This window comes from Streptomyces sulphureus DSM 40104 (genome assembly GCF_000381025.1).
In the GTDB taxonomy this organism is placed as follows: domain Bacteria; phylum Actinomycetota; class Actinomycetes; order Streptomycetales; family Streptomycetaceae; genus Streptomyces; species Streptomyces sulphureus.
On sequence record NZ_KB905820.1, the window covers coordinates 1 to 115,343 of the forward strand.

A 115,343-nucleotide genomic window follows, 5' to 3' on the forward strand; every position below is an offset into this window, starting at 1 on the left:
CAGGTACGGGCATCAACAAACTTGGCGTTGACTAAATGGCACGCTGTTGAGTTCTCAAAGAACGAACGCTTCCATCGAACCCCTCCCAGGGCCCTCCGGGCGCTTCCCTCTCGGTGTCTCCGACTCTATCAGACTCCCATTCCCACCCTTCCCCCTCACACAGAGAAGAAAAAGCAAGAACCCGAATCCAACCAACCCGGCCGGCGGGACGCCTTCCGACGCGACCCCCACATTAGTCGATCACCCAGACCACACAAAATCCGGAACCCATTCCCCCACCAGCCCCCACACACCCAAAAAAGGCACGCAGAAAACCCGCAAAGAAACGAGAAAACCAACCAGAAGAGACCGCCACCAGACGGCAGAAGAGCCACCCACACGAAACACAAAGCCTCCGGGGCAGCTCGGAGAACACTACGGACCACCCCCACCACTGTCAAGCGAGGGGGAAGGGGCTCAATCGAGGTCCGTGAGGCGTCCGCCCGCGTCGGGCTGTGCGTCCTCGACGCGGCGGAGGAGGCGGGTGAGGAGGTCACCGAGTTGTACGCGTTCGTCTCCCGAGAGGTCCTGGAGGAGCTCCTCCTCGAAGACCGAGGCGCGGCGCATGACCTGGAGCCACTTCTCGCGGCCCGTGTCGGTGAGCCCGATGATCACGCGCACTCGGTTGTCCGGGTCGCGCTCGCGCGTGACGAGTCCCTGAGCCAGCATGCGGTCGATCCGGTGGGTCATGGCCGCTGGGGTGAGGCCGAGACGTCTGGCGATGCCCCCCGGCCACAGTTGGTAGGGCTCGCCGACCATGACGAGTTCCTTGAGGACCTCCCACTCGGCGCTTCCGAGGTCGAGGGTGGCGAGTTGGCGGCCGTAGGCGACGTTCATCCTGCGGTCCAGCCGGCTGAGGGCGTTCACCACCTTCTCGACTCGCGGGTCGAGGTCGCGGTACTCGCGCTGGTAGATGGCGATCTGCTCATCGAGGCTCGGCTGCTGCTCGGACATGAGGCGGAGTATCCCACGGCTACGCGTTCGCATTGAAGGCTTGCTCTGTGTACTCTTCAACATTGAAGTTTAGCTTCGAACTCTTGCGGCCCCCGCCGTTTTCACGGCGGGGGCCGCAGTGGGGTGTGGGTCCGTACGGTTCCGGACCCGATGACCGGTACGACCGACCACTGTGTTCCTGGGTAGGTGAGTGTGACCACGGCGATGGGCGCGCAACTGCGCCGCATCCAACTCGGTAACGCCCTCGCGGCGTTCGGCAACGGCTTCACGATGCCGTTCCTCTTCGTGTACGCCTCCAAGGTGCGGGGACTGGGCGACGGGACCGCGGGTGCCGTGCTCGCGGTCTTCGCTGCCGCCGCGCTCGTGGTGCTGCCGTTCACCGGACGCGTCATCGATCGACGCGGGCCGATGGTGACGGTCGTCTTCGGCGCCGTTGCCGCGGCGCTGGGCGCGCTGGCGTTCTCTGCCGCTGCCACGCCGGGGGCCGCTCTCGGAGCCGCCGGGTTGATGGGGGGCGGGATCGCCGTGCTCCAGCCCTCGTTGGCGACCATGATCGTCTGGTGTTCGAGCACGGTGAACCGGTCGCGGGCCTTCGCCACGCAGTTCTTCCTCAACAACCTCGGGCTCGGGATCGGCGGGCTGATCGGTGGGTTCGTCGTCGACGAGAACAGCGCGGGGTCGTTCCTCGTGCTCTTCGGGATCGAGGCGGCGATGTTCATGGTGCTGCTCCTGGTGCTCCTCACGGTGCGGCTGCCCTCGGCGCCCGGGTTCGACGACGAGGAGGTGCCCGAGGGGCGGACCGGTAGCGGGTGGGCGGTGCTGCTGCGGGACCGTTCGATGGTGCTGCTGTGCGTGCTCGGGTTCGTGGTCTTCTTCGCCTGTTACGGGCAGTTCGAGTCGGGGCTCGCGGCGTACGCGGTCGAGGTGACGCGGATCTCGACGGCGACGCTGGGGACGGCGCTCGCGGCGAACACCGCGGCGATCGTGCTGGCGCAGTTCGTGGTGCTGCGGCTCGTCGAGCGGCGCAGGCGGAGCCGGGTCATCGCCGTCGTCGGGCTGATATGGACCCTCGCCTGGCTCGCGGCCGGTGCCTCCGGATTGGTCGAAGGGGGGCAGGGCGTGGCGACGGCGCTGCTGATCTCGACGTACGCGCTCTTCGGGGTCGGAGAGACGATGCTGTCGCCGACGGTCGCGCCGCTCGTCGCCGACCTTGCGCCCAGCCGCCTCGTGGGGCAGTACAACTCGGCCTTCGCGCTGGTGCGGCAGTTGGCGCTCGCGATCGGGCCCGCGGTGGGCGGGATGCTCGCCGCAGCCGGTGCGTACGCCTTCTACATCGGGATGCTGGTGGTCTGCTCGCTCGGGATCAGCGTGCTGGCGATGGTGCTGGGGCGGCGGTTGACGCACCGGCAGGATCGGCCGGGGCGGCCGGTGCCCGTGGAGGTCGAGGAGTCGGTGGCCGTCAGCGCCTGAGACGGCTCGCGGCCGTCAGGTCTCCGGCAGGGCGAACTCGCACCAGACGGCCTTGCCCCCGCCCGGGGTGCGCCGCGAACCCCAGGACGAGGCGATGGTGGCGACGATGGAGATCCCGCGGCCCGCCTCGTCGGCCACTTCCGGGGTGCGGCGGCGCGGGAGGTGCTCGTCCCCGTCGGTGACCTCGACGATGAGACGGCGGTCGGTTCTGCGCAGGCGTAGGCGCATGGGCGGGGTGCCGTGCTGGAGCGAGTTGGCGACGAGTTCGCTCGCGGCGAGGACGCCGAGGTCCCGGAGCTCTGCCGGGAAGCGCCAGGAGGCGAGGACGCCCGAGGCGAAGGCGCGGGCGCGGGGTGCGGCCTCCGTGCCGCCGAGGAGGTCCAGGGCGGCGTTGTGGAAGAGCTCGGCCTCCCGGCCCGTGCGAGCGGGGTGTTGGAGGACCAGTACGGCTACGTCGTCGTCGTGTTCGGCGGTGATTCCGAGGGAGCGGATGAGGCGGTTGCAGACGATCTCGGGGGAGCCGCCGGCGGCCGCGAAGGCGCGTTCCAGGGCTGCGACGCCGACGTCGATGTCGGCGTCGCGGCGCTCCACGAGGCCGTCGGTGTAGAGGACGGCCGTGGATCCGGGGCCCAGCGGCAGGGTGGCGGAGGTGTGAAGCCAGCCGCCGGTGCCGAGGGGCGGGCCCGTCGGCTCGCCCGTCCGGTGGACCACGCCCTCCTCGTCCTTGACGAGGATCGGGAGGTGGCCCGCGGAGGCGAAGCTGAGGATGCCCTCGTTCGGGTCGTGGACGGCGTAGACGCAGGTGGCGATCTGGCTGGCGTCGATCTCCGCGGCGAGGCCGTCGAGGAGCTGGAGCACCTCGTGCGGTGGGAGGTCCAGGCGGGCGTACGCCCTTACGGCGGTGCGGAGTTGCCCCATCACGGCGGCCGCCCGCACCCCGCGGCCCATGACGTCCCCGATGACCAGCGCCGTACGTCCGGCGCCGAGCGTGATGACGTCGTACCAGTCCCCTCCGACGGCGGTCTCGGTGCCGCCCGGCTGGTAGGTGGCGGCGACGCGGAGGTCGTCTGGCTGCTCCAGCTCCTGGGGAAGCAGGCTGCGTTGGAGAGTGACAGCGGCCTCGCGCTGGCGGCGCTCGCTCGTGCGGAGGCGTTCGGCTGCCTCGACCTGGTCGGTGACGTCGGCGGCGAAGATCAAGACGCCCTGTTCCTCCGCCGTCGTGAGCGGGGTGCAGGTGAAGGTGTAGTAGCCGGTGCGCTGAGGACCCTGCACGCGGCGGGACTTGACCGTGCGCGGAGTGCCGCTGCGCAGGACCTGGTCCATGAGGGGAGGGAGGCCGAGCTCGACGAGTTCAGGGAGGGCGTCGCGGGCGGCCGCACCGGAGGGGCGGGCGCCGAACGCCTTCTCGTAGGCGTCGTTGACGAAGGCGATGCGGTGCTCGGGACCGTAGACGACCGCGGCGGGGGCCGGGACAGGGCCGAGGAGTTCGCGGACGGGCAGCGCGTCGATGCGGCGCGTCGCGTGCTCGGCGGACGGGGTGCCGGGGCCTCGGCGGGATGCGTCGGACGGCGGGCGGCGGGGTGGGAAGCGGCGGCGGGAGCGGGCCTGCGGCACGACAGGTGGGGCGGGGTCCGATGCCGTCTCGTCCGCCTGTTCCGCGGGTGTGCGGGCAGGGGAGGGCTCGGACGGCTGCTGTGCCTCCGCGGCCGACTGGGCGGCGGTGCGCCGCTGTGTGCCGGGCAGTCGGGCGCTCCAGCGCGTGAAATCCACGGTCGTCCGGTTCCTTGTTGCTCGCTCGTTCGCTGTCGTTCGCCGTCGGGTCGTGCCTGCTGCGCGTGCGCCGCTCGGGGTGTCCAGGCAAGGTCACCGCGGTGTGACGCGGCGCGTACCGCTGGGCGGCCCTGCCTTGCGGAGGAGGTCACTCTTCGCAGGCGCGGACCCACCCATCGTCACATGCACAGTGTGGCGCAGACCGCCGCCATCCGTCAGACGCCGCTGTTCGGCGGGGAGTTCCGGGTTCCGCCTGGTTCCGGCGCGCGGTTGAGGGAGACGATCTCACGCCGGAAGAGGAGCGCGAGTGTCCACTCGGCCACGAGACCGACGCCGCGGGGCGCGGGAAGTTTCGTCAGATGGTGACCGCGGTGCCAGAGCCAGGCCGTCGTGCCGCTCAGGGTGCGGTGCTGCAACTGCGCGACGGCTCGACGCGGGCCCAGCGGGATCGCCGAACTCGCGTGCGTATGACGGTAGTCCACGAGGGGTTCGCCGCGCAGCTCGGCCGCCAGGTTCTCCGCTAAGAGCAGACCTTGGCGCCGGGAGTGCGCCGGCGTGGGCGCGGGTGCCTCCGGGGACGTGAGGGCGGCCGAGGCACCGGCTGACCAGGCGCCTCGGACTCCGTCGAGCTGGAGCGCCGGGGTGCATCGGAGGAATCCGTCGCGGGTGCGGGGGAGGTCCGTCGAGACGAGGAGGGGATGGGGCGCGGTGGGAGCGGCGCGGACGACGGTGTGCGCGGGGAGGCGGGTGCCGTCGTCGAGGACGGCGAGGCGCGGGGTGCAGGAGGCGAGGGAGGCGCCGAGGCGTACGTCGACGTTGTTGTCGCGGAGTTCGGCGAGGGTGCGGCGGGCCGGCGGCGGCTCGTACTCCGGCAGGAGGCGGTCCTCGGGGACGGCGAGGAGGAAGCGGAGCTCCTCGGGGGCGAGGTTGCCGAAGTCGCGGCAGGATCGCCGGGCCGCCGCGGCGAGTTCGGCGAGGAGCGCGACGGTTGCGGCGTCGCCTCCCTCGAAGACGAAGGTGAGGGCCGCGTCCCGCACCGCGGGGTCGCGTGTGGAGGAGGCGAGGTCGAGTTGGTGCACGAGGTGGTTGCCGAGCGCCGTCACCTCGTGCAACGCGCGTGTGCCGAAGGCGTGTTCGGCGATACCGGGGGCGCGTGGGGGCTCACTGCCGGCGCCCGGTGCAAGGACCAGGTGGTCGTAGCGCAGGGCGAGCGGGGAGCGGTCCGCAGGTGTGCGTACGTATGCCGTGCGGTGGCGGTGGTCGACGGACTCGGCCTCGCCGATGACGATGCGGCACGAGGGAAGGAGCCGGCGCAGCGGCGCGGCGGCGTGGTGCGTCGGCAGGGAGCCTGCGGCGGCCTCGGGCAGGAGGGGGCGATAGACGGTGCGGGGAGTCGGGTTGACGACGGTGAGGTGCACCGGGGGCGCCGCTCCCCTGTCGTGCGCCGGGGAGCGGCGAGGCGCGAGGGCGGGGTCGGCGAGGCGTGGCCCGAGGCGCCTGCTCAGGCGCCGTGCTGCCGTCGCGCCGACGTGGCCGGCGCCGATCAGGAGGATGCGCACGGGCGGCGCTGTTGCGCTCACGTCTCGTCCACCGCCTTGGTCATCCGTCAATGACGCCCCGCCGGACCGGCTTTGTCCACAGGCGTGACAGGCCGCACAACCGGTGGGAGCACGCTCCGGCTTTCACCACCACGTGCGCCGGCTCACCTGTTCGTGCAGCTCACCGGTGGTGCGCGAGGCGATGTCAGAGGCGCGTGAGACGGTGCTCAGCACGCAAGGGGAAACCAGCGGAGAGGGGCTGCGGAACCGCCCTCTTCTCTGGCGTGCCGGGCTCAACTATGTTCGTGTGCCTACGGGGTGCGACATGTGCCGACCAGGGCGCCCGGCACCCCGAGCGCAGTAGATCGGGTGCCTCCGGGGGGAGGCTCCCAGAATCGGGGGATTAGACACATGCGCACTCAGGGGATGTACGACGCTCAACCGGCCCGTGCCCACGTCTTCGTGGGCTCCGTCTCCACCGCTCCGGCGCCCGGCGCCGCGGGGACGGTCCGTCGGGAGGCGCCCGAGTCCGGCGGGGGGCGCGGCCTCGCGCCGCAGGGCCGGCCGGCGGCCGAGCGGCGGACGGCGGTAGGCCGTTCGGCACCGCTGCGGGTCGACGCCCAGCGCAATCTGGAGCACGTACTGCGCGCCGCGCGCGAGGTCTTCGGCGAACTCGGTTACGGGGCGCCGATGGAGGACGTCGCACGGCGGGCGCGCGTCGGGGTCGGCACCGTGTATCGGCGCTTCCCGAGCAAGGACGTGCTGGTGAAGCGGATAGCAGAGGAGGAGACCGCGCGCCTCACCGAGCAGGCGCGCGCGGCACTCGGACAGGAGGACGAGCCCTGGGCCGCGCTCTCGCGTTTCCTGCGGACCTCCGTCGCCTCCGGCGCCGGGCGGCTCCTGCCGCCGCGGATACTCCGGGCCGAGGGCTGGGGGGAGGCCGCGGTCCGTGTGCCGCAGCAGCGCCGTCAGGGCGAGGAGGCCGAGGAGGAGCCGGAGGAGGGCGCGGTGGCGACGGAGGCGCCCGGCATGGCGCCCGCAGCGGAGGACGACGCTGCTGCCGCCGAACTGCTCGACGTGGTCGGAAAGTTGGTGGAGCGGGCACGCGGGGCCGGAGGGCTCAGAGCCGATGTGACGATCCAGGACGTCCTCTTGGTGATAGCGACGGCTGCGCCCTCGCTCCCCGATGCGGCGCAGCAGGCGGCGGCCTCCACGCGGCTGCTCGACATCCTGCTGGAGGGGCTGCGGGCGCATCCGGTGGGCACGTGAGCTGAGCTTTGCTGCCTGCTGCTCGTCGGTGGGCCTTTGCGGGTCCGCCGGCGGGCCGCTGCGGCTGACGTCAGCGGGCGTGCGCTTGGTCGGGGGCGGGGCTCGCGGCTCTCCTGTGCGGAGTTGGGGTGCCGGTCGCCGGGGTCGGTTGCGACATCCCAGGAGCGGTGGCACGTACCTCGTGCGTGGGCGGAGGGCGTGGGCGGGCTCCGAGGGTCGTTGCGTCGCCGGGCGTCCGGGCGCCGTGCTATCAGGCTGCGGATACCAGGGGCGGGACGCTGGGCTGCCAGGTCATCGGGCGCCGCGCGGCTCACCGATCGCCGTCGCCAGGTCGCCGCGTCGCCAGCCCAACGGGACGCCACTGCGCGGGACGCCTGGCCACCTCGTCGCCAGGTCGCCGGGCGCCACGTGGGTACCCGGCCACCCGGCAAGCTGCCGAGTGGAGTGTGTGCGTTGCGGAGTCCGAGCAACTGGGCGGTGTAGGTGTCGTGTTGTGGCAGGTGTCATAGGGGTCGAGTGGCTGATGCTGTGGAACTGGCGTCAGTCGGGGGTGGGTTGGTCGCATATGTGAGGTAGGACCCGATGCGGGGGCGCGTAAAGTAACCACGAACGGGTGATTGATCCATCCGGGGGACTCTCGGTCGTTTGCCCTGTGTCAGGCTTTCGCGGTGTTCGACCAACGGTACGCACACGGGAGTTGCGGCTCATGGGAGTTGACGGTCGCGACGAGCGAGGAGAACCCGCGGAGGACGCGGACGCCGTCGGACAACAGGGGACCCGCCCGCGTGCCCGGAGCCACGGCGGTGCGGAGGACTCGGCAACGTCGGGCTCGCGGACTCCGGGCAGCTCGGACGGCGAGGCCGGGCCCGAAAGCGCCGAAGCGGCGAAGGGCGAGGTCGAGCAGGGCGGGGACGAGAAGAGCGGCGAAGAGGGGTCCCGTTCCGGTGTGCCACGTCAACGTCGCCGGAACCCCGCTACGGCCGAGTCCGTTCGAGGCCGGGCCGCCGGCGGCAGGTCCGCTGACGGCGGCGGCTCCGGTGGGCGGGCCGGCGGCGAGGGCGAACGGGCCGCAGCAGCACACCGGTTGAGCAAGCCCGCTCCCCCCGCACCCAAGCGCGAGCAGGGCGGAGCATCCAGCCCGGGAACGGGCGCAGCGACGCCGCCCCCGCACGGCAAGGGCGTGCCGAAGCAGCGCGGCAGGAGGCCGCAGGCGACGGCGGGGCAGTCGGACGCCGAGCTCGTCGCGAGGATGCGGGAGGGTGACGCTGCCGCGTACGACGCGCTCTACCGGCGGCACGTCGCGCCCGTCCGCAGGTACGCGCGTACCTGCTGTCGGGACGCGGACACGGCGGAGGACCTCGCCAACGAAGTCTTCGCCCGTACGTTGCAGGCAGTGCGGGGCGGCAAAGGGCCGCAGTCGGCGGTGCGCGCCTACCTGATGACCTCCGTGCGGCACACCGCGGCGGCGTGGGCGAGGACCAGCAGGCGGGAGCAGCTCGTCGAGGACTTCGCCGTCTTCGCGGAGACCGCCGAGGAGTCGCGCGGGGGCGTCGAGGGCGCCACCGATCCGGGCGCCGACGTGCGAGCGATGCACGAGGCCGAACAGACCCTCGTCGTACGCGCGTTCCGCAGCCTCTCGGAGCACGACCAGATGGTGCTCTGGCACACGGCGGTGGAGGGCGCGAAGCCGCAGGACGTGGCGCCGCTGCTGGGCAAGTCGAAGGGTGCGACGGCGACGGCCGCGCACCGTGCGAGGGAGAACCTCAAGCAGGCGTATCTCCAGGCCCACGTCAGCAGCGCGCGTACGGGAAGCGCCGACTGCGCCCGGTACGCGGACAGGCTCGGCGCCTACGCGCGCGGTGGCCTGCGCCTGCGGGCCGAACGCGGGCTGCTGCGGCACCTCGACGAGTGCGCCGAGTGCCGGAAAGCGGCGCTGGAAGTGAAGGACCTCAACCAGCACATCCGGGTCCTGGTGCCGGTGGCGCTGGTGGGATGGTTCGCCACCGCGGGCGGTGCCAAGGCGTTCGGCGCCCTGGTCGCGGGAGGCACCGCGGCAGGCAGCGCTGCCGCGGGTGGCGCCGCGGCGAGTTCGGGGGCAGGAGGTGCCGCGTCGGAGGGGCTCGGGACGCCGGCGAAGGTCGGACTGGGGCTCGGGCTCGTCGCGGCCGTAGCGGCTGTGGCGTACGCGTTGGTCGGCGGCGGAGGCGAGCCGAAACCGCGGTCGCAGGCCCAGCCCCCGGTGGCGGCGCCCCAGAAGCCCTCGGCCGAGCCGGAGGAGCCCGGTCCGCCCGCGCCGGTCCCGCCGAAGCCGAAGCCGAAGCCGACCCCGGAACCGGCGCAGCAGCCGACGCCGACGAAGAAGGCACCGAGCCCCTTCCCCACGAAGACGAGCCCGCAGCCGAATCCGACGCCGAGCAAGCGCCCCGCTCCCCCTCCGCCGGCTCCCCCGAGCGAGACGCCGTCTCCCCCGCCGAGCAGCCCACCGCCGCCACCGCCCACCGACTACCATCTGGGCCGACTCGACTACGACTTCACACCGGGCGAGGCAACGGACCCCACCATCCGCACCCAGCCGGGTAGTTGGGCATGGCAGCGCACCGGTCTGCGGCTCGCGGGGGTCTCCTACGCCACCGGGATCTCGGTGCACCTCCCCTCCTCCGTGACGATCGACCTCAACCGGAGCTGCGTCAGCTTCGCCGCGCTCGCCGGTATCGACGACCTCTCGCCGGGTCAACGGGCCGCGCAGTTCACCGTGCACGGGGACGGACGCGAGCTCTGGCGCTCGGAGACGGTGCGGAACGGGAGCCGACCGGCCGCCGTGCGGGTGCCGTTGGAGGGCGTGGAGTCGCTGCGGCTGTCCGTGGACCCGGAGCGCCCCCTCGACCGGCTGGCCCTCGCCGACTGGGCCGACGCGCGGATCAGTTGCGCGTAGGCGTCACCCCGCGGCCTCGCTGAGCCAGGCGTCGAGCGAGGCGAGGACCTCGGCCGCGTCGAGCGGGCTGTCGCGCGGGCGCGGGGCGCCGGGGGACCGGCGGCGGATGCGGTGGGCGAGCGCCTTCTCCGGTGCCGTCGGCGGGAGTTCGCCGCGCAGGTGATCGGCGGCGTCGGCGAAGCGCACGGCGCGGCTCGGGCTGCCGGCGGCGAGGGTGACGGCGGCGGCCGCGAGGACGAGACGGGCGAGGAGCGCGTCGTCGGAGGCGACGGCGAGTGCGCGGCGGAGCGCTTCGGTGATCTCGTGGACGGCGCGGTACCGGCGGTCCGGGCCCTCGGCCGCCGAGATGCGCGCGCCGACCATGTCGACGAGGACGTGCAGCGTCGGTGTCCCGGCCCGTGTGCACGTGATGCTGCGGGTGTGCAGGTCCCTTGCGCGCTGCGTCTCGCCGCGCTCCAGCGCGAGGAGGCTGCTGAGGTGGAGGACGTACGCCCGGGTGTCGGCGACGCCGAGGTGCGCCGCCTCCTCCAAGGCGCTGTCGGCGAGGCGCTGCGCCCGCATGCGGTCGCCCTGGCGATACCAGATCTCGGCGATACGGGCGAGGAGCAGCGGGACCTCCGTGTGGGCGCCGAGTTGCCTGGCGTAGCGCAGCGCCGTCTCGCACTCGGCGCGGGCTTCGCCGTACGCGCCGCGGCGGACGGCGAGTTCGGCGCGGAGGCCGCAGATCTGCGAGAGGAGCCAGCGGTCGCCCGTGGACTCGGCGAGGGACTCCATCTCGGGGAGGTCCGCGGTGATCCTGGGGAGGCTGCCCGGCAGTTCGGTGTGGAGGTAGGCGCGGCAGACCATCGTCACGGCCAGCGCCCAGGGGCCGCCGTGCGTACGGCAGTTCGCCACCGCGCGGTCGAGGGAGCTTTCCAGCGCCTCGGGGGAATCGACGCCGTAGCCGGTGAGCGGCGCGAGCAGTCCGGGGAAGCGCGCCGTGGCCTCGGGCGAGGCGCCGAAGGCGCGCCGCAACTGCTCCGCGGTGCGCGCGTGTGCGGCGAGTTGGGCCGGTTCTGCGCGGTCGTAGCGCCCGGCGCGGAAGGTGAAGCAGAGCATGCGCGACTCGGCGCGGAGCAGGTGTACGTCACTGTCGTCGGCCGGAGTCGTGGGGAGGAGGTCGAGGAGGGCGGCGGCCCAGGAGGCGCCCTCCTCATGGTGGTTGCGGAGCCACCAGAACCAGCCGAGGGAGCGGAGCAGGGCGCCGAGCGACTCGGTGTCCCGTCTCTCGACGCAGCGGTGCGCGACGGCCCTGATGTCGTCGAGCTCGGCCTCCAGGCGCGCGAGCCACTCCACCTGAGCGCCGGTGCAGAGGAACGGCGCCGCCCTCGCGGCGAACTCCACGACCTGCGTGGTGTGGCGGCGCCGGGTGGCGGCGAGGTCGGAGCGGTCCTCGGCGGCGCGTTCACGCGCGTAGGCGCGGATGGTTTCCAGCAGGCGGAAGCGGGTGCCGGAGGCAGAGGTGCGGTCGGCGACGACGAGGGACTTGTCGACGAGGGCGCCGAGGACGTCGAGGACCTCCGAAGACGGCAGTGACCCCGCTCCGCACACCGCCTCGGCCGCCTCCAGCGTGCAGCCCCCGGCGAAGACCGAGAGGCGTGCGAGGAGGGTGCGTTCGCGGGCGTCGAGGAGCTCCCAGGACCAGTCGACGACGGCGCGGAGGGCCTGCTGGCGCGGCAAGACGTTGCGGCTGCCGCGGGCGAGGAGGCGGAAGCGGTCGTCGAGCCGGGCGGCGATCTCTTCCGGCGCGAGGGTGCGGAGCCGGGCGGCGGCGAGCTCGATCGCCAGGGGGAGGCCGTCGAGCCTGGCGCAGATCTCGGCGGTCGCCTCCCGGTGTGCTTCGGGTCGGTGCGCGGGGGTGACGGCGCGGGCGCGGTCGTCGAAGAGCCGGCGGGCGGCGGAGGGTGGCAGGGGCTCGACGGGGCGTACCGCTTCGCCCGCGACACCGAGCGGTTCGCGGCTCGTCGCGAGGACGGTGAGGTACGGGCACTCGGCGAGAAGCGTCTCGGCGAGCGCCGCGACCGCCGACACCAGGTGCTCGCAGTTGTCGAGGACGAGCAGGAGGCGGCGGTCGCGGCAGTGGTCGAGGAGGCGGGTGGCGGCCTCGTCGGGCGGGTGGCGGGGCGGGGCGGCGCCGCCCTCGACGGGGGCGGAGGCGAAGAGGGCGGTGTCGCGGCGGCCCAGCGCGTCGAGGACGGCGCCGGGGACGGAGGCGGGGTGGTCGAGCGGTGCCAGCGGGACGAGCCAAGCGCCGTCGGGGAACTTCGGGTCGGACGGTGACGGTGCGCCGGCGAAGTGCTCGGCGAGGCGGGTCTTGCCCGAGCCACCGGGTCCCGTGAGCGTGACGAGGCGGTGTTCGGCGAGGGCGGTGCCGAGCGCGTCGAGCTCGTGCGTGCGGCCGACGAAACTGGTGAGGCGCGCAGGCACGTTGCCCCGGTGCGGGGGTCGGGGTTCCGCGGGGGCGGACGGTTGCGCGAGCCGGGCGGGGAGGTGTCCGCCTTCCTCCGAGCCGGGCTCGGTTCCGGCGGACGGGGCCGGTCGCTCGCCGGAGCGGAGCAACTCGGCGTGCAGCGCGCGCAGTTCCGGGCCCGGGACCACGCCGAGACGGGCGCCTATCCGCCGGCGCACGGTGTCGTACTCGGTGAGGGCCTCGGCCGTGCGGCCGCTCTCGCGGAGCGCGCGGAGGAAGAGGAGCTGCAACGGCTCGTCGAGCGGACGGGACTCGGCGAGCGCGCGGAGCTCGGAGAGCGCGGAGGCGGGGCGCCCGGCGGCCACCTCGGCGCCGAGGAGCCGCTCCTTGCAGGTGCGGCGCAACGCCTCAGCGTGGCGGGCCTCCTGACCCGGGTCGGGAAGGTCGGCCAGCGCGCCACCGCGCCACAGGCCGAGGGCCTCGCGGAGCAACTCGACGGCGCGCTGCGGTGCGCCGCGTGCCAGAGCCTCCTCGCCCGCTGCCGCGAGCCGGCGGAAGCGGTGGAGGTCGACGTGTTCCGGGTCGGCGACGAGACGGTAGCCGCCCGGGGCCGACTCGATCGCCGCCCGGCCGAGCGCCCGGCGCAGTCGGCCGACGAGCGCCTGGAGCGCGGCGGGCGCGTCCGTGGGAAGCTCCTCCGTCCACGGCCACACCTCGCCGACCAACTCGTCCACGGTCACCGGTACTTCGGAGCCCGCACGCAGCGCCAGCGCAACGAACAGCGCACGCAGCCGCCGGCCCCCGAGCGGCAACGGGCGCCCCTGCGCGTCGTGGACCCGGGCGGGTCCGAGGATTTGGTACTGCACCACCACATTGTTGCCACGGGGTCTGACAATCCCCCACGCCTTTTCTCCGTACCGCAGGCGGACGCCTCCGGCTCCACCCGCCGTCACCGCTGCCGGGTGCACGGCCGCCGCCGTCTGGGAGCGCCCTGCGCGCATCCGTCGACACCGGAGCGGGGGACGCAAGGGGCCGCATCATGTCTCCCCGACGGGGCGCCGTGACCGACGTGTTGGCGAGGCGGGTGCTGCGGGCAACGCATGACCGCACGCAGCGCGCGTTCGCCGGCCCGCACAGCGCCGCACGGTGCCGGCCCAACGCCTTCGACGCCCCGAAGCCCCCACACGCACACGCCGGCACGCATGGCGCCACACCGTGCTACCCCAACGGGAAGCCGGAAGGGACACGTTGGCAAGGCCAACATTCCAAGCGCCGACGCCCCGCAGGCACCGAGGGGCGCGCACCCCAGGCACTCACCCGCATCCACCACGCTCACATGCAGCCGCTTCAAGGCGACGCTACGGCCAATACCTCGCCGAGCCGCACGCTGCCGATACGCACACTCTCACCGGGACCGACCGGCCCGGGCACGCACGACACTTCCCAACGGAGACCCGCAACCGACGTATTCGGCAACCCCACCGCACCAAGCGCCGGTACACGCACGCGCGCCCACCGGCGTGTGCACGCACAACCCCACACGGTGCCGCCCTGACGCAGTACCACGATCAACGCCTCGACGAGCCGCACGCTCCACACATGCGTGCCCGCACGCGCGCACTCACTCACCGACCCCGCGACGGGCTCCCACAACGCCGTACCGCCGACACACCTCACACACACCACAGGCACGCCACCAGCGCCCGCACGCCCAAGCCCGCACAGCAAGCCGTCCCAACGCGACGCCGCAGCCGACGCCTTGACGCGCCGCACGCTCCAGCGCGCCGGCACACCCGGCCCCCTCCGAAGCGCCCCTACAGCGCAGGCCGCTGCTGCCCCGCCGTGACGCCGCCCGCCGCCGCACGCTGGCGGGGCGCCTCGCTGCCCGTCCAGCAGGAGCCGCGGCGGGCGAGGAGGCGGCGGAGCCACAGTTCGGTGGAGACGAGGTCGGCGAGGCCGTCGAGGGGGAGGCGGGCGCCCTCGGCCGCGTCCCTGATCGCTTTTCGGACCGTGCGGGCCTCGATGAGGCCGGCGTCGGCGAGGAGGGGAGCGCGGAAGAGGTCGAGGAGTTCGGGGGCTGCGAGGCGCACTCCCTTCTTGGCTGCCGCCGTCTGCGTCGAGTGCGAGGGCGCGCCCCAGCCGGCCGGGAGGTCGTGCACGCCGGCGCCGGCGAGGGCTGCGCGGAGGACGGCGGCGCGGGCACCCGGTTTGACGCGGAGCGCCTCGGGGAGGGCGCGGGCCGCGCGGACGACCTGGTTGTCGTAGAAGGGCGCGTGGAGACGCTGGTTACGGATCTCCGCCGCCTGTTCGAGGACGCGGTGGTCGGCGGCTCGACGGGCGAGCGCGGCGCGGGAGCGGCGCTCCCCCGGGCGTTCGATCGTGGGGCGCGAGGCCGCTGCCGCGTCGAGCCGGAGGGCCACTTCGGCGAGGGCCTCGCCGGTGAGCCAGCGGGCCGCGGGCCCCGGGCGGCACCAGGTGAGGGCGGCGAGCGAGGCGTCGACGGCGCTGTCGGAGGCGGCGGCCGCGGCCTGACCGAACGTTCCGGCGCGCAGCCTCGCCGCTGCCTCTTCGACGCCGTCGCGGTAGGGAGTGCGGGCGAGTCGGCGTGCGGCCCGGTAGATGGCGAAGGGGACGCCCAGCGAGCGGCCGGCGGGGGGCTCCTCCGCCTGTGCGAGCGCCGCGACCGGCCGCAGCAGGTGGCGCCTCCGCCGGTCGAGCAGGAGGTCGGCGAGGCGGGCCGGGTGGGCGTCGAGCACCTGCCGTGCGCCGAAGCCGACGAAGTGGTCGGCGCTTCCGGCGGCGAGCCTGTGGCGGTGGTGCTCGGCGGTGACGAGAGCGGGGCCCGGCTCGTCGGTGAGCGGGCCGCTCTCCAAATCGGCGTAGGGCAGGGCCTCTTCGCCCGCGGTGACGACGAGGTGGTGGACGCGCGGGCTGCCCGCGAGGGCGTAGGCGCGCTCCAGTTCGGCGTCCTTCTGCTCGGCCGCGTGGCCGCCAGGGCTGCGTCCGCCCAGGGTGAGGTCGTTGAAGGTGACGGCGAGGAGGCGCTCGCCTGCTTCCGCGGCGCCGGTGCCGTGGACGGTGCCCGGCATGCCCGGCAGGCCGGCGGCGAGCAGCGCGAGGGTGCCGGAGGCCGGGCCTCCCGAGAGGTCGGCGCCGACGCCGGGGGCGGGACCGCCCCTTCTGGCCCGGCGGTCGGCGGGGCCCATGCCGGGCACGGGGCCAGGGTCGAGCGGTGCGAAGTCGTGCTCGGAGACATGCCGCGGCGCCGTGAGCCGCGTGCGGACGGCGGCGACGAGCGCGTCCCGCACCCCGGCGACCGCGGCCTCGGGATCGACGGCCGGCGCCGAGACCACGAGCGAGGTGCTCGGCTCGTACCCGGCGATCTCGCGGCTGCCGCCCTCCCTGACGATGAGCGCGTGCCCCGGCGGCACACGGCGCACACCGGCGTACGGGGTGCCGTCGCCGAGCGCCTCCGGCGCCTCGGGGCAGGCGAGTTGGGCAGCGAGATGCCCGATGTCGAGCTGCGCCTCGACGAGGTCGGCGAGGGGCAACGCGGCCGTCGCGTAGGCGGTGCCCCCCGCCCACGGGGTGTGAAAGACGGGGCGCGCGCCCGCGAGGTCGGCGGCGACGGTGATGCGGCGGCCGATGCAGGCGACGGCGGTGTAGCTCCCCGGCCAGGCGGTGAGGTGGCGGAAGGCGCCTCCCCTGGCGGCGAAGAGGCCGAGGCGGAGCTCGTCGTCCGTGGCCCCGCAGGAGCCGAGGACGGCGAGACGGTTGCCGGGTTCGGCCTCGACGACGCGGATCTCGTCGGGCCGCCAGTCACCGACGGCCCAGAGCGGGTCCGGCTTCTCCCAGAGCAACTGCGCGCCGACGGGCTCGACGGCCCCCTCCGGCGGCATGGCGGCGGCCGCGGCGCTCCACCCCACCAACCAACGCATGCCGTCCGCCTTCTGCCGTCAACGCCCGTGCCGCAAGGGCCCGTTGGTCGGACGCGGCCGCGGTCCCGCAGGAAGGTACGGGGTCCCGGCCGTGTGCCGACGAGCCGTGCGGCGACCGTACGTGCTGTCCGAACACCGTGTTCTGGCGGCTATGTTGCCACGATAGCGGCGTACGGGCGGCGCATAAGGGGCGCATACCTCACATGGGGTGCGGTGCCTGACCGTCCGTCCCCTTCCGGCTCGGACGGACGGTGCGGGGGCACAAGGGGCGCATATACCGGCGTCCTCCCCACCCGGCAACGGCCGGGCGACCGATGCCATTCGGCCAAATCTCGCCCGTCGCAAGGGAGTCGGGATCGCGGGAGGGGGCGCGTGGACAGCGGCCAGGAGGCGCGTCCGCCAGGAGCACACGGAAGCCCCGGCGAGGCCGTGGCGGGCCGGCGGGACCCGGGCCGGCCGTGGGCGGCACACGCCTGCCGACGGCCCCTGCATGGTGCGGCCCGGGAGGCCGGCGCCTCCCGGGCCTGCCGCCACCCGCGGGGAATGAGGCGGCGGCACTTCCCCCAGCCCACTGCTGCGATGCAGCGGGCCGACCCACGCAGTACTCATCGAACCCGCTCGCCAACTACCCTGGCAGGCGCATGGATGGGCGCACGGCCACACGCACGGAGCACGGGGAGGCGTCCGCTCCGCACACGTTTTTGGACGGGCGCCGGCGTACGTCGCCGCGGTGGCACGTGACCGGCGCACGTACACCCGTGCCGCTCCGGAGGAGCCGGGACTGCAACAGATCTCGCCATCCGGGGAGCGGCCCCTTAACGGTCGGGATTCGGCGAACTACGCTGTGTGGGCAGGGTTTGTCAGAGGTTCACGCACCGGCCCGGTGACCGGTCTGAGGACACCGGACCGACCGGAGCCCGTCGCCCGCCAGGCGATCGGGAGCCGGAGGCGTTGGGGGGGAACTGGCACGGCGGCTGTGCGGCCCGTTCCGCATACGCTCCGCGTCCGTCCCCGCACGCAGCGGTGCCGCCGGTGCGTAGGCAAGGGGAGAGCGTCCCGCACAGTTACCGCGGGACGGCCGTCGGTGTGTGTCAGGGGTGCGCATGTCCAGGGAGTCACGCGGGCCGAACGAAAAACTCGGCACCGTTCTCGCCCTCGCAGGGATCAGCAACGCCGGTCTCGCCAGGAGGGTCAACGACCTCGGTACGCAGCGGGGGTTGACGCTCCGGTACGACAAGACCTCCGTCGCGCGATGGGTGTCGAAGGGGATGGTTCCGCAGGGCGCGGCGCCCCATCTGATCGCCGCGGCGATCGGCAGCAAGCTCGGCCGCCCCGTCCCGCTCCACGAGATCGGCCTCGCCGACGCCGACCCCACGCCCGAGGTCGGCCTCGCCTTCCCGCGGGACGTCAGGGCCGCCGTGAAGTCGGCGACCGACCTCTACCGCCTCGATCTCGCGGGCCGCCGCGGCGGTGGCGGCATCTGGCAGACGCTCGCCGGCTCCTTCGCCGTCAGCGCCTACGCGACGCCCGCCGCCCGCTGGCTCATAACCCCGGCCGACAGCTCCGTCGCGAGAGACGAGCAGACGGCACGCGACCACCGCGGCGCCCCCGACCACGAGCAGAGCACCAGGGAGGCGCGCGAGGGCGACGAGGTCCCCGTCCCGCTCCGCGTCGGCCACAGCGACGTCTCGAAGCTCAGGGACGCCGCCGAGGAGGCGCGCCGCTGGGACTCCAAGTACGGCGGCGGGGACTGGCGTTCGTCGATGGTGCCGGAGTGCCTCCGGGTGGACGCGGCCCCGCTCCTGCTCGGCGCCTACACGGACGAGGTCGGCCGCTCGCTCTTCGGCGCGACCGCCGAACTCACCCGCCTCGCCGGCTGGATGGCCTTCGACACGGGTCAACAGGAGGCCGCACAGCGGTACTACATCCAGTCGCTGCGGCTCGCGAGGGCGGCGGCCGACGTCCCGCTCGGCGGATACGTCCTCGCCTCCATGTCGCTCCAGGCCACCTACCGGGGCTTCGCCGACGAGGGCGTGGACCTGGCGCAGGCGGCGCTGGAGCGCAACCGCGGCCTGGCGACGGCGCGTTCGATGAGCTTCTTCCGGTTGGTGGAGGCGCGCGCGCACGCCAAGGCGGGGGACGCGCACGCGTGCGCCGCCTCGCTCGCCTCGGCCGAGGGGTGGCTGGAGCGCTCGCGCGAGGGCGACGCCGACCCCTCTTGGCTCGACTTCTACTCGTACGACCGCCTCGCGGCCGACGCCGCCGAGTGCTATCGCGACCTCAAGGCGCCCCGACAGGTGCGGCGGTTCACCGAGAAGGCGCTCTCCCGGCCGACGGAGGAGTTCGTCCGCTCGCACGGCCTGCGCCTCGTCGTCTCGGCCGTCGCCGAACTGGAGTCGGGCAACCTCGACGCCGCCTGCGCCGCCGGGGTGCGCGCCGTGGAGGTGGCGGGACGGATCTCCTCGGCGCGGACCACCGAGTACGTCCGCGACCTCCTCAACCGCCTGGAACCGTACGGGGACGAGCCGCGCGTCGCCGAACTCCGGGAGCGCGCACGGCCGTTGCTGGTGGCGCCGGCCTGAGCCCCGGAGTCCCGCCGCAGGGGCGGCGCACGGTGCCGTGAAGATCGACAACGGGCACCGTACGGCCCGACTGTCAGTGGCGCGGTTCATGATGGAGGGCGTGCCAACGAAGCTCCCCACCCGCTCGGGCGGGTACGACTGCGACGTCCTGGTGCTCGGCGGCGGCGTCCTCGGCCTCGCCGCGGCCCGGGCGCTCACCAGCGCCACACCCGGGCTCCGCGTCGTCGTCGTGGCCCAGGAGGCGGGCTCGGTGCCCCGTCGGAGCGGGGTGGTGCACAGCCCGATCCACCGCCCGCCGGGCTCGCGCGAGGCGGGGTACACGCTCCGCGGCGGCGCCGAGCTCGCCGCGTTCTGCGCGGCCCACGCGCTGCCGTATGCGCGCACGGGCGAACTCGTCGTGGCCGGCGAGCGGAGCGAGCTGCCGCGGCTCCACGCCCTCGTCCAGCGCGGGCGCCGACACGGCTTGCCTGTACGGGAGTTGGGCCCCGCGCAGATAGCCCGCCGCGAACCGCACCTCCGCGGGGTCGCCGCGATCCACGTCGGCGCCACCGCCGTCTGCGACTTCGCGGCGGTGGCGCGGCAGCTCTCCGCACTCGTCGAGGAGGAGGGCGGCCGTGTCCGCTACGGTGCACGGCTCTCAGCCGTCGACCGCCGCACGGGCCGCGGCGTGGCGGTCCGGCTCGACGACGGCACGGCGCTGCGCACCCGCGCCCTGGTCAACTGCGCAGGCCCGCACAGCGCCCGCGTCGCCCGCCTCGCCGGAGACACACTCCCCGCCCGCCTCGTCCCGTTCCGCGCGGAGTTCTACGAGCTCGCCCCCGGCCGCCGCGCACTCGTACGCGGGCTCGTCCAACCGCTGCCCGACCCGGCCCGCGCTGCTCCGAACATCCACCTCGCGCGTGGGTCCGACGGCACTGTCCGCATCGGCCCGCGGCTCACGCGCGAGACCCAGGACGCGCTCGCGGAGAACTCCCTCCCCACCGGAACGGCACGCCCCGTGCGGCAGCAGCGGCGGCACGGCGCGCTCTCCCAACGCGCGTTCACCGCGGCAGTGCAGCGCCTCCTCCCCGACGTGCGCCCCCGCGACCTCGTTCCCGCAGCCGCCGGCGTCCGGGCCAGAGCCGTCCTCCCCGACGGCACCCTCGCCGACGACTTCCTCCTCGCCTCGGGCCCGCACACCGTCCACGTCCTCGACGCACCCCCGGAGGCGGCAGCGGCCTCCCTGCCGATCGGCCGCGAGATCGCCGATCGCGCCCTGACGAGCCTGGCCGCGTGAACGCGCCCGCCGTCGGCAGCCGTTGCCCCCGCCGGGTGTGCGGCGGCAGCGCGCGCCGGCGCATCGTGCCGGGCCGCGCACCGCATACCGAGCACCGCCCGCGCATCTCCGCGCACACACCTCGGGCGATGGCTCGTGTGCGCGGGGTATCCGGGACGCCGTGACGTTTCCGTACCGCGGGACGGCTTCGTAGACTTGCCGCATTGTGTCCGAGACGAGTTCCCCGCGCTCCGCGCCGCAGCAGCCAGCCGACCCCGACGGCCCCTCCAGCCTGATGTTCCCCCAGGGTGCGGGTCCCGTGCCCGATCCCGCGGGCTCGCACAACGAGCGTCGGATTCGCAGCTTTCAGCCGCGTCGCAGCCGCGTCACCACCTCGCAGCGGGAGAGCCTGCTGCGCCTGTGGCCGCGCTGGGGTGTGGAGATCGACGGGCTGCGCCGTCTCGACCTCGGTGCGCTCTTCGAAGACCCCGAGCTCCCCGTCGTCGTCGAGATCGGCTTCGGAATGGGCGAGGCCACGGCGCTCATGGCCGCCGACGACCCGGGGACGGGCATCCTCGCCGTCGACGTGCACACGCCTGGCCAGGGGAACCTCCTCGGCCTCGCGGAGCGCATGGGGCTGACCAACGTGCGCGTCGCCAACGGCGACGCCGTCATCCTGCTGCGTCAGATGCTCGCGCCCGGCTCCCTCGCCGGGTTGCGGATATTCTTCCCCGACCCGTGGCCGAAGAGCCGGCACCACAAACGCCGCCTGATCCAGCGGGAGTTCCTCGATCTCGCCGCCGGCCCCCTCGCTCCGGGCGCCGTGGTCCACTGCGCCACCGACTGGGAGGAGTACGCCGAGCAGATGCTGGAGGCGTTCACGGCGCACCCCGAGTTCGAGAACGTCGAGCCCGACGGCGGCTTCGCCCCGCGGCCCGAGTCCCGGCCGCGTACCCGGTTCGAGGGGCAGGGCCTGGAGAAGGGCCACCGCGTCCACGACCTGCTCTTCCGGCGGCGCTGACCGCCCCGCCGGACCGCGCCGATCGCCTCCGTGCAGAGGGAAGTTCGGGCGCGGCCCGTCGCCCCGAAGGGGCACGCGAAGATCCGCCATTGCGCCGGGCCTGCTCCGGCCGCCCCGCACAGTCGCTACTGTCGGACGAGTGGTGGATGAGGAGAGCACGGAGCCGACGGAGACACCCCGGGACCGGAACTCCCCGCGGGGAGCCGCACGCCCGGAGGAGGCCGCTCGTGCGGCCGATGCCGAGGGGGGCGCCGTCCCGCGTGGACCGGCTCCCGAACCTCCGCCGCCCGACGCGCCCTTGGTCCAGGACGCGCCGCCGAACCCCCGCGAGCGCCCCGACCCGGCGACCGTGCGCTCCGAGCGCACCTCCGCGCTCCGCCCCCGCGCCGACCGACGCACACCGGCGCACGAGGCCCCCGCGCCCGGCCCCGCAGACGGGCCGCCGCCGGCCGGCACAGCGCAGGAGACCCCGGACCCACCGGCGTACCCGCCGCACGCCGTGCCGCCCCCGCGCACCCCGCCCCTGAACGCGCCCCGTGAGGCACCGCTTCCGCCGCACCCGTACGCCCCGGCATTCGCCTCGGCCCCCGCGCCGCCACCCGGCGACCACGGGCAACTCGCACCCGTCGGCTGGGAGTTCGAGCACGCCGAGCCGCCCTCCTGGTGGCGCAGGCGGCAGCGGACGCTCCGGGCGCTCGGTGTCGTGGTGCTGCTGGCGCTCTCGGGCCTGATGATCCTGGTGCTGGTGCGGCAGCAGACGGGGACGGCGGGGCTGCTCGTCGGCTTCGGCCTCGCGCTCTTCCCCGTGCCGCTGCTCATCGCCGCCTTCAGGTGGCTCGACGCCGTGGAGCCGACGCCGTGGCGCAACCACCTCTTCGCCTTCGCCTGGGGGGCGTGCGCGGCGACGCTCGTCGCACTCGTCACCAACGGCTTCGCGACGGACTGGCTCGCGAGCACCGTCGTCGTCGAATCGTCGCGCCAGGTCGACACGTTGGGGGCGACCGTGGTGGCCCCCGTCGTGGAGGAGCTGGTGAAGGGGGCGGCCGTGCTGCTGCTCTTCCTCTTCAGGCGGCAGCACCTGACGGGCGTCGTCTCGGCGATCGCCGTCGCGGGGATCACCGCGGCCGGCTTCGCCTTCACGGAGAACATCCTCTACCTCGGCACCGCCTACGACACCGACTCCTCCCTGGGACCCGACCCGGTGCAGGGCTCGGCGACCGTCGCCACCTTCTTCATCCGGATCGTCCTCGCCCCCTTCGCGCACCCCCTGTTCACCGCGCTCACCGGCATCGGCGTCGGCCTGCTCGCCGCGCTGCCGCGGCACAGGCGGGTGCTGCGGGCGTGCGCCCCCGTGCTCGGGATGCTCACCGCGATGCTGCTGCACGCGATCTGGAACGGCTCGGCCTCCTTCACCGACCTGACGTTCCTCGTCGTCTACGGGCTCTTCATGATGCCGGTCGCGGCGGCGCTCACCTGGCTGGCGGTCTGGTCGCGCCAGAACGAGCTGCGGGCGGTGCGCACCACCCTCGCCGACTACGCGGAGGCCGGCTGGTTCGCGCCGCCCGAGCCGTGGGCGCTGGGCACGATGCGGGCGCGCTCCTCGGCGCGCGCGGCCGCGCGCCACCACCACGGCAAGGAGGCCGCAGCGACGGTCGCCGAGTACCAGCAGGCGGCGACCGCACTCGCGCTGCTCCGCACCCGGGCCGAAGAGGGCGCGCCCCCCGACGACTTCGCCGCCCGCGAGCAGGAGCTCCTCCACCGGGTCGAGGCGCGCCGCGCCCTCGCCCGCCCGGCGACCGTACGCGCGGCGCTCACCCTCGCGGGCACGCGCGCCGTGCCCCCGGCGGCTCCTTACGGGTACGGGCACCACGCGCCCGCACCCAACCCGTACGCCCCACCGCCGCACGGGCACTGACGGCCCCGACGTCCTCCCGCCGCGGCCACGGTGGGCGCCGTACCCTCGTAGGCCCGAGACGGAAGGACGCACCCATGGCCGAAGAGGACGCACCGGAGCGGCTGTTGGCGCTCCTCGGCGAGCACCGCATCGGCGTGCTCGTCACGGTGAAGCGGGACGGGCGGCCCCAGCTCTCCAACGTCATCCACCACTGGGACCCGGACCGCAGGACCCTGCGTGTCTCGATCACCGCCACCCGCGCCAAGTCCCGCAACCTCGCGCGCGATCCGCGCGCCAGCTACTACGTGGGCAGCCCGGACGGCTGGCGGTACGTCGTGGCCGAGGGCGAGGCCGAGGTCACCGCTCCCGCCGCGGAGCCGCACGACGCGACCGTCGAGGAGCTCGTCGAGCTCTACCGCGCGCTCAGCGGGGAGCACCCCGACTGGGACGAGTACCGGGCCGCCATGGTCGCCGAGCAGCGGCAGGTGGCCACGGTCCACGTGACGCGCGCCTACGGGCAGGCCGGCTGAGCGCCGGGCGCACGCCGGCGAACGGACCCGCGACGTACGCGGGTTGGGGGCGCTCGCCAACCGGTAGGTCCAGGCGGCGGCCCCGCGCAACAGCCGTGCGCGGGCGGCGCACTCCGGGCGACGGCAGCCGTCACGAACAGGCGCCGCCCCGCCCCTCGACGCCCGCAACCGCCGCCCGCCCGGCCAGCGTCGGCGCGTACCGGCACAGAGCGCGGCCGCACGCACGAAACAGAGCGGCCAGGGCACGCGCCCAACGCACCGTCGACGCCCGCCCCTGCTCGCCCCCGCCGGCCCCTCAGCCGCCGGACGCCTCGGTCAGCGACGCCTCCTCCGACTCGGTCAACTCCAGCTCCCCGACCGCGAGAAGCGCGGGAAGCTGCGCGAGCGTCCGGGCACTGGCGATCGGCGCGACGACGCCCGGCCGACCCGCGAGCCAGGCGAGCGCCACCGTCGCGGGCTCGGCGCCGTGCGCCCCCGCGACCGCGTCGAGCGCCTCCAGGACCCGCTGCCCCTGCTCGGTCTCCGCGAGCCCCTGCGCCCGTCCGGACCGCGCGCTCTCCACCTGGCGACCCGGCCGGTACTTCCCGGTGAGGAACCCGGAGGCGAGGGCGTAATAGGGCACGACGGCGAGGGAGTTGCGCTCCGCGACACCGGCGAGCTCGCCCTCGTAACCCTCCCTGGAGACGAGGTTGTAGTGCGGCTGGAGCGCCACATAGCGTGCGGCGCCCTGCTCGTCGCTGGCCGCGAGGGAGGCGGAGAGCCGCTCGGCCGAGATGTTGGAGGCACCGATCTCGCGCACCTTGCCTGCCCGCACGAACTCGTCGAGGGTGCCGATGATCTCGGAGACGGGGACCGACTCGTCGTCGAAGTGGGTGTAGAGGAGGTCGATGCGGTCGGTCCGCAGGCGGCGGAGGGACTCGTCGACGGCGGCCCGCATCGTCTCCGGCGCGAGTCCCCTGTGCCGTGGGTGCGCGCCGATCTTGGTGGCGAGCACGACGTCGTCGCGCCGGCCGCGTGCGGCGAGCCAGTCACCGATGATCGTCTCCGACTCGCCGCCCTCGTTCCCCTCGACCCAGGCCGAGTAACCGTCGGCGGTGTCGAGGAAGTTGCCGCCCGAGCCCGTGTAGGCGTCGAGCACCTCGAAGGACTCTTCCAGATCGGCGGTCCAGCCGAAGACGTTGCCGCCGAGGCAGAGCGGACTGACGGTGAACCGACCCAGGGTGCCGCCGCTGCGGCGCGTGGAGTGAGACATGCGCCGAAGGTAGCGCGCGAGGCGGTGTCGCGGCGTGGAGAAGAGGCCGGCGGCCCTGGTGTCGGGGGGTGGTCCACCAGGGCCGCCGGGTCATGGGCCGGAGCCCGGGGCTCCGGCGGTAGGGGGCCCGCTGCCGCGGGCGTTCCGATCGCCGCCGCCTCGTCCCCTCCTCGGTGCTCGCCGGAAGCGGTACGGCGGCAGCCGCCCGCACTTCCGGCGGGCGAGGCGGCGGCGCGCTCGCGCGGGCGCGCCGGACGCTCAGACGTTGAGCCCCTTGCCCCGCAGCCAGGGCAGCGGGTCGACCGCGTCGCCGCCGCCGGGACGGACCTCGACGTGCAGGTGCGGCCCCGAGGAGTTGCCCGTGGAGCCGACGCGGCCGATGACGTCGCCGGTGGAGACCTTCTCGCCCGCGGACTTGGTCATCGAGGAGAGGTGGCAGAACCACAGCTCCGTGCCGTCGTCGAGCTCCAGCACGATGCGGTAGCCGTACGAGCCGGCCCAGCCGGCCTCCTTGACCGTTCCGGTGTGCACGGCCTTGACGGGCGTGCCGTTGGGAGCTGCGAAGTCCTGCCCGGTGTGGTCGCTCTGCCACATCCCGCCCGCCTGGCCGTAGCCGGCGCTGAGTTGGTACGAGGTGAGCGGCAGGGTGTAGCTGGCGCGGAGCTTGGCGAGGCGCTCGGCCTCCGCCTTCTTCCGCTTCTCCTCGGCGATCTTCCGCTTCTTCTCGGCCTCGGCCTTCCGCTCGGCGGTGGCCTTCTTCTCGGCCTCGGCGGCGGCCTTCCGCGCAGCCTTCTCGACGGCCTGCTCCCGTGCGGTCGCGTCGGCCTCGGTCTGCTGCTGTTCGGCCTGAGCGAGGATGCGGGCGCGCAGCGCCTCGCCGGCGTCCTCGTCCTCGCCTTCGGAGGCCGTGGAGCCGCCGGTGAGGCTGGCCTGGGTGAGCGGCGCGGCTTGCGCCGCCCCCTCAGCGTCGTCGGAGTCCGACACCAGGTCGCCGACGCCCGGGAGTTGGCCCGCGTCGGGCAGGTGGTCCGAGATGTTCTTGACGTGGTCCGAAGCCGAGGCGAGGTCGGGCATCGAGATCGAGGCAGGGCCCTTGTCCTGCGCCGTCGCCATGCCGCCCGCGCCCACGGCCGCGATCATGCCGACGCCGAGGACGGCGCCGCTGCGGGCCATGCCGCCCGAACGTTGCTTGCCGACACGGTGCTTGCCCCGTACCTGGCGGACGGAGTCCTCGGTCGGGTTCCACTCGTCGAACGGCTCGTCACCGCGCGGGCCGTAGACCTCGGGACCGTAGGAGGCGGCGTATCCGTCGTCGATGCGCTCGATCGGCTCGGTGCGGTAGTCGCCTGCGGTGTGGGGGTAGCCGAACTCGTCGGCGGTGTACGGCTCTTGAGAGCCGAAGCGGGCGTGCGAATCGCCGACCGCGCTCCGCGCGTACGCCCCCTCGGGGGCATGCCTCTTCGACGCCACGGGGGGCGTTCTCCTTTCCTTCCTCTCGCCTACCGGGTTAGCTGACGGGTTCGGAGCAGGAAGGTCTCCTACGAACCGCTCGCCGCTGAGCGGGAGTTGTCCGATTCACCCCGTCCTCCGCGGGAGCGGAGGGGTGGTTCCCCGGTTCCCTCAGTGCGTCTCATCGGGTGTGACCCGTGTGAGCACACGTACAGGATTCGGCGACGGCGCACGGTGCCGTCTCTCGTAACGGCAGTGACGACCGCGCTGCGTTATCGGACGTTAATAGAAACGAGCCCTTGATTCCAAGCTGTTCCGACGACTTCCCGAACGCTCCGCGGATCACTTACCAGGAGGAGACCGGTCAAACTGGGCGCGATCTCACGTGAATTGAGGCGAAGAACTTCACAGAGTGACGAGCGACTCATCCACCCAGAACCGTCACCCCTCCCTCACTCGCCCCCCTTCGCCTCGTCCTCGGAACCCGGCCCACCCGCATCCGCACGCCCTTCGGTGACATCCGCCACGTCCGCATGCCGCTCCAGGGCGAGCAGCGCCATGTCGTCCGACGCACCACCGCCCGTGTATGCGGTCACATCGTCGACGAGGAGATCGACCATCTCCTGCGCGTCGGCGTACGGGAGTTCGGCGAGGCGCTCCGCGAGCGGGTAGAAGACGCGCTGCGTGTCGCGCGCCTCCGAGAGCCCGTCGGTGTACAGCAGCAACAGGGCGCCCGGCGGGAAGTCGGACTCCTCCGGGTGCTCGGGCCACTCACCCAGCTGACTCATGCCGAGCGGGGTGTTGGGCACGCGCGCGGAGAGCGACCGCACGGTGCCGTCGTGGACGAGGAACGGCGGCGGATGCCCGCGGTTGAGCAGCCTCAGCACCCCGGGCCGCCCGTGCGGCACCTCCGCGAGGAGAGCAGTGGTGAACCCCTCCAACTGCGCCTCCCCCTCCTGCCGGGAGCCCTCGCGTTGCAGCGCGCGCTCCAACCGCTGGGCGAGCCGTGTCAGCGTCGGCTCCTGCTCGGCCGCCTCCCGGAAGGCACCGGTGATGATCACCACCGCCTCGACGGCCCCGACGCCCTTGCCGCGTACGTCCCCGATGAGCAACCGGACCCCGAACGGAGATGCCTGCGCGACGTAGAAGTCCCCGCCGATGGTCGCGCCCGACTGCGCGGCCTCGTACCGCGCCGCCACGTTGCAGCCGTCCACCCGGGCCGGCGGTGCGGGGAGCACCGCGAGCTGGATCGCCTCCGCCACCGTGCGGGCCGAAGCGAGGCGCCTCCCGCTACGGCGCATCACGTAATTGAGCATCAGCGCGAAGGCGGAGACGACGAGCACGCTCAGGCCCGACAACCTCGTGTCGAGCGAGCGCTCCTCCATGAGGCTCGCTACCGCGAAGAGCAGCCCCGTCGAGACGAGACCGGTCAGCACCGTCGCGACGAACCCCTGGAGCGCCGCAGCAGCGACCGGTGCCGCGGCGAAGAGCGCGGAGATGATGACGTGCCCCGGGGTGAGAAGCTCGAAGCCGATCCCGAGCACGATGAAGAACGCCGGCAGCAAGTCGGCACAACGCCGCAACGCCGGGTGCATCTCCCCGTATTCGCCACTGGTAGCCCGCACCGTCCCAATCTGACCCGCGGCCGGGGCGCCGGCCACTCGGAGAGGTCCAATGGGCCGACCCGGGCGCGGCCCGCCCACGGGCGGCGCTCCAACCCGCCCGCGTGCAATGGCGGTTGACGCCCGAACGGGGGAAGTGCGAGTAGGCCGCGTGGGACTCGAACCCACAACCAACAGATTAAAAGTCTGCTGCTCTGCCAATTGAGCTAGCGGCCCGCCGCCCCAGCATATCCCTCGTCCCGCCGCGGCTTCGAGGGCATTCGCCTGCCGGGCCCACCGCACGCGACGAGGCGCGGCGGGCGTCCTCCTGCGGGATGCACGAAGGCCCCCGGCACGGGGGCCGGGGGCCTTCCTTGCGTCATCCGCTCAGCCGGGCGCGGAGCTCGTTCCGCGCCCGGACCGCAGCGGTACGTCAGCCGTTGCGCTTCCAACGGGGCTTGTCCGCACGGCGGTCGTTGGAGCGGGGGGCGCCACCGCGGTAGTCGCCGCCGCGGCCGTGGGGCCTGCGGTCGTCGCGACGGTCGCGGTTGTAGGGGCGGTCGCCGTTGTACGGGCGGTCGTTGCGGGGGCCGCCGCGGAAGCCGCCCCTGTCGTCCCTGCGGTCGTCACGGCGGAAGTCGTCCCTGCGGGGACCGCCGCGGCGGTCGTCCCTGCGGAAGCCACCGTCGCGCTGGTCCTCCCTGCGGAAGCCACCGTCGCGCTGGTCGTCACGGCGGAAGCCGCCCTCGCGCTGATCGTCCCTGCGGAAGCCGCCCTCGCGCTGGTCACGGCCGCCCGGCCGGCCACCGCGGTGACCGTTGAATCCGCCGCGGTCGCGGCCGCCGCGGTCGTCGCGCCGGTAGCCGCCCTTGCGGTCGTCGCGCCCCCGGTCCTGGTTGTTGCGCTGCTCCCGCTCGCGCTTCTCGCGCTCACGGCGCTCGCGCCGCTCCCGCTCCATCCGCTCACGGCGCTCCGCCTCGGCACGCTCCTCGGCCTCCGCCTCGGCACGCGCCGTCTCCTCGGAGGCCGCGACCGCGGCCTCCGGGTCGTCGCCCCGCTCCTTCGCCGCCTTCGCGGTGAGCAGCGACGCCTCGTCGCGCAGCTCGGTCGCGCGCTGCTTCGCCTCCTCGAGCTGGCGGGCGAGCTGGCGCGCCTCGCGGTCGGCCTGCTTCGCCGAGCTCGCCGCCGACTCCGCCTGGAGTTCGGTGAGCGAGCGGGCGCCGGTGATCCGCGCGACGTCGTCGTCGAAGACGTCGCCGCGGCCGATGGTGTGCCGGGACGCGTCGACGCCGGCGTCCTCCATGAGGCGGAAGATCTGGCGCCGCTGGTGCGGGAGCGCGAGCGAGACGACCGTCCCCGACTGCCCGGCGCGCGCGGTGCGCCCCGAGCGGTGGAGGTAGTCCTTGTGGTCGCCCGCGGGGTCGACGTTGAGGACGAGGTCGATGCCGTCGACGTGGATGCCGCGGGCCGCGACGTCCGTCGCCACGAGCGCGTTGACCTTGCCGTCCTTGAAGTCGGCGAGGGTGCGGGTACGGGCGCCCTGCGTCATGCCGCCGTGGAGCGCGTCAGCGCGGACGCCGGCCTCGCGCAACTGCTCCGCGATGCGGTCGGCACCGAGCTGGGTGCGGACGAAGATGATGGTGCGGCCCTTGCGCGCGGCGATCGCCGTCGTCACGGGGGCCTTGTCCTTCGGCTTCACGACGAGCACGTGGTGGGTCATCGTCGTGACGGCGCCCTGGGCCGCGTCGACCTCGTGGCTCACCGGGTCGACGAGGTAGCGGCGGACGAGCGAGTCGATCTCCTTCTCCATCGTGGCGGAGAAGAGCATCCGCTGACCGCCCTCGGGGACGAGGTCGAGCAGCTCGGTGACCTCCGGCAGGAAGCCGAGGTCGGCCATCTGGTCGGCCTCGTCGAGGATCGCCACCTCGGTCGCGTCGAGCGAGCAGGAGCCGCGGTTGATGAGGTCGCGCAGGCGGCCGGGGGTGGCGACGAGGATGTCGACGCCGCGCTCCAGCGCGGAGATCTGGTTCGCCATCGAGGTGCCGCCGCAGACGACCTTCAGCCGCAGCCCGAGGGTGTCGCCGTAGGGCTGAAGCGCGTCGGAGACCTGCATCGCGAGCTCGCGGGTGGGCGTGAGGATCACGCCGCGCGGGTGCTTGCGCTGCGTACGGCCGCCGCTGAGGCGGGTGAGCAGCGGCAGGCCGAAGGAGAGGGTCTTGCCGGAGCCGGTGCGCCCGCGGCCGAGGATGTCCTTGCCGCCGAGAGCGTCGGGGATCGTCGCGGCCTGGATCGGGAACGGCGCGGTCACACCGTTCTGGCCCAGCTTGCGGACGACGGCCTCGGGGAGGCCGAGGCCGGCGAAGGTCGGGCCCTCGGGCTCGTCGTCGACGTCGGCCGGCTCGGCGACCTCGTCCGCCTCGAGGGCGGCGAGCGCCTCGCTGTCCGTGGGCGCGGCCTGCGCGGGGATCATCGGAGCGGCCTCGGGGCCGTTGTCCGGGTCGTTCGGCTCCGCGTCGAAGTGGAGGGAGTCATGAGTAACAACAGACATGCGAAATCTGACCTTCCGGAGTCATAGCGGCACGCGCCCAGAACTCCGTGAATTCGCAAGAGACCGCCTTGTGCGGTCAGCCACGGTCAAAGAGGAACGCGCCACACGGCGCGCTCTGCCAACGGCGCCGGGCAAATGGGATCAAACGATCTACCAGCATACGCACCCCACCCTGGGCAGCGCAAATGCAGCCCCGGCCGGGCTCGAACGCCCGCCGGCTACCCGTAGCCGAGCGAGTGGAGCCGGTCGTCGTCGATGCCGAAGTGATGCGCGATCTCGTGGACGACCGTCACCTCCACCTCCTCCACGACGAGCTCGCGGTCCCCTCCCTCACGCTCCACCATCCGCAGCGTCGGCCCGCGGTAGACCGTGATGCGGTCGGGCAGCACCCCCGCGTACCACTCGCCGCGCTCGGTGAGCGGCGTGCCCTCGTAGAGCCCGAGCAGCTCGGGGTCCCCGGCGGGCGGCTCGTCCTCGACGAAGACCGCCACGTTGTCCATGAGCCGCGTCAGCTCCTCGGGGATGCGATCGAGCGCCTGGGCGACCAGCTCCTCGAACTCCTCGCGCGTCATCTCCAGCACCCCGCCATTGTCGGACACCCGCCCCTGCACACCCACCCCGGGTTCGGCCCCGCCACAGGCGGCGGGCGACGACCGCATAGCGCCGCCGCGCGGCGGGCATACCGCCCCCCATGTCCGGACTCCCCCGGAAGCAGTGGCACGCGCGGGTGAGCACGGCCCTGGAAGGGCTGCGCTCGCGGGCGACGTCGCGGGTACGGTCCGTGCGCCGGCGCGCGCCCGCCGGCGGTTCCGGCGTCACGACGGGCCGTATGCGCCGTGCGTACCTCAGAGCGCTGGGGATGGGAGCCGTCACGCTCCTCGGCGCCTGGCTCGGGCTGCTCGCCGTCGGCAGCCTCGGTACGACCTCGCCCGTGGGCCCCGTCGACACCCATATGTCGCTCAAGCCCTCGCTCGAAGGCGGCACGACCGTCGACGTAGCACCCCTGGGCGCGCTCCAACTCCGCAGCCACCAGGGGCCGATGCGGCTCGACGTCGACATCCAGCGTCTCGACCAGGAGCGCGCCTCGGCGCTCGTCGACCACCCGGAGCGCCTGGAGGGCCTCGACGACGAGATCGTCTCCGACGTCAGGGCCGGCGCCGGAAACGTACTGCTCCGCTCCGGTCTCGCCGCCGCCGCGGGGGCGTGCGCGCTGGGGCTCGTCGTCTACCGACGCCCGCGCCGGGCGCTCGCAGCGGGCGGCCTCGCGCTGCTGCTCTTCGCCGTCTCCAGCGGGACGGCCTACGCCACCTGGAACCCCGAGTCCGTACTGGAGCCCCGCTATTCGGGGCTGCTCGCCAGCGCGCCCTCCGTCGTCGGGAACGCGCGCAGCATCGCCACGGAGTTCGACGTGTACCAGCGGGAACTCGCCCGCCTCGTCACCAACGTCACCAAGCTCTACGACACCGCGTCCACCCTTCCCGCCTACAGCCCCGACCCCTCGACCACGCGCGTGCTCCACATCTCCGACGTGCACCTCAACCCGGCGGCCTGGCACATCGTCGGCTCACTCGTCGAGCAGTACGACATCGACGTCATCGTCGACACCGGCGACACCATGGACCACGGCACCCCTCCGGAGAACGGATTCCTCGCGCCGATCAGGGAGTTGGGCGCACCGTACGTGTGGGTGCGGGGCAACCACGACTCGAAGAGCACGCAGGACGCCGTGGGGAAGCTGGGGCGCCACGTCCACGTCCTCGACGAGGGCGCGACGGTCGACGTGGCGGGGTTGCGCCTCGCCGGCTGGGGCGACCCGCAGTTCACGCCCGACCGCTCCGTCGACGCGGCGGGCGACGACGTCGAAATCGCGGACGGCCGCCGCCTCGCCACCGCACTGCGCGCGCAGCGCGCCGCCGGCAACCCCGTCGACATCGCGCTCGGCCACAACCCCGAACTCGCCAAGCAGACCGACGGAGTCGTCCCGCTCGCCCTCGCCGGCCACACCCACCAGCGCAGCAACGAGGTCCTGCCCAAGGGCACCCGGCTGATGGTCGAGGGGACCACGGGCGGCGGCGGACTGCGCGCCGTCGAGGGCGACGAGCCGCAGAAGGTCCAGGCGTCCGTGCTCTACCTGGACAGCGAGACGCACCGCCTCCAGGCGTGGGACGAGGTCGCCCTGGGCGGCCTCGGCCTCTCCAAGGCGGAGGTCTCCCGCCACCTCCCGGGGGACGCGAGGCCGGGCACGACGCCCTCGGAGTCGCCCGGCGCCGTACCGGAGAGCTCCGACAGCTCCCCTTCTTCGAGTGATCCCGAGTGACCGGAGTTGACGCTTCGGCGGGCACCGCCCCACCGGACCCGCACTCGTCCCACCGAGCCGAGGAGGCCCCACCACCAACCGTTTTGGCGAACCGCGCCCCCATCCCATATGCTTCTCACGTCCCCGACGCGCTGATCAAGCGCCCAGGTGGGCCATCAGCCCTCATCGTCTAGTGGCCCAGGACGCCGCCCTTTCAAGGCGGTAGCACGGGTTCGAATCCCGTTGGGGGCACGCAGGCGCCTGTGCGAGACTGTTCCTCGCACAGCGTGTGCAAGCTAGGTCCTGTGGAGCAGCTTGGAGTGCTCGCCACCCTGTCAAGGTGGAGGCCGCGGGTTCAAATCCCGTCAGGACCGCTGCGGCTGGGTAGCTCAGTTGGTACGAGCGTCCGCCTGAAAAGCGGAAGGTCGCCGGTTCGACCCCGGCCCCAGCCACCGCAGCCCGCACAGGGCGGAAGGGTCCCTTCGAGAAACCTCGGGGGGACCTTTCGCATGCTGCCCGCAGTCCTCCGGCAGCCAACCGCCCGCCCCCGGCGCCGACTTGCCCCGCCGCTCACCCCGTCGGACGGTCCACCGCGTACACCGTGACCTGCGCCCCGAGCAGCACCTCGGAGCGGCGGGCGGTGAAGCCGAGGCGCTCGGCGAGGCGTATCGACGGGGTGTTCGCCGGCTGGATCATGGCCGTGAAGCGGTCGGCGGACAGGTGGGCGAAGCCCCAGTCGAGGACGGCGCGGGCCGCCTCGGTGGCGTAGCCGCGGCCGCGGGCCTCCGGGTGGAGCGTCCAGCCGATCTCGACCTCGTCCAGCTCGGGCCAGTGGTGGAGCCCGCAGCGGCCGAGGAACCCGCCGCCCTCGCGGAGCTCGACGGCGAAGAGCCCGTGCCCCCTGCGCTCCCACTCCTCTCGGACCTCGACGAGCCGCCGGTGCGCCGCCTCGCGGTCGCGCGGGACGCCGACGAGGTGGCGGTTGACGCGCGCGTCGGAGTGGAGCTGCCAGAAGGCGTCGAGGTGCTCGGGGCCCAGCGGGGTCAGTGTCAGGCGCTCCGTCTCGATCATGCGGTGAGCGTACGGCAACCGCCCCCGGAGGCAAGCCGGTTGAGGTCTCCGGGCGGCGCCTCAGTCCGGCGCCGGCGCGTTGCGGAAGATCCGCTCCTGACGGCCCCCGGGGTGCCGGTGCCGCCAGATCCAGAAGGCGCCGCAGGAGAGCACCGCCCACCCGGCGAGCACCAGGTACGGCTGGAGGAGCTGGTGTTCTGGGAAGTAGACGGCGGTGTGCTGCGCGTTGACGGACGCGCCAGGCGGCAGCCACTTGCCGATCTCGCCGAGGACGGAGGGAAGCAGCGGCCACGAGACGGCGCCGCCCGACGAGGGGTTGCCGAGCAGGACCATCAGGCCCCACGTCGGAATCATCGCCCAGCGCCCGAAGAGGGCGTTGAACATGGTGAAGACCATCCCCGAGGCGAAGAGCGTGAGCGCGATGATTCCCCACGAAGTGACGAACGGCAGCCGCACCGAGCCCAGCAGCCAGTCGACGACCGCGCAGACGGCGAAGCCGCCGAAGACCGCGTAGCCGGCGGTGAACCCGATCCGCTCCCCCGGCGTGAGTCCGGCCGCGTGGACGCTGAGCTGGATCGCCCCGACGAAGCCGATGATCACGGCGGCGAGCGAGATGTAGAAGATCGCCAGCCCTCTCGGATCGCCGCGCGAGAGCGGTTTGAGGTCGTGTACGTCGACCCGCACCCCGACGCTCCTGCCGACCTCGGGCCCGGTTCGCTGGAGCGTCTCGGCGACCGTGGCGCCCGACGCGCTGGAGACGTCGAGCCGTACGACACCGCGCTGCTGCGCGTCGAGGATCGCGAAGATCCGCTGCTCCTCCACGGCGCGGACGGCGTCCTTGCGGTCCGCGAAGTGCCGCAGCCGCATCGAGCTGTCGAGCGCCCGTTCCATCCCGTCGAGGAACCGCTCCGACTCCGGAATTCCGGAAGGGGAGCCGACGACGGCCGTGGGGATGTTCCGCGGCGTGGGGTTTGCCATTGCGTACGTGTACGAGCCGGCGAAGAGACCGGCGGCGGCACCGATGATGAGCACCAGGACGCACCCCGGCAGGAAGGGAGAGTCGCGGAAGCGTCTCCAGTAGGTGCGGAGCGGGCCGGGTTCCGCAACCGTCCGTTCGTCCTCGCTCATGGGGGTCAGCGTAGGTCCGTGATGTGGCGTTCGTACGGTTATGCCGCTTCCCCAGGCGAGTGGCGCGCACGCCTCTTCCGCCCCGGTGCGCCCCCTGCCCGGTCCGTAATCCGTTCGCCAGCCGAATCACCGAGGTGCGATCCTGGACCTGGTATGTCGACTTCCACGCCCCACTCCCCGGGTCCGCTCAAGGCGCGCCTGCCCGAGCTCATGCTCCGCGACCAGCACCGGCTCGCGCGCAGGCTCGACGGCGCGCGCAAGATCCGCAAGCCGCAGGCCCGCGAAGAGGTCTTGGCGGAGATCTCGGCGGCGATGGACGAGTCCGAGTTGCTCGTCGCCTCGCGCCGCGAGTCCGTCCCCGAGATCAGGTACCCGGAGCAGCTCCCCGTCAGCCAGAAGAAGGACGCGATCCTCGAGGCGGTACGGGATCACCAGGTCGTGATCGTCGCCGGCGAGACGGGCTCGGGAAAGACGACGCAGATCCCGAAGATCTGCATGGAGCTCGGCCGCGGCATCCACGGCACCATCGGCCACACCCAGCCCAGGCGCCTCGCCGCCCGCACGGTCGCCGAACGCGTCGCCGAGGAACTCGACTCCCCACTGGGCGAGACGGTCGGCTGGAAGGTCCGCTTCACGGACCAGGTCGGCGAGAACACCCTCGTCAAGCTGATGACCGACGGCATCCTCCTCGCCGAGCTCCAGCAGGACAGGGAGCTGCGCCAGTACGACACCCTCATCATCGACGAGGCGCACGAGCGCAGCCTCAACATCGACTTCATCCTCGGCTACCTCGCGCAACTCCTGCCCAGGCGCCCGGATCTGAAGGTCGTCATCACCTCGGCGACGATCGATCCGGAGCGCTTCTCGCGGCACTTCGGCGACGCCCCGATCGTCGAGGTGAGCGGCCGGACCTATCCCGTCGAGGTCCGGTACCGCCCGCTGTTGGAGGAGGAGAGCGAGGCGCCCGACCGCGACCAGGCGACGGCGATCGGCGACGCCGTCGAGGAGTTGCAGGCCGAGGCCCCCGGCGACGTCCTCGTCTTCCTCTCGGGCGAGCGGGAGATCAGGGACACGGCGGACGCGTTGGAGAAACGCTTCGCACGCCGGGGCGCGCGCGCCGCTGCGACCGAGGTGCTCCCGCTCTACGCCCGCCTCTCCCATGCGGAGCAGCAGCGCGTCTTCCAACGGCACACGGGCAACCGCGTCGTGCTCGCCACCAACGTTGCCGAGACGTCCCTCACCGTCCCCGGCATCAAGTACGTCGTCGACCCGGGGACGGCGCGGATCTCCCGCTACAGCCACCGCACCAAGGTGCAGCGGCTGCCGATCGAGCCCGTCAGCCAGGCCAGCGCCAACCAGCGCAAGGGCCGTTCGGGACGCACCTCCGAGGGCATCTGCATCCGCCTCTACTCCGAGGAGGACTTCCTCTCCCGCCCGGAGTTCACCGACGCGGAGATCCTGCGGACCAATCTCGCCTCCGTCATCCTCCAGATGCATGCGGCTGGCCTCGGCGCGATCGAGAAGTTCCCCTTCATCGACCCGCCCGACCACCGCAGCATCAAGGCCGGTGTCCAACTCCTGGAAGAACTGGGCGCCCTGCGCGAGGGGAAGCTGACGAAGCTCGGACGGGATCTCGCCCGCCTCCCCGTCGACCCGCGCCTCGCACGCATGGTCCTGGAGGCGGGGCGGAACGGCTGCGTCCGCGAGGTGACCGTCATCGCGGCCGCCCTCTCGCTCCAGGACCCGCGCGAGCGCCCGTCGGACAAGCAGCAGCAGGCGGACCAGCACCACGCCCGCTTCAAGGACCCCACGAGCGACTTCGTCTCCTTCCTCCACCTGTGGGAGTACGTGCACGAGCGGCGCAGGGAGCTCTCCTCCTCCGCTTTCCGCCGGATGTGCAAGCAGGAGTTCCTCAACTATCTGCGCATACGCGAGTGGCAGGACATCTGCTCCCAACTGCGCCAGGTCGCAAGGACGATGGGCCTCAGACCGGAGGAACGCGAGGCGGGGAGCGAAATCCCGGCCGACGCGGTACACCGCTCGCTGCTCGCGGGGCTCCTCTCGCACGTCGGCCTCAAGGACACGGAGAAGAACGAGTACCTCGGGGCACGGAGCGCGAAGTTCGCCGTCTTCCCCGGCTCCGCGCTCTTCAAGAAGCCGCCGCGCTGGGTGATGTCGGCCGAGCTGGTGGAGACGTCCAGACTCTGGGCCAGGGTCAACGCGAAGATCGAACCCGAGTGGATCGAGCCCCTCGCCCAGCACCTGCTGAAGCACACCTACAGCGAACCGCACTGGGAGCAGAAGCAGGCGGCCGTGATGGGGTACGAGCGCGTCACCCTCTACGGCATCCCGATCGTTGCGCAGCGCAAGGTCAACTACGGCCGGATCGACCCGGAGACGTCCCGGGACCTCTTCATCCGGCACGCGCTCGTCGAAGGCGACTGGCGCACCCACCACGAGTTCTTCCGCGAGAACCGCCGACTCCTCGGCGAGGTCGAGGAGTTGGAGCACCGCGCCCGCCGTCGCGACATCCTCGTCGACGACGAGACCCTCTACGACTTCTACGACCAGCGCATCCCCGCCGACGTCGTCTCCGGCGCCCACTTCGACTCCTGGTGGAAGAAGAAGCGCCGCGAAGAGCCCGACCTGCTCAACTTCGAGAAGTCGATGCTCATCAACGAGCAGGCCGAGGGCGTCAGCGAGGCCGACTACCCGGACGTGTGGCGCCAGGACGGCTTGGTCCTGCCCGTCACCTACCAGTTCGAGCCCGGCACAGAGGCCGACGGCGTCACGGTCCACGTCCCGCTCCACGTCCTCAACCAGGTCTCCCCCCAGGGCTTCGACTGGCAGATCCCCGGCGTACGGCACACCCTCGTCACCGAGCTCATCCGCTCGCTGCCCAAGACGATCCGGCGCAACTACGTCCCCGCCCCCGACTACGCCTCCCGCTTCCTCGCGCTCCCCGCCCCCGACGGCACGGGGCCGCTGGCCCGATCGGCCCCGCAGCAGCGCCCGTTGACTTCCGCGCTCGCCGCCGAGCTCCAGCGGATGGTGGGCGTCCCCGTCTCGCCGGAGGACTTCGACACCGCGAAGGTCCCCCCGCACCTGCGGATCACCTTCCGCGTCGTCGACGAGCGCCGCCGCAAGCTCGAAGGCGCCAGCGAGGACAAGGACCTGGAGGCGCTGAAGCTGCGCTTCAAGCCGCAGACACGGGAAGCGATCTCCCGCGCCTTCGAGTCGGCCGAGCGCTCCAAGTCCCGTAAGAAGAAGCAGGGGTCGCAGCCGGACGCGGCGCAGCCGGAGCCGGCCGCCCCCGCCGAGCCCCCTTCGACGCTCCAGCGCACGGGCCTCACCTCGTGGACGCTCGGCACGCTGCCGCGCACCTTCACCTCCCGCAGAGCCGGCCAGCCCCTCAAGGCGTATCCGGCGCTGGTGGACGAGGGCGAGTCCGTCGCGGTACGCCTCTTCGACACGGAGCCGGAGCAGCAGACGGCGATGTGGCGCGGGGTACGGCGGCTCATCCTCCTCAACGTCCCCGCCGATCCGGCGAAGTTCGCCCAGTCGAAACTGAACAACCAGCAGAAACTCGCTCTTTCACGCTCCCCGCACGGCTCGGTCCAGGCCCTCTTCGAGGACTGCACCACCGCGGCGACCGACCGTCTCATCGCCGCGCACGGCGGGCCTCCGTGGGACGAGGAGTCGTTCCGCAAGCTCTTCGACGCCGTCCGCACGGACCTCGTCGACGCCACCCTCGCCACCGTCACGCAGGTCCAACAGGTCCTCGCCGCGTGGCACTCGTGCGAGCAGCGCCTCCGCGCCACCACGAGCCCCGTCCTCGCCGACTCCGCGGCCGACGTCAGGCGCCAACTCGACGAGCTGGTGCACCCCGGCTTCGTCACCGCGCACGGCACCGCCCGCCTCAAGGACCTGCTCCGCTACCTCACCGCAGCCGACCGACGTCTCCAGCAGATGCCGCACAGCCCCGAGCGGGACCGCACGCGGATGGCGAAGGTCCTGGACATGCGGGACGAATACCTGTGGCTGCTGGAGCAGTTCCCGCCCGGCCGCCCGGTACCGCAGGCGGTCCACGAGATCCGCTGGATGGTCGAGGAGCTCCGGGTCAGCTACTTCGCGCATGCGCTCGGCACCAAGTACCCCATCTCGGACAAGCGCATCACGAAGGCCGTGGACGAGGCCGCCCCCTGATGCGGCACTGGGTGACAGTCCGGTCGCCCAGGGTGAGTTCGCTCTGGAGTGCCGTGCTGCTGTAGAGTCTCCTCTCGTGCCCGGCCGATACGCCGCAGCACAGCTCCTGGTCCTGTGGAGCAGCTTGGAGTGCTCGCCACCCTGTCAAGGTGGAGGCCGCGGGTTCAAATCCCGTCAGGACCGCATCCGAAGGCCCGCCGTTCCGGCGGGCCTTTTTCGTGCCCGCACCTCCTCATCCGCCGTGCGCCCGCAGCCGGTTGACGCCCGCACACCAGCGGGGTACGCCTGACCGCAGGGCCACGCACACGGCCGACAGCCTGGGGAGGTGGACGATGCCGAAGCGGCCAGGTGGCACACCCCGCGACGACACGAGGGCCCTCCTACGAGCCCACCTCGCCGACCGCCGAAGGCACCGGCACCTTGCCCGCCATTGCCCGGCCTGCCACCGGCTGTGCCGCCTCGCGCTCCAAGCCCCTCGCACCATCGCGGCCGACGACGATCGGTGACGGCGCCTCAACTTCCGCAATGTGACGCCAGTTCGACACAGCCTGACCAGAACTGACTGCCTACGTGGCCGAATTGGCACCTCTTGTTGTGCAACACCGGTCAGCAGCCCGCACGTTCGCCGCCGCCTCCTCATGAGACGACCGAGGCCCCGTCCACTACCGCATCCATACGCTCCCTCACAAGGGAACACGAACGTGACGGGTGTCACCGAATTTCCCTCAGGAAGGGGGGAACTCGCGGGTCACTCCATGGCGGGCAATTTAATGTGTGCAATGGCACCATACCCAAAGCGACTGGCAGACCCTCCGGCCGTTTCCCCCGACTCCCTTCCCTGCACCGCCCGTTCACCGTCACGGGCGTCACCGCGCATCGTCCCCAGCCGAGCCGCACCTCATGCACCACGCGCGCCTCCGATACGCGCACACCCCCTCGGAAGCACCCCTGAACGGCCGCCTCCACAGGCTCCGTTGCTCCACCGCACCGACACGGAGCTCTGAGCGGCGCCAGAGCGCGCCCAGACGGCACTCCGTGCCCCGAACGGGCCCCGGCGCCCCCAGAAGCGCGCAGCGGCCACAGGAGGCGCTCATACGCGCGCACGCGCCTCGCACACCGAAGCCCGGACATCCAACTTCCGTGCACACAAAGAAAGATCGCGCTGGACCCGGCGGAGTCCAGCGCGATCAACGAGTGAGCGCTGTTGGGGCAGCAGCCCCTCGTGCGGTGCTCTGGGCGTCACAGCGGGGTGGGGGCCCCGCAATTCGCCCGGTTATGCGGTTGTTTCGCTGATCATGCCTCGCTGCGCTGCTGGGGGATGCCCGCCAGCAATGCGCGCACCTCCGCCTCGCGGTAGCGGCGGTGCCCTCCGAGCGTGCGGATGGACGTGAGCTTGCCCGCCTTTGCCCAGCGTGTGACCGTCTTCGGGTCCACGCGGAACATGCTGGCAACCTCAGCCGGGGTCAGCAGCGGCTCGGCTTCAGGGGTGCGAGCGGTCATGAGCGGCCTCCTCGGGAGAACCGAACCATCACGGTTCTTTCCTCTAAATTCTGCACCTTGACCCGCGTTGCCCGATATGGCGCACGCGGGCCGAGTCGGTTATAGGACGAACGGCTTGTCCTCGGCACTACAACTGCACCATCTGTCCAGCCACGTCGGCCAAACCGATGGAATTGCCCTCTCAGGTGTTGAACCTCAACGGAAGCCGATGGACCGTGCCATAGCGGACAGTCACGCCGTCGTGACGATCAGTCACAGCAGGAGCAAGCGGCACCAGCCCCACCGAGAAGTGCAATACCGATCTATCCGCCCAAAGTTGGATGGAAGGAGCCCTCGGCGAACTCCTTGTCCTATTTTGACACGAGGAGCAGCTCTGAGAGCAAGACCCCGATTAAGTGCGATCCATCACGCTTGAGGCAATAGCCCGGTTCGGGACGTAGGTCCCATCCGTGCGCACTTTACTGCCGCCCGCACACCGACCGCGCACCGCACCCTCGGCTCCACCGCCCCGCAGTCCAACACGGAGGACGCGGCGCTCAGTTGGCGAACTGGAGCTCGCGCACCGCCCGCCACCGCAAGGTGAGCCGCTCGTACGCCTCACCCGCGGCCTCCTCGTCGCCGGCACGGAGCGCGGCGAGCCCCTCGGCGACGTCCGCCGCCGAATGGTCCGCTGCGAGCTGCTCGTCGCCGATCGCGTACGCGAGGCCGCCGTAGTCCAGTTCGACGAGCGAACGCGGGTGGAATTCCTCCAGCCAGCGCCCCACATCTACCAGGCCCTCGATGAGCGGTCCCTCCTCGAGCTCCTCGCGGAGCACTTTCAAGCCCCTCGCAAGGCGCCGCCGTGCCTGCACCATAGGGGTGCGATAGCGAAGGACGAACTGCTGTCCGCTCTCCTCACCGGAACCGGACTTCCCAAACTCCCTCTCGTCGTCGGCGAAGAGCACGAACCACCGCACCGGAACCTGCCACACCGCGGTCCGAATCCACGGCCGCGCATCGGGGTTCCGCTCCCGCCAGCGGTCGTAGTCCTCGGCCGCCTGCCTGCGCACCACGGGAGGGACGGCCGCGTCCAGTACCGGCTGGGGCATCGCGATCTCCTGGTCGCCGGCGGCCTGGGTGAGCGCCGCCAGCGCCTGCCAGCCGCGGAGCCTCGTGCGCCAGGGGCAGACGCAGGTCACGCCCTCGACCTCGGCGACGAACGCGTCGGCGCTCTCGTGGTGTGGCACCACGACGGGCGGCATCGGCACGAGGTCGGTGAGCGAGCGCCGCACCTCGTCCTGCGCGGTGGGCAGGGTCTCCTGCTGTGCGTAGCGCACCCAGTGGCTGCGCTCCGGCTCCGGGAAGGCGGCGAGCGGCTCGTACACCCGCAGGTAGGACGCGTACGGGACAGTGACCGAAGCCGGCATGGCCACGTGGTTCCTCCAAGGACGGGTGCGGGGATCGCTTGCGGGGGCTCGGCGGACGCGTCGGAACCTCCGTGGAACGGGCGGTTTCCGGAGTGCGAACGCGGGTCCGGAAGACAGTTGACTACCCCATTCCCCGGACCGCAACGTGCCCGCGCTCCGCAGGCCGTACGCTGCCGACGAACCTCCGCGCACCAGGTCCGCCCGGCACCGCGGGGGAACTGCAGGCCCGCACCCGGGCCCTCTCCGCCACAAGCAGGAGCGGCCCGGCGGAGGGCGCCCTTCGCACTAGGAGTCACCACCGTGACCGAACCTTCAACCGGCGTGGAAGACCGAACGGCCCCCGGTACGGGACCGCGCACGCCCGCGCAGACCACCGCGCCCACCGCCGAGACGGGCACCCCCCGCCCTTCCGGGGTGCTGCGCACCCTCTTCCACTCCGAGCAGGGCGGCCACGAACAGGTCGTCCTCTGCCAGGACCCCGCCAGCGGGCTCAAGGCCGTCATCGCGGTTCACTCCACCGCGCTGGGCCCCGCCCTCGGCGGCACCCGCTTCCACGCCTACGCCGACGCGGCAGACCCGGAGGAGGCAGCCCTGCGCGACGCGCTCGACCTGGCCCGCGGAATGTCGTACAAGAACGCGCTCGCGGGGCTCGACCACGGCGGCGGCAAGGCCGTCATCATCGGCGACCCGAGCCGCGACAAGACGGAGGCGCTGCTGCGCGCCTACGGCAGGTACGTCGCCTCGCTCGGCGGCCGCTACGTCACCGCCTGCGACGTCGGCACCTACGTACAGGACATGGACGTGGTCGCCGAGGAGTGCCGCTGGACGACGGGGCGCTCACCCGAGAACGGCGGCGCCGGGGACTCCTCGGTCCTCACGGCGTTCGGCGTCTTCCAGGGGATGCGTGCCACGGCCGCACGCCTGTGGGGAGCGCCGACGCTGCGCGGGCGCACGGTCGGCATCGCGGGCGTGGGCAAGGTGGGGCACCACCTCGTCGAGCACCTCAGGGAGGACGGCGCCGAGGTGGTCGTCACCGACGTGCGCGCGGACGCGGTGCGCCGCGTTCGCGAGGGGCGCCCCGAAGTACGCGCCGTCGAGGACACCTCGGCGCTCGTGCGGCTGCCCGAGCTGGACCTCTACGCCCCCTGCGCCCTCGGAGGCGCGCTCGACGACCGGACCGTCGCCGTTCTCACGGCACGCGGCGTCTGCGGCGCGGCCAACAACCAACTGGCGCACCCCGGGGTGGAGAAGGACCTGGCGGACCGCGGCATCCTCTACGCCCCCGACTACCTCGTGAACTCCGGCGGCGTGATCCAGGTCGCGGAGGAGCTCAAGGGGTTCGACTTCGCACGAGCGAAAGCAAAGGCGGAGAAGATCCACGACACGGCGCTGGCGATCTTCGACCGTGCGGAAGCCGACGGCACCCCGCCTGCGACGGCTGCCGACAGGCTCGCGGAGCAGCGGATCGCAGGGGCCGCGTAGCCGGGAGGGCTTTCTCACGCCCCCTCGGCGGGTCGTTGCGGCACGGGAAGGTAAAATCCGGACTGACCAGCGCAGGAAAGGTCATGGGCGACAGCGGGGCCCTGTCGTGTCGTGCGGGCGACGTACCGTACGAGCGCGGAAGAAGGTACCGTTGAAGCCTGAGAAATGGTCTCTCCCTAGGAGACCGCTCTGATGATTCATGAACGCGTGTCAAGACTCTGGGGCCGTCGAGCCCCGTCGTTGAGGGGGTCGAGCCATGGGGCGCGGCCGGGCCAAGGCCAAGCAGACGAAGGTCGCCCGCCAGCTGAAGTACAACAGCGGTGGGACGGACCTCACACGCCTGGCTGAGGAGCTGGGCGCATCGACGTCGAACCAGTCGCCGAACGGCGAGCGCTTCGAGGAAGATGAGCTGGACGACGACCCGTACGCACAGTACGCGGAGCTGTACAACGACGAGGAGGAGGGCGACGACCAGTCGTCCGACCCGCAGTCGAACCGACGTCGCGCTTGACGTCCACGCACAGTGGCCCGGTCCGGCATTCGCCGGGCCGGGTTCTGTGCTGCCCGGACGCTTTCCCCCGGCCGGCGACCGCCGTGGCGGCGGCCGCCGGCCGGGCGTGGTTCAGCTCGCATGGCCGCCCGTGAGCGTCACCGTGCCGTGATCGGCCCCGGCGCCCTCGGTCACCTCGCCGAGGACCCAGGCGTCCACTCCGCGGTCGGCGAGCGTCGTCAACGCGGTGGAGACCGCATCACCGGGTACGACGGCGACCATGCCGACGCCCATGTTGAGCGTCCGCTCCATCTCCGCGCGCTCCACCCCACCGGCCCGGGAGACGAGCCCGAAGACCGCGGGCGGCGTCCAGGTCGAGCGGTCGAGCTCCGCGTGCAGGCCCTGCGGCATGACGCGGGCGAGGTTGGCGGCGAGGCCGCCGCCCGTGATGTGCGAGAAGGCGTGGACCTCGCAGGCGGCGGCGAGCGCGAGGCAGTCGAGCGAGTAGATTTTCGTCGGTTCTAGGAGCTCCTCGCCGAGGGTGCGGCCGAACTCGGGGACCTGGCGCTCCAGCGCCCACCCGGCACGCTCGAAGAGGACGTGGCGGACGAGCGAGTACCCGTTGGAGTGGAGCCCCGAGGACGCCATGGCGATCACGGCGTCCCCCGCGCGCACCCGCTCGGGGCCGAGCACACTGTCCGCCTCGACGACGCCTGTCCCCGCGCCTGCGACGTCGTACTCGTCGGGTCCCAGCAGCCCGGGGTGCTCGGCGGTCTCGCCGCCGACCAGGGCACAGCCGGCGAGGACGCAGCCCTCGGCGATCCCCTTCACGATCTGCGAGACCCGCTCGGGGACGACCTTGCCGACCGAGATGTAGTCGGTCATGAAGAGCGGCTCGGCACCGCAGACGACCAGGTCGTCGACGACCATCGCGACGAGATCGTGCCCGATGGTGTCGTGGAGGTCCATCCGCTGCGCGACGGCGACCTTGGTGCCGACGCCGTCGGTCGCCGAGGCGAGGAGGGGGCGGCGGTAGTGCGCGAGGGCCGAGGCGTCGAAGAGGCCGGCGAATCCGCCGAGCACGCCGACCGACTCCGGCCGCTGGGCCTTGCGCACCCAGTCCTTCATGAGGTGGACGGCGCGGTCGCCGGCCTCGATGTCGACTCCGGCCGCCGCATAGCTGGCGCCTGGGCTGTCTGTGGTCACGGGTTCGGGGGTCCTTTCTGCGCGCCGCACCGGCCGTACGGGGGCGTCGAGATGGCCGGGCCGCGCGGTGCGCGCGGACGGGCGGGCTCGGTCCTCGCCGGGCTTGTCATGATCTAAGCTGCACGCGCCGTTCAGGGCCGCTTGAGCGCGTCGGCGCCGCCGACTCCGGCGGTGAGGGTGGGGACGCCGTCCGCGTCGGTGGCGGACGCCTCCGTGGTCTCCGTCTCCAGCAGGCGCTTGCCGAGGAGTTCGTGGTCGGGGAGGTCCATCGGGTACTCGCCGTCGAAGCAGGCCCGGCAGAGGTTCGGCTTGGCGATCGTCGTCGCCTCCGTCATGCCGTCGAGGGAGATGTAGGCGAGGGAGTCGGCGCCGAGGGACTTGCCGATCTCCTCGACGGAGAGGCCGTTGGCGATGAGCTCGGCGCGGGTCGCGAAGTCGATCCCGAAGAAGCAGGGCCACTTGATGGGCGGGGAGCTGATCCGGACGTGGACCTCTGCCGCGCCTGCCTCACGGAGCATCCGGACCAGGGCCCGCTGGGTGTTGCCGCGCACGATCGAGTCGTCGACGACGACGAGCCGCTTGCCCCTGATGACTTCCTTGAGCGGGTTGAGCTTGAGCCGGATGCCGAGCTGCCTGATCGTCTGCGAGGGCTGGATGAAGGTCCGGCCCACGTAGCTGTTCTTCACCAGTCCGTTGCCATAGGGAATGCCACTCGCCTCCGCGTACCCGATCGCGGCCGGAGTGCCGGACTCGGGCGTGGCTATGACGAGGTCCGCTTCGGCGGGGGACTCGCCGGCGAGGCGGCGGCCCATCTCGACACGGGAGAGGTAGACGTTCCGGCCGGCGATGTCGGTGTCGGGGCGGGCGAGGTAGACGTACTCGAAGACGCAGCCCTTCGGCCTGGCGTCGGCGAACCGCGTGGAGCGGAGGCCGTCCTCGTCGATGGCGACGAGCTCGCCCGGCTCGATCTCGCGGACGAAGCCGGCTCCGACGATGTCGAGCGCGGAGGTCTCGCTCGCCACGACCCAGCCGCGCTCCAGCCGTCCGAGGACGAGTGGGCGGACGCCCTGCGCGTCACGGGCGGCGTAGAGGGTGTGCTCGTCCATGTAGACGAACGAGAAGGCGCCCTTGACCTGCGGAAGGACCAGCGGGGCCGCCTGTTCGACGGTGAGCGGGTTGCCGTCCTCGTCCGTCTGGCCTGCGAGGAGGGCGGTGACGAGGTCGGTGTCGTTGGTGGCCGCGACCTGGGTCGCACGGCCGCGGCTGCCCGCCGCCTGCTCGGCGACGAGTTCGGCGAGTTCGGCGGTGTTGACGAGGTTGCCGTTGTGTCCGAGTGCGAGGGAGCCGTGCGCCGTCGCACGGAAGGTCGGCTGGGCGTTCTCCCAGACCGAGGCTCCGGTCGTGGAGTACCTGGCGTGCCCGACGGCGATGTGGCCGCGGAGGGAGCCGAGGGAGGTCTCGTCGAAGACCTGGGAGACCAGGCCCATGTCCTTGAAGACCAGGATCTGGGAGCCGTTGCTGACAGCGATGCCTGCGGACTCCTGTCCGCGGTGCTGCAGGGCGTAGAGACCGAAGTACGCGAGTTTGGCGACCTCTTCGCCCGGAGCCCAGACCCCGAAGACGCCGCATGCGTCCTGGGGGCCCTTCTCGCCCGGGAGGAGGTCGTGGTTGAGGTTTCCGTCACCACGTGGCACGTCTTCGAGTCTAGGGCAGGCACGCGGGGAGCGGGGAACCGGGGAGGGCCGGACCCGCTCCGCCCCCGCCGGTGAGCAGCCGTTTCGGGGGCGTCGGGGGTCGCTCCCACCGGACGGCGGCGTCAAACGACCTGCGGACAGGGGCAGTTGATGGCCTTGTGATGCGGCTACACAAGTGGCTACACTCGAGCGGGCCGCCGCAGTGCGGCCTCGACGCCCGACCCCTGGAGGTCTCATGAGCACCGCTGCCCGGCACCCGGCCGAGGAACGCCTCACCGCACGGATACGCACGGCCGTCGAGCAGTACGCGCAGGAGCGAGGCGCAGCGCCCGGCGAGGGGCGGCTCGACTACACACGGTCACTCGCGGACGGCTACGCCGCCCACCGCGAGGAGCCCGGGCCGCTCGCCGCCTACCTGGACGGCCTCGCCGGCGAACTCGCGCTCGCCGACGTCCGTGCGCTGCGGCTCGCAGGCGAGGCCGCCGCCGCCGTGACGCCGCGACTCGTCGAGGCCGCAGCCGACGAGGGCGTACCGCCTCCCCGCATAGCCGAGGAGTTGGGCCTCACACCGTCGCGCGTCTACACGCTCCTCCGCGAGCAGCGACGGGAGCGGGCCCGCGCCGTACTGGAGGGCCGGCTCAGCCCAGCGGAGGCCGCGGGCGACGACCCGCGTGCCGCGCTCGTCCGCTACGGCGCAGCGCTCGTCGGCCTCCCCGCCGAGCACCGGGAGACCGCCGAACGGTTCCTCTCCGGGCTGCGGGCCGCCGCCGAGGAGGCGTGAGGGCCCTCAGCGCAGGACCGGCAACAGATCGCCGAGGTCGGCCCGCTCGCCGCTCGCCGTGAGCGCGCCGTCCTCGCAGGCTCGCGCCCACTCCTCGCGGCCCGTCGCGAGGCGTACCCAGGTGAGCGGGGACGTCTCCACGACGTTCGGCGGGGTGCCCCTCGTGTGCCGGGGCCCCTCGACGCACTGGACGACGGCGAAGGGCGGGACGCGCACCTCGACCGAGGAGCCGGGCGCCTTCGCCGCGAGGGCGTCGGCGAGGACGCGGACGGTGCTTGCGAGCGCCTGCCGGTCGAGATGGGGGGCGACGCCGGTGGCGCGGGCGAGATCATCGCCGTGCACGACGAGTTCGACGAGGCGGGTCACGGTGAAGTCGAGCATGCGCATGGCACCGAAGGCACCGGGGACGAGGAGGTCCTCGCGGACGGCGGACTCCAGCACGGGCTCCAGGTCGGCGACGGCCGCGTCGATGAGGGCCGGTGCGTCCTGCGTGCGGGCGGCCCGCTCGCGGGTGCGCGCGTCGAGGTCCGCTGCGACGTCGCCGTTGGAGAGGGCCCACCGCGGGAGGCTCACCTCGGCGGCCCGCGCGTGTGCCTCGGGGCCGCTGAGGAACTTGGGGACGGCGTCGATCTGGAGGGCGAGGTGGACGAGCAGGTGGTGGACGTCCCAACCGGGGAGTCCTGAGGGGAGGGACCGCTGCTCGGGCGTGAGCCGGTGTGCCGCGTCTGCGGTCGCCTCGACCTGGGCGATGAGGGCCTTGCGGGTCCTGTCCGGGTCGTACGCGCGCAGCTTCCTCGTCGTGCCCGTTGCTGATCTGCGGTGAGCGGACGGCATGCCGGTGAGGTTACCGCCGCCGCGTGCGCCGCGCGCGGGTCGTACGCCGCCGGCTGGAGCGGCGCACCGCGCGGACCGGGGCGCGTGGGCCGGTGCGTCGGGCGTCAACTGCCCTTGCTGGCGCGGCAGACCGAGGGAGACGACCTGTGCCAGGATTCCCCTCATGTCTATTGCGGATCGCCATCTCGCCGACGACGAACAGCTCATATATGTGACGCGACAGCACTGGACCGAAATGGTCAGCGAGTTCGTGATCCTCTGCGTGATCTGGGCGGTCGCAGGTGTGCTCGTCTGGATGGTCTCCGGCGCGGAGTGGGGGACGGCGACGTATGTCGTGCTCGGTGCGGCGGGGATCGCGTCCGTCTGGTTCTGGTTGATTCCGCTGCTGAAGTGGCGCAGCCAGATGTACATCCTGACCACCAAGCGCATCTACAAGCGCACCGGCTTCCTCACCAAGGCGAGCCGCGCCATCCCGCTCCTGCGCGTCAACGACGTCTCGTTCAAGGCGACGCTCTGGGAGCGGATCATGCGGTACGGAACGATCAGCATCCAGTCCGCTTCCGAGCAGGGAAAGATGACGATGCGCCACGTGCCGAAGCCGGAGTGGTTCAAGTCGGAGATCTACCGCGCGGTCGACGAGGAGCAGTCGCGGCAGCAGATGGGCCCCGGGCCGATGGGACCGGGGCCGCAGTGGGGTCCGCCGCAGCACTGAGTACGGCGGCGGACCCGGTGCCGCTCAGCCGAAGAGTGCGGGCAGCGTCGCGGTGTGCGCGGTGCGCAGTTCGTCGAGCGGGAGGGTGAACTGCCCCTGGACCTCCAGCTCCTCGCCGTCGACGACGCCGATGCGGGCGGCCGGCATGCCGCGGGCCGCGCACATGTCGTTGAACCGGACCTCTTCGCTCCGGGGAATCGCCACCAGCGCCCTCCCCTGCGACTCGGAGAAGAGGAAGACGAACGGGTCGACGCCGTCGGGCACCACGATGCGGGCCCCCTTGCCGCCGCGCAGGCAGGACTCGGTGAGCGCCTGGATCAGGCCGCCGTCGGAGAGGTCGTGCGCCGCGTCGGCCATGCCGTCGCGGGAGGCCGAGACGAGGATCTCGCCGAGGAGCTTCTCGCGCTCCAGGTCCACCTCGGGCGGAAGGCCGCCGAGGTGGCCGTGTGCGACCTGCGCCCACGCCGAGCCGCCGAGTTCGTCCCTCGTCTCGCCGAGGAGGTAGATCAGGTGGCCCTCCTCGGCGAAGGCCATCGGTGTGCGCCGTGCGACGTCGTCGATGACGCCGAGGACGCCGACGACCGGCGTCGGATGGATCGCCGCCTCGCCCGTCTGGTTGTAGAGCGAGACGTTGCCGCCGGTCACCGGGGTGCCGAGCGCACGGCAGCCGTCCGCGAGCCCGCGGCACGCCTCCGCGAACTGCCACATCGCTGCCGGATCTTCGGGAGAGCCGAAGTTGAGGCAGTCGGTGACGGCGAGCGGCTTCGCGCCCGTCGTGGCGACATTCCGGTACGACTCGGCGAGCGCCAACTGCGCGCCCCTGTACGGGTCGAGCTTCGCGTACCTGCCGTTGCCGTCGGTGGCGAGCGCGACGCCGAGCCCCGACTCCTCGTCGATCCGGATCATGCCGCCGTCCTCCGGCTGCGCGAGGACGGTGCCGCCGAGGACGTAGCGGTCGTACTGGTCGGTGATCCACGAGGCGTCGGCCTGGTTGGGCGAGGAGACGAGCGCGAGCGCGGCGGCGCGCAGCTCCTCTCCCCCGGCGGGGCGTGGCAACCGCGACGCGTCGTCGGCCTGAAGCGCGTCCTGCCACTCCGGGCGGGCGTAGGGGCGCTCGTAGACGGGGCCCTCGTGCGCGACGGTGCCGGGTTCGACGTCGACGATCTGTTCGCCGTGCCAGAAGATCTCCAGGCGGTCGCCCTCGGTGACCTCGCCGATGACGGTGGCGGTCACCTCCCACCGCTCGCAGATCTCCAGGAACCGCTCGACGTCGCCGGGCTCGACGACGGCGCACATCCGCTCCTGCGACTCGCTCATCAGGATCTCCTCGGGGGAGAGCGAGGGGTCGCGCAGCGGCACGGTGTCCAGTTCGACGCGCATGCCGCCGGAGCCGTTGGAGGCCAACTCGCTGGTGGCGCACGAGAGTCCGGCCGCGCCGAGGTCCTGGATGCCGGTGACGAGTCCCTCGCCGAAGAGCTCCAGCGTGCACTCGATGAGCCGCTTCTCCTCGAAGGGGTCGCCGACCTGCACGGCAGGGCGCTTGGCGGGCTTGCCGTCGGCCGACTCGAAGGTCTCGGAGGCGAGGATCGACGCCCCGCCGATGCCGTCACCGCCGGTGCGTGCACCGTAGAGCACGACCTTGTTGCCTGCGCCCGCCGCCTTGGCGAGGTGGATGTCCTCGTGCTTCATGACGCCGACGCACAGCGCGTTGACGAGCGGGTTGCCCTGGTAGCACGCGTCGAAGACGACCTCGCCTCCGATGTTCGGGAGGCCGAGGCAGTTGCCGTATCCGCCGATGCCCGCGACGACGCCGGGGAGCACCCGCCGGGTGTCGGGGTGGTCGGGGGCGCCGAAGCGGAGCGGGTCCATCACGGCGACCGGCCTGGCACCCATCGCGATGATGTCGCGCACGATGCCCCCGATCCCGGTGGCGGCGCCCTGGTGCGGCTCGACGTACGAAGGGTGGTTGTGCGACTCGACCTTGAAGGTCACCGCGTACCCCTCGCCCACGTCGACGACGCCGGCCTGCTCGCCGATGCCGACGAGGAGCGCGTCCGAGTGCGGGGCCTTCTCGCCGAACTGCTTCAGGTGGATCTTGGAGGACTTGTAGGAGCAGTGCTCGGACCACATCACCGAGTACATCGCCAGCTCGGCGCCGGTCGGGCGGCGGCCGAGCAGCTCGCGTACGCGTGCGTACTCGTCCTGTTTCAGGCCGAGTTCGGCCCAGGGCTGCTCGGCCTCCGGGGTCTGCTCGGCGTTCTTGACGGTGTCCAGGCTCATGCGGTGACCAGCTTTTTCAAAACCGAGGTGAAGAAGCCGAGCCCGTCGGTGGTCGGCCCGGTGAGGGATTCGACGGCGTGCTCGGGGTGCGGCATGAGGCCGACCACGTTCCCGGCCTCGTTGGTGACGCCCGCGATGTCGCGGCGGGAGCCGTTGGGGTTGCCGCCGAGGTAGCGGGCGACGACGCGGCCCTCCGCCTCCAGCGCGTCCAGGGTCGCCTCGTCGGCGATGTAGCCGCCCTCGCCGTTCTTCAGCGGGACGGTGATCGCCTCGCCGGGCACGTAGTCGGCGGTCCAGGCCGTCGCCGCGTTCTCGATGCGGAGGCGCTGGTCGCGGCAGACGAAGTGGAGGTGGTCGTTGCGCGTGAGTGCGCCGGGGAGCAGGTGGGACTCGCAGAGGATCTGGAATCCGTTGCAGATGCCGAGCACCGGCAGCCCCTCGCGGGCCGCCTCGCTCACCTTCCCCATCACGGGGGAGAAGCGGGCGATCGCGCCGCACCGCAGGTAGTCGCCGTAGGAGAAGCCGCCGGGCAGGATCACCGCGTCCACGCCCCGCAGGTCCGCGTCGCGGTGCCAGAGCGCGACGGGTTCGCCGCCCGCGAGGCGGACGGCGCGACGGGCGTCGCCGTCGTCGAGCGAGCCGGGGAAGGTGACGACGCCGATGCGTCCGAGGCCGGAGGCTTCGGGGTGCGCCGTCATGCCGCCGCCTGAGCGGGGTCGGGCTCCTCGACGCGGACGGTGTAGTCCTCGATGACGGTGTTGGCGAGGAGGGCGTCGGCCATCTCCCTCACCCGGGCGAGGGCGGCGTCGTCGACCGGCTCCGCCACCTCCAACTCGAAGCGCTTGCCCTGACGGACCTCGGTGATCCCCTCGTAACCGAGACGGGGCAGTGCGCGTTGCACCGCCTGTCCCTGGGGGTCGAGAATCTCGGGCTTCAGCATGACGTCGACCACGACGCGAGCCACGGGTACTCCTTGTGCTTAGCGGGGCGCTGCGTCCGCAAGCGTACCCGCCCGGAGAATCTACGCGCGTGGACACAGAGCGGACACGCAACAGGCCCCCGCACGGCCACGGAAGGAGGGCCCAACGCACGCGCGGAACGCCCGAGATGGGTGCCCGGCACCGCGATGCGGCCGGGGTAAGCACTGGGAAAACGGGCGCGGAAAACGTAGGGTCCGGATTGCGGTCTCGTCGAGGGCTCCCCGGAAAACGCCTTCGCGATATTGCACTGCCCGAAATCGGTCCGGCGGATCACCACCGGCTCTGCAAGAACCCGGAGTTCGTACACGAGCATGCACGGATACTTCGCGGATCTTCCACGAACGGTTCCAAGGCGCCGATCACGGCGGACACGCACCGCGACCGGGCGCCGCGCGTACGGGCGCCCGTCCGGGCACCGCAGCAGACCGTGGCGGGGACCGCACCCTCCGTCGGCGAGCGCCCCGGGGCTCCGCCGGCAGAGGCGACGAAGCGGCCGCCTCGCCCCTCCCGCGGAAAGAATCGCCAATCCGCGGGCTCTGCCCGGCGGTTGAACGGCAAGATCCCGATCGGCAACACCCGAAAACAGCCCCCAACGGGCCGCCCGCTTATCCGCACCCGCGGAACGAGTGCAATGGCCCACTCCGCGATCCTGATGGAAGGACCGGTATCCGTGGCACAGCGCGTAGTGGTCACACTCTCCGACGACCTCGAAGGCGGAGACGCGTCGGAAACGGTCGCATTCGCTCTCGACGGCAAGTCCTACGAGATCGATCTCAACGCCGACAACGCGAAGAAACTGCGTGAAGAGTTGGCACCGTTCGTGGAGGCGGGCCGCAAGCGCGCCAAGTCGGGCAAGGCGTACCACCGGACGTCGGTCGAGCCCGACGCCCGTGCCGTGCGCGCCTGGGCCGAGTCGAACGGGTACGAGGTACCGGCCCGCGGCCGCATTCCGAAGCGGATCTACGAGGCGTTCCAGGCAGCGCACTGAGACGACCGTCCGGGGCTCCGCCGTCCTCCTCCGCACCGTGGCTCCGGGCGCCGAGTCGCCGCCGGGAGAACCGACTTGCCACACCCCCCAGGTGATCGGCTAAAGTTCTGAACACGCCGCGAGGGGAAGACACCACCTCCCGGAGCGTGCGGGTGTAGCTCAGTAGTAGAGCGCCCCCTTTCCAAGGGGGAGGCGCAGTGTGCAATCCCTGTCACCCGCTCTCCTCACTTCTCCCGATCCTTCGGGTAGGGTGATGGCCGCGCCACTCGGTGAAAGCCGGGTGGATGCATGCGGACGTAGCTCAGTTGGTAGAGCGCAACCTTGCCAAGGTTGAGGTCGCGAGTTCGAGCCTCGTCGTCCGCTCAGGACAGAGGGCCCCGATCCCAGGATCGGGGCCCTCTTCTTTGATGCGGGCAGCCTCCCAACTCTCGTTCGTCGGCGCCTTGATGGGCCGGGCGGGCGTCGGCCACGCCCATGAGTGGCTCGAGGCCGGGGGGACGGAGGCTATACTCGTGGCCGTGCCGCAGCGGGAGATCCGCGACGGCGTGCGGACGTAGCTCAGTTGGTAGAGCGCAACCTTGCCAAGGTTGAGGTCGCGAGTTCGAGCCTCGTCGTCCGCTCAGCACGGAGGGCCCCGATCCCAGGATCGGGGCCCTCTTCTCTGGTGCGCCGAGTCAGCTCCAGGCAAGGCCGGTGAGGCGCTCGTACGCCTCCACGTACTTCTGCCGGGTGCGCTCCACCACCCCCGAGGGCAGCGCAGGCGGCGGCTCCTCGCCGTTCCTGTCCCAGTCGGCGTCCGGCCCGGTGAGCCAGTCGCGCACGTACTGCTTGTCGAAGGAGGGCTGGGGGCGGCCGGGTTGCCAGGCGTCGCGGGGCCAGAAGCGCGACGAGTCGGGGGTGAGGATCTCGTCGGCGAGGACGAGGGTGTCGCCGTCCCAGCCGAACTCGAACTTCGTGTCCGCGAGGATGATGCCACGCTCCTCCGCGATCTCCCTCGCCCGCTGGTAGACGGAGAGGGTCGTCTGGCGGAGCAGCGCCGCGGCCTCCGTGCCGGCCCGGTGGGCGACCTCCTCGTACGTGACGTTCTCGTCGTGCTCGCCCACCTCGGCCTTGGTCGCGGGTGTGAAGAGCGGCCCCGGGAGCTCGGAGCCGTCCTCCAGCCCGTCCGGCAGGGCGAGGCCGCAGACGGTGCTGGACTCCCTGTACTCCTTGAGCGCCGACCCCGCCAGGTAGCCGCGCGCGACGCACTCGACCGGGACCATCCGCAACTGCTTGCAGACCATCACCCGGCCCTCCCACTCCTGCGGTGCGCCGGGCGGGAGTTGGGTGGAGAGCACGTGGTGCGGAACGAGGTCGACGAGCTGCTCGAACCACCACATCGACAGCCGCGTGAGGATGCGCCCCTTGTCGGGGATGCCGCCGGGGAGCACCCAGTCGTATGCGGAGATCCGGTCGCTGGCGACGATGACCAACTCACCGCGCTCGTTCCGGTAGAGGTCGCGCACTTTGCCCGTGTGCAGGTGCACCAAGCCCGGGACTTCCACGGGCTGCGGCTTCTCGACGAATCCGGACACGTTCTCCTCCTGAGGTACGTATGAGCGCGGTCCGATTCTCGCGTACCCGGAACGGGGGCCCGTGTGCGGACCTGCCGTCGGTGCGCGGACGATCAGTCGCGTTTGCAGATACGGTCCAGGAGGTTCGCCGTGGCTTGCTGCACCCGCGGATCGGTGTGTCCCGGCCGGTCGAGAGCGGGCGACCAGGCGAAGGTGCCGGAGGCGAAGACGAGGGCGCCGGAGGGTGCGCGGTAGAGCGACGTCTCCTGGTGGCGGCGGCGCCCTGCGGCGTCCTCGTACGGGGAGTGGGCGACGAGCGCGCGGTCGGTGTGCTCGGGGAGGCGGGTGCGGGGGAAGTAGCGGTCGGCCTCGCCGGCGACTAGGCCGGGGAGTTCGTCCCCGTCCCGTACCGCGGCGTCGTCCCAGAGCCAGTGGTCGGAGTTGCGGACCACCAGGGGCGTCGGCTCGGGGACCTGGCCCTGGTACTGGACGCCGAGGAGCAGTTGCTCCGGCTCGCCCTGCTCCCGCCAGAGGACGGGCCGCCCGGGGCCGCGGCGCTTGCGGCAGCGGAGCAGGCCGTCCTCGGCGCCCGAGGGGAGCGAGGCCAGTTCGACCTGCCAGTACATGGTGTTGGCCGAGAGGAAGACGAGCGAGGTGCCGATGTCTCTCGCCTTCTCGACGGTGCGGCGCATCGGGATCGACCAGTACTCGTCGTGGCCGGGGAAGACGAGGCCGCGGTAGCGGCTCGGGTCGACGCGGCCCGCGTGCAGGTCGCGGGTGTCGGCGTAGGCGAGGTCGTAGCCGTAGCGCTCGGCCCAGCGGATGAAGTCGTAGGCGTGGCCCACGTGGAGGGGGAGTCCGGCTCCGGCGAACGGGCGGTCGAAGGAGACGGCGGTGGCGGCCTCGGGCTCGCCGAGGAGCGAGCCGTCCTCGTCCCAGGCGTGGTAGAGGCTGGCGCCTGTGCGGCCGTCCTCGGGGAAGAGGTTGTACGCCTGCCACGTGATGTCGGGGAGGAGCAACAGCAGGTCTGCGGCGTCGCGTTGGCGGACGGTGAAGGGGACGTGCGAGCGGTGGCCGTCCTCGGTCGTGAGGACGGCGGCGTAGGCGCCGGTGTGCCAGTACTCGGGGATCTGGAGCCGCCAGGAGTGCCACCAGTTGTGGCAGGAGACCGTGCGGTCGGCGACGAGCGGGCGGGGCTGCTCGATGCCGGAGAGGCGCGGGCTGGTGGTGATCTTCTTCGCGCCCTCGCCGCCGTAGTGGCCGATGCGGTAGACGTCGACGCTGTACGGCTGGGGCGGGTTCACCGTGATCCGGAAGTCGAGGGACTCGCCGGGGAGTACGCCGCCCGCAGTGGAAGCGAAGCCCTTGATCTGGCAACTGACGTCGTCGGCGGTGCGCGGGCCGTTGTGGACGGCGGGTCCCGGCGCCCCGGAGCGGCCACACTCGACGTACCACGGGACCACCCTGCCGTTCTCGAAGTACTGCTCGCTGCCGCGCAGCCACGGCAGCGGTCCCTGGCCGAACGGATCGGTGACGGCGTGGGCGAGGGCGCCCGACTCCCATCGCCCGGTGTGCTGTTGGCTCCCCACTGTGCTCCCCTCCCTCGTCCCGCTCGCCTCCTGCGGGCCGCGGCCCGGCACGGTGGCGTCGGGCTGTCTGTGGTCGCGGCTTCGCTGCGTGGGCCGTGCGGTGCGTACGAGTTGTGCGTGGTGTCTTCCGGCGTTGCCGTCTCCCTGCGGGGTGCGGCTCGGCCGGTGTGCGACCCGGTCCGGCGTCGGGCGGTCCCGCGGGGCTGCCCGGCTGGCTGGTTTTTGGCGGCCTCCCTGGGCATGACCGCCGGGACGGTCCTTGGGCGCCCCTTCCGTCGAGCCGCTCCGCTACGCGGGTTGCGGGTCGTGGATGACCAGCGGTGGCGCGGTGGTGCGGCTCCCGCCGGAGAGTCCGGACGCTCCAGGGGCGCGGTCGGACGTTGGACTCGCCGCTCTCCGCGAGGAGTTGGGCGGAGGGCGGTTCGCCGCGACGGGTGGGAGACGGACGGGGTGCGGCGGCATGTACTGACACAGACAGGACATCACATCCTGCACGCACACGGTCACCGTTCGTTGTTAATCGTCGGATTCACGCCTTCGTGTCGAACTGCCGTGCGCTGCGCCGGACATCAGTGGCGCCGTCAACCACCCGGAAGCGGGACGCTCAGAGCAGACGCAACGGCTTGTCCGGCCGGACCCCGGCCGCCGTGAGCCACTCCCTGAGCGGGCCCGTCTCGCCGTACTCGGCCGCCGCGCGCACCGCTCCGGAGAGCGCGGTGTCCCGCTCCCCCGCGACGAGGAGCACGGGACCGTCGAGCCAGTCGAGCCCCGGGGACGCGCCCGCGGTGTCCACGGCGGCGCAGCAGATGGCGGAGTTGAGATGGTCGGCGAGCAACTCCTGCTCCCCGCGCGGTGGTTCGAGCGGCAGGCCCATGGGCGCCGGCTGTCCCTCGACGCCGCCCGGCAGCAACGGCCCTTCGTCGAGGAGGGGTTGCTGGGACTCCGCGCGCGCCTCCTCCTGGTGCTGAAGCGCGGCGAGGCGGGCGGCCAGCGCCGAGCGCGCGTCCGGGGAACCGAGGCGGTCGAGTACGCAGGCGAGGGTGGGGCCGCACCACGTCCGATCGGGGAGAGAGCCGAGCGGCAGCGGCGCGCCGGCGGGGAGCGGCAGGGTGCGGGGCGCCGGCTCGGGCTCCGCCGTCCGCTCGGCCATGTCCAGCGCGTCGAAGAGGCGGGCGGCGCCCGTTCGCCAGATGCGCCCCGCGACCTCCTCCGGGTACGCGTGCCAGTCGACGGGCGTCCACTGGCGCGGGCCCTCCTCGGGCCCGGCTCCCTGGAGCGGGGGAGCCACCGGGGGCCTAGCGCCCACGAAGAGGCGGGCGGCGAGGAACGATACGGCGGCGTCCACCTCGCCCGGCTCCTCCAGAAGATCGCAGGCCGGGCGCTCGGCGAGCCGGGAGCCGGGAGGCGAAGCCCTCGGCGAGCCTGTCCCGGCGGGAGAGCTCGGTGAGCGCGGCGACGACGCCGGCGTCAAGCCTCGTCGGCCACCTGCCCAGGCGCCATGCGGGGAGGGCGACCTTCGTCAGCAGGCGGTCCCAACCGGCGTAGGCGAGGCCGACCTGCTCCTGCGCGACGGTGCGGAGGCCGTAGTCGACCGACTGCGCGCGCTGGGAGGAGGCGGCGGCCACGCCGCGCTCCATCTCGGCGAGGTGGCCGCCGGCGGCGCGCAGGAGCGCACGTGCGAGCGCCCCCACGGCGCGGAGGAACGGCACGGCGAGCAACCCGGCGCCGTAGCGCGGGGGTTCGGCAGCGCGTGCGGTGCCGGCCTGCTCCTCGGCGCTGTGCGCCCGTGGCGTGCGCCGGGCGCGTTCGGCGCGGGCGACCGCCGCGTCGAAGCTTCTGGCGAGGCGGCGGGCCGCGGCTATGTCCGGGTGAGCCGACGGGCCCGTACCGGCGACCACGGGAGCGAGCAGTGCGCGCAGCTCCGCGACGCGCATCCACCAGAGGAACGGGGAGCCGATCACGAGGACGGGGGCGGGGCGCTCGCCCGGAATCCGCGCGTACAAGGGCCTGTCGGCGGGGGTGGGGCGTTCCTCCAGCCAGCTATCGCAGTCGGGGGTGAGTGCGATGGCGGAGGGCGCGGGCACGCCGAGGCGGTCGGCGACGTCGCGTACGAGGTTGTGGAGGTCCGGTGCCTGGCGTTCTTCGAGCAGGACGGTCGGCGAGACGGCGGGCTCGGCGCGCGCGATCACCGCCGCCGCGGCGCTGGCAGCCGCGAGCGCCGCGCAGGCGACCGCGGTGACGGTCCAGCACACAGGCTGCCAAGCGGAACCGAGGAGACCGGTGCCGCGTGCGGCGAAGAGGAGCACCGCGCACGCCGCCGGGAGCAGCGCGATCCCCAGGGCGGTGTTCCTGACGCGCAGCACGGCGAGGGCGTGCGCCCGCGCGGAGACCGCTTCTTCCTGCTGGCCGAGCACGAGCAATCCCACCTCCCGGCGGCGCCTCCGGCCGCTTGGACCCACTCCGGCCGCCTCCGGCCGCACCGGAGATCCGGCCTTCTCACTGTGGCACCGGGGACCGACACCGCAATGTGCGCAGGGCCAGACGACGGACTCCCACGCGACTTGTGCGGAACCCTAGTTGGGGCATGTGGGAGCGTCAGCCGGACGCCATTCTGCTCACCCGATGGAATGGCTTTGGGGAGAGATCTTGCCCTCAACCCGGTGGGCAGGTAAGGGAACGCGGGGTCTGCCTCGCGGGCGGCGGGTACCCCGGAGCGGCAGCACGACCGGGCGCCGGCCCGGGCACGTCGGCGCCCGGGCCCGGAAGTCAGCGCCGGGCGGTGCCCTCCTCGCGCTCGTCTGCTGCGGCCTGCGCCGCGATGTCCGTGCGGTGGTGGGAACCGGGCAGGTCGATGCGCTCGACCGCGCGGTACGCGCGGGTGCGTGCCTCCGTGAGGTCGGAGCCGCCGGCGGTCACGGAGAGCACGCGGCCGCCCGCGCTGACGACGCTCCCGTCCTGGTTGCGGGCCGTGCCCGCGTGGAGGACGTAGGCATCGGGTCCCTCCTGCGCGGCCACCTCCTCCAGGCCGTCGACCGGGTCGCCCTTGCGGGGAGCCGCCGGATACCCGGCGGCGGCGAGGACGACCGTCACGGCGGCGCCGTCGTGCCAGCGCAGCGGAGGGAAGTCGGCGAGCTGCCCGGTGGCCGCTGCCTGGAGGAGGCCGGCGAGGGGGGTTTGCAGGCGTGCGAGGACCACCTGGGTCTCCGGGTCCCCGAAGCGGGCGTTGAACTCGACGACGCGGACGCCCCGCGAGGTGAGGGCGAGACCGGCGAAGAGCAGGCCGGAGAAAGGGGTGCCGCGGCGGCGCATCTCGTCGACCGTGGGCTGGAGAACCGTCATCAGCACTTCGTCGACGAGTTTCGGGTCCGCCCACGGAAGGGGTGAATAGGCGCCCATACCGCCGGTGTTGGGGCCGAGGTCGCCGTCGTGGGCGCGCTTGAAGTCCTGGGCAGGCTGGAGGGGCACGACCGTCTCGCCGTCGGTGACGGCGAAGAGTGAGACCTCGGGTCCGTCGAGGTACTCCTCCACGACGACGCGTTCGCAAGCCGCTGCGTGCGCTCGGGCCTCCGCGGTGTCCCCCGTGACGACCACGCCCTTCCCCGCCGCGAGGCCGTCGTCCTTGACGACGTAGGGCGGGCCGAAGGCATCGAGCGCCGCGTCGACCTGCTCCGCGGTGGTGCAGACGTAGCTGCGGGCGGTGGGCACCCCGGCCTCCGCCATGACCTCCTTGGCGAACGCCTTCGAACCCTCCAGCTCCGCCGCAGCCCGCGAGGGCCCGAAGACGGGGACCCCGGTGGCGCGGACGACGTCCGCAACCCCCGCGACGAGCGGTGCCTCCGGGCCGATCACCACCAGATCCGCGGCGACTTCCGCGGCGAGCGCGGCGACGGCCGCCCCGTCGGTGGCGTCCACGCTGTGCGCGGTGGCCACCTCGGAGGTGCCGGCGTTGCCGGGGGCGCAGTGCAGCGCGCTGACGGCGGGGTCGAGCGAGAGCGCGCGGCAGAGCGCGTGTTCGCGGGCTCCGGTGCCGATGACGAGGATTCTCACGCGCTCAGCGTAGCGATCCCCTGCAGGGGACGGGACCCGCGGCCGGTGGCACGGGGGGCGTACGGGGAGCGCTGTCCCAGCGCCCGCAGCCGGCGACCGCGGGCGCGGCCCGACGGCGGAGCGCCAGGCGCTGTGCGTCAGGGCCGCTCTTTCGTGTGAGGGCAGCCGCGGGCCGGTCAGCATCGTGCCTGGTCAGAGGCGGTAGATCGGCTCGAGGTCGCGTACAGGGCGGCTGTCGGCACGCGGTTTCGAAGGTAGGAAGGACTCGCTTCGCCCGCCGGTCGAGACGGTGGCGCGTGCGTCGGGTGGCGGCGCGTGCGGGGGTCGGCTTCGGCAGTGGAACGTCGGCCTTGGGGTGGAGCGGAAGAGCAGCGAAGGGGGCAGATGTGGGTGCAGGGGAGAAGGAGCCGCGGGCGGGCACCGAGCGGATCGAGGTGCCGCTCCGGCGGCCGGTTCCGCCGGGGTGCTGGCAGCAGCCGACGGAGCGGCTGGAAGAGCTCTACCAGTGGGTGGAGGACGGGGCTCTCGCCGCCGCCGACTGGTATTGGCGTCGACGGCGGGCGAAGCGCAGGGCCGCCCTGCTGCTGCGGTGGGGAACGGCGGTCTCGGCGAGCCTCGTGGCACTGCTCCCCGCGCTCGCCCTTGCGGGCGCTGCACCGGCCGACGCCCTGCTCTGGGGGTACGGAGCGCTCCTCGTCGCGGCCGGATGCCCCGCCGCTGACAGGTACTTCGCCCTCACGGCCGACTGGATGCGGTACATCGCGGCTGCGCAAGCGATCGGGCGCGCGCTGGAAGAGCTCCAGTACGACTGGGCGCGCGCCGACGTACGCGCGAGCCTCGGTCCGGCCGGTCCCTCGCTCGACGAGACCACCGAGTACGCACTCGATCTCCTGCACCGATGCAGCGCCGAGATCGACGGCATCGTCAGGAGTGAAACCGTCGACTGGACGGCCCGTTTCTGCTCGATGCCTGCACCTCCGTACCGGCGCTCGGCGGAGCGGAACGCATACCCAGTCGGCGCAGTCCGGACGCGTCCGCCACCGGGGTGCGGCGGTCGGTCGGCACGGCCGCAAGGGGCCGTCGGCGCCGCCGATCCGCGGAGCGAACGCGGGCGTACCGACACGCAGGGAGGCGGTGTGCGGATACAGATGCCGAGGCAGCGTCCGCCGGAGGGGCCCGTCCCCTAGGCGGCGAGGCGCGGTGCCCGCGGCCCGGCCGACGCCCGGCGCCGGGGCGGAGGTTGGCCGGGCCGCCGTGCGGGACCGCTCGCCGTGCGGGGCTGCTCAGTGCCCTGCCGTTGCGTTAGCTGAACACGATCAGGGAGCCCTGGGCGAGGCTCCGCGTCGCCGCGGAGTGCAGGCCGAGCCAGACATGGCGCTCCCGCGAGAAAGGACCCGAGTCGGTCGGAAAGGAGGTGGACGGCTCTTCGAGCTCGGTGGGGCGCTCGGGAGGCGCCGGTGGGCTCGGCGGATTCGCCGGGTCGATACCGAGCACCGGGGCGACCTGCTCCAGTTCGCGGAGCAACCCGTGACTCGACGCGAGCGGCCCGCCGCCCTCCAACAACTCGTCGTTGACGAGCGGGGCTTCGAAGTCGACGGGGACGTACGCGCCGGCGTGGTCGTAGTGCCAGACGAGGTGGGACTGCTGGGCCGTCGATTCGAACATCTCCAGCAACTGCTCGTAGTCGCTGCCGAGTTCGTCGACGGGCGCGACCTCGAGACCGCACCTGTGGAGGAGGAAGGCCCTGCGGAGGAAGTGCAGCGCGTCGTAGTCGAACCCGGCGATGGGGGCGACCTCACCGGACATCCCGGGCATGTAGGCGAAGACGGGGACCGGCGGGTGCCCGGCTTCCGTCAGCGCCTTGTCGTAGGAGGCGATCTCCTCCGCGAAGGGGTTGTCAGGGCTGTGGCACAGCACGTCGACGAGGGGGACCAGCCAGAGGTCACAGGCCAAGAGTTGCTCCAATGCGCCGCGGTGCGGCCACAGTCACAGTCGGACGTCGGCGACCACAGCGTAGTGCCGCGGCGTACTCGACGGTACAAGCCGAGCGGCGAAGTCAGGCGGTTGCCGGGAGGCGGAGGTGAGGGGGCGATCGGGCACAGGGGCCGTGGGCCGGAGCCTGGTCGGTTGAGTCGGTGTCGCCTCGATCGTGGGGCGGTCGTGTGGAGAGGGCGGACAGCGAGCGGATTCGTCGGTGCGGCAAACCGGCGGGGAGAAGGGGCGTGCCGCCGGAGCTGGAGGCAGTTGACCCGTCAGTTCCATACGCCGGGCGGGCAGTTGAGCGGGAGCGAGCACCCGGGAAGGGTGACGATCGAGGAAGAGACCCGGAGAGCGGTCGGACGGGGCGGTCGGGCAGGCGATCGGTCGAGGACGGTCGTGAGGGCCCCCATCGCCCGGGATTGGTCGCGGAGTCTCGGAAGAGGTGCCCGGGAGAGGCTCCAAGGGATGCAGTCATGAGAGGAGCAGTCGCGGACACAGTCGCCAGGGCAATCGTGCGGCAGGTACGCGCAAGGAGAGGAGTTGCACAGGAAGCACCTGCGCGCGACGTGTTCGCGCGGAAGATCACCGCGAGGGAAGCGCTCGCAGGGGAAGCCGTCGTGAGGGAGGGAAGCGCGACAGGTCATGAGGGAGGCAATCGTGCGGCAAGCACTTGCGCCGGGCACCGTCTCGGGGCGGACGCGTAGGTCCTTCGGCTGCCGCGGCATCTCGTGCGCTGGTACGGGCAGGTCAGTCGCCGGGGTCGGGGGCAAGCGTCAGTGCGTGGGTGTTGTAGTCGCCGATGATGTGCCGGGAACCGTCGGCGTCGGCGCATTCGACCGCCTCGACGAGTGCGCAGTGGTCCGCCCAGAGCTTCCCCGCGAGCGGCTCCTGGTGGCGCAGGCGGGGTACGACGTAGGCCCAGCACTGCACCCGGAGGCGGTCGAGGAACTCGCATACGTAGGAGTTGGTGAGTACGCCGCCCAACTCCCGCCAGAAACGGAGGTCGTAGGCGATGAGCACGTCGAGGTCGCCCGCCCGGGCGGCACGTCCTGCCGCCTCGGCACGGCGCCTGATGGAGGTGAGGGTCTGCCGGCCGACGTGCCGGGTGATCAGTCCACCTTGCTCGGCGCCGGTCGAGCCGCCCGTCGAGGCGGGGCGGCTGCTGTCGTCGGGGGCGGCTCCGGCGCCGGGGCGCCGGAGGGTGCCTCGCACGCCGGAGGAGGTGTCCGGGTTCGCGGCCGGTCGGGCGTTGCTGCTGTTCTCGGAGAGGTCGCCAAGTGCTGTGGATACAGCGGACGTTGCCGGGTCGGTCTCCATCGAGTATCCGGTTGCGGGGTCGGTCGGGGGGCGCACCTCGGCTGCGGGCGTCCCGGAGTCGGTCCCGTCGTCCGCCGTTGTGTTGCCGGCGCCCCGGGTGCCCGTGGGCTCGGACGGGTGGGGCTGCGAGTCCGCGGCGGCGTACGTGTACGCGGGAGAGAAGCGGTCCGAATCCGATATGGAGTCGCGGAGTTGGAGGGGTGCGTCGTCGGACGTGAGGCCCGGGGAGCGCGCGGTGCCCGTTGCCCCGGCCGCCGGGGTGCGTGCGGAGTCCGGGACGGTCGGCGTGGAGGCCGCGGGTCCGGTGCGTGGCTCTGTCGGTGCGGTGGCGGCAGTCCAGGGGAAGCGTTGGAGTACGCCTTCGACGACGAGGGTGCGGGCCTCGCACATCGCCAAGTAGTCGTCGCGGCCGAACTCGTGCACGCGGTAGCCGCGGTGCTGCTCGACGTCGAGGAGGCCCTGTCCCGCGAGGTCGACGAGCGCTTCGCGGACGGGCGTGGCGGAGACGCCGTACTGCTCGGCGATCTCCTTGACCGTGAACTCGGCGCCGGGGGCGAGGCGTCCGGCGAGGATCTCGTCGCGCAGCGCGGTGGTGATCTGCGCGCGCAGGGTGCTGCGACGGATCACCTGGACGGCATCTCCTCGGTTCCTCGGCCACGCGGCGGGAGCAGCGACGCCCTCGCGCACGAAGGCACGTGCGGCCGGAACTCTACTGGCGAGTAGGCAACGCGGAGGGCAATCCGGACGGACCATTGGGGGGTGGTCACGTGTGCTCCCTCGGTTCTGGCTGCGCTCGTGTGCGTGCGGTGCGCCCCACGGCGGCGGTGGTCGCCCCCAGCCTAAAGCCTGCCGGGCGCAGTGGATCAGGTGCAGAACAGGCCGAAGGCACAGCCCAGGACGCCCGACCGGACCGTCGAGCCGCCCGCGACCCCGCGCGCGCATCCGCGGGTTGCCGCAGAAAGAACCGGGACGTCGACACGACGCTCGTCGTGCGGAGTCGGTGATATGCACCACAGGACCTGCACGGAGGCCGGACGTTCACCTGGACGTCACCGCAAGCAGGCCGGCGTCGGGGCGTGGTTCCGGCGAACGGCAGGGCCCTCGAGGGACATCGGGGCTGGTCCGCAGCCCGCGTCCGCCCGAAGCGTCGAGGACAGGGCGACGCTCGACCCTTGGCGTAGAGAGGCGACGCCCGCAGTGCCGCATGCCGGGCCGCCCGACGCACCGGCACGGGAGTCCGCACCCAGTGCGGCCCTCTGCCGGCTTTGGACACGGTGGCGCCCGACAACTACCGATCGCCTCACGGCACCGAGCCTTCACCCACCTTCCCCACATCTCCCCAGCACTTTCACCATTCGTCCTGTGACCCCCGCAACGACCGGAGCACACCAACTCGTCCCCACTCCCGAGCCGACCGAATAAAACGCCCCGGAAACCTCTCCCCACCCACCGATCACCGCCGACGCCCCGCCCCCAACTCCCCTCCGTCAACCGCAGTTTTCCCCTCGCGCCCCCGAGCACACGACCGCCCGCGCCGACCTTGTACGGGGCCCGAGGAGAGCCGCACCCGTACGTCGCGTCGGCGGCCTCCGATACGGTCTTAGGACCCAACAACGCCGTGGGCAGGGCCACTACGCTCCCGGAAGGGCCGACCGTTCCGGGAACCGCGGACACCTCTCGGCCACCCGGCCGAGGACGCGGAGACCGGGCGCTCCGACCGGCGGTGCCGAGTGCACCACCGGTGCGAGAGGACGGGACACCACCGTTCCGGAAGGGGTGACCGGGCGAAGGGCAGGACTGACCGACGGGGGACGGAAGGCAGATGGCAGAGCTGGCGGCCGACGACCCGCGCTTCGTCGGCGGGTACCGCCTGTTGAGCAGGCTCGGTGTGGGCGGCATGGGCCGCGTCTACCTCGCTCGTTCCGGCGGGGGCAGAACGGTCGCGGTCAAACTCGTGAAGAAGGAGCTCGCCGCCGAGCAGGAGTTCAGGGTCCGCTTCCGCCAGGAAGTGGAGGCGGCCGGGCGCGTCGGGGGCACCTGGACGGCCCCCGTCCTCGACGCCGACACCGAGGCGTCCACCCCCTGGGTGGCCACCGGTTACATCGCGGGCCCCTCGCTGGAGCACGTCGTCTCCGGCTCGAGGGACGGCGGCACCGGGTACGGACCGCTCCCCGCCGAGTCGGTGCGGATGCTGGCGTACGGCCTCTCCTCGGCGCTCGCCGACATCCACCGCGCCGGCCTCGTCCACCGCGACCTCAAGCCCTCCAACGTCCTGCTGACGATCGACGGCCCGCGCGTCATCGACTTCGGTATCGCCCGCGCCCTGGAGTCGGTCTCCGAGGCGACGCTCACACGTACGGGCATGGTCGTCGGTTCACCGGCGTACATGTCGCCGGAGCAGCTCCGGGGCGAGGGCCTCAGCGCGGCCGCCGACGTCTTCAGCATGGGTTCGGTGCTGGCCTACGCGGCGACGGGACGGCCTCCGTTCGGCAACGGCGCGGGAACGGGCGGCGTGCACGCCGTGATGTTCCGCGTCGCGGCCGAGGAGCCCGATCTCGACGGCGTCGAGGAGCCGTTGCGGGGCCTGATCGCCAACTGCCTCGCCAAGGAACCGGCGCTGCGCCCGGGCCCCGCCGAGACGCGGGAGCAGGTGGAGCCCCTCGGCGAGGGCACGGCGCCGCCGCTGTGGCTGCCCGCCGGGCTCCTCGCCGACCTGGGCCGCCAGGCCGTCCGCCTGCTCGACACCGACACCCCTCCCGACGGTTCGCGCGCCTCCGCCTGGCCGGAGACCGGCGTCGCCCCGTCGTCGGGCGCGACGGAGCACAAGGGGGCGCGCGAGGAGCCCGCAGGCCGGGAGCTCTCGGTGCGCCCGGCCGAGTCCGCACCGCAGGAGACGCCGGAACCGCTGACGGTCCAACTCCCGTCCGGCACCGGCGAGCAGCCGGCAGACGAGCCGCGCGGCGAACGGACCGCGGACGGCGCTCCGGAGCCCGGCGACGGGGCCGCACCGCAAGCGGCGCCGTCGGCGCCGACCGATATGCCGGCCCGCCGCAAAGGGCTGCGCGCAAGGCTCGGACGCCACCGCGCTCTCGCTTCCCTCGCCGGTGTCGCGGTCGTCGGCGTCGCGCTCTATGCGGGCTTCGGCGCGACCGGCTCCCCGCACGTGCCGTTCACGGGCGTCGGCGAGTCGGCCGACCACAGCGCCGACGCGGAGTCCGAGGCGTCGGACGTGCCGAGCGAGTACCTCGGCACGTGGACGGGTCCGATCGAGGTAGGCGGCGGACGGACCGGCGGCTACCGGAAGTTCGTGATCACGAAGGGGAACGTGGGCGACGTCGTCGTGGACAGCGTCACGCTCGGCGAGAAGTACAGTTGCTGGAGCGACGGCCGCCTGATCCAGGCGAGCAGCTCGGGCGGCCTCCGTCTCGACACCAAGGTCGTGCGCAGCCTCCCCGAGGGGCTCTGCACCGCGCTCGGGGAGCACACCCTGCGTCTGGACAAGGACAGCAACCTCCACTGGCGTGCCGCGAGTCGGAGCTCCGTGCTGAAGCGTCTCCCCCACCCGGATCGGATCGGCGCCGACTTCCTCGGCACGTGGCAGCGCCCGCTGCCGGGCGGGGGCGTGCAGCGCCTCACGGTCCGCGAGTCCTCCACCGAGGACGGCGGCGTGGGGTTGGTCTCGGACGGTGCCGGGCAGCACTGCGTGGCCAAGGCGCAGGTCTTCTCACCGGACGGGAACGGCGAGCCCCTGCGCCTCGCCCCGCCGGCTGTCGACTCGGAAGCCTCCGACGACGACTGCCGCCCCGGCACCAGTTCCGCACTGACCGTGGAGGACGGACAGCTGACCCGCTCCTTCCCCGACGGCACGACGCGCACCTACACACGCTGAGCACCGGCCCGAGCCCCGCCGTTGCAGTCCGGGCCGCCCCGGCCGACGGCCCACCGGCCGCCCGCCCCGGCACGCGACAAAACCGCTGGCGCCCGGGGCCGCCCCGCGGCACCATCGCCGCATGCCCGCCTTCCTGGAGAGTGAACGCCTCGTCCTGCGACCCGTCGCCGCGTCGGACCTCGACGACCTCGTCGCGCTCGACGCCGACCCCGAGGTGATGCGCTACCTCAACGGCGGACGCCCCACCACTCGCGAGTCGGTACGCCGCAGGGTGCTGCCCCGCCTCCTCCGCGAGTACCCGTGCCTGGGTACGCGCGGATTCTGGGCGGCGGAACCGCGCGGCGGCGGCGCCTTCCTCGGCTGGTTCGAGCTGCGTCCCCTCGACGACGACTCGCCCGCCGAGGCGGAACTCGGCTACCGACTCAACCGGGCTTCCTGGAACCGGGGTTACGCCACCGAGGGGGCGCGCGCACTGCTCCGCAAGGCGTTCACGGAACTGGGCGTCGAGCGGGTGACCGCGAACACCATGGCCGTCAACGCACGCTCCCGCCGAGTCCTGGAAAAGGCGGGACTCCTTTTCGTGCGTTCCTTCACCGAGGAGTGGCCGGACCGGATCGACGGATCGGAGCACGGTGAAGTCGAGTACGCGCTCTCGCGGGACGAGTGGCTCCGGCGGTACGGGGATTGAGGGTGCGGTGTGTCAACGGGGGTGGCATGCGGGGACGTTGTGCTGCCGTCGAGCCCGCTGCCGGGAGTGCCGTCGGGGGTGCGGCGCCCCGATCCGGACGGCTGCGCGCCTGGCGTCCGAGCCGTCCGAGTGCTCGCAGGCCCCAAGCAGCGGGTCAGGCTCGGCTCGTCGGCAGTTTCGGTGCTCGGCCCTGTCGGGCGGCAGGTCGAATCCCCTGAGCGGGTTGCCACTTGGGCACCTCCCGCCGTCCGCCACTGCTGCGCATCCGGCCATCGACCACAGGTCGCACGCGCAGACGCGCACGCAAGCGACCCCGCCGCCACCCGGCCGCTCCTCACCCAGAACGCAGCGGCACCCCTCAAGACGTCCGGAACCGACCCGCAACCACGCCCGGTCCACACATCACGTCAACCCGCCCGCGTCACCCATCAGTTGCTTCCTTCAGCCCGACCGCCGACGTCACGCGCCAGGACGCACGCCCTCACCCCGGCCAGCGCCCGCAGCGTCGAGCCGATCGGCGGTACCGGCCGGAGGCCGGATGCCGGGCGATCCGCCGATGACGGGCCGCCCTCACCGAGCGGCGTGCACGTCGAGCGCAGCCCGTCGGGGCCGCCTGCTCGGCGGAAGAGTCGCCGCACCGGTCCCGGAAGACCATGCCCGGGGACGAGACGTCACCGACCGTGGCCGGCCCGCCGGCCCCGCAGCCCACGCAGTCCCAGCCACGGGCCGACGCCCCACCTCCCGGCGACGCGCACGGCTTCGCCCCTCGCCCGAACCGCTCGGCCTTCGGGGGCTCCCCGAACGGACAGGCATCCAGCAGTCGACCCTGCGCCCGTACTCGAGGAAACCCCCCGGACCGGCAACCGAGGCCGCACCACGGCGCACGCCCCGTTCAGCTTCGCGGCAGCACGAGCCCCCACGCCGCCGGCAGCACCCGCCAGGCGCGGAACCGCACCGGCCCGTCGACGGTGGCGCCGGTGCGGTACCGGAACCCCTCGCCCGCCACCTCGACCGCCAAGCGCCGGGCCCGTACGCGCAGTTCGCCTCTGCCGTCGGCAGCGGTCGCCCACTCGTCGCCGACCGCAGGAGCCGCAGGACCGCGGCGGGGCGCAGCACGCACGGTGACGTCCGCGTACCCTTCTGCGCCCGTCACCATCGCGACCTCGGCCGCGGGGGCACCCGGCGGTACCACCGGCTCGCCGTCGGCCTCCACCCGCAGCCGCGGAGCGGGCGCGGTGGCGCGTCGCCGTACGAGGGAGCGGCAGGCGCGCAGCAACGCGGCCCCGGGAGGCGCGGGCGCCGGCGGGCAAGGCGGCTCGGGGATGCGGAGCGCGCCGGCCGCGACACCTCCCGCATCGTCGGCGAGGAGGTCCAACCGCCGCTCGGCGCCGCGGAGTACGGCGCGCGCCGCCGTGACGGCGTCGAGCGGCACCCCGAGCCCGCCGGCGACGGTGAGCCGCGTCGGCTGTCCGACGGGCACGAACGCGAGCGGTACGTCGAGCTCGCCGCCGGCGTGCAGCGCGCCGAGCGTGCGCTGGAGGGCGGCGTCGTCTCCGACCAGCACCGGGCGGCGGCGGCCGTGGCGGAGAAGGGCGGCGGCCGTCTCCTCAGGTTCTTCGGGCAGGCAGAGCTTCACGCCCGGTGCGCCGGCGCGCAGTACGTCGCGCGCGATGCGTACGGACTCGATGTCCACCCGGCGCGCGAGCGGGTCCACCACGACGAGGAGCGGCTCCCCGGCGTCCGGCGGATGTGGCGGGCGCTGCTGCGGCACCCTGGGCGGTTCGTACTCGCCCCCGTTCGGTACGGCCGAGCCGGCCGGCGCGCACCGGTCGCCGACGGGTCCGCCGGTTGCGACGGGATCATGGGGTGGCCTCGCGGGATCTGGAGCCGACACCTCGGTCCTTCCTCGGATTCGTCAGGCCGTCTCAGTGGACAGTCTCCACCGGCGCCGCGCACGCAGGCGTACGCCCCCGGCCGCCGGCACGCGGCGCAGCCCCGACCGGGACGACGGCCCGTGGTCCGCGCCGGGAGAGGTCGGCGGCCGCGCGCCTGACGGCGCCCCGGCGGAGGGCAGTCGGGGGGTCGCACCCGCCGCCGGCACGGGGGTTCGCCCAGCGTGCGTCGGTGCGGACGCGAGACGCCCGTTCGTCGCCCGGCAGAGATGTTCGGTAATCTCTCGGTGCAAGAGCCCCTGTCGCTGTTGCGTCAGGGGCTTCGACTATCTGGGGCACCGGACCACGTCTCTCGCGTAGGCAGCAGCGCCGCGCACGTGGGACATGCCCCGCCCGGAAGGGGTGTACGCCTGTGCCCGCACTTGTGCTGCTCGGTGCTCAGTGGGGTGACGAGGGCAAGGGAAAGGCCACCGACCTGCTCGGTGGCTCCGTCGACTACGTGGTGCGCTACCAGGGCGGCAACAACGCCGGCCACACGGTCGTCGTGGGCGACCAGACCTACGCGCTCCACCTCCTCCCCTCCGGGATTCTCTCCCCCGGCTGCACGCCCGTCATCGGCAACGGTGTCGTCGTCGACCCGTCGGTCCTGCTCTCCGAGCTGAGCGGACTCGCCGAGCGCGGCGTCGACACCTCGAAGCTGATGGTCAGCGGCAACGCCCACCTGATCACCTCGTACCATGCGACCTTCGACAAGGTCACCGAGCGGTTCCTCGGCAAGCGCCGCATCGGTACGACGGGACGCGGCATCGGCCCCGCCTACGCGGACAAGATCAACCGTGTCGGCATCCGCGTGCAGGACCTCTTCGACGAGTCGATCCTGCGGCAGAAGGTCGAGGCCGCCCTCGACTTCAAGAACCAGGTGCTGGCGAAGCTCTACAACCGCCGCGCGATCGTCGCTGAGCAGGTCGTCGAGGAGCTGCTGGGGTACGCGGAGGAGCTGCGCGGCTTCGTCGCGGACACCGCCTACGTGCTCAACGAGGCCGTCGACGACGGCAAGGTGGTCCTCTTCGAGGGCGGCCAGGGCACCCTCCTCGACGTCGACCACGGCACGTACCCCTTCGTCACCTCCTCCAACCCGACGGCGGGCGGCGCCTGCACGGGCTCGGGGGTCGGCCCGACGAAGATCGACCGCGTGATCGGCATCCTCAAGGCGTACACCACCCGCGTCGGCGCGGGCCCGTTCCCCACGGAGCTCTTCGACGACGACGGCGAGGCGCTGCGGCGGGTCGGCGGGGAGCGCGGTGTCACCACGGGCCGCGACCGCAGGTGCGGCTGGTTCGACGCGGTGATCGCCCGCTACGCGACCCGCGTCAACGGCCTCACCGACTTCTTCCTCACCAAGCTCGACGTCCTCACCGGGTGGGAGCGCATCCCCGTCTGCGTCGCCTACGAGATCGACGGCGAACGCGTCGAGGAACTTCCCTACAGCCAGAGCGACTTCCACCACGCGAAGCCGATCTACGAGTACCTCCCCGGCTGGAGCGAGGACATCACGAAGGCGAAGACGCTGGAGGACCTCCCGGCCAACGCGCGGGCCTACATCACGGCGCTGGAGGAGATGTCGGGCGCACCGATCTCCGCGGTCGGCGTCGGCCCGGGGCGGGACGAGACCGTGCAGATCAACTCCTTCCTCTGAGTCGAAGCGGGCGGCCCGGGCGCACCGGGCCGCCTCCCGGTTCCCGTCAGGCGAGCATGCGCGCGAGTACCCCGAAGGCGGGGGTGTGCGGGACGAGCGCCGCGAAGTGCCCGCTGCCGGGGAGCAGGTGGAGCCGTGCGCCCCAGTTGTTGGCGTACCTGCGGGAGAGTTCGAGCGGGACGTCGGTGTCGGCGGTGCCGTGGAGGAGCTCGACGGGGACCCGGGGGAGCAGTCGCATCGGGTCGGCCGCCGCCCACGCCTCGGGCCCTGCCGCACGGCCGAGGAACGCCGCCGCGGCGCCGTCGCTGAGGCGCAGCTCCCAGGCCCGCTGAAGGTCGGCGACGGCGCCGTAGGTGAGGACGCGCGCGGCAGCGCGTTCCCGCACGGCCGCGGCGTGGAGGGCGAGTTGACCGCCTGCGGAGTGGCCGAGGAGCACCGCGGGCGGGGCACCGAGCAGGTCGAGCGCGGCCTGCACGTCCTCCGCCGTCTGCGGCCAGCCGCCGCCGTCCCCCACCCTGCGGTACTCGATGAGCGCGACGCGCATGCCGCGCGCGGCCAGCGCGGAGGCGAACGGCGTCAGGTGGCCGCGGTCCCACTCCTGCCGCCAGAAGCCGCCGTGGACCACGGCGATGTCGGGACCTGGGCCCGACTCGCCGTAGAAATCGACGACTTGGTCCTGGTGCGGCCCGTACGCCTCGGTGCGCTCCGGCGCGACGCGTCCGGCCTCCAGGAGAGCACTGAGCTCCGAGTCACTCAACGGACCCTCCCGCCACCTCACCGAGGACGCGCGCGGCACGCTCCGTGTCGCAGAACGAAGTGTAGAGCGGCGCGAAGCCGAAGCGGAGCACACCGGGCGGACGGAAATCCGCCAGGACGCCGCGTTCGCCCAGGAGTTGGAGTACCCGCTCGGCGCTCTCCGCCGGCCGCCAGCCCAGCGAGACCTGCCCCGCGCGGCGCCCGTGCGGCAGCGGCGTCACCACGTCGGCGCGCGCCGGCGGGACGTGGACGGCGAGGCACCGCAGGAAGAAGTCGGTGAGCGCAAGGGACTTGGCGCGCACCTCCTCGACGTCCACCCCCTCCCAGACGCCGAGGGCCGCCTCCAGCGCCAGCAGCGAAAGGATCTCCGGCGTACCGACCCGCCCGCGCGCCGGCCCCTGCGCCGGGACGTATTCCGGGGCCATCGCGAACGGCTCGGCGTGCGAGTTCCAGCCGGGGAGCGGGGAGTCGAACCGCGGTTGCAGCGCGCGGCGGACGTAGAGGAAGGCGGGGGCGCCCGGGCCGCCGTTGAGGAACTTGTACGTGCAGCCGACGGCGAAGTCGACGCCGTCCGCGTCGAGTCGGACGGGGAGCACGCCGACGGTGTGGCAGAGGTCCCAGACGGTGCGGCCTCCCGCGGCGCGCACGGCGGCCGTCGTCACCGCGAGGTCGTGGAGCTCGCCCGTGCGGTAGTCGGCGTGGTTGACGAGGGCGGCCGCGGTGCGCGGGCCCGCGGCGGCAGCGATCCGGTGCGCCGGCAGCGGACGCACCCGTACGCCGGTGAGCCGTGCCGCGGACTCGGCGACGTAGCCGTCGGTGGGGAACGTGCCCTCGTCGACGAGGAGTTCGTTCCGCTCGGCGTCCTCCTCACGGGCGAGGCGCACCGCAGCCACCACCGCCTTGAAGACGTTGACGCTCGTGGAGTCGCCGACGACGAGCTGCCCGCGCTCCGCGCCCACGAGCGGCGCGATCAGGTCGCCGATCCGCTCGGGCGCCGTCCACCAACCCGACTCGGTCCAGGAGCGGATGCGCAGCTCGCCCCACTCCCGCGCGACCACCTCGGCGAGCCTTCCCTGCACGGCGGCGGGGAGGGCGCCGAGCGAGTTGCCGTCGAGGTAGACGGTGTCGTCGAGGACGAACTCCGTGCGCTTGGCGGCGAGTCGGTCCTCCGCGTCGAGCCGTGCCGCCTCCTCGGCGAGGCGGTCCCCCGGGTCAGACACGGCTGCGCGCCGTCCACAGCTCGGGGAAGACGGGCTTCGCGGCGCGCTTCTCCAGCCACGCGACCCCGGAGGAGCCCCCGGTCCCCGTTTTCGCGCCCATCGCCCGCCGCGTCGCGAGCAAGTGGTCGTTGCGCCATCGCCACACGAGCTCGGCGACCTCGACGAGCGCCTCGCCGAGTCGCAGCGGGCCACGCCCGAACTCCGGGGCCGCCACGACGCCCGCGTCGCCCGCCGCGCCCTCGGCCTCCGCCCGCTCGTCGGCGTAGATCGCGGCCCATGCCTCCTCCACGCCCGGGTGCGGTCGGTACGCCTCGCTGACGTCGCGCCGCAGCACCTCCTCGGGGACGGGCGCCCCGCACCGCGCGAGGTACGCGAGCGCCTCGTCGTAGACGCCGGGGCGGTGGAGTGCCTCCTCCAACTCGCGGTGCACGCGCGGCGATCCGCGGTGCGGCACCAGCATCGACGTCGACTTCTCGCCGAGCAGGAACTCCAGCCTGCGGTACATCGCCGACTGGAACCCCGAGCCGTCGCCGAGGGCGCCGCGGTAGGCGTTGAACTGCGCGGGGGTGAGGTGCGCCAGCGGCTCCCAGGACGCGTTGAGCGCGGCGAGCTCGCGCGTCGAGCGGCGCAGTGCGGCGAGCGCGGCGGGCAGGTCGTCGCGGCGGAGGGCTGCCGCCGCCGTCGAGAACTCGTGGACGAGCGCAGTGAACCACAGCTCCATCACCTGGGTGGTGACGAGGAAGGAGAGCTCTCCCGGGTCGTCGGAGAGCGGACGTTGGAGGTGGGTGAGCACCTCGGCACGTACGTACTCCTCGTACGGCGTGGCCGCCTCGAAGTCCAGGTTGGGTGTCTCCTCGCCCTGGGGGGCGGCGGACGGACGCGTCGGCATGGTGGTGCCTCCCTCGTGGTGTGGCCGGGGTCGCCGGGCTTCTCCGGCGATCATCGGCCGGGGTACGAGCCGACGGCAAGAGCAGAGCACGAAACGTCCCGGGGAGCGCACGCGCGCCGACCGATCCGGCTCGCGCCCCGGCGCGTCCACGCGAAGTCCCCCACATGAGGGAGAGGTTGCCGGTAATGACGCGCGCTGCACCCCGCACCCGACACCCTGTCCCGGTGACCCATACCCGCCACCGCACGGCCCGGCTGGCCGCAGCCACCGCCTCCGCCGTCCTCGCCTGCACGCTCCTCGCCGCCTCTCCGGGAGCCCAGGCTGCCGCCGCCGACTGCTTCGACCGGGAGAAGGAGCCGTACACCTCGAAGGTCGATTCGCACCTGCACTTCCGCCCCTTCGGAGGCAAGCCGATCCCGTGGGAGGAGATGCTCGGGTACCTCCAGAAGAGCGGCGTCGAGTACGCCAACGTCTACGGCATCGGCCAGACGCTCCCGTACGACTCGAGCTGCACCTACTACCTCGACTGCCCCGGCACCCCCGTCACCCCCTCGATGGGCAACGACTTCGCCAACGCCGCCTCCTACGCGGCCGATCCGCCCCCGGACGACGTCCACCTGACGATGTCGATGACCTTCCCCGACCTCGCGCACCCCGAGGGCGTCCTCGACCGCATGGAACTCCTCGACGAGAACTACCCGGGGCTCTAGCGCTGGATGGGCGAGGTCAACGTCATCAAGCAGGCGCTCCTCCCCAACGGCCACGAGGCCGCGGGCGAGAAGGCGATCGACGGCTGGGCCCCGTTCATGCGCGAGCTGCGCGAGCGGGACATCCCGCTCACCCTCCACTCCGACCTCGGCAACAACGCGGACCCGACGAAGTACCTCCACCTGATGGAGCACGTGCTGGAGCGCTACCCGGAGAACAAGATCGTCTGGGCGCACGCGGGACTCTCCAAGGAACTCACCGAGATCGGCCCGGACGAGCACCTCGGCATCCTCGGTCGCCTGCTCGACGAGTATCCGAAGCTCAGCCTCGACATCTCCTGGCGCGTGCTCTGGGACGAGTACTTCTCGGACCCCGAGATCCGCAGCCGCTACGTCGACTTCCTCGACCGCCACCCGACGAGGATCATCCCCGGCACCGACTTCGTCGCCTCCGACGACAAGGACTTCGCCGTCTACGAGGAGGAGTTGGAGGTCACCTCGCGGATCAACCGCGACCTGAGCGACGAGGCGTTCCGCGGCATCGCGCTCGGCGGCAACTACTTCCGCCTCACCGGGCTCGAGGAGAAGGCCCCGCCGGTCTGCGGGTCCGGGCAGCGCCCCTGACGGCGCCCGGACGCACCGCGCCCCCGCTCGCCGGCTCGACGCCGGTGGGCGGGGGCGCTCGGTCGAGGCGGGGTGCTCAGCTCAGCGTCGCCGCAGCCGTCGGGGAGCTGTCCTTGAGGAACTCCGTGCACCGCTGGTACTCCTCCTCCTCGCCGATCGCCTGGGCGGCGCGGGCGAGTGCGTGGAGTGCGCGGAGGAAGCCGCGGTTGGGCTCGTGCTCGAACGGCACCGGGCCGTGGCCCTTCCAGCCGCTCCTGCGGAGCGCGTCGAGGCCCCGGTGGTAGCCGGTCCGCGCGTACGCGTACGACTCGACGGTGCTGCCGCGCTCGAACGCCTCGTCGGCGAGCTGCGCCCAGGCCAGCGAGGAGGTCGGGTAGCGCGCCGCGACCTCGGAGGGCGCGGTGCCCGCGGCGAGCAGCTCGCGGGGGCCCGGATCGTCGGGCAGGTGGGTGGGGGGAGGTCCCCCCAGCAGGTTCTCGTGAATGGCCATACCTCCAGTCTGCACGGTCGCCCGACCGGCCGGTACGGGACTGCGGCGCCCTGCACCGCGGCCGGGCAGCGGGCACCGGGCCGCGCGGGGCCGGGACCGCCTCGCGGCGGCCGGGCCCCGTGCGGCGGCGCCGTCACGTCAGACGGGTGCCGGTGGAGCGGAGGTTGGTGCAGGCGCGGACGACGCGCTCGGCCATGCCCTGCTCGGCGGCCTTGCCCCAGCTACGGGGGTCGTAGACCTTCTTGTTGCCGACGTCCCCGTCGACCTTCAGGACGCCGTCGTAGTTGCGGAACATGTGGTCGGCGACGGGCCGGGTGAAGGCGTACTGGGTGTCGGTGTCGAGGTTCATCTTGACGACACCGTTCTCCAGCGCTGTCGCGATCTCCTGCTCGGTGGAACCGGAGCCGCCGTGGAAGACGAAGTCGAAGGGCTGCCCCGACCTGCCGAACTTCGCGGCGACGCCCTCCTGGAGGTCCTTGAGCAGCTCGGGGCGGAGGACGACGTTGCCCGGCTTGTAGACGCCGTGGACGTTGCCGAAGGAAGCGGCGAGGAGGTAGCGGCCCTTCTCGCCGAGACCGAGCGCCTCGGCCGTGCGCATCGCGTCCTCAACGGTGGTGTACAGCTCGTCGTTGATCTCGTGGGTGACGCCGTCCTCCTCACCGCCCGTGGGGGTGATCTCGACCTCGAGGACGATCTTGGCGGCGGCGGCCTGTGCGAGCAGCTCCTGGCCGATCTCCAGGTTGTCCTTGAGCGTCTCGGCCGAGCCGTCCCACATGTGCGACTGGAAGAGCGGTCCCTCGCCGCGGTCGACGCGCTCCTTGGAGTGGGCGATGAGCGGGCGGACGTAGCCGTCGAGCTTTTCCTTGGGGCAGTGGTCGGTGTGGAGGGCGACGTTCACCGGGTACTTGGCGGCGATGACGTGCGCGTACTCGGCGAGCGCCACGGCACCGGTGACCATGTCCTTGCTGTACTGGCCGCCGAGGAACTCGGCCCCGCCCGTGGAGATCTGCACGATGCCGTCGCTCTCCGCCTCGGCGAAGCCGCGCAGCGCGGCGTTGAGGGTCTGCGAGGAGGTGACGTTGATGGCCGGGTAGGCGAACCTGCCCTCCTTGGCCCGGTCGAGCATCTCGGTGTAGACCGCGGGGGTCGCGATGGGCATCTGTCCGCTCCTAAGGGGTGGGTGTCTCGGACGTCTTCGAGCAGGTTGCGACGACTGCGCGAAGTCGGGTCAGGCTCAACGGATCGACGGCATCGTCGTATGCCATCTTCCCAGACGTTCCGGACGCCCAAGCCACCGGTTCACGAGTGCACAACTCGCGGGTGACGCAAAGGGATCGCCCGCCGGAACGCGGACGGGGGCGCACGACGGGCAGCGCACGCGGGGCGCGTCGGCCTGCGCTCAGTCGAGGTCGAGGTCGGCGAGGTCGTAGGCGTGGACGTAGTCGAGCCCCGCGCGCGTCAACGCGGGGGCCGCGCCCCGCTCGACGAGCGTCGCCACCGCCACCACCTCGGCGCCCGCCTCGCGCACCGCCTCGACCGCGGTGAGCGGAGTGTTGCCCGTCGTCGAGGTGTCGTCGACGACGAGGACGCGGCGCCCCGCGATCTCCGGGCCCTCGACGCGGCGCTGCATACCGTGCGCCTTCCCCGTCTTGCGGACCACGAAGGCGTCGAGACGCCGGCGGCGGGCCGCCGCGGCGTGCAGCATCGCCGCCGCGACCGGGTCGGCGCCCAGGGTGAGGCCGCCGACGGCGTCGAAGTCGAGGTGGGCCGTGGCGTCGAGGAGGACCTGCCCCGCCAGCGGCGCCGCCGCGCCGTCGAGGGTGATCCGGCGCAGGTCGATGTAGAAGTCCGCCTCCTGCCCGGAGGAGAGCGTCACCTTGCCGTGCACGACGGCCTTGTCCTTGATCTGCTGCAGCAGCTCGCCGCGTACGTCGTTCATGGGGCACGAGCTTACGGGGCGGCGGCTCGGCCGCGGGCGGCGCGACCGGGACGCCGCCCAACACACGTGCGCCGCAGGGGAGTCGGCTACGGACGGCGCCAGGTGAAGGTGACAGCGGCCTCCAGCGGCTCCAGCGGCGTGACGAGGCCGGGGTGGGTGTTGAGGCCGTCGGGCGGTCCTGTCTGCGGCTCGACGCAGACCCCCTCGGGCTGCTCGTCGTAGACGACGAGCCACTCCATCCGGCTGCCGACCGTGAGCTCCAGCGCCCCGGGCCAGGTGAGCGTCGCTTCGACGCCGTCGGGCATGCCGAAGCAGTCGTCCCAGGGGCCGGGTTGCGGGTCGATGCGCCGACCCGTCGGGAGGTGGTCGGGTCCGCGCTCCTCCTGCCACTGCGGCGAGAAGTCGAGCCTCACCTCCTCGCCCCCGTCGAGGGTGCGGCGGAACCAGGGGTGCCAGCCGGCCTGCGCGGGGAACGTCGCCTCGGGGCTCTCGACGCCGAGGCCGAGGTGGAGGGAGCCGCCGTCCTCGGCGAGTTCCACGGTGTGGGTGACCTTCCCCTCCCACGGCCAGGGGTCGGTGAGTTCACAGGTGAGAACCGCCGAGCGGGCACCGCGGCGTGCCACCTCCCAGGAGGCGTCGCGCACGGTGCCGTGGATGGCGTGCGGGCCGTTGGTCACCGGGAGTTGGTAGAGCTCGCCGCCGTTGCGGAACCGCCCGCGGTCGACCCGTCCGCACCACGGCACCATCAGGAAGAGGCCGTACCGCTCCCCCTGCCTGAGCAGCTCGGTGCCGCCGACGCGGAGCGAGCTGATGCGGCTTCCGCGCTCCGGTTCGATCGTCAACTCCGCGTCCCCCGCCCGGAGGACGACTTGCTCCTCGGCGTCCCCGGCGTCCGCGGCTCCCGTGGCTTCCGTGGGGGTCAGGTCAGTCATACGCCGCACCCTAACCGTCCGCACCCCGGCTGCCGACAGGGCACGGAGGCGGCGCGGTCACCGTCGCGGTGGCCGCGCGCCCGTCGACGGCGGCTCAGCTCCGGAGGAAGGCGAGCAGGTCCTGGTGGAACTTCTCCTTGTGACCGGGGACGAGGGCGATACCGTGCGAGCCGCCCTCGTACACCTTGAGCGTCGCGTCCGGGACGATCCGGGCCGCCTTCTTGCCCGTGGCCTCGAACGGTACGACCTGGTCGTCGTCGCCGTGCACGACCAGCGTCGGGACGTCGAACTTCTTCAGGTCCTCGGTGAAGTCGGTCTGCTCGAAGGCCGTGACGCAGTCGACGCCCGCCTTGACGCTCTGCGCCATCGCCATCAGCCAGAACGCGTCCCGATTGCCCTGCGTCGCCCGGTTGTCGGGGCGGTTGCCGCCGAGGAACCCCTCGGCGGTGTCCTTCCAGAACTGCGAGCGCTCCTTGCGGATGCCGTCCCTGATCTCCTCGAAGACCTCTGCCGGTACGCCCTCCGGGTTGCTGTCCGACCGGCTCATCAGCGGCGGGATCGCGGAGAGCAGGACCGCCTTGGAGATCCGGTCGGTGCCGTGCCTGCCGATGTAGCGGGCGAGTTCGCCGCCGCCCATGGAGTGCCCGACGAGCGTGACGTCCTGGAGGTCGAGGGCGGTGAGGAGGTCGTTGAGGTCGTCGGCGAAGGTGTCGAAGTCGTAGCCCTCCCACGGCTGCGTGGAGCGGCCGTGCCCCCTGCGGTCGTGCGCGATGCCGCGGAAACCGTTCTCCGCGACGCACTGCATCTGGTCTTCCCAGGCGTCCGCGTTGAGCGGCCAGCCGTGGATGAAGACGACAGTGGGGCCGCTGCCCCAGTCCTTGTAGAAGAGCTTCTCGCCGTCCCGGGTCGTGACCGTGCCAGTACCCATCGGAGTCCTCTCGCTCGGGGAGGGCCCGGCACGCCGGGCCCACTGCCACTGTGACGAGTGTGCGCAAAGCCGGCAGGACACGCAGCCGGGAACACTCAGCGGCGCCGGCGCCAGGCCCGTCCGAGCACGAGCGCGCCCGCGAGGACGGCGGCAGCCGCGGGCGCCGCCCAGCGGAGGGTGTCGGCTGCGCCGGTCGCCTCCGGGACGGGGATGGGGGCGTAACGTCCGCGCGGGGGCGCGTGGTCGACCTCCTCCGCACTGCGGCCGATCATCGTGCGGCGCGCGTGCCCCGCCTCGGCCGCGGACGGCTCGCCGGCCCCCTCGCGTTCCCCTTCCTCCGCCGGGTCGAGCGACGACGGCGGGATCTCGGCCTCGAAGAGGCCCGACCCCTCGACGCCCTCCTCCGCTGCCGACGGCTCCTCGGGCGCCGACTCCGCGGGCGCCAAGCCTTCCTCCTGCTCCGGCTCCTCGGCGCGCTCGGGCGGCTCCGGCACGTCGGCGGGCTCGTGGACGCCGGGGGCCTCGCCCTCCGGACGCGCGGCGCCGCTCTCGGGGCCGGGGATGCCGGGGATCGCCGGCTCGTTGTCGTCGGGCTCGCCGATGCCGCCCGACGCGGGCGAAGGGGCGCCCTCCTCCGAGAGGCTGTCGGCGAGGGCGGCGCCGAAACGGTCCAGCAGACGCACTCCGGCCGCGGCTGCCGTGTGCTCCTCCAGATCGGCGAGGCGCCCGTCGCGCACCACCGAGCCGGAGCAGACGAGCCAGCTCCCCCGCGCGTCCTCCGCGTCCCGCGGTTCGACGACGAGCGAGAGGCGCACCGTCCCGTTGCCGCGCGCCTCCGTCCCCTCGCCGTCGACGGCGAAGCCGCCCCCGCGAGGGGAGAACTTCAGACTCCCCCTGTAGGTGATGGTGGAGCCGCCGACGCGCAGCCGCAGCCGCCCGCTCAACCGGCCGCCGCGCGCGGCCTCTTCACCCTCCACCGCGTCCGGACGCAGCCCCGGGAGACAGCGCGCGACCCGCTCCCGCTCGGCGAGCGCGGCACGTACGGAGTCGGCGGGGAACGGTACGTACACCTCGTGCTCCATGGAGGGGAGCCTATTACCCGGGCCCCGCACACACATATGACTGAGCAGCATCTCTCCGCGCGCCGCCGCGAAATCCTCACTGTCCGGACTCCTCTGGACACTCCCCGTGTCCATACGGTCATACCGTCCGCACGGTTGGACGACGGTGCCGCGTCCGCGGCGCCAACACGGCCTGCGTGTCAGGGGGCTTGGACCACGCAGGTCGGGGAAGGTGCGCCGGCCGGTGAGGGCCGTCGTCCTGACGGTCCGCGGCGGTCATCCCGACAGCGGCGTCCGGTCGCCCGCCGACCGCGGCCCGCGTGCCGGCGGAGGCCGCGCGGAGCGCCACCGCCGACGAGCACGCCTCGATGCACCAGGAGCCGGAGCCGACGACGAGCGAGCACGAGGCCGCCGGCGGAAGGACGAGCGACACCTCGGCGACGGGGCTCCCACCAAGTACGTCCAGCGCGCCACGAGTTCGTGCGCACGAGACCAGGGGCAGCGCACGACGGTGTGGCCAACCTCCGGCGGTCGCCCAGGGCTCGGCCGGACCACCGGAGCAACCGGACTGCTCTCGACGGAAGAAGGCAGCAGCGCCGGCGAAGGCGAACTCCGTACGGGGGCGCCGGGCGCACGCCCCTGGGCGTAGCCGCAAGTCCGCGCGCACACGATCCGGTTGGGACTGCACGTCCCGCCCTCAGGCGGTCACCGCCAGCGGCGCCACGTCGACGGGACCGGTACGGCGGCCGGCAGGATGCAGGCCGACACGGGTCCGCGTCGCGACGAGGCACCCCTCCTGCGGGTAGGAGTGCCAGGTGCGCCAGCGGAGTTGGTTCTCGTAGCGCTGGACGAGGAGCGCGGTGAAGGCGTTCGGGTCGCCGGGGAAGGTTCCGGCGAGGCCGTGCGGATGCTCCGCCACCAGCGCCAGCAGCTCCTGGGCCCGACCCGCGAACGAGCCCTCGCCCAGGCGCTCCACCCGGGCGGCGAACTCGTACTCCAGGCAGTCGAGTCGCCGCGAGACCCCGAGCGGCAGCGGCGTGCTGCTGCCCGGCATGCAGGCGACCGTCTCCGAGCAGCGGCCGTACTCCTTGTCGAGGAGGACCTGGTGCGAGGCGCCGAGGAGGCGCAACTCGACGGAGGCGCCGCCGAGTTCGAGGTGGAGCGAGGCGAGCGCCGGTAGCGGCTCGCACCCCAGCGCCCAGGCGAGGTCGCCGGCGCAGGTATCGGTGTAGGCGGTTTCGAGAGTTGTGAGCATGGTGGCTCCGCTGGCAGGCAGGAAGTGTGGATCGGCTCGACTCCTCGGCATGCCTGCGCAGGGAGCCAGGGCCGCGCGAACGCCGCCCCCTGCCCGCACCCTCGACCGCATCAGCCGGGCTGCGCCGACCGGGGAGGCGTAATTACGCAACCACGTAACTGCCGTACCGCTCAGGGGTTTTGCACAACTTCTCAGTATATTCATCCCACAGGGGACGGCCAGCTCAGATGTTCTCCCCTACGGTTCGACGCTGCGGGAACACGCACGCCCCGGGAGCCGAGCGGGCCTCCCGGGGCGTGCGCTTCCTGCTGCGGAGCGCGGCCTTTGCGTCTCAACTGACGTGCAGCCGTGGGTCCTTCGAGGTCACTCGCCCCCGCCGTCGCCACCGCTGCCGCCGCCGTCGCCACCGCTGCCACCGTGGCCGCCACCGCTGCCGCCGTCGTCGCCGCCACCGCTGCCGCCGTCGTCACCGCCACCGCCACCGCGGCGACGGCGGGCGGCCGGCTCGAGTACCCGGGCGCCGGAACCGCTCCCGCGCGAGCCGGTGCGCACCACCGTCATCACCATCCCCGCGACTGCGAGGACGAGCAGGAGGAAGAGGAAAACTGCCATCACGAACCCCCGTAAAAGGACTCTCGCCCGTCACCCCGGCGGGCGAAGCGGCCCCGTACCGGTGCCGCCGTACGTCGGTTATTCCCCTGCCGCCGTACGGCAAAAGGGAGTTGAGGAAAGCCAGAGCTTCGCGGCGCACCGGCCGCCCGAGCGGTGTTGAGCTCCGCCCCGAGGTCGCAGAGGATGAGCGGCATGTCCCGTACACCAGGAAGCCCTCGCCCGCTCCTCAACAGCCGCCTCTCCGGCTTCGGCACCACGATCTTCGCCGAGATGTCCGCGCTCGCCGCGAAGACGGGCGCCCTCAACCTCGGCCAGGGCTTCCCCGACACCGACGGGCCCGAGGAGGTCCGCGAGGCCGCCGTCCGCGCGATCCGCGACGGCAGGGGCAACCAGTACCCGCCGGGCCCCGGCATCCCGGAGCTGCGCGAGGCCGTCGCCGAGCACCAGCACCGCTTCTACGGACACCTCGGGCTCTCCTACGACCCGGAGACCGAAGTACTCGTCACCGCAGGCGCCACCGAAGCGCTCGCCGCCTCCCTCCTCGCGCTGCTGGAACCGGGCGACGAGGTCATCGCCCTGGAGCCCTACTACGACTCCTACGCGGCCTGCATCGCCATGGCCGGCGGCCGCCGCGTGCCGGTCACCCTGCGCCCGTCGGACGACGGCTACCACCTCGACCTCGACGAACTCCGCGACGCCGTCACCCCACGCACCCGCCTGATCCTGCTCAACTCCCCGCACAACCCCACGGGTTCGCTCCTCACCGAGACCGAGCTGCGCGCCGTCGCCGCACTGTGCACCGAGCACGACCTCCTCGCCGTCACCGACGAGGTCTACGAGCACCTCGTCTACACCGGCTCCCACCTCCCGCTCGCCTCCCTCCCCGGCATGCGCGAGCGCACGGTCACGATCAGCTCCGCGGGCAAGACGTGGTCGGTCACCGGGTGGAAGGTCGGCTGGGTCACCTCGACACCCGCACTCGTCACCGCCGTCCGCTCCGCGAAGCAGTTCCTCACGTACGTCTCCGCCGGCCCCTTCCAGTACGCCGTGGCCGAGGCGCTCCGCCTCCCCGACGCCTACTACCACGACCTCCGCGACGACCTGCGCGCCAAGCGCGACCTGCTCTCCCGGGGCCTCGCCGACGCCGGCTTCCGCGTCTTCCCCTCCTCCGGCACCTACTTCGTCACCACCGACATCCGCCCCCTCGGCGAGAACGACGGCCCCGCCTTCTGCCTCGCCCTCCCCGAACGCTGCGGCGTCGTCGCCGTACCCAACCAGGTCTTCTACGACCACGCCGAGGAGGGCGCCCCGTACGTCCGCTTCGCCTTCTGCAAGCAGCGGGAGGTGTTGGAGGAGGCGTCGGCGCGGTTGCTGGCGTTGGGATAGGGCGAACTTGTCGGCGGCTCGGACGGGTTGGGCGCTCCCGTCAACCGGCGGAGCCCCACAGGTCCCGCAGGTGCCGCTCGATCTCGCGGCGCAGTTGTGCGACGCGCCTGCCCAACTCGTCGGTGCTGACCGGCTCCTGCCGGTCGGCGTCGCTGCGCTCGACGCGGCCTTCGGAACGGACGACATCTTCGCGGAGCTGTACGCGCCGGCGAGCAGGGAGAACCGTCCGGATCAGTTCCGCAGGAGGAGGGACTCGAGGTGCGCGCACCTGATCGAGGAGTACGCAGGACAGATCGTGCCCGGCCTCGTTTCGACGGCTGACTGCGCACGGGCACAATTCGTCATCCGCTCCTCGAAGACCTCGGCGTCGCGGCAGACCGTCAGCGCGCCCACGATCTACTGAGAGCCTCCGCCCTGCCCCGGGGGACTCGGCCGGGTTCATCCTTGTCCGTAATGGTGGAGCTACCGACCTGAGCACCACTCGCGGTGTGGCCCGGACCGACTGGGTCAAGTCTCTGACGTTCTCCACGCCCGCCCGGGCGGCGTTCGCCTCCGCGCTCCGGCACGTCGAACCGACCGGCTGAACGGCTCGACCCGCTCTCCCGGGCACGCAGGGCGCCCCGCCCCCGAACGCACCCCGGCCCGTCCGAGAGCGGAATCTCGTGACGGGCCGGGGTGTTGCGGGCGACGCTCACTCCTCGCCGGAGTCGGCCGAGTCGTCGACGTCCTTGCCGAGGCCGAGCTGCTCCAGCAGCCACTTGTCGAACTCGATCGAGGCGCGGACCCAGCTGACCGTGCTGGAGACGAAGTGCTCAAGGGAGACGCCCGTGCCGATCAGCATCTGGGCTTCGCCGATCAGACGGACGGAGCCGTCGTCGTGGGTGTGGGTGTAGACCTTGGGCCACAGGGTGCGGCGGTTCCAGTCGTCCACCGTCTCCAGGATGCGGGCCTTCTCCTCGATCGAGTGCGGCCTGTCGTAGAACGTACGCACCGAGAAGACCTGCTGCTCCTCCTCGCCGCGGAACATGAAGTAGGTGCGGAACTCCTCCCACGGTGCAGCGAGGTCGCCCTCGTCGTCGACGACGTACTTGAGCTCCATCTGGTCGAGGAGCTGCTTGACCAGCTCCTGGTCGGGGACGATCGGGCCGCTCGGCCCAGTCCCCTGCTCCTCGGGCTGCTCCTCGGGCTGCTGTCCCCCGAAGTTCGGGATCGAGGACGGGTCGATGCTCAACGTGGACTTCCCTTCGTACGGATTCCGCCATCCTCCCTCATCCCGGGCAGGTGCTCGCAACCCTGGAGGCGCGCGGGCACGCACCGTCCCGCGCGCCCGGAGCTCAGTCCGCCGCCTCGCCCGTCGACGCACCGACGATCAGCCCGTCCCATCCTTCGACGTGGTCCACGCGGACGGTGTCGCCGTCCTTCACCTCGCCCGCGAGGAGCTCCCGCGCGAGCTGGTCGCCGATCGCCGTCTGCACGAGGCGGCGCAGCGGACGCGCCCCGTACGCAGGGTCGTTGCCCTCCACGGCGAGCCAGTCGAGCGCCGCGGGTGTGACGTCGAGGGTGAGCCTGCGCTCCGAGAGCCTGCTCTGGAGGGCACGGATGTGGAGCTCCGCGATCCGCCCGAGCTGCTCCGTGTCGAGCGCGGTGAAGACCACCAGGTCGTCGAGGCGGTTGAGAAACTCGGGCCGGAACGCGGCACGCACCGCCGCGAGCACCGACTCGCGCTTCGACTCCTCCTTCTCCAGCGGGTCGGTGAGGTGCTGGCTCCCGAGATTCGAGGTGAGCACGAGGAGGGTGTTGCGGAAGTCGACGGTACGGCCCTGCCCGTCCGTGAGCCGGCCGTCGTCGAGCACCTGGAGGAGCAGGTCGAAGACCTCCGGGTGCGCCTTCTCCACCTCGTCGAGGAGGATGACGCTGTACGGGCGTCGCCGCACCGCCTCGGTGAGCTGGCCGCCCTCCTCGTACCCGACGTACCCGGGGGGAGCGCCGACGAGGCGGGCGACCGAGTGCTTCTCGCTGTACTCGCTCATGTCGATGCGGACGATGGCGCGTTCGTCGTCGAAGAGGAAGTCCGCGAGGGTCTTCGCCAGCTCCGTCTTGCCGACACCGGTCGGGCCGAGGAAGAGGAAGGACCCCGTCGGGCGGTCCGGGTCGGCGACGCCCGCACGGCTGCGGCGCACCGCGTCGGAGACGGCCCGTACCGCCTCGGACTGGCCGATCAGCCGCCGGCCGAGCTCGTCCTCCATGCGCAGCAGCTTCTGCGTCTCGCCCTCGAGCAGCCGCCCCGCGGGGATTCCGGTCCAGGAGGCGACGACGTCGGCGATGTCGTCGGAACCGACCTCCTCCTTGACCATGGTCTGCTTGGTGCGGAGCGAGGCGGCCTCCTCGGCCTCGGACGCCTCGGCCAACTCCCGTTCCACACCCGGGATCTCGCCGTAGAGCAGCTTCGACGCGGTGTCGAAGTCGCCGTCGCGCTGGGCGCGTTCGGCCTGGCCGTGGAGCTCGTCGAGGCGCTCCTTGAGTTCGCCGACGCGGTTGAGGCTCTGCTTCTCCTTCTCCCAACGCGCCGTGAGACCGCGCAACTCCTCCTCCCTGTCGGCGAGTTCGCGACGCAGCCGCTCCAGGCGCTCGACCGAGCCCGGGTCGGTCTCGTTGCCGAGCGCCAGCTCCTCCATGCGCAACCGGTCGACGGAGCGCTGGAGTTCGTCGATCTCCAGCGGAGAGGAGTCGATCTCCATGCGGAGCCGCGAGGCCGACTCGTCGACGAGGTCGATCGCCTTGTCGGGGAGGAACCGCGAGGTGATGTACCGGTCGGAGAGCGCGGCGGCCGCGACGAGCGCGCCGTCGGAGATCTGCACCTTGTGGTGGGCCTCGTAGCGCCCCTTGAGGCCGCGGAGGATGGCGATGGAGTCCTCGACCGTGGGCTCGGCGACGAGCACCTGCTGGAAGCGGCGTTCCAGCGCTGCGTCCTTCTCGATCCGCTCGCGGTACTCGTCGAGCGTCGTCGCGCCGACCATGCGCAGCTCGCCGCGGGCGAGCATCGGCTTCAGCATGTTGCCCGCGTCCATCGCCGAGTCCCCGCCGGCTCCGGCGCCGACGACCGTGTGGAGCTCGTCGATGAAGGTGATGATCTGCCCGTCGCTCGACTTGATCTCCGAGAGCACCGTCTTGAGCCGCTCCTCGAACTCACCGCGGTACTTCGCGCCCGCGACCATCGCACCGAGGTCGAGCGCGACGAGGCGCTTGTCCCGCAGCGACTCGGGGACGTCGCCCTTGACGATCCGCTGCGCGAGGCCCTCGACGACGGCGGTCTTGCCGACCCCGGGTTCACCGATGAGCACCGGGTTGTTCTTGGTGCGCCGCGAGAGGACCTGCACGACGCGGCGGATCTCCTGGTCGCGGCCGATCACCGGGTCGAGGCCGCCGTCCCGCGCGGCGGCGGTGAGGTCGGTGCCGAACTTCTCCAGCGCCTTGTACGCGCCCTCCGGGTCGGGCGTGGTGACGCGACGGGAGCCGCGCGCCGACTGGAAGGCGTCGACGAGGCTCGCCGCGTCCGCGCCCTGTTCCGTGAGGAGTTGGCCGGCCTGGCCGCCCTTGGCCGCGATGCCGATGAGCAAATGTTCGGTGGAGACGTAGTCGTCGCCGAGGTCCTTGGCGCGCTGCGAGGCGTCGGCGAGCGCGGAGAGGAGGTCGCGGTCGGGCTCGGGCTTGCCGACCGTCGAGCCCTGGACGGTGGGCAGCGCGCCGAGGTGCTGCTCCGCGCCCGAGCGCAGCGCCGCCTGGTCGGCGCCTGCGGCGGCGACGAGGTCCTGGATGTTCTCGTTCTCCTCGGCGGAGAGCAGCGCGAGGAGGAGGTGGGTGGGGGTGATGTCGGGGTGGCCGTCGGAGAGGGCGCGGCGACCTGCCGCCCCGATCGCGTCCCGGCTCTTGTTGGTCAGCTCGGCGTCCACGGTGCTGCGCTCCTCCTGTGGGTTCTGTTGTTCCTGCTGTCCGGTCCGCAAGGCGGCGGTCTCCCCTGCCCACCGGGCGGGTTGCCGCTCACACCATGCAGCAAGTTGCGTCTACTCTGCTCAACTCTGCGGCGACACTTTTCCTTCCCGGGGAGAAGGGGTTGTCGCTTCGCTCTCGGTGAACTCTCGGACGTCTGCCCGCAGAAGAGCGGAAGGCCGCCCCGCAAACGGGCGGGAAGCCGCCGGGACGGCCGGAGGCTCGGCCGCCCCGGTGTACGCGCGTCCGCTAGCGGTTGCCGCCGCGCTTCGGGCGCCAGACGACGAGGGCGCTCGAGGAGTGGACGTCCTCGTACGGCACGAGGTCGCGCCGGTAGGAGGCGTGCACCTGGGCCTCGCGCTGCTGCATCGCGACGGCCGCGCCCTCGACCGCCTGCTGGAGCTCGGCGACCCGCGACTGCAACGCCGCCACCTGCTGCTCCAACTCGATGATGCGCTTGATGCCGGCGAGGTTGATCCCCTCGTCCTGGCTCAACCGCTGTACCTCGCGCAGGAGGTCGATGTCCCGCGCCGAGTACCGACGCCCCCGGCCCGGTGTCCGGTCGGGGGAGACCAGGCCGAGGCGGTCGTACTGCCGCAGCGTCTGCGGGTGCAGGCCGGAGAGCTGGGCGGCGACCGAAATGACGTAGACCGGCGAATCCTCGGTCAGCTCGTACGCAGGGCCGCCGGTGAAGTGCTGCCTTCGTCCGCCTCGGCCGTCCACTTCAGTCTCCCTTCGCTGCCTCGAAGAGCGCTGCCCGCGGGTTCTCTTCCGCGGTCGCCTCACGGTAGGACTCCAGGGTCTTCCTGGCCTCCTCGCCCAACTCCCGCGGCACCGCGATGTCGACGGTGACGAGCAGGTCGCCACGGGAACCGTCCTTGCGCGTCGCCCCCTTGCCGCGCGCCCGCATCGTGCGGCCCGACGGGGTGCCCGCCGGGATGCGCAGCTTCACGGGCGGCCCGCCGAGGGTCGGCACCGAGACCTCACCGCCGAGCGCGGCCTCCGCGAAGGTGACCGGCACCGTCACGGTGAGGTTGTCGCCCTTGCGCCCGAAGACCGGGTGCGCGTCGACGTGCACGACGACGTAGAGGTCGCCGTTGGGTCCGCCCCGCTCCCCCGGCGCGCCCTTGCCGCGCAGGCGGATGCGTTGGTTGTCGCTGACGCCTGCCGGGATGCGCACCTGCATCGTGCGTGAACTCGTCGCCCGCCCGGAGCCCTTGCAGGTGTCGCACGGGTCCTCGGCGATGAGGCCGCGGCCCTTGCAGTCGACGCACGGGTCGGTGAGCGAGAAGCCACCGCCGCCGCCCCTGCTGACCTGCCCGGTGCCGACACAGGTCGGGCAGACCCGGGGGGTGCCGTTCTTGTCGCCCGTGCCCGAACACGCCTTGCACGCCGCGCTGCTGGACATCCGCAACGGCACCGTCGCGCCGTCGACGGCCTCGGTGAAGCTCAGCGTCACCTCGGACTCGACGTCCTGCCCGCGCCGCGGCTGGGTGCGGGTGCCGGCGCCGCCGCGGTTGAAGAGTCCGCCGAAGACGTCCCCGAGACCGCCGCCGAAGCCGCCGGCTCCGCCCTGCTGCCCCGGCTGCGTGCCGCCGAAGAGGTCGCCGAGGTCGAAGTTGTAACTCCCCGCGCCCTGGCCGGCGCCCTGGCCCGGGCGACCGCGGAAGCCGCCGTTGCCGAAGAGGGCGCGCGCCTCGTCGTACTCCTTGCGGCGCTTGGCGTCGCCGAGTACGTCGTACGCCTCGGAGGCGTCCTTGAACCGCTCCTCCGCCTTCGCGTCACCGCGGTTGGCGTCGGGGTGGTTCTCCCGCGCGAGCTTCCGGTACGCCTTCTTGATCTCGGCCTCTGTGGCGTCCCGAGGGACGCCGAGGACCTTGTAGTAGTCCTTCTCGATGAAGTCCTTGGTGCTCATCCCCGACGTCCCTCCTCCCGGCTCAGCCTGTGGCACGGGCTGCGGTCAGCCCTCCTCGGGCCCACCCGACTCCTCTTCCTCCGCGCGCTCGCCCTCGGCAGCACCCGCCGACTGCTGTGCGCCCGGCTGCGGTTCGGCGACACCCACCCTGGCGGGGCGGATCGTACGCTCGCCGATTCGGTACCCCGGCTGCAGGATCTGCACGCACGTCGTCTCCGTGACGTCCGGGGAGTACGAGTGCATCAGCGCCTCGTGGACCGTCGGGTCGAAGGGTTCGCCCTCCTTGCCGAACTGCATCAGGCCCATCTTGGCCGCCACGGTCTCCAGCGACTCGGCGACCTGCTTGAAGCCGCCGACGAGTTCGCCGTGGTCCCGTGCCCTGCCGATGTCGTCGAGGACCGGGAGCAGCTCGGTGAGCAGGTTGGCGACCGCGGTCTCCTTCACCGCGGCGCGGTCCCGCTCGACCCTGCGGCGGTAGTTCTGGAACTCCGCCTGGAGCCGCTGGAGGTCCTGGGTGCGCTCGTTGAGCGCCGTGCGGACCTGGTCCAGTTGGGCCGTGAGTGCCGCGGCCTCCTGCGCCTCCGGGCTCTGCGGCGCCTCCTGCTCGGGAGCTGCCTCGCCTGCTGTGTTCGTTTCCCCGTCCTGCCCGGGGCCGGCCCCGGCGGTGGGCGCCGGGGTCTCGTGCTCGTCCGGCTGCGCCGGTCCGGGCTCGGCGGGGACGTCGGGCTCCTTCTTGTCGAAGCCCGGACTCTCCTCCGTCACGCCGCACCGTCCTTCGGCTTCTGCTGGTCGTCGTCGACGATCTCGGCGTCGACGACGTCGTCCTCTGCCTTGCCGCCGGCCTGCTCACCGGTGGCCTCGGCGCCCTCGGCGCCGCCCGCCTGCGCCTGCTGCGCGTCGGCGTAGAGCGCCTGGCCCAGCTTCTGGCTCGTCGCCGCGACCTTCTCGCTCGCCTCGCGGATCGCGGCGGTGTTGTCGCCCTCCTCCTTGAGCTGGGTCTTCAGCTCCTCGACGGCGGACTCCACCTCGCTCTTGGTGTCGGCGGGGACCTTCTCCTCGTTGTCCTTGAGGAACTTCTCGGTCGTGTAGACGAGCTGCTCGGCCTGGTTGCGGGTCTCGGCGGACTCGCGGCGCTTGGCGTCCTCGTCCGCGTACTGCTCGGCCTCGCGCATCATGCGGTCGATGTCGTCCTTCGGCAGCGCGGAGCCGCCGGTGACGGTCATCTTCTGCTCCTTGCCCGTACCGAGGTCCTTCGCCGCCACGTGCATGATGCCGTTGGCGTCGATGTCGAAGGTGACCTCGATCTGCGGGACGTTGCGCGGGGCCGGCGGGAGGCCGGTGAGCTCGAACATGCCGAGCTTCTTGTTGTACGCCGCGATCTCGCGCTCGCCCTGGAAGACCTGGATCTGCACCGAGGGCTGGTTGTCCTCGGCGGTGGTGAAGGTCTCCGAGCGCTTCGTCGGGATCGTGGTGTTGCGCTCGATGAGCTTCGTCATGATACCGCCCTTGGTCTCGATACCGAGGGAGAGCGGCGTGACGTCGAGGAGCAGGACGTCCTTGACCTCGCCCTTGAGGACACCGGCCTGGAGCGAGGCGCCGATGGCGACGACCTCGTCCGGGTTGACGCCCTTGTTCGCCTCCTTGCCGCCGGTGAGGTCCTTGACCAGCTCGGCGACGGCGGGCATACGCGTCGAGCCGCCGACGAGGACCACGTGGTCGATCTGCGAGAGCTCGATGCCCGCGTCCTTGATGACGTTCTGGAACGGGGTCTTGCAGCGGTCGATGAGGTCCTGGCTGAGCTGCTGGAACTGCGCCCTGGTCAGCTTCTCGTCGAGGTGGAGCGGGCCCTCGGCGGACGCGGTGATGTAGGGGAGGTTGATCGTGGTCTCGGTCGACGAGGAGAGCTCGATCTTCGCCTTCTCCGCGGCCTCCCGGAGGCGCTGGAGCGCCATCTTGTCCTTGGAGAGGTCGACGTTGTTGGCCGCCTGGAACTGCTTGACGAGGTGGTCGACGATGCGCTGGTCCCAGTCGTCACCGCCGAGCTGGTTGTCGCCGTTGGTGGCCTTCACCTCGACGACGCCGTCGCCGATCTCCAGCAGCGAGACGTCGAAGGTGCCGCCGCCGAGGTCGAAGACGAGGATGGTCTGGTCGTCCTTCTCCAGCCCGTAGGCGAGGGCGGCGGACGTCGGCTCGTTGACGATGCGGAGCACGTTGAGGCCCGCGATCTCGCCGGCCTCCTTGGTGGCCTGGCGCTCCGAGTCGTTGAAGTAGGCCGGGACCGTGATGACCGCGTCCGCGACCTTCTCGCCGAGGTAGGACTCCGCGTCCCGCTTCAGCTTCTGCAGGATGAACGCGCTCATCTGCTGCGGGTTGAAGTCCTTGCCGTCAAGGTTGATCTTCCAGTCGGTGCCCATGTGGCGCTTGACCGAGCGCACGGTGCGGTCCACGTTGGTCACCGCCTGACGCTTGGCGACCTCGCCGACGAGCACCTCGCCGTTCTTCGCAAAGGCGACGACGGACGGCGTGGTCCTGGCGCCCTCGGCATTGGTGATGACGGTGGACTCACCGCCTTCGAGAACACTGACGACGGAGTTCGTCGTACCCAGGTCGATGCCGACCGCACGAGCCATTTCGGGTTCCTCCATGAATCTGTTGAGTGAAGCTGACTCAAGAGTGCCTTACTACGAGCCGTGCGTCAAAAGACATGAGCGCAGGACGCTCAACCCTCTTGTGGCCCACCTACGCAGGGGCAAGGGAAGACCGCGCACGGTCATTGCGCACGATGGCGTGAAGACCCGGCACGAGCGACGCAGATCACCGCTCGGCCGCCTACTGTGCGCAGGAGCGAGTGAGTAGTCTCGACGGGATGGGTTAAGTTACTGCTTAGTAAGTGCAGTTCAGGGTGCGGCCGCCGACCGCTCACGTGCACCCCGAAAGCTCGCCCGAAGCACCCGCTCTCGAGGCCCGAGGAGCCGTCCATGCAACTCGCCGCGATCATCGTGTCGTTGGTACTCGCCGTGGTGGGCGTCGCGTTGTTCGCCCGTGCCATCGCGCAGATCTTCCAGGCCGTACGGCTGGGGCAACCAGTACCAGCGGGCTCGCGCACGGACGAGCCGTGGCAGCGCACCGTCACCCTCCTCCGGGAGTTCCTCGGGCACACGCGGATGAACCGGTGGGGGATCGTGGGCGTCGCCCACTGGTTCGTCGCCGTCGGCTTCCTGACGCTGGTGCTCACGCTCATCAACGCGCTCGGCCAGCTCTTCAAGGCGGACTGGCTGCTGCCGGTCCTCGGGAGCTGGCTGCCGTACGAGCTCTTCATCGAGTTCATCGGCACGATGACGACACTCGGCATCCTCACCCTGATCGTCATCCGGCAGCTCAACCGCCCCGGGAAGGCCGAGCGCAAGTCCCGCTTCGCCGGCTCCAAGACCGGCCAGGCGTACTTCGTCGAGGCCGTCATCCTGATCATCGGCGTCTGCATCATGCTGCTGCGCGGACTGGAGGGCGCCCTCCACCACGTCGACGGGTACACGGCGGCGTACTTCCTCTCCTACCCGCTCGTCGCCGCCTTCGACGGGCTGAGCACGGGGGCGCTCCAGAACCTCGTCTACCTCGTCGCGATGGTGAAGATCGGCACCTCCTTCGTCTGGATGATCACGGTCGCGCTGAAGACCAACATGGGCGTGGCCTGGCACCGGTTCCTCGCCTTCCCCAACATCTGGTTCAAGCGCGAGGCCCGCGGCGGGAACGCGCTGGGCGAGCTCCAGCCGATGACCTCGGGCGGCAAGGAGATCGACTTCGAGACCGCGCTCGACGAGGACAACGAAGAAGAGGTCCGGTTCGGCGTCTCGGCCGTCGAGGACTTCTCCTGGAAGGGCCTGCTCGACTTCTCGACGTGCACCGAGTGCGGCCGCTGCCAGTCGCAGTGCCCGGCCTGGAACACCGGCAAGCCGCTCTCGCCGAAGCTGCTGATCATGTCGCTGCGCGACCACGCGCACGCCAAGGCGCCCTACCTCCTCGCCGGCGGCGGCAAGACCATGGAGGGCGAGGAGAAGGCCACGGCCGAGCAGTTGGCGGACGTGCCGCAGTCCGCGCTGGACGAGGCCGAACGTCCGCTCATCGGCACCGCCGAGGAGGGCGGCGTCATCGACCCGGACGTGCTGTGGTCGTGCACGACCTGCGGTGCGTGCGTCGAGCAGTGCCCCGTCGACATCGAGCACGTCGACCACATCGTCGACATGCGCCGCTACCAGGTGATGATCGAGTCCGCGTTCCCCTCCGAGGCCGGGACGATGCTCAAGAACCTGGAGAAGAAGGGCAACCCCTGGGGGTTGGCGAAGAAGCAGCGGCTGGAGTGGACGAAGGAGCTCGATTTCGAGGTGCCGGTCGTCGGCAAGACGATCGAGGACCTCACCGAGGTCGAGTACCTCTACTGGGTCGGCTGCGCCGGCGCCCTGGAGGACCGTGCGAAGAAGACGACCAAGGCGTTCGCCGAGCTGCTGCACATCGCCGGCGTCGACTTCGCGATCATGGGCGGCGACGAGAAGTGCACCGGCGACTCCGCACGCCGCCTCGGCAACGAGTTCCTCTTCCAGCAGCTCGGCGAGGAGAACGTCGCCAACCTCAACGCGGCCTTCGGGGAGGACGACTCCGCGGAGGAAGGCGGGGACGCCTCCACCAAGAAGCCCAAGGCGTCCAAGAAGATCGTGGCGACCTGCCCGCACTGCTTCAACACCCTGGCGAACGAGTACCCGCAGCTCGGTGGCGAGTACGAGGTCATCCACCACACCCAGCTTCTCCAACACCTCGTCGACGAGGGCAGGTTGGTGCCCGTCACCCCCGTCGAGGGACTGATCACCTACCACGACCCCTGCTACCTCGGCCGGCACAACAAGGTCTACACGCCCCCGCGCGAGATCATCGCGAAGGTGCCGGGGCTGAGGAGCGAGGAGATGCACCGCCACAAGGAGCGCGGCTTCTGCTGCGGTGCCGGCGGCGCCCGGATGTGGATGGAGGAGCGCATCGGCAAGCGCATCAACAACGAACGCGTCGACGAAGCCCTCTCCCTCGACCCGGACATCGTCTCCACCGCCTGCCCGTTCTGCCTCGTGATGCTCACCGACTCCGTCAACGGCAAGAAGAACGACGGAGCAGCCAAGGAGGACCTCCAGGTCGTGGACGTCGCCCAGCTCCTCCTCGACTCCGTCAAGGCACCCACCGACCCGGCAGGCGACGAGGACCCGGCCGGCGCACCCGAGCCCGAGCCGACGCCGGCCGGCTGACGCCCGCTGCGGCGCCTGAACGGACCGTGGCCGGAACCGTCTTCTACGGTTCCGGCCACGGCTCTTTCTTGTAGCAGCGTGGCCAGATCCGATCAGTATGTGTGCAGCTCACGCCAATCCCCGACCGTGGGATACCGACAGCCGCGCCCCGCGCCTAGCCTCCCCTCAGCGAAGCCGCAACAGCGCGAGGAGGCGACCGAAGTGGCGGACCACCCAGGTTGCGACGTCCGTACCATCCCGGTCCAGCGGATACGCCCGGGCGACCACGCCTTCGCGGCGTACCGCGACGAGGCGGCGAAGTGGGCGCTGCTCGGCGCGTTCGTCCACCACGGCCTCGCCGAGGGCGAGAAGGTGCTCGCCCTGCTCGACCCCGCCGTCACGGCGGACGAGCTCCTCGACCGGCTCGGCCCCGAGAGCGGCAACCTCCGACGGGCCTGGGGCAGCGGCCAGTTGGAGCTCACCTCGATGCGCGCGCTGCTCCACCCGCACCGCCGGTTCACCGCCGCGCGGCAGTGGCAGCGGCTCGCCGAGGAGTCCCGACTCGCCGTCACACAGGGCTACTCCGCCGCCCGCGCCTACATCGACATGGTCTGGGTCGCCGACCTCGGCATCGAGGCGGCCGACGTCGCCGCATACGAGCACGGCGCGCGGCAGCTCTTCACCGGGCACCCCTACAGCGAGGTCTGCGCGTACGACGTCAACGCCTTCGCGCCCGAAGTCCTCAGCGCCGCCCACGAGTTGCACCCGGTCCACCTCCTCGGCGATATCGGGACTCTCCTCGCCACGCACGCCGCGACGGACACCGGCGACCCGGCCGTCCGCCTCGTCGGCGAAGCCGACATCGCGACGGCGGAGGAGTTCGCCGCCGCCCTGCACACCGCCTTCGCGCGGCGCGAGCAGCACCCCGCGCCGCGCCTCCACGTCGACCTCACCGGGCTGCACTTCCTCGGCGCCGGCTGCGCCGCGCTGCTGCTGCGGCTCGCCTCCACCGCGGGGGCCGTCGACGTGGTGTGCACGACGATCCAGGACCGCATCCTGCGCCGGCTCGGTGCCGCCGGAATCCCCTCGCTGACCCTGCGCACCGCGCACGGAGAGGAGCGCCGATGCTGACACCCGAACTCCTCTGCCGCCTCCACTTCACCCTCCGCGACCTGCCGCGCGTCCGTATCGAGGTCGACAGCTGCGCCGCGTGGGCCGGCCTCGACGAGCCGCGGCGCGGGGAGTTCGTCGTCGCCGTGGACGCCGTCGCGGCCAACGCCGTCGAGCACGCGGGCGGCGAAGGACGGCTGCTGCTGCGGCAGTTGGGGGACGAGCTGGAGTGCCAGGTGACGGACTCGGGGCCCGGATTCACGGAGGACGTGATCCCCGAGGTGCTGCCGGGGCTCGACGGCGCGTCGACGGGACGCGGCCTGTGGCTCGCCCGCCTCGTCACCGACGGCCTCACCATCGCCCCGGCCGCGAACGCCACCGGCTGGCCACGCGGCGGCGAAGAGCCGACGGGCTCCGTCGTCACCCTCGTGATGCGCCTTCCGGGCGGCGAGCGGGAGCGCGGACGGGACGGCGAGTGAGCCGGGGCGGCCGACCGGCGGGATGTCACAGGTCAGCAGCGATATCCGGCCTCGTCTCCGCTGGACGGCCTCGGCCGCCGTACGACGCGGTACGTTCGGGGGCGTGGCTGGTTTCAGGAGCGGACGGGGCCGGGATTCGGGCTCCGCACAAGGGCGTCAGTACCCCCAGCAGCAGTACCCGTACGGGCAGCAGCAACCCCCGTACGGGCAGCAACCAGCGCCCGGCGCCTGGCCGCAGGCCGGCCAGGGGCAGTACCAGGGCCCGCCGCAGCCGCCGGGCGGCCCCGGTCAGCCCGAGTACTTCGGCCCCCCGCAGGGCGGCGACCCGTACGCCAACTCCCCAGGCCACACCCAGTCGTTCAGCGTCCAGGACCCGTACGGGCAGGGCGGCTACCACGACGGCGTTCCCGAGCCGCCGCCCGGTCCGCGGTTGTCCTGGAAGGAGCTGCTGAGCGGCATCGTCCTGCGGCCCAACCGCACCTTCTGGCAGATGCGCGACTACCCGGTCTGGGGCCCCGCGCTCCTCGTCACCTTCCTCTACGGCCTCCTCGCGGTCTTCGGCTTCGACAAGGCCCGCGAGGACGCCATCAACACGACGATCTCCAGCGCCATCCCGTACGTCCTCACCACGGGCATCGCGATGGTCGTCGCAGGGCTGCTGCTCGGCATCGTCACACACACCCTCGCCCGGCAGCTCGGCGGCGTCGGCTCGTGGGCGCCGACCGTCGGCCTCTCGATGCTGATCATGTCGCTGACGGACGCGCCGCGGCTCGTCTTCGCGCTCTTCCTCGGCGGCGACGCCTCGCTGGTGCAGTTGATCGGCTGGCTCACCTGGATTGCGTCGGGCGTCCTCTTCACCTCGATGGTGAGCCGCTCGCACGACCTGCCCTGGCTCAAGGCGCTCGGCGCCTCGGCCATCCAACTCCTCGCGCTGCTCTTCCTGATCAAGCTCGGCACCTTCTGACGCCGACCCCGCAGCCGGGGCCCCGCCGCCATGGCGGGGCCCCGGCGCGTGGGGGGTGGTTCAGGCGAACCGCTGGCTCTCCGAGCCGTCGCAGGCGGCCAGGCGCGCCTGCTCCTCGGCGCCGGGCAGCGTCACGCACAGGCCGGTGTCGTCGGCTGGACGGAACGTCCCGTCCTCCCGTACCAGTCGCTGCGCCGACGCGTCCGCCGCGCAGTCGCCGAGGACGAGGCCCGCGCCCTCGGCGACCTCGCCGTCGACCTGTACGCACCTGTCGTGGGTGAGCTGCGTGTAGAGGGAGCGGGAATCCTCGTCGTACCACCAGCCCTGGTTGCGCTGGTCCTCGCCGCAGGACCAGCCGCGGACCTGCGTGCCCACGGCGGACTTGGCGCCGTCGGCGTCGAGGCAGTTCCCCGTGGCCGCGTTGGTGAGCGGCGCGAAGACGTCGTCCCAGGCGTGGTCGTACAGGCGCGGAGTGCCCGAGCCGTCGGGGTCGGCGCAGGACGCCTCGCGGCTCTCCGTGCGGTACATCGCGGTGAGGCAGGCGGCGAAGGCGCCGTGGCCGCGCTCGTTGGGGTGGAAGGACTGCCGGACCGAGTTCTCGTCCGGCGGGAACGGATTGCTCAGGTCGACGTGGAGCCCGCGGACCCAGGTGTTCTCCATGCAGACCTCGTGCCCCTGCATCAGCCGCGAGAGGTCGAGGTACTCGGTGCCGGCCCGCTTCGCCGCCTCGCGCAGCCCCCTCTCGAACGGCGGGACGGCGCCGTCCCTGCCCCAGCCGGAGTCGCTCGTGTAACCGGTGCAGCCGCCCGGGAGCTTGCCGGGGAAGTTCGGGTTGTCCTTGATGTCCGGGCCGATCGGGCTCGGGTAGCCGAGCAGGACCAACTGGTAGTCGTCGTCGGCGTATCCGGCGTCCGACATCACCGTGCGCAGGTCCTCCAGCGTGCGCTCGACCTTCGGGACGAGTGCGTCCACGCGGTCCTGCCAGCCGTCCTCGTACTTCCCCTGGCACGGGCCCTGGAGGGTGAACCAGCGCACGATGCAGTCGGTCAGCACGGGAGCGAACTGGAGGTCGTCGTTGGCACCGACGAAGACCTGGACCTGCTCCAGCCGCGTGTTCCGCGCCTTGACGGCGAGGTTGTCGGACTGCACCAGCTCGTCGTCGTACTGCTTGCTCCCGCCGATGCGCACGTTCTCGGTGTTGGCGCCCGAGCAGGCGACGTTGTACGTCACCTCCGCGCCGATCCCCGTACGGTGCACGACGGAGTCCGGGGAGCGGTGGCACCAGTTGTCGGGCCCGTCGGTGCCCGGCTCGTACGTGCCGACGCCCTCGCCCGATATCTCGGAGTCCCCGACGGAGACGAGCGAGGTCTTGCGCTCGTCCATCGGCCGCTCCGCAGGGTCGCCGTAGAGCTCCTCCGCCTCGGCCGCCCGGATCTTCTCCAACTCCGGTGGCAGCGCGGACGATTGTGCGGCCCCGCGCTCACCCGCCGCCCGCTGCGTCTCCGCTCCGGCACCTTGCGCCGTCGCGAGGCCCAGTCCGCTACACGCCATCCACGCCATCAACAGGGCCGCCGCGGTCGCGACGGCCTTTCTCGCACGTGCCATGAGGTGGTCCCCCTCCGGCTGCGTCTTCGGTTACCCGCGGTTTCTACCGGCAGGTAGACGGCGAAGGGAAGACTTCACACCACGAACGACGATTTCCGTCAAACACGTTGAGCAGGGCGACATCACGCCCAAAAGAAACGGGCAACCGCGATTACCGCCCCCGCCCCTCGGGCATCCTGCGCCGCTACTCCTCCGACCGCCGCTCCCCGTGGTAGTGCTCCGGATACCCGTACTGCTCGTACGCCTCCTCGCGCTCCTCGTGCTCCCTCTCCAGCCGATCGGGCGGCGGAGCCACGGGGTCCGGATGCGGGGTCTCACGCGGCAACGGCCCGAGGTGATGCTCCGACTTGTGGTGCACGAGGTGCGGCGCGGCCTGCTTACCCACGGTCTGCGCGTTCACCAGGTGAATCACCGTCGCCGCGACGAGGATCATCACCACGATCGCGCCGACCTGGACGAGTGTCTCCATCGCTCACCCTCCGGGGAGAGTCGCACTGACGCGGAAGCGTCACGGCCCCGGGTATCCCGCACGTGCGAAAGTCAACCCCGAGCAGCACCCGTCACGCTGCGTCGACGCACGCCGCGAAGCTCAGGCGTCGAGCACCTGCCCGTCGCGCGGGACCACCGGAGGCTCCACGCTCCAGGGGAAGTTGATCCACTTCTCGGTGCGCTTCCAGACGTACCGGCAGGCGACGAGGGACTGCGGCTTCTCGTAGATAACGGCGGTGCGGACCTCGGCCGCGTGGCCCTCGCAGAACTCGTAGACGAGCTTGAGCGTCCGGCCGGTGTCCGCGACGTCGTCCGCGACGAGGATGCGCTTCTCGGAGAGGTCGACGGCGTTCGGCAGCGGCGGGAGCATTATCGGGACGTCGAGGGTCCTGCCGACCCCTTCGTAGAACTCCACGTTCATCACATGGAGGTTCTTGACGCCGAGCGCGTAGCCGAGGCCGCCGGCGACGAAGAGGCCCCCGCGGGCGATGGAGAGGATGATGTCGGGCTCGTAGCCGTCGTCGGCGACGCTCTGCGCCAACTCGCGCACGGCCTGCCCGAAGAGGGGGTACGTCAGGTTCTCTCGCTCGTCGCTCACGGGCTTGCTCCGCTGCCTCTCGCTCTGGCCGTCAGACCTGCGTGCGGTGGAAACTCAGGTAGGAACGCGAGGGCGTCGGCCCTCGCTGGCCCTGGTAGCGGGAGCCGTAGCGGGGCGAGCCGTACGGCTCCTCGGCCGGCGACGTCAGCCGGAACATGCACAGTTGCCCGATCTTCATCCCCGGCCAGAGCTTTATCGGCAGCGTTGCGACGTTCGACAGCTCCAGCGTGACGTGCCCGGAGAACCCCGGGTCGATGAAGCCCGCGGTGGAATGCGTCAACAGGCCCAGCCGGCCGAGGGAGCTCTTGCCCTCCAGGCGCGAGGCGAGATCGTCGGGAAGCGTGACCACCTCGTACGTCGAGGCGAGGACGAACTCCCCGGGGTGGAGGATGAACGGCTCACCCTCCTCGCTGGTGATCAGCCGCGTGAGGTCGGGCTGTTCGACGGCCGGGTCGATGTGCGGGTAGCGGTGGTTCTCGAACACCCGGAAGTAGCGGTCCAACCGGACGTCGACGCTGGACGGCTGGACCATCGTCGGCTCGTACGGCTCGATCCGCACCCGGCCGTCGTCGATCTCGGACCGGATGTCCTTGTCTGAGAGAAGCACGGACCGAGAGTACGCGTACGAAACGGGGCCGGCCCAATCGGACCGACCCCGTGACAGGGCGCACCGCCGACGGCACTGTCGGCTACCCCGAACCTCTGCTGCGGCGCCCGCTGTTCGCCGTCCGCTCGCTGTCTGTTCGCCACGGCGGACGGGGGCCGGCCGCACCGTTCCTCAGCGCTTGCGGTGCGCCACGGGAACGGCCTGGCGCAGTCGGCCGCAGCGCGGACATCTCAGCAGCCGACCGGGACCGATCCGGTTCGCGCCGAGGTTCTGCATCGGGAACGTCGAGGTCTTGAACACGTGCCCTTCGGCGCACTCCACAACGGTGGACTCCATCGGCACCCTCTCCCCAAGTACGTGGACGACAAATGCCACATTAGGGGATGCTCCGGACCAGCTCGGAGGCGGCGCTCCGCCTCCACCGTACGCCTCGGAACTCCCCCCGAAGCAACGTCACGAACACCCCGCCCCGCACCCTCACACACCCCCGCCCCGCCCTGACAACCACCACCGACTCCACACCACCCGAAGGCCGTTCACCCAGCCCACGGACACCACCGAACACATTCACCCCCGTCTCCCCCGACAACGAGAAGGTCCCTCGCTCTGTGCAGCGAGGGACCGGCATGGGGTAGAGTATCGGAGGCCGAGCCGGACAACTCCGGCTTTGCGCGGGCGTAGTTTAATGGTAGAACATGAGCTTCCCAAGCTCAGAGCGCGGGTTCGATTCCCGTCGCCCGCTCAGCGAGGAACCCCCGGGCCATGCGCCTGGGGGTTCTTGCGTGCGCGACCGGTTCAGCGCTGCGTGCCGGAAAGCCCGTCGCCGCTTTCCGCGTTGGCCTTCCGACGCTCGGCCCTGACGAGTGCGTCCAGTTCATCGGCGACCTCACGCTGACGGTCGTCGGTCGGAGTGCGGATAGGTCAGCACTCCGACCGACGACTGGCCGGTGCGGGACGGGGTGTCCTTCAGCGTGGTGTCGGACCGGGTCGGCAAGATTGCCCGGTGTGCCGACTCTCGACGAACGCGGTGGAGCGCGAGAGCTAGCACGGCTTGCGCAAGGGGCTGAGTGTCCGCGAGACAGCGGTGCTCGCCGTGCCGCTGATCGGCGTCGTCACTGTCGTCCACGAATAGGCTGCGTACGCCTCGCTCAAGGGGCAAGCGACCTCCCGGGTGCTCGGCCTCCTCCCCGACGGGACCGTGCAGGGCTTCCCGGGCGACTCGGAACCCGGCCGATCGACGTCGGGTCGTGCTGGAGCACTGGAAGACCCACGACTACCGCGCACAGGTCCACCCGGCGACGCTGTGCGCGCGCAAGGAACTCCTCCTCGCGCTCGGCGGATGGACGGCACTTCCGGTCGCCGAAGACACCGCAGCTCCTGCTCGCAGCTCAACGCGGTTGCCACCGGCTGGTTTCACCGAAGTCGGGCTGCACTACCGGAAGTGGGAAGGCCAGATGACCGCCCACTCTTCCCACAGCGAGCAGGCCGAACGCGGCGCCCGCCGCCCTCGGTAGCGCGCGGTGGCTGCCCTGGGGCGCTGTCCCGAGTCGGAGTGCCGGTTTCGGTGGACCAGCGTGTGGCCGTCAGACGAGGCTGCGTGCCAGTACCTGTCCGGGCCAGGAGCCGGACTGGAAGCGGTCGGTTGCGGTGAAACCGTTGCGCTCGTAGAACGCGACCAGTTCGCCCCCGCCGCCCGCCCAGCAGTCGACCCGCAGCAGCCTCACGCCGGCCCGCCGGGTCTCCTCGGCGGCATGGGTCAGCAGGGCTGCTCCGATGCCCATGCCGATGTGCCGTCGGTCGGAGACCAACAATCGAACGTAGCCCTCGGGTTCCGCGGCCGGCGCAATCGGCACCTGCGGACTGGGCCCGGAACCCAACGCCATCGCTCCGACAGTGACGCCCCCCAACACCGCGATGTATTGGGACTTTCGGTCGTGTACCGCTGAATTCGCGCCGTCCCGCCGGACTTCCGTGAATACGGCGTCGTGCCCCACTGCTCCGTGTTGCCGCGCTCGTTCATCCACACCACCGCAGAGTCGAGCATGTCCACGATGGCCGGTGCGTCGGCCAGGCTGCCCGGTCTGATGCCCACGCCATCCACGGTGTCGTCCACAGCGGAAGCTTAGGCACCGCCAGGAGGGGCGGAGGCACACCAGCAAGCCGCGTCACCGACCTCCCCGAACAACACACCTAGGGCCTGTTTAAAAAGTGTTGGTTGCAGCCAGCTCTTGCAGCAAGCACTAGGCCGTAGCGGCGCGGGTCACGGGGACAGACCCGCAGAGCAAGGGTTGACGAGGCCGTGGAGAGGACGCTGCACCGGGGCATGGACTCGGCTCGCATCCCTGTTGAGCACTGCGTCGTGACTCACCAATCGCCGCAACAATGACTCTGCGCGCGCATTCCCAACACACGGTCACCGAAGCCTCGACGCCCGCCGCCACGTGCCCCCAATCGTCCGGTATGCCCCTTTTAAGGGCTCAAATATTGTGTGCAAATGGAAACGACTCTGTTTGACTCGACGTGTTCTTGAACCTCCGCCGCCATAGCTGCGTCACACAGGACACGGGCACGGGAGCAAGAGCGCGGTTTCTTTCGGCCGAGTGAAGGCGCCCGTGTGACGAAATGCACCAGCGTAGAACGGACAGCACACCATGGGCCGCCACCGACGAATAACCAACACCTCCCACAACGGGCTGGCTTCGAAGGCAGTGCTTGCCGCCGGGGTTCTCATACCGACGATCGCCTCGATGGGATCGGCCCACGCGGCCACCCCGCAGGCCGCGGTCTGCACCTCGGACAGTCCGGAGCTCGCCGAGCAACTCACCGAGGACATCAACTCGGCGCTGGAGGACTCCGCCAACACCACGTCGGTCAGCCTCCACGACCGCACCACGAACACGACGTGCACCGTGGATGCGGACCGCAACTATGACTCCGCCAGCACGGTGAAGATGACGGTCCTCTCCACGCTGCTCTGGGACGCACAGAAGGAAGGCCGCGCCCTGACGGCGAAGGAGAAGGAGCTCGCCACCGACATGATCACGAAGTCCGACAACGACGCCACCACCACGCTGTGGGAGCAGCTCGGACCGGACAAGATCAACGGATTCCTCCAGGCCGCGGGCATGACCAACACCACCCTCGACCCGGACCTGGCCTGGGGGCTCACCCAGGTCAACGCCAACGAACAGGAAAAGCTCCTGCATCTGGTGACGCACGCGAACCCGGTGCTCAGCGACGATTCCCGCGCCTACATCCTCAAGCTCACCGGTGCTGTCATCCCCTCCCAGCGCTGGGGTACCCCGGCAGGCGCGCCGGACGAAGCCGAGACGCACGTGAAGAACGGCTGGCTGGAACGGGATGCGAACGGCTGGCGCGTGCACAGCCTCGGCGCGTTCACCGGTGCCGGCCACGACTACACGATCTCCGTGCTCTCGCAGGACAACGAGACGATGGACGACGGCATCGACCACATCGAGACGGTCGCCCGCGCCGTCCACAAGGACCTCAACTCCCCCGCCTTCCACACCTCGCGGTAGGACTTACGCATCCCCTCACCTTCCCGGTCGCCCGCCATGGGGCGCCTGGCTCCGGGGTCGGTTCGGCTTTTCCCCGAGTCGCACGCATGGCCTGGGAGTGTCACCGGCTCCGGAGGCCACGACAGCCCGCCGATCAGGGACGTTGCCCGGCTGTCTGTCTGCCGGGGCTGCGGGAGAGCAGCATGAGCCTGCGAGCGAGCTCTGCCCAGGGCAGCGGGCAGGTCACGGACGTACCTCCGCGCCAACGCCACCAGCTCCCGCACCCGCAGACCGCCTCCTCAGCCACGTCCAAAGAGCGCAGCGTTTCAGCAACAGGCCAGACAGGACGCGTGCCATGACGGCTCCTGTCGCTCGGCGACCGTGTCGAGGGTGACCGGGATCGGTACAGGCGCTACATGCCCGATGGCTACACGGGCCGTCGCGCTGGGCGCGTAAGTAACCGTCGGCACCGGGCAGTCGGCGGTACCGGGGGAAGTGCACGCAACTGCCGGCTCGGTGGGCCGGCCGGTCAACGAGCGTGCTGCGTACGGTGATTGCCGGATCAGCGCGGGGACACGCAGTGCTACGACGCAGCGTCAGTACCGGTGTGCCCGTCCGCCAGCGGCCGGAGCGCATCGGTGATCAGGTCGAGCAGGCGAGCCGTTCGGTCCGGGTCGTCGCCGGGGGCCGTGGCGAGGAAGGTGCCGAGCAGCATCGTGGTCACGTCGTCGGGGTCGATGTCCGGGCGGAGTGAGTGGGTTCGGGCTCCGGCCGTGAGGATGGTCGCTATCGCGGTGGTGAGGCGTTCGCGGGTGGCCGGGGTGGCGATGGTGCCTGCGGACCAGCCGGTGCGGAGGGTGGCGATGATGGTGCGCTTGGTGGTGACGAACGCCGCGTAGCGGTCCATCCATGCGCGTAGTGCGGCCGGGGGCGGCAGTTCGGAGAGCAGGGTGCGGGCGCTGGTGGTGACGTCGTCCAACTCGGCGGCGTAGACGGCTTCGACGAGTGCTTCGCGGGTGGGGAAGTGGCGGTAGAGGGTGCCGATGCCGACGCCGGCCTCGCGGGCGACGGTCTCCAGCGCGACCGTGTCGTCGGCGGCGGCGAACACGGTGCGGGCGGCGGCGAGGAGTTTCTCGCGGTTGCGCCGGGCGTCGGCGCGTGCGGGAGCTCCCGGTCCGGGTGTTCGGGCGGAAGGCGGTGGCTCGGTCGCACTCAAAACGGAGGCTCCTCCGGTAGTCTGGCCGACTTAACGGAGGCTCCTCCGTTTGTCCCAGCGTCTCACGAGAACGGCAGCTCATGACGTCCTCCACCCCTCACTCCGAATCCACGTCCGACGGAGCGTCCCGCGCGGGCGGGGCCGGCCTGCTCGCCGGCCGCACCGTCTCGCGCATCGGCTTCGGAGCCATGCAGTTGGAACGCCTCCAGGACGACCGCGGCGCGGCCCTCGGCATCCTGCGCCGTGCGGTCGAGCTCGGTATCGACCACATCGACACCGCTCAGTTCTACGGAAACCGCTTCGCCAACGAGGTCATCAGCGAGGCGGTACGCGACGAGGACGGCGTCCTCGTCGTCAGCAAGGTCGGCGCCACGCCCGACCCCGGCGGGCCTTACCCGATGCGTCTCGCCCAGCGGCCCGAGGAGCTGCGCGCCGGCGTCGAGGACAACCTCGCCAGTCTCGGACTCGAGCAGATCCCGCTGGTCAACCTGCGCCGCGCCGTCCGCGGCCCCGGTCTCCGCGCCGAGGGTGAGCAGCTCGTCGACATCGACGACCAGCTCGCCGAGATGACCGCCCTGCGCGACGAGGGCAAGATCGGCGCGATCGGGATCAGCAACGTCGGCATGGACGAGCTGCGCCGGGCGCTCCCGGTGGGTCTGGGCTGCGTGCAGAACGCCTACAGCCTGGTCTCGCGCGACGACGAGGAGATGCTTCGGCTCTGCCTTGCCGAGAACATCGCCTGGGTTCCGTACTTCCCTCTCGGCAGCGCCTTCCCCGGCATGCCGAAGGTGACCGACGAGCCCGCCGTCCTCGCCGCCGCTCGGTCCCTGGGTCGTACCCCCTCGCAGGTCGGGCTGGCCTGGCTGCTCCACCACGCCCCCAACGTGCTGCTCATCCCGGGCACAGCCAACCTCGAGCACCTGGAGGCCAACGTGGCGGCCGGCGGGATCGCTCTCGACGACGAGACCCTCGCCGCGCTCGACGCCGTTCCCTCGCAATCCGGGGAGATCGCCGTCGAATGAGTAGGTGCGCAGGTCCGGCGGGGCCGAGCCGACGACGCGTCGGTTGACGCACACGAGCGTCGGCGAGCGCGCGAGGAACCGAGGAGCAACCTCGCGCTGTCCGGACTCTTGGCTCAGGAGGTCACCGTGGGCCTGTGCTCCCTGTGCGGTCGCAGCACACCCCTCCGTGCCGACCCGTCGGCCGGCGCGGTCGGTGTGCAGCGGCTGCGCTGCCTCCAACGAGCCGTGCGGACGCCGACGAGCAACCCGTCTCCTGTCCGACGCTGACCGTCCGTGCTCGCTTCGAGGTCCGCGTTCGGTACGCCGTGCCCGGACGTGCGCACTGCTCCGAGGTCGACGCACAGCCGCGCAGCGCGCCTGCGTCGGTTCGGGACGGGCGTCACGGTGGCGGAATCGCCGACTGTCGGTCGGCCCGTCAAGTAGCGGCCCTCGTCCCGCGGTTGCTCTGTAGGACGGGGCTGCGCTCGATGCTCGAGGCGGCACCGCCCGGGACGGTCTGACGGAGCCTACGGCTTCACGATCGCGTAAGCCCTGAGCAGCAATTGGCCACCCAACGCCCCCACCGCGCGGACGGACAAGCGCCGCGGAACCCGTCGGCCATGTCCACCCGACACCCGCACCGACCGCACGGACAAGCGCCGCCGCGAGGCGCCACAGCGGCCCCTGCGCTCCCGCGTCGACGCGAGCGGCAGTCGTGCCCCCACTCCGTAAGCCGGTCGAAAAGGCAGCCGCCACTGGGCGGTCGGTACCGGGTCGGCCAGAGGCCGAGCAGACCGCGCAGGCCGAGCTCGGCGCGGAGCCGGCAGGAAGGGGCGTCGACGTGCGGCCGAGCGGGCCTCCGGAGGTGCAGGTACGTTCAACTGCCGCACGGTGGACGCCCCCTGTCATCAGCGCTCAGGTGCCTCGACGGCGCGCAGGAAGGCCTGGGTGAAGGTTTCCACGGCGGTCTCCGTGACCGGGAGTTCTGCTTCGGGAACGGAGCGGTGGGCCGGGCGCAGGAGGAAGTGGAACAGGAGCGGGCTCATCATCTGCTGGAGGAGCAGAAGGGGAGGCAGGTCCCGGATACGGCCGGCTGCTGCTTCGGCGGCGAGCCACTGGCCGACGCCGTCGAGTATGCGTTGGAGTATGCGCGCGGCCACCTCCTGCACGGACGGGTCGTCGGGCCGGGCGAGCACCTGCGCCAGCATGGCCGGGAGGACGCGGGGCTCGCGGCCGAGTGCCTCGGCCGCAAGGTGGTGGATGCGGCGGACCCGCTGCTCAAGAGGCTCGTCGGGGACGGCCAGCACCGCCTCGACGTCGAGGATGGGGCTGTGGCGCTCGAAGGCCGCGAACAGCAACTCGTCCCGGTTCCCGAAGACGGCGTAGAGGCTGTGCACCGAGCACTGCGCGGTGGACGCCACCCTCTCCAACGTCGCCGCAGCGAGGCCGTGTTCGCCGATGACCGAGGCTGCGGCATCCACCGCCCGGTCGCGCACGGACTTCTGGCCTCCGGGGTCCACGCCCCTCGCGCGCACGGCTTCGTCCAGCGCGCGACGGGTTCCGCCGAGTCGGCGCATCAGGGTGCTGCGGGAGACGCCTGCCTTCCGGGCGATCGCGAGCGCCGGTACGTCGGCCACGGCGGTGCCGCGGGCTTCGGCGGCGCGCAGGGCTGCCTCGACGAGCTCTGCGGGTACGGAACCGGTCGGAGTTTTTTCATCGTCCGTTGACACAGAGATAAACCTAGCCTGTACTCATTACTCAGTCCAGCCAACTGCGCGGCGGGGCTCCGTGAGTTGTGCGCCGGGGCACCGGGCGCCTCCCGACAGAAGAAGGTCACCATGCCCAGCCCTCCTGCAAGCGACGTCGAGACGAGCACCCGAGCCCGCGGCGCGGGGGCGAAGCTGGTGGCCGTGGTCCTCGGCATGGCCGCCCTCGTCACCGTGATGCTCTGCGCCTTCGCGCTGCCGGGCGTCCACGGCGGTCCCCACGACGTTCCGATCGGCGTCGCCGGGCCGGGGCAGGTGACCCGGGCCGCCGAGCAGAAGCTCGCAGGCGACGCGTGGGACGTCACCGTCTACGACAGTCCCGAGGCGCTCGAGTCGGCGGTCAGGGACCGGGAGATCGCCGGTGGGCTCGCCGCGAGCAGCGGGGGCATGGACGTCTACACCGCCACGGCGGGCGGCCCGATGGCGGCCGGCGCGCTGACCACCGTGGGCGACGGCCTTGCCGCCCGGCAGGAGGCGCAGGCCACCGTCCACGACCTGGTGCCGTTCCCCGAGGACGACCCGCGCGGTGCCGGTTTCTCGTCCGCGGCGCTGCCGATGATCTTCGGCGGCGTCTTCCCCGCCGTCCTCCTCGGGCGCCTCTTCCGCGGACGAAAGGGACTGGGGCTGCGGTCGGCGGGCGCGCTCCTCTTCTCGCTCGTGGCGGGGGCCGTCGTCGCCGCCGTCCTCCAGTACGGCACCGGTTCGCTGGACGGCGGTTACTGGCTCACCGCGCTGGGGCTGAGCTTGGGCATGGCGGCGCTCTCGACCACGTTCGTCGGGCTCGAAGCGCTCTTCGGCTTCGTCGGCCTCGGCCTCGGGGCCGCCGTGATGATGTTCCTCGGCAACCCCCTCTCGGGGCTCGCCACCGGGCCGTACTGGCTGCCCGCCGGCTGGGCTGCGCTCGGTCAGGCCCTCCCACCGGGCGCCTCCGGCAGCCTGCTGCGGACCAACGCCTTCTTCGACGGCGCCGGGGCCGGCGCGCCCGCGCTCGTGCTCGCCGGGTGGGTGGTGCTCGGCGTGGTGCTCGTGCTGGTCGCCCGGGGGCGCGACCGTCGGGGGGCCGACGCCCTGCCGACCGCGGGGTGACGGTCGCGGCCGACGGCACGGGGCAACGGGGCCCGGCGCCGCGGCGAGCCGTCCCCGTGCTCAGGGACGCATCGCCGTGGGCTGGGCGTCGGTGCGCAGCGCGGCGTCCGTGCCGCCGTCGACGAAGAGGATCGTGCCCGTGGTGAAGCGGGCCTCGGGGCGCGGGAACTGCTCGATCCAGAAGGCGGTGTCCGCCGGTTCTCCGAAGACGCCGAGCGGCATCGGAGTCGGGAAGTCGTCCGGGTCGGGGGCGGCGCCCATGGAACCGGTCATCAGCGGGGTGACGACGGCGCCGGGCGCGATCGCGTCGAGAAGCACGCCGCGACGGCTCCACTCCGGGTCGACGGCGGTGCGCCGGACCCGGCGGGCGAGGGCGAGCTTCGACGTCGCGTAAGCCGAGATGCTGGGCGACGCCCCCAGCGCCTCGGCGGGCATCGCGCGCTGCGTGGCAGCGGCGTGGTCGCGGGCGGTGTTCTTCGCGCCGGAGAGCAGCAGGTCGACGAGTGCGTCGTCGATCACCGGGACGGTGGTGGCGGAGTTCGAGCCGGTCACGACGGCCCGCCCCGCTCCCGAGCGCTCCAGGGCCGGACGCAGGCCCTCCAACAGGCCGACGGGACCGAAGTAGTTGATCGATACGACGGCCGAGGCGTCCCGCATGTCCGGTCCGACGCCGGCGACGGCGGCGACTCCGTCCAGGGTGCCGCCGCCGAGCGAGAGGGCCTCCTCGACGGCGTGCCGCCTGCCGTCCTCGGTGCCGAGGCCGGCGACGACGTCGGCGTCCCTGAGGTCGACGCCTATGACCCGGTGGCCCGCCCCGCGACGGCCGCGTGCTCTGCCACCTCCTCGCACGTGCCGACGGGGCAGCTTCCGGGCGCCCCGAGCCTCTTCGCGCCCGCGCCGTTCGAGGTGCTGGTCGGGCGCGCGCTGCCCGGACTGTCTCCCCAGGAGGTCACCGAGCGCTGCCGCCTCGCCTTCGACCTCGTGATGCAGACCTACGGCCGCCCGCTCGCCAAGATGCCCGCGGAGTCCTGGGCGTTCCCCGCCACGGACACGGTCGTCGCCTTTCGTCACCGCCGGGTTGACGGCACCGTCGCGCCAGGAGACGTGAACCGACCGAACCCCCGCCACAGGACGGGGGGTCGGTCGTGAGGCAGGGCTACGCCTCAGGAGCCGCCGGCGCGGGGGCGCGCTCGGGCTCCGTCGCCCCGGGGCCCGAGGCGTGGAGGCGGGACGGGCGGGGGCTGCGGCTGACGAAGAGGGAGGCGGCGAAGGCGAGCACGCCGATGACACCCGCGACCATGAACGCGGTACGCAGCCCCGCGGCGTCCGGCACCGAGGAGCCGGCGGCCGCACCCAGCGAGGCGACGGTGACGAAGACCGCCGTGCCGAAGGCACCCGCCACCTGCTGGAGCGTGGAGAGGATGGCGCTGCCGTGGGAGTAGAGGTGGTCGGGGAGGGCGCCGAGGGACTCCGTCATCAGCGGCGTCATCATCAGGCCGAGGCCGCCCATGAGCAGCAGGTGGATGGCGATGACGGCGGCGAGCGGGGAGCCGGGGCCGAGCAGGGCGAAGAGCCAGAGCGAGACCGCCATGGCGAGCGCCCCCGGGATCACGAGCGGACGGGCGCCGAAGCGGTCGAAGAGGCTCCCCACCGGGCGCCCGAGGAGCCCGAGCAGGAGGCCGCCCGGGAGGACGGCGAGGCCGCTGACGAACGTGCTGGTGTCCAGGACCGTCTGGAGGTACAGCGGCAGCATGATCGAGCCCACGCCCAGCAGGCACATGAAGAGCAGCGCCGAGAGGACCAGCGCGACGCTGAACGTACGGATGGCGAACGGGCGCAGGTCGAGCAGGGCGCGGTCGTCGCGCTGGAGCCGGAGTTGACGCCAGACGAACGCGGCGAGCGCGACGAGACCGACCACGATCGGCGCCCACGGCGGCACGGGGTGCTCGCCCCCGCCCGACTCGCCTATGGAGGCGAGCCCGTAGAGGACGCCGCCGAAGCCGACAGCGGAGAGCAGCACGGAGAGCAGGTCGAGCGGGACCTGTCGGGTCTCGCCCTCCAGCCGCATCCACACCGCGCCGAAGGCGAGCGCGATGACGGCGAGCGGCAGCACGATCCAGAACATCCAGCGCCACCCGAGCGAGGCGAGCACGGCTCCGCCGACGGTCGGGCCGACGGCGGGCGCGACGGCGATGACGATGCTGATCGTGCCCATGGTGGCGCCGCGCTTCGAGGGAGCGACGAGGCGCATCACCGAGGTCATGAGCAGCGGCAGCATCACGGCCGTGCCGCACGCCTGGACGATCCGCCCGGCGAGGAGCACCCCGAACCCGGGGGCCAGCCCGCTGATCAGCGTGCCCGCACTGAAGAGCGTCAGCGAGACGAGGAAGATCTGCCGCGCCGTGAAGCGCTCCAGCAGGAAACCGGTGATGGGGATGACCACGGCCATGGTCAGGAGGAAGCCGCTGGTCAGCCACTGGACGGTGGTGGTGGAGACCCCCAGGTCGACGGTGAGGTCGCGCAGCGCGACGCTCAGGATCGTCTCGTTGAGGATCATGACGAAGGCCGAGACGACGAGCACGGCGATGAGTACGGGGGCACGCGCCGGGGTCTCGGCGCGGGGCGAGTCCGGGCCCGCTGAGGTCACGGATTCGGTCACGGCGGGGCATTCCTCACAGGCTGGTGGCGGTCGGCCGCGGCGTGCGCCGGGACCGTTGGTCGGTCGGGTGCGGCCTCCGGCACGCCTCTCGCGAGGGTGCCGCTGCCGCTGGACGGAGGAGAGCAGGGCGGCAGGGCCTCCTCGCGCTCGGGCGGAAGCGCGGAGGCGGCTACCGCGGCTCGTCCCCGGCCGCGGCAACGCCCTCCGGGCATCTCCGCGGGGCGGTCCTGCACACCGTACGCATGACGGGTCTCCTCCCCCGAGGCTTCGTCACTCGTCCGATTATTGAACGTCCCGGGGCGGTTCCGCCTCCGAGTTTCGCCATGTGCGCGGGCAGCGCCGCACAGCTCTGCTCTCCCTTCTGGCCACCGCTGCGTACCGTGCGTACGCCGGACGTCCGCGGGCCGGTGCGAGCGAGGACCACCTCGGTGCGGGTGGGCGCGGACGACCGGGCCAACGCCCGGGAGCGCCCCCTGATTCCCGGACGCAGGGGAGGGACGCGGCGTTGAGCGTCCGGCGGAAGGTGACGTCCGTCACCTTCCGCCGGCGCACGGGCCGGGTCACTCCTCGTCCGGGCGGAGCAACGTCGTGGCGAGGGCGGCGAGTTGGTCGGCGGTGCCGCGCTCCCGCCAGTACGGGTCCTCCTGGGCGTCGAGGTAGGAGCCCTGTTCGGTGAGGACGAGGCGGGTGCCCTCGTCCGTGGCGTGGAACTCGACGGTGGTGAGGGAGACCGAGGCGAGAGTGGTGCCGCCGTAGAGGGTCGAGCTGTAGACGATGCGGGTGTCGGGGACGATCTCGTGGAAGGTCGAGGTGTAGGTGAGCTCCCAGCCGTCCGGGCCGATGCCGCGGGTGACCTCCTGGCCGCCGAGGCGGAAGTCGAGTGCGTGGTCCGCGTCGACGCCGGCGAACCAGCGGGACTTGGAGACGGGGTCCGCCCAGGCCGAGAAGGTCCGCTCCGGAGGTACCAGGTAGTCGCGTTCGAGGGTGAACGTCGCATGGAGGGCGGATCGTTCGCTCATGGTGCGTGCTCCCGTCTCTCGGGTGGGTCGGGGCGCCGGGCGTGCCTCGCCCGGCGCCCCCCGGGGTCGTGCGCCGTGCAGGCCGGCGGGCGCGCGCCGGTCTGCGCACCAGCATCCGCGGCACCCGTACCGCGCTCGCGCACGACGTGGCCGAAGTCGCCCTGCCGACGCACCGGAGCGGCGCAGCCCCTCGGCTCAGTCCCCGCCATGTGGCTCGCTCCGACGCCGGCGCCGCGCGAGGGTGGCGAGTCCGAGAAGGGCGGCAGCCACGGCCGCGACGGCCGGCTCCAGGACGGGGAAACCGGTCCTCTCGGGCGCTGCCTCCTGTTGCCGTGGACCGCCGAGGGCCGGGCTCCCGGTCGAACGGGGCTCCAGGAGACCTGCGTTGACGAGGGCCTCGGGCCGGTCGGGGGTGGTGACCGCGGTGGTGCGCCCGGTGCGCGGGTGTACGGCGCTGTCGGCGGCCGGGTCTCCGGACGCCGCACGGCGGGTGAAGGCGCGTCCTTCGGGGTGGGCGAAGGCGAGCGTGCAGCGGCCGAAGGGGGCGGCGAGCGCGTAGGAGCCGTCGGCGGCGGTGCGGGTGGTGGCGGTCTTGGTGCCTTCCGCGTCGAGGAGGGTCACCTCGACTCCGCGGAGGGGGCGTTCGTCCGGCTGCCTGCGGCCGTCGCGGTCGGCATCGCTCCAGGCCCGGCCGGTGACGCGGCCGCCGTACCGGTCGAGCACGGCGGCCCGGGACGTGGCCGGCAGGAGCGGGTGGGTCTCGCCCGAGGCGTCGCGGCGGGTCGCGTGCCAGGCGACGTCGGCGCGGGTCGCGCCCGGGTCGGCTCCGGTGGGCTCGTCGGGGGCCGTCATCCGGTAGTCGATGCGCAGCGGGCGGCGTCCGCCGTCGGGCAGCGCGGGCGCCTTGAAGCGCAGGGCGCGTACGCGGGAGGGGTCGGGTGGGGGCGCGGTCGTCCAGTCGTCCTCGCAGGGGCCCTGGCCGTCGGGGAAGAGTTCGGGGCGGCAGGGGTTCTCCGAGGCGGAGTAGGCGACTTGGACCCCGGCGGGGACGTCGGTCGTCCGCGCGAA

Annotated in this window: 87 protein-coding genes, 9 tRNA genes, 3 pseudogenes and 1 riboswitch (1 of these 100 running past the window's edge); of the genes and pseudogenes, 41 read left to right on the top strand and 58 right to left on the bottom strand. The window is 72.2% G+C overall.

Annotation, left to right across the window (positions count from 1 at the left end; translation table 11 throughout):
* Positions 1-456 precede the first annotated feature (456 nt).
* Positions 457-993, bottom strand: coding sequence for a MarR family winged helix-turn-helix transcriptional regulator (locus F603_RS0121020; RefSeq protein ID WP_019547943.1), 537 nt, complete (start codon positions 991-993; stop codon positions 457-459).
* Between the two features lie 204 nt (positions 994-1,197).
* On the opposite strand from F603_RS0121020, the gene F603_RS32525 reads away from it, so the two are divergent.
* Positions 1,198-2,463 (top strand): MFS transporter, encoded by a 1,266-nt coding sequence (locus tag F603_RS32525; protein WP_019547944.1) that lies wholly within the window; start codon positions 1,198-1,200, stop codon positions 2,461-2,463.
* 15 nt (positions 2,464-2,478) lie between these two features.
* On the opposite strand, the gene F603_RS0121030 is transcribed toward F603_RS32525, so the two are convergent.
* Together F603_RS0121030 and F603_RS0121035 are read right to left on the bottom strand one after the other, a co-directional pair.
* Positions 2,479-4,233: an ATP-binding SpoIIE family protein phosphatase gene (locus tag F603_RS0121030; protein ID WP_019547945.1), complete on the bottom strand. Its 1,755-nt coding sequence runs from the start codon at positions 4,231-4,233 to the stop codon at positions 2,479-2,481.
* A 215-nt stretch (positions 4,234-4,448) separates the two neighbouring features.
* Positions 4,449-5,813: an NAD(P)/FAD-dependent oxidoreductase gene (locus tag F603_RS0121035; RefSeq protein WP_026328604.1), complete on the bottom strand. Its 1,365-nt coding sequence runs from the start codon at positions 5,811-5,813 to the stop codon at positions 4,449-4,451.
* Between the two features lie 384 nt (positions 5,814-6,197).
* On the opposite strand from F603_RS0121035, the gene F603_RS0121040 reads away from it, so the two are divergent.
* Together F603_RS0121040 and F603_RS36285 are read left to right on the top strand one after the other, a co-directional pair.
* Positions 6,198-7,040 carry a TetR/AcrR family transcriptional regulator gene (locus tag F603_RS0121040; protein ID WP_019547947.1) on the top strand — a complete coding sequence of 281 codons (843 nt, stop codon included), beginning with the start codon at positions 6,198-6,200 and terminating at the stop codon, positions 7,038-7,040.
* 1,180 nt (positions 7,041-8,220) lie between these two features.
* A complete protein-coding gene (locus F603_RS36285; protein ID WP_019547949.1) occupies positions 8,221-9,972 on the top strand; it encodes a sigma-70 family RNA polymerase sigma factor in 1,752 nt (583 codons plus the stop codon).
* A 3-nt stretch (positions 9,973-9,975) separates the two neighbouring features.
* On the opposite strand, the gene F603_RS0121055 is transcribed toward F603_RS36285, so the two are convergent.
* Both F603_RS0121055 and F603_RS0121060 read right to left on the bottom strand, forming a co-directional pair.
* Complete coding sequence (locus tag F603_RS0121055; protein WP_245600859.1) at positions 9,976-13,287, bottom strand: AfsR/SARP family transcriptional regulator; 3,312 nt, start codon at positions 13,285-13,287, stop codon at positions 9,976-9,978.
* A gap of 948 nt (positions 13,288-14,235) precedes the next feature.
* Positions 14,236-16,359 (bottom strand): macrolactam cyclase family protein, encoded by a 2,124-nt coding sequence (locus tag F603_RS0121060; protein ID WP_078503717.1) that lies wholly within the window; start codon positions 16,357-16,359, stop codon positions 14,236-14,238.
* Between the two features lie 1,103 nt (positions 16,360-17,462).
* On the opposite strand from F603_RS0121060, the gene F603_RS0121065 reads away from it, so the two are divergent.
* The 5 genes from F603_RS0121065 (at position 17,463) to F603_RS0121085 (ending at position 23,641) form a co-directional block, all read left to right on the top strand.
* Positions 17,463-18,941 carry an NsdA family TPR-like regulatory protein gene (locus F603_RS0121065; RefSeq protein WP_019547952.1) on the top strand — a complete coding sequence of 493 codons (1,479 nt, stop codon included), beginning with the start codon at positions 17,463-17,465 and terminating at the stop codon, positions 18,939-18,941.
* Positions 18,942-19,029: 88 nt separating this feature from the next.
* Positions 19,030-20,217 carry an L-2-hydroxyglutarate oxidase gene (gene lhgO / locus F603_RS0121070; protein WP_051096312.1) on the top strand — a complete coding sequence of 396 codons (1,188 nt, stop codon included), beginning with the start codon at positions 19,030-19,032 and terminating at the stop codon, positions 20,215-20,217.
* Positions 20,218-20,491: 274 nt separating this feature from the next.
* Positions 20,492-21,217, top strand: a complete 726-nt coding sequence (trmB, locus tag F603_RS0121075) for a tRNA (guanosine(46)-N7)-methyltransferase TrmB (RefSeq protein WP_078503718.1) — start codon at positions 20,492-20,494, stop codon at positions 21,215-21,217.
* Positions 21,218-21,359: 142 nt separating this feature from the next.
* A complete protein-coding gene (locus F603_RS0121080; protein ID WP_019547955.1) occupies positions 21,360-23,132 on the top strand; it encodes a PrsW family intramembrane metalloprotease in 1,773 nt (590 codons plus the stop codon).
* A 74-nt stretch (positions 23,133-23,206) separates the two neighbouring features.
* Entirely contained in the window at positions 23,207-23,641 is a 435-nt protein-coding gene (locus F603_RS0121085) for a PPOX class F420-dependent oxidoreductase (RefSeq protein ID WP_019547956.1), read from the top strand.
* A 295-nt stretch (positions 23,642-23,936) separates the two neighbouring features.
* Here the strand turns inward: F603_RS0121085 and F603_RS0121090 are convergent, their stop codons facing one another.
* The 6 genes from F603_RS0121090 to F603_RS0121115 all read right to left on the bottom strand — a co-directional run bounded on the left by F603_RS0121090 (position 23,937) and on the right by F603_RS0121115 (position 31,063).
* Entirely contained in the window at positions 23,937-24,893 is a 957-nt protein-coding gene (locus tag F603_RS0121090; protein WP_019547957.1) for an aldo/keto reductase, read from the bottom strand.
* Positions 24,894-25,151: 258 nt separating this feature from the next.
* On the bottom strand, positions 25,152-26,363 hold the full coding sequence (locus F603_RS0121095; protein WP_019547958.1) for a M23 family metallopeptidase: 1,212 nt from the start codon (positions 26,361-26,363) through the stop codon (positions 25,152-25,154).
* An 11-nt stretch (positions 26,364-26,374) separates the two neighbouring features.
* Positions 26,375-26,543, bottom strand: a riboswitch (cyclic di-AMP (ydaO/yuaA leader).
* Positions 26,544-26,794: 251 nt separating this feature from the next.
* Positions 26,795-27,967: a PP2C family protein-serine/threonine phosphatase gene (locus F603_RS0121100; protein ID WP_158678667.1), complete on the bottom strand. Its 1,173-nt coding sequence runs from the start codon at positions 27,965-27,967 to the stop codon at positions 26,795-26,797.
* Between the two features lie 140 nt (positions 27,968-28,107).
* A tRNA-Lys gene (locus F603_RS0121105) sits at positions 28,108-28,180 on the bottom strand.
* Positions 28,181-28,376: 196 nt separating this feature from the next.
* Entirely contained in the window at positions 28,377-30,491 is a 2,115-nt protein-coding gene (locus F603_RS0121110) for a DEAD/DEAH box helicase (RefSeq protein WP_026328607.1), read from the bottom strand.
* Positions 30,492-30,709: 218 nt separating this feature from the next.
* The gene (locus F603_RS0121115) at positions 30,710-31,063 is read right to left on the bottom strand and encodes a metallopeptidase family protein (protein ID WP_016905993.1); all 354 of its coding nucleotides are present in this window, start codon (positions 31,061-31,063) and stop codon (positions 30,710-30,712) included.
* Positions 31,064-31,182: 119 nt separating this feature from the next.
* On the opposite strand from F603_RS0121115, the gene F603_RS0121120 reads away from it, so the two are divergent.
* The 4 genes from F603_RS0121120 to F603_RS0121135 all read left to right on the top strand — a co-directional run bounded on the left by F603_RS0121120 (position 31,183) and on the right by F603_RS0121135 (position 33,239).
* Positions 31,183-32,808, top strand: coding sequence for a metallophosphoesterase family protein (locus F603_RS0121120; protein ID WP_425427002.1), 1,626 nt, complete (start codon positions 31,183-31,185; stop codon positions 32,806-32,808).
* A 158-nt stretch (positions 32,809-32,966) separates the two neighbouring features.
* Positions 32,967-33,039 (top strand) — tRNA-Glu (locus tag F603_RS0121125).
* Positions 33,040-33,086: 47 nt separating this feature from the next.
* Positions 33,087-33,161, top strand: a tRNA-Asp gene (locus F603_RS0121130).
* A 4-nt stretch (positions 33,162-33,165) separates the two neighbouring features.
* Positions 33,166-33,239, top strand: a tRNA-Phe gene (locus tag F603_RS0121135).
* Positions 33,240-33,357: 118 nt separating this feature from the next.
* Here F603_RS0121135 and F603_RS0121140 read toward each other — a convergent pair.
* Positions 33,358-33,858: a GNAT family N-acetyltransferase gene (locus tag F603_RS0121140; protein ID WP_019547962.1), complete on the bottom strand. Its 501-nt coding sequence runs from the start codon at positions 33,856-33,858 to the stop codon at positions 33,358-33,360.
* A 60-nt stretch (positions 33,859-33,918) separates the two neighbouring features.
* Positions 33,919-34,986: a hypothetical protein gene (locus F603_RS0121145; RefSeq protein ID WP_019547963.1), complete on the bottom strand. Its 1,068-nt coding sequence runs from the start codon at positions 34,984-34,986 to the stop codon at positions 33,919-33,921.
* 153 nt (positions 34,987-35,139) lie between these two features.
* On the opposite strand from F603_RS0121145, the gene hrpA reads away from it, so the two are divergent.
* The 3 genes from hrpA to F603_RS35995 all read left to right on the top strand — a co-directional run bounded on the left by hrpA (position 35,140) and on the right by F603_RS35995 (position 39,698).
* Positions 35,140-39,192, top strand: a complete 4,053-nt coding sequence (gene hrpA, locus F603_RS0121150; RefSeq protein ID WP_019547964.1) for an ATP-dependent RNA helicase HrpA — start codon at positions 35,140-35,142, stop codon at positions 39,190-39,192.
* Between the two features lie 108 nt (positions 39,193-39,300).
* A tRNA-Asp gene (locus tag F603_RS0121155) sits at positions 39,301-39,375 on the top strand.
* 149 nt (positions 39,376-39,524) lie between these two features.
* Positions 39,525-39,698, top strand: coding sequence for a DUF6274 family protein (locus F603_RS35995; RefSeq protein WP_245600861.1), 174 nt, complete (start codon positions 39,525-39,527; stop codon positions 39,696-39,698).
* A 787-nt stretch (positions 39,699-40,485) separates the two neighbouring features.
* On the opposite strand, the gene bldC is transcribed toward F603_RS35995, so the two are convergent.
* Both bldC and F603_RS0121165 read right to left on the bottom strand, forming a co-directional pair.
* A complete protein-coding gene (gene bldC, locus F603_RS0121160; RefSeq protein WP_016905998.1) occupies positions 40,486-40,692 on the bottom strand; it encodes a developmental transcriptional regulator BldC in 207 nt (68 codons plus the stop codon).
* Between the two features lie 536 nt (positions 40,693-41,228).
* Positions 41,229-42,104: a DUF8083 family protein gene (locus tag F603_RS0121165; protein ID WP_026328609.1), complete on the bottom strand. Its 876-nt coding sequence runs from the start codon at positions 42,102-42,104 to the stop codon at positions 41,229-41,231.
* Between the two features lie 408 nt (positions 42,105-42,512).
* Here F603_RS0121165 and F603_RS0121170 point away from each other — a divergent pair, with 408 nt between their 5' ends.
* Together F603_RS0121170 and F603_RS0121175 are read left to right on the top strand one after the other, a co-directional pair.
* Positions 42,513-43,580 (top strand): Leu/Phe/Val dehydrogenase, encoded by a 1,068-nt coding sequence (locus F603_RS0121170; RefSeq protein WP_026328610.1) that lies wholly within the window; start codon positions 42,513-42,515, stop codon positions 43,578-43,580.
* A 256-nt stretch (positions 43,581-43,836) separates the two neighbouring features.
* The gene (locus F603_RS0121175) at positions 43,837-44,091 is read left to right on the top strand and encodes a DUF3073 domain-containing protein (protein ID WP_019547967.1); all 255 of its coding nucleotides are present in this window, start codon (positions 43,837-43,839) and stop codon (positions 44,089-44,091) included.
* A 111-nt stretch (positions 44,092-44,202) separates the two neighbouring features.
* On the opposite strand, the gene purM is transcribed toward F603_RS0121175, so the two are convergent.
* On the bottom strand, positions 44,203-45,276 hold the full coding sequence (gene purM / locus F603_RS0121180) for a phosphoribosylformylglycinamidine cyclo-ligase (protein WP_019547968.1): 1,074 nt from the start codon (positions 45,274-45,276) through the stop codon (positions 44,203-44,205).
* A 131-nt stretch (positions 45,277-45,407) separates the two neighbouring features.
* Positions 45,408-46,970 (bottom strand): amidophosphoribosyltransferase, encoded by a 1,563-nt coding sequence (gene purF / locus F603_RS0121185; protein WP_019547969.1) that lies wholly within the window; start codon positions 46,968-46,970, stop codon positions 45,408-45,410.
* Positions 46,971-47,205: 235 nt separating this feature from the next.
* On the opposite strand from purF, the gene F603_RS0121190 reads away from it, so the two are divergent.
* A complete protein-coding gene (locus F603_RS0121190; protein ID WP_019547970.1) occupies positions 47,206-47,751 on the top strand; it encodes a hypothetical protein in 546 nt (181 codons plus the stop codon).
* Positions 47,752-47,757: 6 nt separating this feature from the next.
* On the opposite strand, the gene F603_RS0121195 is transcribed toward F603_RS0121190, so the two are convergent.
* Positions 47,758-48,585 carry a maleylpyruvate isomerase family mycothiol-dependent enzyme gene (locus tag F603_RS0121195; RefSeq protein WP_019547971.1) on the bottom strand — a complete coding sequence of 276 codons (828 nt, stop codon included), beginning with the start codon at positions 48,583-48,585 and terminating at the stop codon, positions 47,758-47,760.
* A gap of 235 nt (positions 48,586-48,820) precedes the next feature.
* On the opposite strand from F603_RS0121195, the gene F603_RS32530 reads away from it, so the two are divergent.
* Entirely contained in the window at positions 48,821-49,297 is a 477-nt protein-coding gene (locus tag F603_RS32530; protein ID WP_019547972.1) for a PH domain-containing protein, read from the top strand.
* 24 nt (positions 49,298-49,321) lie between these two features.
* Here F603_RS32530 and purL read toward each other — a convergent pair whose 3' ends face one another.
* The 3 genes from purL to purS are packed head-to-tail and all read right to left on the bottom strand — an operon-like array spanning position 49,322 to position 52,541.
* Entirely contained in the window at positions 49,322-51,577 is a 2,256-nt protein-coding gene (gene purL, locus F603_RS32535) for a phosphoribosylformylglycinamidine synthase subunit PurL (RefSeq protein ID WP_019547973.1), read from the bottom strand.
* Complete coding sequence (gene purQ, locus F603_RS0121210) at positions 51,574-52,275, bottom strand: phosphoribosylformylglycinamidine synthase subunit PurQ (RefSeq protein WP_019547974.1); 702 nt, start codon at positions 52,273-52,275, stop codon at positions 51,574-51,576. Before purQ ends, purL begins: the two co-directional genes overlap by 4 nt.
* A complete protein-coding gene (gene purS / locus F603_RS0121215; protein WP_016906009.1) occupies positions 52,272-52,541 on the bottom strand; it encodes a phosphoribosylformylglycinamidine synthase subunit PurS in 270 nt (89 codons plus the stop codon). The genes purQ and purS overlap by 4 nt, the downstream gene beginning before the upstream one ends.
* Positions 52,542-53,227: 686 nt before the next feature.
* On the opposite strand from purS, the gene F603_RS0121220 reads away from it, so the two are divergent.
* From F603_RS0121220 to F603_RS0121240, 4 genes are all read left to right on the top strand, one after another.
* A complete protein-coding gene (locus tag F603_RS0121220) occupies positions 53,228-53,545 on the top strand; it encodes an Lsr2 dimerization domain-containing protein (RefSeq protein ID WP_026328611.1) in 318 nt (105 codons plus the stop codon).
* A 148-nt stretch (positions 53,546-53,693) separates the two neighbouring features.
* Positions 53,694-53,765 (top strand) — tRNA-Gly (locus F603_RS0121225).
* Between the two features lie 70 nt (positions 53,766-53,835).
* Positions 53,836-53,908: transfer RNA gene (locus tag F603_RS0121230), tRNA-Gly, on the top strand.
* A 184-nt stretch (positions 53,909-54,092) separates the two neighbouring features.
* Positions 54,093-54,165: transfer RNA gene (locus F603_RS0121240), tRNA-Gly, on the top strand.
* Between the two features lie 54 nt (positions 54,166-54,219).
* Here F603_RS0121240 and F603_RS0121245 read toward each other — a convergent pair.
* From F603_RS0121245 to purD, 4 genes and pseudogenes are all read right to left on the bottom strand, one after another.
* Positions 54,220-55,119 (bottom strand): phosphoribosylaminoimidazolesuccinocarboxamide synthase, encoded by a 900-nt coding sequence (locus tag F603_RS0121245; RefSeq protein WP_019547976.1) that lies wholly within the window; start codon positions 55,117-55,119, stop codon positions 54,220-54,222.
* Positions 55,120-55,211: 92 nt separating this feature from the next.
* The gene (locus F603_RS0121250) at positions 55,212-56,687 is read right to left on the bottom strand and encodes a N,N-dimethylformamidase beta subunit family domain-containing protein (protein ID WP_019547977.1); all 1,476 of its coding nucleotides are present in this window, start codon (positions 56,685-56,687) and stop codon (positions 55,212-55,214) included.
* Positions 56,688-57,291: 604 nt separating this feature from the next.
* A pseudogene (locus F603_RS32540) lies at positions 57,292-59,107 on the bottom strand (hypothetical protein).
* Positions 59,108-59,453: 346 nt separating this feature from the next.
* Positions 59,454-60,734: a phosphoribosylamine--glycine ligase gene (purD, locus tag F603_RS0121260; RefSeq protein WP_019547978.1), complete on the bottom strand. Its 1,281-nt coding sequence runs from the start codon at positions 60,732-60,734 to the stop codon at positions 59,454-59,456.
* Positions 60,735-61,120: 386 nt separating this feature from the next.
* Between purD and F603_RS0121265 the strand changes: the two genes are divergently transcribed.
* Positions 61,121-61,921, top strand: coding sequence for an SLATT domain-containing protein (locus F603_RS0121265; RefSeq protein WP_019547979.1), 801 nt, complete (start codon positions 61,121-61,123; stop codon positions 61,919-61,921).
* A gap of 115 nt (positions 61,922-62,036) precedes the next feature.
* Here the strand turns inward: F603_RS0121265 and F603_RS0121270 are convergent, their stop codons facing one another.
* The 3 genes and pseudogenes from F603_RS0121270 to F603_RS36005 all read right to left on the bottom strand — a co-directional run.
* Positions 62,037-62,687: a hypothetical protein gene (locus tag F603_RS0121270; RefSeq protein ID WP_019547980.1), complete on the bottom strand. Its 651-nt coding sequence runs from the start codon at positions 62,685-62,687 to the stop codon at positions 62,037-62,039.
* Between the two features lie 774 nt (positions 62,688-63,461).
* The gene (locus F603_RS36000; RefSeq protein ID WP_245600874.1) at positions 63,462-64,031 is read right to left on the bottom strand and encodes an FCD domain-containing protein; all 570 of its coding nucleotides are present in this window, start codon (positions 64,029-64,031) and stop codon (positions 63,462-63,464) included.
* A 339-nt stretch (positions 64,032-64,370) separates the two neighbouring features.
* Positions 64,371-64,655, bottom strand: a pseudogene (locus F603_RS36005) (GntR family transcriptional regulator); the annotation flags it as partial.
* 1,198 nt (positions 64,656-65,853) lie between these two features.
* Here F603_RS36005 and F603_RS0121280 point away from each other — a divergent pair.
* Entirely contained in the window at positions 65,854-67,920 is a 2,067-nt protein-coding gene (locus F603_RS0121280; RefSeq protein WP_019547982.1) for a serine/threonine-protein kinase, read from the top strand.
* Positions 67,921-68,041: 121 nt separating this feature from the next.
* The gene (locus F603_RS0121285) at positions 68,042-68,608 is read left to right on the top strand and encodes a GNAT family N-acetyltransferase (protein WP_019547983.1); all 567 of its coding nucleotides are present in this window, start codon (positions 68,042-68,044) and stop codon (positions 68,606-68,608) included.
* 892 nt (positions 68,609-69,500) lie between these two features.
* Here F603_RS0121285 and F603_RS0121290 read toward each other — a convergent pair.
* Positions 69,501-70,379: a hypothetical protein gene (locus F603_RS0121290; RefSeq protein ID WP_019547984.1), complete on the bottom strand. Its 879-nt coding sequence runs from the start codon at positions 70,377-70,379 to the stop codon at positions 69,501-69,503.
* 533 nt (positions 70,380-70,912) lie between these two features.
* On the opposite strand from F603_RS0121290, the gene F603_RS0121295 reads away from it, so the two are divergent.
* Positions 70,913-72,196, top strand: coding sequence for an adenylosuccinate synthase (locus F603_RS0121295; protein WP_026328612.1), 1,284 nt, complete (start codon positions 70,913-70,915; stop codon positions 72,194-72,196).
* A 46-nt stretch (positions 72,197-72,242) separates the two neighbouring features.
* Here F603_RS0121295 and F603_RS0121300 read toward each other — a convergent pair whose 3' ends face one another.
* Genes F603_RS0121300 through F603_RS0121310 form a run of 3 tightly spaced genes read right to left on the bottom strand, consistent with a single transcriptional unit; the run spans position 72,243 to position 75,061 of the window.
* Positions 72,243-72,992: an alpha/beta hydrolase family protein gene (locus F603_RS0121300; protein ID WP_019547986.1), complete on the bottom strand. Its 750-nt coding sequence runs from the start codon at positions 72,990-72,992 to the stop codon at positions 72,243-72,245.
* Positions 72,946-74,172 (bottom strand): aminotransferase class V-fold PLP-dependent enzyme, encoded by a 1,227-nt coding sequence (locus tag F603_RS0121305; RefSeq protein ID WP_019547987.1) that lies wholly within the window; start codon positions 74,170-74,172, stop codon positions 72,946-72,948. Before F603_RS0121305 ends, F603_RS0121300 begins: the two co-directional genes overlap by 47 nt.
* Positions 74,165-75,061, bottom strand: coding sequence for a tryptophan 2,3-dioxygenase (locus tag F603_RS0121310; RefSeq protein WP_019547988.1), 897 nt, complete (start codon positions 75,059-75,061; stop codon positions 74,165-74,167). The genes F603_RS0121305 and F603_RS0121310 overlap by 8 nt, the downstream gene beginning before the upstream one ends.
* A 224-nt stretch (positions 75,062-75,285) precedes the next feature.
* On the opposite strand from F603_RS0121310, the gene F603_RS36010 reads away from it, so the two are divergent.
* Entirely contained in the window at positions 75,286-75,771 is a 486-nt protein-coding gene (locus F603_RS36010) for a hypothetical protein (protein ID WP_245600862.1), read from the top strand.
* Positions 75,772-75,777: 6 nt separating this feature from the next.
* On the top strand, positions 75,778-76,392 hold the full coding sequence (locus F603_RS36015; RefSeq protein WP_019547990.1) for an amidohydrolase family protein: 615 nt from the start codon (positions 75,778-75,780) through the stop codon (positions 76,390-76,392).
* Between the two features lie 76 nt (positions 76,393-76,468).
* Here F603_RS36015 and F603_RS0121320 read toward each other — a convergent pair whose 3' ends face one another.
* The 8 genes from F603_RS0121320 to F603_RS34240 all read right to left on the bottom strand — a co-directional run bounded on the left by F603_RS0121320 (position 76,469) and on the right by F603_RS34240 (position 83,609).
* Positions 76,469-76,882, bottom strand: a complete 414-nt coding sequence (locus tag F603_RS0121320; RefSeq protein ID WP_016906026.1) for a DUF3151 domain-containing protein — start codon at positions 76,880-76,882, stop codon at positions 76,469-76,471.
* A gap of 133 nt (positions 76,883-77,015) precedes the next feature.
* The gene (gene fbaA, locus F603_RS0121325) at positions 77,016-78,041 is read right to left on the bottom strand and encodes a class II fructose-bisphosphate aldolase (protein ID WP_019547991.1); all 1,026 of its coding nucleotides are present in this window, start codon (positions 78,039-78,041) and stop codon (positions 77,016-77,018) included.
* 240 nt (positions 78,042-78,281) lie between these two features.
* On the bottom strand, positions 78,282-78,821 hold the full coding sequence (locus tag F603_RS0121330; RefSeq protein WP_019547992.1) for an orotate phosphoribosyltransferase: 540 nt from the start codon (positions 78,819-78,821) through the stop codon (positions 78,282-78,284).
* A gap of 86 nt (positions 78,822-78,907) precedes the next feature.
* Positions 78,908-79,753 (bottom strand): aldose epimerase family protein, encoded by an 846-nt coding sequence (locus F603_RS0121335; protein ID WP_019547993.1) that lies wholly within the window; start codon positions 79,751-79,753, stop codon positions 78,908-78,910.
* Between the two features lie 94 nt (positions 79,754-79,847).
* Positions 79,848-80,681: an alpha/beta fold hydrolase gene (locus tag F603_RS0121340; protein ID WP_019547994.1), complete on the bottom strand. Its 834-nt coding sequence runs from the start codon at positions 80,679-80,681 to the stop codon at positions 79,848-79,850.
* Positions 80,682-80,776: 95 nt separating this feature from the next.
* The gene (locus tag F603_RS0121345) at positions 80,777-81,763 is read right to left on the bottom strand and encodes an SRPBCC family protein (RefSeq protein ID WP_019547995.1); all 987 of its coding nucleotides are present in this window, start codon (positions 81,761-81,763) and stop codon (positions 80,777-80,779) included.
* 676 nt (positions 81,764-82,439) lie between these two features.
* Positions 82,440-82,997, bottom strand: a complete 558-nt coding sequence (locus tag F603_RS0121355; RefSeq protein WP_019547997.1) for a DUF2617 family protein — start codon at positions 82,995-82,997, stop codon at positions 82,440-82,442.
* 363 nt (positions 82,998-83,360) lie between these two features.
* Positions 83,361-83,609, bottom strand: coding sequence for a hypothetical protein (locus F603_RS34240; protein WP_078503719.1), 249 nt, complete (start codon positions 83,607-83,609; stop codon positions 83,361-83,363).
* Between the two features lie 192 nt (positions 83,610-83,801).
* Here F603_RS34240 and F603_RS0121365 point away from each other — a divergent pair, with 192 nt between their 5' ends.
* Both F603_RS0121365 and F603_RS0121370 read left to right on the top strand, forming a co-directional pair.
* On the top strand, positions 83,802-84,995 hold the full coding sequence (locus tag F603_RS0121365; RefSeq protein ID WP_019547998.1) for a pyridoxal phosphate-dependent aminotransferase: 1,194 nt from the start codon (positions 83,802-83,804) through the stop codon (positions 84,993-84,995).
* 70 nt (positions 84,996-85,065) lie between these two features.
* Positions 85,066-85,398: a hypothetical protein gene (locus F603_RS0121370; RefSeq protein WP_019547999.1), complete on the top strand. Its 333-nt coding sequence runs from the start codon at positions 85,066-85,068 to the stop codon at positions 85,396-85,398.
* A 288-nt stretch (positions 85,399-85,686) separates the two neighbouring features.
* Here the strand turns inward: F603_RS0121370 and F603_RS0121380 are convergent, their stop codons facing one another.
* From F603_RS0121380 to dnaK, 6 genes are all read right to left on the bottom strand, one after another.
* Complete coding sequence (locus F603_RS0121380; RefSeq protein WP_019548001.1) at positions 85,687-86,226, bottom strand: type III secretion system chaperone family protein; 540 nt, start codon at positions 86,224-86,226, stop codon at positions 85,687-85,689.
* A gap of 103 nt (positions 86,227-86,329) precedes the next feature.
* Complete coding sequence (clpB, locus tag F603_RS0121385; RefSeq protein WP_019548002.1) at positions 86,330-88,945, bottom strand: ATP-dependent chaperone ClpB; 2,616 nt, start codon at positions 88,943-88,945, stop codon at positions 86,330-86,332.
* 286 nt (positions 88,946-89,231) lie between these two features.
* On the bottom strand, positions 89,232-89,705 hold the full coding sequence (locus F603_RS0121390; RefSeq protein ID WP_019548003.1) for a heat shock protein transcriptional repressor HspR: 474 nt from the start codon (positions 89,703-89,705) through the stop codon (positions 89,232-89,234).
* Between the two features lies 1 nt (position 89,706).
* Positions 89,707-90,897, bottom strand: coding sequence for a molecular chaperone DnaJ (dnaJ, locus tag F603_RS0121395; RefSeq protein WP_019548004.1), 1,191 nt, complete (start codon positions 90,895-90,897; stop codon positions 89,707-89,709).
* A 45-nt stretch (positions 90,898-90,942) separates the two neighbouring features.
* A complete protein-coding gene (gene grpE, locus F603_RS0121400) occupies positions 90,943-91,659 on the bottom strand; it encodes a nucleotide exchange factor GrpE (protein ID WP_019548005.1) in 717 nt (238 codons plus the stop codon).
* Entirely contained in the window at positions 91,656-93,527 is a 1,872-nt protein-coding gene (dnaK, locus tag F603_RS0121405; protein ID WP_019548006.1) for a molecular chaperone DnaK, read from the bottom strand. The genes grpE and dnaK overlap by 4 nt, the downstream gene beginning before the upstream one ends.
* Before the next feature lie 348 nt (positions 93,528-93,875).
* Here dnaK and F603_RS0121410 point away from each other — a divergent pair, with 348 nt between their 5' ends.
* From F603_RS0121410 to F603_RS0121425, 4 genes are all read left to right on the top strand, one after another.
* Positions 93,876-96,179, top strand: a complete 2,304-nt coding sequence (locus F603_RS0121410) for a (Fe-S)-binding protein (protein ID WP_019548007.1) — start codon at positions 93,876-93,878, stop codon at positions 96,177-96,179.
* Between the two features lie 201 nt (positions 96,180-96,380).
* Complete coding sequence (locus F603_RS0121415; protein ID WP_019548008.1) at positions 96,381-97,289, top strand: MEDS domain-containing protein; 909 nt, start codon at positions 96,381-96,383, stop codon at positions 97,287-97,289.
* Positions 97,283-97,747, top strand: a complete 465-nt coding sequence (locus F603_RS0121420; RefSeq protein ID WP_019548009.1) for an ATP-binding protein — start codon at positions 97,283-97,285, stop codon at positions 97,745-97,747. The genes F603_RS0121415 and F603_RS0121420 overlap by 7 nt, the downstream gene beginning before the upstream one ends.
* A 103-nt stretch (positions 97,748-97,850) precedes the next feature.
* The gene (locus tag F603_RS0121425) at positions 97,851-98,711 is read left to right on the top strand and encodes a Yip1 family protein (RefSeq protein WP_019548010.1); all 861 of its coding nucleotides are present in this window, start codon (positions 97,851-97,853) and stop codon (positions 98,709-98,711) included.
* 60 nt (positions 98,712-98,771) lie between these two features.
* On the opposite strand, the gene F603_RS0121430 is transcribed toward F603_RS0121425, so the two are convergent.
* The 5 genes from F603_RS0121430 to F603_RS35435 form a co-directional block, all read right to left on the bottom strand.
* Complete coding sequence (locus F603_RS0121430) at positions 98,772-100,316, bottom strand: ricin-type beta-trefoil lectin domain protein (RefSeq protein WP_019548011.1); 1,545 nt, start codon at positions 100,314-100,316, stop codon at positions 98,772-98,774.
* Positions 100,317-100,500: 184 nt separating this feature from the next.
* Positions 100,501-100,785 carry a hypothetical protein gene (locus F603_RS0121435; RefSeq protein ID WP_019548012.1) on the bottom strand — a complete coding sequence of 95 codons (285 nt, stop codon included), beginning with the start codon at positions 100,783-100,785 and terminating at the stop codon, positions 100,501-100,503.
* A 120-nt stretch (positions 100,786-100,905) separates the two neighbouring features.
* On the bottom strand, positions 100,906-101,403 hold the full coding sequence (locus F603_RS0121440) for a phosphoribosyltransferase (RefSeq protein ID WP_019548013.1): 498 nt from the start codon (positions 101,401-101,403) through the stop codon (positions 100,906-100,908).
* A gap of 31 nt (positions 101,404-101,434) precedes the next feature.
* The gene (gene dcd, locus F603_RS0121445) at positions 101,435-102,010 is read right to left on the bottom strand and encodes a dCTP deaminase (RefSeq protein WP_016906055.1); all 576 of its coding nucleotides are present in this window, start codon (positions 102,008-102,010) and stop codon (positions 101,435-101,437) included.
* Between the two features lie 171 nt (positions 102,011-102,181).
* Positions 102,182-102,346: a hypothetical protein gene (locus tag F603_RS35435; RefSeq protein ID WP_016906056.1), complete on the bottom strand. Its 165-nt coding sequence runs from the start codon at positions 102,344-102,346 to the stop codon at positions 102,182-102,184.
* Between the two features lie 335 nt (positions 102,347-102,681).
* On the opposite strand from F603_RS35435, the gene F603_RS0121455 reads away from it, so the two are divergent.
* Both F603_RS0121455 and F603_RS32555 read left to right on the top strand, forming a co-directional pair.
* Positions 102,682-102,752: transfer RNA gene (locus F603_RS0121455), tRNA-Gly, on the top strand.
* A gap of 505 nt (positions 102,753-103,257) precedes the next feature.
* Positions 103,258-103,524, top strand: coding sequence for a hypothetical protein (locus F603_RS32555; RefSeq protein ID WP_019548014.1), 267 nt, complete (start codon positions 103,258-103,260; stop codon positions 103,522-103,524).
* Between the two features lie 69 nt (positions 103,525-103,593).
* On the opposite strand, the pseudogene F603_RS32560 reads toward F603_RS32555, so the two are convergent.
* Positions 103,594-104,054 (bottom strand): annotated as a pseudogene (locus F603_RS32560) (GNAT family N-acetyltransferase).
* A gap of 703 nt (positions 104,055-104,757) precedes the next feature.
* On the opposite strand from F603_RS32560, the gene F603_RS0121475 reads away from it, so the two are divergent.
* Positions 104,758-105,549, top strand: a complete 792-nt coding sequence (locus F603_RS0121475) for a serine hydrolase (RefSeq protein ID WP_019548016.1) — start codon at positions 104,758-104,760, stop codon at positions 105,547-105,549.
* A 562-nt stretch (positions 105,550-106,111) separates the two neighbouring features.
* On the opposite strand, the gene F603_RS0121480 is transcribed toward F603_RS0121475, so the two are convergent.
* Positions 106,112-106,744 carry a TetR/AcrR family transcriptional regulator gene (locus F603_RS0121480; RefSeq protein ID WP_019548017.1) on the bottom strand — a complete coding sequence of 211 codons (633 nt, stop codon included), beginning with the start codon at positions 106,742-106,744 and terminating at the stop codon, positions 106,112-106,114.
* An 80-nt stretch (positions 106,745-106,824) separates the two neighbouring features.
* Here F603_RS0121480 and F603_RS0121485 point away from each other — a divergent pair, with 80 nt between their 5' ends.
* Positions 106,825-107,766, top strand: coding sequence for an aldo/keto reductase (locus F603_RS0121485; protein WP_019548018.1), 942 nt, complete (start codon positions 106,825-106,827; stop codon positions 107,764-107,766).
* A gap of 887 nt (positions 107,767-108,653) precedes the next feature.
* Here F603_RS0121485 and F603_RS0121490 read toward each other — a convergent pair.
* The gene (locus F603_RS0121490) at positions 108,654-109,475 is read right to left on the bottom strand and encodes a TetR/AcrR family transcriptional regulator (RefSeq protein WP_019548019.1); all 822 of its coding nucleotides are present in this window, start codon (positions 109,473-109,475) and stop codon (positions 108,654-108,656) included.
* Positions 109,476-109,583: 108 nt separating this feature from the next.
* Between F603_RS0121490 and F603_RS0121495 the strand changes: the two genes are divergently transcribed.
* Positions 109,584-110,597 (top strand): hypothetical protein, encoded by a 1,014-nt coding sequence (locus F603_RS0121495; RefSeq protein ID WP_026328617.1) that lies wholly within the window; start codon positions 109,584-109,586, stop codon positions 110,595-110,597.
* Positions 110,598-110,657: 60 nt separating this feature from the next.
* Here F603_RS0121495 and F603_RS0121500 read toward each other — a convergent pair whose 3' ends face one another.
* Positions 110,658-111,446 carry an SDR family oxidoreductase gene (locus tag F603_RS0121500; RefSeq protein WP_019548021.1) on the bottom strand — a complete coding sequence of 263 codons (789 nt, stop codon included), beginning with the start codon at positions 111,444-111,446 and terminating at the stop codon, positions 110,658-110,660.
* Here F603_RS0121500 and F603_RS34245 point away from each other — a divergent pair, their 5' ends adjacent.
* On the top strand, positions 111,447-111,746 hold the full coding sequence (locus F603_RS34245) for a hypothetical protein (RefSeq protein ID WP_019548022.1): 300 nt from the start codon (positions 111,447-111,449) through the stop codon (positions 111,744-111,746). It abuts the gene before it with no gap.
* A 7-nt stretch (positions 111,747-111,753) separates the two neighbouring features.
* Here the strand turns inward: F603_RS34245 and F603_RS0121510 are convergent, their stop codons facing one another.
* From F603_RS0121510 to F603_RS0121520, 3 genes are all read right to left on the bottom strand, one after another.
* Positions 111,754-113,256, bottom strand: a complete 1,503-nt coding sequence (locus F603_RS0121510) for a DHA2 family efflux MFS transporter permease subunit (RefSeq protein WP_019548023.1) — start codon at positions 113,254-113,256, stop codon at positions 111,754-111,756.
* A 560-nt stretch (positions 113,257-113,816) separates the two neighbouring features.
* Positions 113,817-114,275: an SRPBCC family protein gene (locus F603_RS0121515; RefSeq protein ID WP_019548024.1), complete on the bottom strand. Its 459-nt coding sequence runs from the start codon at positions 114,273-114,275 to the stop codon at positions 113,817-113,819.
* Positions 114,276-114,470: 195 nt separating this feature from the next.
* Positions 114,471-115,343 carry the 3' portion of an SdrD B-like domain-containing protein gene (locus F603_RS0121520; protein ID WP_019548025.1) on the bottom strand. It continues 1,176 nt past the right edge of the window, so the window shows 873 of its 2,049 coding nt (coding positions 1,177-2,049); the start codon falls outside the window, past its right edge; the stop codon is at positions 114,471-114,473.

Coding starts and splice junctions, on each gene's coding strand:
- lhgO (WP_051096312.1), top strand. CDS start 19,030: ATGATGGAGGGCGTGCCAACGAAGCTCCCCACCCGCTCGGGCGGGTAC.
- F603_RS0121190 (WP_019547970.1), top strand. CDS start 47,206: ATGAGCACCGCTGCCCGGCACCCGGCCGAGGAACGCCTCACCGCACGG.
- purQ (WP_019547974.1), bottom strand. CDS start 52,275: ATGACGGCGCACCCCGAAGCCTCCGGCCTCGGACGCATCGGCGTCGTC.
- F603_RS0121355 (WP_019547997.1), bottom strand. CDS start 82,997: ATGCTCACAACTCTCGAAACCGCCTACACCGATACCTGCGCCGGCGAC.
- F603_RS0121420 (WP_019548009.1), top strand. CDS start 97,283: ATGCTGACACCCGAACTCCTCTGCCGCCTCCACTTCACCCTCCGCGAC.
- F603_RS0121065 (WP_019547952.1), top strand. CDS start 17,463: ATGTCCAGGGAGTCACGCGGGCCGAACGAAAAACTCGGCACCGTTCTC.
- F603_RS35435 (WP_016906056.1), bottom strand. CDS start 102,346: ATGGAGTCCACCGTTGTGGAGTGCGCCGAAGGGCACGTGTTCAAGACC.
- F603_RS0121115 (WP_016905993.1), bottom strand. CDS start 31,063: ATGACGCGCGAGGAGTTCGAGGAGCTGGTCGCCCAGGCGCTCGATCGC.
- F603_RS0121335 (WP_019547993.1), bottom strand. CDS start 79,753: ATGACTGACCTGACCCCCACGGAAGCCACGGGAGCCGCGGACGCCGGG.
- F603_RS0121085 (WP_019547956.1), top strand. CDS start 23,207: ATGGCCGAAGAGGACGCACCGGAGCGGCTGTTGGCGCTCCTCGGCGAG.
- F603_RS0121310 (WP_019547988.1), bottom strand. CDS start 75,061: ATGCCGACGCGTCCGTCCGCCGCCCCCCAGGGCGAGGAGACACCCAAC.
- F603_RS0121060 (WP_078503717.1), bottom strand. CDS start 16,359: ATGCGTTGGTTGGTGGGGTGGAGCGCCGCGGCCGCCGCCATGCCGCCG.
- F603_RS0121320 (WP_016906026.1), bottom strand. CDS start 76,882: ATGGCCATTCACGAGAACCTGCTGGGGGGACCTCCCCCCACCCACCTG.
- F603_RS0121110 (WP_026328607.1), bottom strand. CDS start 30,491: ATGTCTGTTGTTACTCATGACTCCCTCCACTTCGACGCGGAGCCGAAC.
- bldC (WP_016905998.1), bottom strand. CDS start 40,692: ATGACCGCTCGCACCCCTGAAGCCGAGCCGCTGCTGACCCCGGCTGAG.
- F603_RS0121020 (WP_019547943.1), bottom strand. CDS start 993: ATGTCCGAGCAGCAGCCGAGCCTCGATGAGCAGATCGCCATCTACCAG.
- fbaA (WP_019547991.1), bottom strand. CDS start 78,041: ATGCCCATCGCGACCCCCGCGGTCTACACCGAGATGCTCGACCGGGCC.
- F603_RS0121285 (WP_019547983.1), top strand. CDS start 68,042: ATGCCCGCCTTCCTGGAGAGTGAACGCCTCGTCCTGCGACCCGTCGCC.
- F603_RS0121515 (WP_019548024.1), bottom strand. CDS start 114,275: ATGAGCGAACGATCCGCCCTCCATGCGACGTTCACCCTCGAACGCGAC.
- F603_RS0121040 (WP_019547947.1), top strand. CDS start 6,198: ATGTACGACGCTCAACCGGCCCGTGCCCACGTCTTCGTGGGCTCCGTC.
- F603_RS0121195 (WP_019547971.1), bottom strand. CDS start 48,585: ATGCCGTCCGCTCACCGCAGATCAGCAACGGGCACGACGAGGAAGCTG.
- F603_RS0121340 (WP_019547994.1), bottom strand. CDS start 80,681: ATGGGTACTGGCACGGTCACGACCCGGGACGGCGAGAAGCTCTTCTAC.
- purL (WP_019547973.1), bottom strand. CDS start 51,577: ATGAGCCTGGACACCGTCAAGAACGCCGAGCAGACCCCGGAGGCCGAG.
- F603_RS0121410 (WP_019548007.1), top strand. CDS start 93,876: ATGCAACTCGCCGCGATCATCGTGTCGTTGGTACTCGCCGTGGTGGGC.
- F603_RS0121090 (WP_019547957.1), bottom strand. CDS start 24,893: ATGTCTCACTCCACGCGCCGCAGCGGCGGCACCCTGGGTCGGTTCACC.
- dnaK (WP_019548006.1), bottom strand. CDS start 93,527: ATGGCTCGTGCGGTCGGCATCGACCTGGGTACGACGAACTCCGTCGTC.
- F603_RS0121485 (WP_019548018.1), top strand. CDS start 106,825: ATGACGTCCTCCACCCCTCACTCCGAATCCACGTCCGACGGAGCGTCC.
- F603_RS34240 (WP_078503719.1), bottom strand. CDS start 83,609: ATGGCAGTTTTCCTCTTCCTCCTGCTCGTCCTCGCAGTCGCGGGGATG.
- F603_RS0121175 (WP_019547967.1), top strand. CDS start 43,837: ATGGGGCGCGGCCGGGCCAAGGCCAAGCAGACGAAGGTCGCCCGCCAG.
- F603_RS0121430 (WP_019548011.1), bottom strand. CDS start 100,316: ATGGCACGTGCGAGAAAGGCCGTCGCGACCGCGGCGGCCCTGTTGATG.
- F603_RS0121435 (WP_019548012.1), bottom strand. CDS start 100,785: ATGGAGACACTCGTCCAGGTCGGCGCGATCGTGGTGATGATCCTCGTC.
- F603_RS32530 (WP_019547972.1), top strand. CDS start 48,821: ATGGTCAGCGAGTTCGTGATCCTCTGCGTGATCTGGGCGGTCGCAGGT.
- F603_RS36000 (WP_245600874.1), bottom strand. CDS start 64,031: ATGGAGACCGACCCGGCAACGTCCGCTGTATCCACAGCACTTGGCGAC.
- hrpA (WP_019547964.1), top strand. CDS start 35,140: ATGTCGACTTCCACGCCCCACTCCCCGGGTCCGCTCAAGGCGCGCCTG.
- F603_RS0121345 (WP_019547995.1), bottom strand. CDS start 81,763: ATGGAGCACGAGGTGTACGTACCGTTCCCCGCCGACTCCGTACGTGCC.
- F603_RS0121495 (WP_026328617.1), top strand. CDS start 109,584: ATGCCCAGCCCTCCTGCAAGCGACGTCGAGACGAGCACCCGAGCCCGC.
- F603_RS0121365 (WP_019547998.1), top strand. CDS start 83,802: ATGTCCCGTACACCAGGAAGCCCTCGCCCGCTCCTCAACAGCCGCCTC.
- F603_RS0121280 (WP_019547982.1), top strand. CDS start 65,854: ATGGCAGAGCTGGCGGCCGACGACCCGCGCTTCGTCGGCGGGTACCGC.
- F603_RS0121145 (WP_019547963.1), bottom strand. CDS start 34,986: ATGAGCGAGGACGAACGGACGGTTGCGGAACCCGGCCCGCTCCGCACC.
- F603_RS0121475 (WP_019548016.1), top strand. CDS start 104,758: ATGGGATCGGCCCACGCGGCCACCCCGCAGGCCGCGGTCTGCACCTCG.
- F603_RS35995 (WP_245600861.1), top strand. CDS start 39,525: ATGCCGAAGCGGCCAGGTGGCACACCCCGCGACGACACGAGGGCCCTC.
- F603_RS0121330 (WP_019547992.1), bottom strand. CDS start 78,821: ATGAACGACGTACGCGGCGAGCTGCTGCAGCAGATCAAGGACAAGGCC.
- F603_RS0121120 (WP_425427002.1), top strand. CDS start 31,183: ATGTCCGGACTCCCCCGGAAGCAGTGGCACGCGCGGGTGAGCACGGCC.
- dnaJ (WP_019548004.1), bottom strand. CDS start 90,897: ATGAGCACCAAGGACTTCATCGAGAAGGACTACTACAAGGTCCTCGGC.
- trmB (WP_078503718.1), top strand. CDS start 20,492: ATGTTCCCCCAGGGTGCGGGTCCCGTGCCCGATCCCGCGGGCTCGCAC.
- F603_RS0121140 (WP_019547962.1), bottom strand. CDS start 33,858: ATGATCGAGACGGAGCGCCTGACACTGACCCCGCTGGGCCCCGAGCAC.
- F603_RS36015 (WP_019547990.1), top strand. CDS start 75,778: ATGGGCGAGGTCAACGTCATCAAGCAGGCGCTCCTCCCCAACGGCCAC.
- F603_RS32525 (WP_019547944.1), top strand. CDS start 1,198: ATGGGCGCGCAACTGCGCCGCATCCAACTCGGTAACGCCCTCGCGGCG.